The sequence below is a fragment of the Mycobacterium sp. Soil_C_30 genome (assembly GCF_057656995.1).
Map to the genome: position 1 here is coordinate 1 of NZ_JBDGJH010000020.1, position 110380 is coordinate 110380.

Consider the following 110380-nt stretch of genomic DNA (forward strand, 5'->3'; position numbering starts at 1 on the left):
GTAAGAGTCAGACACCAGGTGAAAAGACCCAACCACCGCAACAGCGGCACGTCCACTGTGACACTGAGTGTCTGTACAGCGGCACGCCGATATCCGCGTACAAAAGCGTGCGCTCGTCCGTCGCCTACTGCGCCGGTGCCCAACCCAGCGCGGGACCGAGCTTCTCGGCCAGGTCGCCGATGATCTGCTGATAGTCCTCCGGCTCGAAGGTGAACGGCAGCGCAAACGCCACTTCGCTCGCACGCTGGAAGCCGGCGTGGTCGAACAGTCGGTCGGCGAGTTCATCGGAGGTGCCCACGTAGTCGGGGGAGAACAGCATGCCGCGCGGGCCCTGTGGGGTCTTGGTCCGCTCGAACCGGCCGGCGGCATACTCGCGGTAGCGACGCACCTGGTCAGCGGTGGCCGAATCGGTGGGAATCACCACCAAACCCTGTGACACCCTTGCCTTCTCCGGGTTCGGGTGATGGGCGCGGAATGTCTCGATGTTCTGCGCCTGGATGGTGGCGAAGTCCCAGGGTGCCTCGCCCCCCGGCATGTCCTGCGTGCTGACCACCGAACTGGTCAGGTAGTTGATCCCTTGCTCGCCGGCCCACTTCGCCGAGGACATGCCGCCGCCGTACCAGACCCGGTCGGCCAGGCCGGGGGAGTGCGGCTGGATGTGATTGGTGAACTGTTCGATGCCGACGACGCCCTCGAAATCGCTGACGGGTTCACCGCGCAGATGCCGCAGCAGACGCAGCACCCGGTCTTTCGAGAAGTCCTCGGCGTCGAAGGTGTTGGGGTACAGCGCGGCTTTGTAGTCGTCGTAACGCATCGGAGTGCCCACGGAGACACCGGGATTGATGCGGCCGCCGGAGAGGATGTCGACGGTGGCGAGATCCTCGGCGAGCCGGAACGGGTTCTCCAGTCCCAGCGGAATCACCGCGGTGCCCAGTTCGATGCGGCGGGTGCGCTGGCTGGCCGCTGCCATGATCGCCACCGGCGAGGAGATGCCGGGCTGCAGGTGCCGGCAGCGCAGCCACACACTGTCGAAGCCCAGCGCTTCGGCCCGCTCGATCACCTGCAGCGTCTCCTCGTGGCCGGGTTTCGGATCGGCGGTGTCGAAACGGCCGATGGTCAGGAACCCGAGCTTGCGCAACGGTTCTCCGCGTCTGGGCATCTGGTGAGACTATCTCCACCGCGAGCGTCATGTTTTGTTGACGGCCGCGGGAGGGCAGTGGGTGTCTCTGGGGGTGTCCTGACAGATGCGGCTCTGCAGACGTCAGACAGCGCAAGCAGAAGCCCGGAGCCACCCCAGGGTGACTCCGGGCTCTGATCGGCCTCGATTTATGCCGCAGCCGTAGCGACCTCGTGGGCCGGTTCCAGCGCCTGCGCCACGATCTCGGCGACATCGGTCATCGGCAGCACCGTCAAGGCCGACAGCACCTCGGCCGGCACCTCGTCCAGGTCGGCCTCGTTGCGCTGCGGGATGAACACCGTCGACAGCCCGGCCCGTTGCGCGGCGAGCAGCTTCTGCTTGACCCCGCCGATCGGCAGCACCCGCCCGTTCAGCGTCACCTCACCGGTCATGCCGACATCGGAGCGGACGTTACGTCCGGTCGCCATCGACACCAACGCGGTGACCATCGTGACACCGGCCGACGGTCCGTCCTTGGGGACGGCGCCGGCGGGCACGTGCACGTGGATCTGGCGGTTCAGCGCCTTCGGGTCCACACCGAGCTCGGAGGCGTGGGCGCGCACGTAGGACAGCGCGATCTGCGCCGACTCCTTCATCACGTCACCCAGCTGGCCGGTCAGCTTGAGACCCGCTTCACCGTCGGTCGATCCGGCTTCGATGTAGAGCACATCGCCGCCCAGCCCCGTCACCGCCAGACCGGTGGCCACACCCGGCACCGCCGTGCGTTCCGCCGATTCCGGTGTGAACCGCGGACGGCCCAGGTACTCCACCAGATCCGGCTCGTCGACGACAATCGGCGCCGCAACGGAGTCCAGTTTGGTGGCCACCTTGCGCAGAGCCTTGGCCAGCAGCCGCTCGAACTGCCGCACCCCTGGTTCGCGGGTGTAGTCGGCGGCGATCTTGCGCAGCGCGGCGTCGGTCACCGTCACCTCGCTGTCGGACAGCGCAGCCCGCTCGGCTTGCCGCGGCAGCAGGTAATCGCGTGCGATGGCCACCTTGTCGTCCTCGGTGTAGCCGTCGATCTGGATCAGTTCCATCCGGTCCAGCAGTGCCGAGGGAATGTTCTCGATGACGTTGGCCGTCGCCAGGAACACCACATCGGACAGGTCCAGATCCAGCTCCAGGTAGTGGTCGCGGAACGTGTGGTTCTGCGCCGGGTCCAGCACCTCGAGCAGCGCCGCCGACGGGTCACCCCGGTAGTCGGAGCCCACCTTGTCGATCTCATCCAGCAGCACAACGGGATTCATCGATCCCGCCTCGCCGATGGCCCGCACGATCCGGCCCGGCAGGGCGCCGACGTAGGTGCGCCGGTGGCCGCGGATCTCGGCCTCGTCGCGCACACCACCGAGGGCGACGCGGACGAACTTGCGACCCAGCGCCCGGGCGACGGACTCACCCAGCGAGGTCTTGCCGACCCCGGGAGGTCCGGCCAGCACCATGACGGCACCGGAACCACGACCGCCGACGACGGCCATGCCGCGCTGGGCGCGACGTGCCCGCACCGCCAGGTACTCGACGATGCGATCCTTCACGTCGTCGAGACCGTGGTGATCGGCATCCAGGATCTCGCGCGCGCCCTTGAGGTCCGTCGAATCCTCGGTACGCACACTCCACGGCAGGTCCAGCACGGTGTCGAGCCAGGTGCGGATCCAGCCGCCCTCGGGGCTCTGCTCACTGGAGCGCTCGAGCTTGCCGACTTCACGCAGAGCGGCCTCGCGCACCTTCTCCGGCAGATCGGCCGCTTCGACGCGGGCCCGGTAGTCATCGGAGCCTTCCGGCTCACCCTCACCGAGTTCCTTGCGGATGGCGTTCAGCTGCTGGCGTAGCAGGAACTCCTTCTGCGTCTTCTCCATCCCGGAGCGGACGTCCTCGGCGATCTTGTCGTTGACCTCCACCTCGGCCAGGTGGTCGCTGGTCCAGTCGATCAGCAGCCGCAGACGCGCGGCGACATTCTCGGTCTCCAGCAGTTCACGCTTCTGCTCACTGGGCAGGTACGACGCGTACCCGGCGGTGTCGGCCAGCGCCGACGGATCGCTGATCCGGTTCACCACGTCGACGATCTGCCACGCCTCGCGGCGCTGCAGCATCGCCAGCAGCAGTTTCTTGTATTCGGCCGCCAGGGCCAAGGTGGCGGCGTCGGCCTCGGGGTCGGTGACCTCGGTGACCTCCACCCACAGCGCGGTACCCGGTCCGGTGGTCCCGGAGCCGATGTGGGCACGACGTTCGCCGCGGACGACGGCGGCTGCGCCACCGCTACCCGCCACGCGTCCCACCTGCACGATCGAGGCGATCACGCCGTAGGTCGGGTAGCGATCGTCCAGGCGCGGGGCGATGAGCAGCTTGCCGGACTCACTGGCCTGCGCGGCGTCGACCGCGGCACGGGCGGCGTCGTCGAGCTCGATGGGCACCACCATGGTCGGCAGCACCACCGGATCACTCAAGAACAAGACCGGTAAGGAGATGGGTTCAGGCATCAAACCTCCAAAGTTGATTCTGATGCGCTCAACCCTTGGGATGCGAAGTTTGTTCCCGGCCAGTCAGTCGTGCGCCAGGACCCGTCGCACCTCGTCGCGGCGTTCGTCGATCGCGCGGCCGATATCGTGCAGCAGCGCCGGCTTGGCCTCGACCAGTCGTTCCATGTGTACGCGGTCGATGGTGAGCACCGTCACCTCGTCGACGGCATGGGCGCCGGCCGACACGGGCTCGCGGGTCAAGGTCGTCTGCCCCAGGAAATCGCCTTCGGACAGCGTGCGCACCGGCAGCACCCGGCCGTCCTCGGTGGTGGCGGTCAACCGGACCCGCCCGTTGACCACGAACAGCATCCGCTTGGGGACCTGCCCGGGGAACTGGATCGTCTCGTCCGCGCCGTACCGCACGATGCGGATGTCGGGTAGCAACTGCTCCTGATCGGCCGGGGTCAGCCGCAAGGTGGGCGCAACGATGCGCAGAGACGTCGCGACCCGTTGCGGGGTACTGAAGTCGTCCCCGGCCTCATCGAGGTGCAGTCCGGCGCGGCGCGAGGCGTACCAGATCCAGCGCAGGAAGGTGGTTCTGGCTGCCCAGTCGTCGGCCGGGGAGCGCAGCGGAATCTCCGTGTTGTACTTCCCGCTACCGGTGGTCACCGTCGACGGCTGGGTGCCGGGCTTGAGCTGCGGCAGGGTGGCGGCTATCCGGGTCAGCATCGCGCACACGTCATCCGGTGGATCTTCGGCGGCGAACACCGTGTCGATCGAAATGGCGTGGGCGCCGGGTGGCCGGCTCAGATTGGTGAACGAGGCTTCGGCCAGCACCGAGTTGGGCATGATCTGCAGGCCGCTGCCGGTGTCGATATGGGTTGCGCGCCAGTTCACTTCGACCACGCGGCCGCGCGCCGACGGAGTGTCGATCCAGTCGCCGAGCTGAAACGGTTGCTCGAACAGCAGCAACAGACCCGAGATCACCTGGCCCACAGCGTTCTGCAGAGCCAGGCCCAGCACGATCGACGTGACACCCAGTGCGGTGAACAATCCGCCGACGTTGGCGCCCCAGACGTAGGACAAGATGATGGCCAGGCCTACGGCGATCAGCGCGAACCGCGCGACGTCGAGGAAGATCGACGGGATCCGCTTGCGCCAGCTGCCAACTGGCGCGCTGTGGAACAACGTGGCGTTGAGGCCGGACAACAGCAGCACCACCACGACGAACCCGAGCACGGTGGCCACGATCCGGACCGGGGTGGTTTCGGCCGACACCTCCGATCCTTTGACCAGCAGCAGGAGCAGCGCCCCCAGCGGCAGCAGGTAGTTGCGCACCAACGCCACCGGACGCACGAAGACGCTGCCGCGGCGGGCCAGCGCGTGTTGGACCTCGGTGAGAAGCACCAGCAGGACGGGCAGGCCGACCGCAACGACGACCGCCCACACGAACCACGAATCTGCGAACAGCTCGGCGATCATGATCGGTCCACGAGGCGCCAGACCGGCTCGTCACCGTCGTCGCCGCTGACCACACCGGCGGAGGTGAACTGGCGGCTGTCGCGCATCAAGTCGTACACCCGCGAGGTCACGTAGACACCAGGTTGTGGTGAGCCGCTCTGCACCCGGTAGGCCAGATCCACCGCAGCGCCCCACATGTCGTAAGCCAGGCTGGCTCGACCCACCAGACCGCTGGTGACGGTGCCGGTGTCGATACCGGCCCGCACACTGAGGTTGTGATCGGTTTCGCCGTTGAAGCGCTCGATGATGCGCAGCATCTCCGCCGCGAAGTCGACGGTGCGACGCACGTTGTCCAGCCTCGGCACGTTCAGGCCGCAGCTGGCCAGATAGCCGTTGTGCAGGGTCCGGACCTGCTCGACGCCCAGATCTTCTGCGGCGGCGTCGAATTCACGGAGCAGCCGGTTGACGATCGCGAGGCTTTCCTCCGAGCTCAGCTGCGCCGACAGCTCGTCGAGGCCGACGATGTCGGCGAAGATCACGGTGACGTCCTGGTGGTCCTGGGCGATGTTCTGCTCGCCTTCCCGGTACCGCTGTACGACGGTCTCGGGCATCAACGACAGCAGCAGGCGGTCGTTCTCGCGGCGCTGCTCGTTGAGCAGTTCGTCCTTGATCGCGAGATTGCGGCTCATGTCGTTGAAGGCATGGGTCAGATCACCGAACTCGTCGCGGCTCGTCACGGGCAGGTTGATGTCGTAGTCACCCGAACTGATCTGGTGAGCGCCCGCCTCCAACCGGCGGATCGGCCGGACGAACAGGCGTGAGAACAGCATCGCCGCCAGACAGACGGCGAAGATGATCGCCGCCGTGGACAGCACCAGGGTCCTGGTGAACACCGACACCGGGGCGAAGGCCTCCGAGGTGTCGATCTTGGCGATGACACTCCAGTGCAGTCCCTCGATGTCCACCGGGGCATAGGCCTGCAGCGTCTCGTGGCCCAGGTAGTCCTCGGAGATCAAAGTGCCGCGCTCGCCCCGCTGCGCCATCTGCGCGGCGTCGGTGCGGATGGGCTGAACCAGTGTGGTGCCGTGCTGCCGCAGCGCGGTGTCGGCGACGTCGGGCGGGGTGCCGGCCTCCACCACGTCGCGTTTGTACGCCTCGGGATCCTCGACGAAAAGTCGTGAGTCCGAGCGCATCAGGTCGTCGGTTCCGGCGATGAACGTCTCGCCGGTCCTGCCCATCCCGGCCTGTTCCCAGCCTTTGTCCATCGTCATCAGCCGGTTGATCTTCGAGATGGGGAACTGCAGTGCCAGTACACCTTCCAGCCGGCCCTGCGGTCCGACCGGGGAGACCATCCAGGCCGTGGGTTCGTCGGCGGGTGCGTAGTACCCGAAGTCCGTGATGCCCACATAGTCGACGGCGTTGCTGCGCATGGCGGCTTCGTACGCGTCGCCGAGCTCGCCGCCGCGGAACGGCCCGGTGAAGATGTTGGTGCCGAGGTCCACCCCCTTGTAGGCGGTGTAGACGACGTTGCCCCTGGTGTCCAGCAGCAGCGCGTCCTCGTACTCGAAACGGGTGACGATCTCGCGGAAGAAGTCGTTGAACTGCGCGTTGGCCGCCGACCACGCGCTGCCGTCGCGGGCGTCGTCGTTGCGCAGTGCGGCATCAGCTTCGGTGAACGGCGCGGTGTAATGCGCTTGCAGGTACAACTCGGCGTTGCCCTTCGGCAGCACTGCGGGGATGTCGACCTGTTGTCCGGTCTCCTCGGCCTCGGCCTTGGCGAACTGGCTGGTGTAGTAGTCGAGCACGGCCCGCTGCTGCTGTGGGCTGACGGTGGCGGTGCTCAGCTGGTCGAACCCGCCGGTGAAGGCTTCGATGGCCTGCGTGGCGGTCGAGCCGCGCGAGTACACCACCAGCGAGTTCTTCAGATCGGCGAACTGGGTCTGGAGTTGGCGGGTCTGCGATTCGCGGATCTCGGTGAGCCTGTCGAACACCGACGACCTCAGCGAATCCCGGCCGGAGGTGTAGCCGATGAAGCCGACCACCGCCGCGGACAGGATGCTGGTCAGCAGCAACATCACCAGGAGCTTCGATTGGATGCTGATCCGCGATATCAGAAGACGGCGCTCGAGTCTCCCGACTTTCGGCTCCGTGGCAGGTGTCGTCATCGGTTGAGAACACTAGCCTGAACGGTATGTCAGGGCCTTTTAATCTCGAGCGATTCGTCGCCGCTCAGGATCCGGTGTACGACACGGTGTTGGCCGAGTTGCGGTCCGGCCGCAAACGCAGCCACTGGATGTGGTTCGTGTTCCCGCAGCTCGCTGCGCTGGGCCGCAGCGCCACCGCTCGGCATTACGGCATCTCGGGTCTGGCGGAGGCGCGGGCCTACCTGGCTCATCCCGTCCTCGGACCCCGGTTGCGCCAGTGCAGCCGGTTGGCCGCGGCCATCGACGGTCGGTCCGCCGAGGAGGTGTTCGGCTTCCCCGACAACCTCAAGTTACGTAGCTCGATGACGCTGTTCGCGCACTGTGGCGAGGACCGGGCCGACTTCGATGCGGTGCTGCAGAAGTTCTACGACGGCGAGGAGGACCCTGCGACGGTCGATCAGCTCTGACCGGCCGTCAGGGCGCGACGATCAGCCAGCCGTGCGGGGGCACCTGGGGATTGCGCACCCGCTCTTCGGGTGGGGCACCCGAACCGGCGACCACCTGCCCGGTCAGTTCCAGCGACAACGGCGCATCGTCGATGTTGAGGGCCACCACCAAAGCGTGATCGCCGCTGCGGGTCTCGTAGACGTAGCCGCGGTTCTCCACGGTTAGCGGCGCCGTGCGTGCGGTGTGCAGCCAGGGGTGGCGGCGACGCAGCCCGATCAGGAACTGGTGCAGCGCGAACATCTCCTGCCCCCACGTGTCGGCCTGGAGGGGAGGCGTGCCGAACCGGGGCCGCACCGCGTCGTCGCCGCCGGCCCGTTCTTCCTTGACACCGCGGAAACCGAACTCGTCACCGGCGTAGATGGTCGGCACCCCGCCCAGGGTCATCAGCAACACCAGGGCGTGGGCGACGTGCCGTGATTCATCGAGCTTGCTCGCGATCCGCGTGACGTCGTGGTTGCCGATGAAGGTCTGCGGAACGAAGGCCTTCAGGAACTCGTTGTGCCGTCGCAGCGCCCAGTTCAGTTCGTGGAAGTTGCCGTCGTTGAGGCTGCTCCAGATGGCCTTCCACAGCTCGTACTGGGTGATCGCGTTGTAGCCGGCCTGTGCCACCATGCCGGCGTAGTCGCCGTGGATGACTTCGCCGACGAACCACGCGTCGGGATGCGCTTCGCGTACCCGCGGCAACACGTGCGACCAGAATCGTTGTGGCACAGCGTAGGCCGCATCCAACCGCCAGCCGTCGGCACCTCGGCTCAGCCAGTGTGACAAGACGTCGACGGTGTAGTCCACCACGACCGGATTGTTGTGGTTGAGCGTGATCAGCTCGCCGTGACCCTCGAATGTGTGGAATCGTCCCGGGCGTCCGCGGAACCACTGCGCGGCCTCGGCGTCCCCGTCGACGGCGGCGCGATACGCGGGGAAGTCGGTGCCGACGTGGTTGAACACGCCGTCGAGCAGGACTCTCAGCCCGCGGTCGTGCGCTTGCCCCACCAGCGTGTCGAAGTCACTGTCGTCACCGAGCCTGGGATCGATGCGCAGATGGTCGGTGGTGTCGTAACCGTGTGTGCGGGAAGCGAATATCGGCCCCAGCGCGATACCGGAGGCCCCGAGGGTGATCGCATGGTCGAGCCAGTCGCAGATCTGCAGCAGTCGGTGCTCGTCGGTACCCGGTGGTTGCTCGGCGGGAAACGCCCCGACAAAGCCCAGGGGATAGATCTGCCACCAGATCGCGTGCCGCACCCAGTCGGGTTCACTCATGGCCGGAACCGGGCTTCGTAGAGCGACTTCATCTCGTCCTCGAATTGTGGGGCCGGGCCGTCGGTGACCACCCGCGGCGCGACGGTGGTGATGGGCAGAGGCGCCACCGGTGACGGCGGGGCACCCCACTCCTCGAGCCACCGGGACAGCTGTTGCGACGAGGTGGCGTAGACGATTCGCCCCAGACCCACCCAGGCATGCGCCGCGGCGCACATCGGGCAGTGTTCACCGGAGGTGTAGACGGTGGCCCGGATGCGGCGCACCGGGGCGATGTTGTCGACGGCCCATCGGGCGATGGCGAACTCGGGGTGTTGGGTGGCGTCGCCGTTCTTGACCCGGTTCCGGTCCTCGAAGAGGACTTTTCCGTCGGCGTCGACCAGGATCGAACCGAATGGCTCGTCACCGTCGTCGAGCGCGACACGTGCCAACTCAACACATCGAGCCAGCCGTTCGACGTCCAGGTCGCTCAGGGCCACGAGTCCGAAGTCTACGCACCGGGCGATGACTTCTCGGGTCGCGGCGGGTCGGTACTGCCGAAAAGGAGGCTGATTGTGCCGGACCACAGAGCCACGATCGAGAAGCCGGCGGGCTGATCAGCCGCCTGGACACCTATCACGCCTGGCTGCGCAGGTGAACCACGAGCGGTTCTGCGCGCCGAACCCGACGCCGTCGGAGCTCTAACCCATCCGGCATGCGCATGAGGCGCCGATAGGTACATCGGCGCGGGCCTTCGCGAGGTCGAGCTGCCTGCCGATGATCGCGGCCTCCGCGGCGCGTCCCATTCTCTGCAGGCACTCGTGGTAGCCGTGCAGACTCCACAGATTGTTGGGGTGTTGGCACGGCCGGGCAAGCGTCGGGTCGAGCCCGAGATCAGCCTCGTAGACCTTGGCGGCGTCGGCGACGTGTCCCTGCTCCAGTAACAGAGCGCCGTAGGCGTGCCGGGTGGGTTGCATCCAGCCCCACGGCTCGTCGTAGGGCAGGTTGTCGTCCAATTCGATTGCCCGCCTGAGGTTCTGGAAAGCGGTATCGAAGTCTGCCTCACGGTACGCGATCTCACCGTCGAGCATGGCGCGTGCGACGTCGAGGATGTCGCGGCTGGTGTTGTTGAACAGGTACCGGGTTTCGGGGATCGTCGCGTACGCCGCTTCAAAGGCCTCCCGCTCGGCCTTGGCCAGGTCGATCTGTCCTTTCGCGGCGTGCGCCACGCCGCGCCCGTAGTGGATGGTGGCAGTGGTGGTGCAGTACAGTGCGGGATCCTCGGGCAGGGGTTCGGCGATCAGCTCGTCCCAGCGTCCGAACCGGATCAGCACGTGAATTCGCAACGGGACGAAGGCTTCCAGCCAGTCCGCCATGGGAGGCGAGGCGATGGACAGCAGTGTCGGGGTCAGCTGGCCGGCCAGTTCGTCGGCTGCGGCCAGCGCCACCTGCGACTGCCCGCTGAACATCGCCGAGTACACCACGAAGTGCAGATCGTGGGCCCGGTAGAGCGAGTAGAAATTGAGGGGCCCTTGATGTTCGACGAACTTGCGATCAGCCGCCACCGCCGTCTGGTTCGACACCACCGAGCTGCGGTAGTCGCCGCACAGCACGTCGATGTGGGTCGGCATGTGCTGCAGGTGGCCGGCGTCGGGTACCAGGTCTCGCAGCAGGTCCGCGGCCGGTAGCGCGTCTTCGGGGTGTGCCGACATCTCCATGGTGTGGATGTAGATGTGCAACAGGCCGGGGTGGGTCCTGCCCGCGTCGGTGGACAGGGCGGCGTCGAGGATTCGCTTGGCCTCCACCACCCGTGAGCCGGGGGCGGGCTCACCGGTGCGGGTATCCCACAGCGCCCACGCGGTGACGTTGACCAGCGCGTCGGCGGCCAGCGTCTGGACGTCGATGTCGTCGGGACAGGCGTTTGCGAGCTCGAGCATCGCGTCGGCGTACGCGGTGTGCCCGGACTCGAGCGCCGCCATGTCGTCGGCATCGTCGGTGGGGAAGCGGGCCGCCAACGCCTCGATCAGCGCACGTTCGGTCGGATCGGTCGCGCCCTGTGCGGCCAGCTGGAGTTCCATGCGCGCCCGCGCCAAGGACACCGCGATGTCCACCGGGTCGAACGCGTCCCAGGCCTTGTTGTAGTTCGGGCCGATCGCATACGCGATGCCCCACCGGGCCAGCCACAGGGTGGGGTCCAGGCTCAGGGCCTTCTCGAAGCACGCGATCGCTTCATCGTGGTTGAATGCATACGCCCAGACCAGTCCCCGGTCGAACCACAATTGTGCCTCCGCGGACAGGGTTTCGACCGGCCGGTGATATGTGCCGAGGTCGTAGTACGGCTCGGTGTCGACCGCTTCGGTAGTCATGATCAAAACCCTAGATCGTCGGATCCCGGCTCGTCACGGCTTGGCTGTCCGCATCGGCGTTCCTCTCCGGAGGGAGCCGCACCCGTAGCATCACCGTCATGATTCGCTGTGTTCGGCTGTGGACCGGGCAGGACGGTGGTTCGCACGTGCAGATCGGGCAGCTTGCCATCCGCCCGGGCCGCAACGACGACCTGGTGTCACCGTCGATGTCCGCCGCGCACGTCACGGTCGAGGAGACAGCCGGCGGGGGCTCGTTGGCGTGGCACACCGCCCCGGTGCGCCAGCTCGTCGTAACTCTCTCGGGCACACTGCGGTTCGTCACCCGTGACGGCGAGCAGTTCACTCTGCGCCCCGGCGACGTGCTACTCGCCGAGGACACCGCCGGCAGCGGGCACCAGTGGCAGCTACAGGACGACGATCCCTGGCGCCGCATGTACGTGGTGCTGGCGCCCGGGGCCGAGGTGCCGTTCGTTCCCGATTGATCGATTGACAATCGATAGATATCGAGCGATAGTCATGCAATGACCGGAGCCCGGTACGTGGTGACCGCGATCAAGGCGTTTCTGGGCGTCCTCTTCGCGATACTGGTGCTGCTGCAGACCTTTTCGCTGCCAGGGCAGTTCGCCCACCTGGCCGCGGAGTCACCCGGTCAGGCCCACCTGCGCTGGCCGCTCACCGCATTGGCCGTCTTCTGGGTGTGCTGCGCACAGGTGGTCATCGTGTGCACCTGGAAACTGCTCACCCTGGTGCGGGACGACCGCATCTTCGACACCCGCGCCCTGGTGTGGGTGGACGGCATCCTCTGGGCCGTCGGCGCCGGCTGGTCGGTGTTCCTGGCGGTGTTCCTGATCGTGGGTTTCCGGGCCGACGATCCCGGGCTGCCGCTGTTGTTGTTCCTCCTGCTGGTCGCGGGGGCGGTGTTCGGACTGGTGGTGGTGGTCATGCGCTCGCTGTTGCGGCAGGCCACCGCACTGCGCGCCGACATGGATGCCGTCATCTGATGGCGATCGTGGTGCGGATCGATGTCGAACTGGCCAAGCGGAAGATGAGTGTCGGCGACTTCGCCGAGCAGGTCGGTCTCACCCCGGCCAATGTGGCGGTGCTGAAGAACGGCCGCGCCAAGGCCGTGCGATTCAGCACGCTGGACGCCATGTGCCGGGTACTCGGCTGCCAACCCGGTGATCTCCTGGAATGGGTGGACGACGACTCCGATCAGTGACCCGCCACCACGTCGGACTCGTCGATCTCCACCGGATCCTTGGACCCCGGCAGCAGTGAATAGGCCAGGCAGACCACCGCGAAGAACAGATAACCCAGTGACACCGCCGGGTTGGCCGCCCACTCGACCTGTGGAGCGTGGATCAGGCCGATGAACGACAGCGCCGCGCCCACCCCCGCGGCGATCGCGGCGTAGCGGAATTTCTTCTCCAGGATGAAGCACACCATGCTGCCCAGGATCAGGCCCACCAGCACCGCGCCCTCGCCGAGCACCTTGAGGCCTTCGTACACCACACCGGCGCCATTGAGTGCTTCCATCCCGACCTCGGCGGCAGAGGTACCGGCAGCATTGAGCGCGTTGTCGATCAGGCCTCGGCCCCACTCCGCGAGATTCGGTAGCAGCGCGGCCACCACGGCCACCGCGTGCAACCGGGGCACCGCCTGGAACGCCTGCGCACCGATCAGCAGACCGATGTACAGCAGGATCGGCACGATCGCGGGTACCGGCAGTAGCGCGTCCAGCACGCCGAAAAGCCCGATGAAGCACAGGATTCCGATGGCGACGCCGCTGGCCAGTGAGTACGAAGCCCGGCCGCCGGCATCTTTCCAGCCCGGGTGGCCGATGTAGACCGCCGGCGGGAACGGCGAACCGAACGCCGATCCGATCACCGCGCCGGCACCGTCGGCCAGCAGCACGCTGCGCAGGTTGTAGTTGTCCCCGGCGGCCGCGGCGCTCTCGACATTGCTCATGGCCTCGGTGAAGTTGTACACACCCAGCGGAATGGCGGTACCGAGCAGCGGGGCAAGGTCGGACAGGCCGTTGAACAGCAGATCGATACGCAGATCAGGGATTCCGATCGCGATGTTGGTGACCGCAGCACCCACGTCGGGCGCTGACATGAAACCGCCGATCCAGCCGATTGCCGTGCCCACCAGCAGCGCGGCCAGACCCACCGGGATGTTGAACGGCAGCTTCATGTTGGTGAAGAACCCGATCAGGATGATCGCCAAGACCGGCAGACCGATCCAGGCGGCCTCCCACATCTGCGCCGCCGGTCGCATGGAGATGAAAGTGATGGAGATACCGGCCAGGGTGCCCAGCATGGCCGCCCGCGGGGTGAGCTTGCGGATGTAGGGGCCGACGAACGCGCCGATCATCACGATGACGCCGATCAGGAAGGCCCACGCCAGACCCGCCTCCCAGGCGCGCACGGGATCGTCGGTGTTCAGGTACACCGGCAGCATCACCACGAACACCACGATGAACATGTGCGGCACACTCGGCCCGTACGGCAAAGCCGTGACGTCCGAGCGGTTTTCCCGTTTGGCCAGCCGCCGGGCCAGGAACGTGTAGTACAAGTTGCCCAGGATCAGCGCCACCCCGAGGGCCGGGAGCACGGTCCCGAGCACGTCGCCGGCAGGCACGGCGATGACCCCGATCATCAGACCTGTCAAGGTCAAGACGTTGACCAGGATGTTGAACCCGAGACCGAAGAACGCGTTGAGGTCGCCTCGGGTCCACCAGGAGACGCCGGAGCCGGCCGACTTGTGAACCGGCGGGTCCGCGGGTGTGACGTCAGTGCTCATGTCGAGAGTCCTTTCAGGCGGCTGTCGGGGTCAGGGCGTTGAGTGCGGGAATGACGGCGCCGGTGTCGGCGACCCACCCGAAGATGCCGCCCTGGGCCGCGATCATCTTCAGGCCGACTTCCTGGAACTCCGGGAAATACGAACCGACACAATCGGATACGACCAGGCATTCATAACCCCGGTCGTTGGCCTCGCGGGTGGTGGTGTGCACACACACCTCGGTGGTGACGCCGGTGACCAGCAACTGGGTGATCCCCGCCGCGGTCAGCACGTCCTGTAGTTCGGTGGCGTAGAACGCGCCCTTTCCGGGTTTGTCGATCACGAGTTCACCCTCGATCGGTGCCAACTCGTCGACGATGTCGTGGCCGTACTCGCCGCGGATCAGAATCCGTCCGTACTTGCCGGGATCTCCGATGCGTTTCGACGGCGCACCGCGGTTCAGCTTGGCCGGCGGGCAGTCGGCCAGGTCGGGCCGGTGCCCCTCGCGGGTGTGGATCACCATGACGCCGGCCTCGCGGGCCGCGGCGATCAGCGCCGCCAGTGGCGGCACCACTTTCAGCAGCTGGTCGACGTCGTTGCCGAGACTTTCCCCGAAACCGCCGGGCAGCAGGAAATCCCGCTGCATGTCGATGACGATCAGGGCAGTCTTGCCTGCGACGAGGGAGAACGGGGACGGCGCTGCGGGAATGTCGACGGCGGTGTTCACACATGCTCCTCGGAGGTCAGATCAGCGGACTGGGAAAGGGCCGAACGCGGTTCGTCGAGCAGCTGAGCCGCCAGCTGCAGCGCCACATCGTCGGTCTGTGCGGCGCCGAGCAGGGTGGCGCTGTAGGGCCGCCCGTCGGAGAGGGTGCCGAGCGGCACCGCTACGCCCAGCAGGTCCAGCAGATTTCCGAAGTGGGTGTAGTGACCCAGCATCGTGTTGGTCTCGATGGGCCGGTCGAGCACCTGCTCGACGGTGAAGGTGGTCCCGATCGTCGGTACCACCAGAACATCCATGCCCTGCCACAGCCGCCCGACTTCCGCGCGCAGTTCCTGCAGGCGCTGCAGCGCGGCGAAGGCGTCGACGGCGGTGTATTTCTGCCCGCTGAGCAGGATGTCGCGCACCACCGGATGGATCGAATCAGGCTGGGCGGCAAGGAAGTCCCCGAACACCACCAGCCGCTCGGCAACCCACGGACCCTGGTAGAGCAGTTCGCCGGCGGCCAGGAACGGCGCCAGCGACACCTCCACGGTGTCGACCTGGCCGGCCAGTCGGTGCCGGAACGCCAGGTGGGCCTGTTTCATGGCCTCGTCGCCGAAGAACTCGAGTTCGTCGACGGCGGGCAGTCCGACGCGGATCGGCGCACCGTCGAATCGGGGGCCGCGGTCTCGGGACCACGCGTCGTCGTCATCGCGGCCCGCCATCACGTCGAAGGCGCGGTCCACGTCGTCGACGCATCCGGCCATCAGCGTGATGCAGTCCAGCGACTTGCAGGCCGGTACCAGTCCGACCGTACTGATCAGGCCCCGTGAGGGTTTGAACCCGATGACGCCGTTGAGCGCCGCGGGCACCCGGCCGGATCCGGCGGTGTCGGTGGCCACGGCGAAGGGCACCTGACCCAGGGCCACGGCCAAGGCCGAACCCGAGCTGGAGCCCCCGGAGATCATATTGCCGCCGTACACACTGCGCGGCATCGGGTACGGGGTGCGGGTGCCGTTCAGGCCGGTGGCGAATTGGTCGAGATTGGTCTTGCCGACGTAGAGGGCGCCGGCGTCGAGCAGGCGCTGTACGACGGGGGCGGTGCTGGTGGCCACGTAGGAGTAGTCCGGGCACGACAGGGTGGTCGGTACCCCCGCGACGTCGATACTGTCCTTGACGCCGAAAGGCACCCCATAGAGGGGCAGAGCCCTTGCGCCAGGGCGGTTTTCGATCTCCCTGGCCGCCGCCAACAGTTCCTCGCGGGGCACCGTGGACAGCCACGTCCCGTCCTCACCGCGGGCGGCGATGGCGTCGGCCACCCGGGCCGCGGTCTTGGTGGGCGAACCCGAACCGCCGGCGTGGGATTCGAGGATCTCCGCGACGGAGGGGCCCAGCGACGGCCCGGGGGAGTACGTAACCATAACTGTCGATTGTCGACAGAATGATGGCGCTGTGAGGTCGGCTGTGTGTCGATTGTGTTAGCAACGCCGGTGCAACGAGGGCGACTACAGCCGCAGGTAGCTCAGGTGACCGTGATCGTGCATGGCGGCCAGTACCACCGCGGCGTCGTTGGTCGACAGCGCCGCCACGATGGCCTCATGCCGCTCGATACCGTCGTCGGCGTGGTGGTGCCGCGCCTCTTCGCGCAGATTGACCGCCATGGGCAGCTGCAGCTTCAGCAGGATCGGTTCCAGGGCGATGTCGAGTTGGCGGTTGTCGGCCAGTGCGACGACAGCGGCGTGGAACTCGCGGTGGGCATCGTCGCGGTCGAGGTCGGTTGCGGCGGCCTTCATCTGGGCCAGCGCCTCGTGGACCGGACGCAGCGCCGAGGCCGGGTCGCCCAGGGGCAGTGCGCCTTCGATGGCGTGACGCTCGAGCACCCCGCGCAGTTCGAACAACTGCAGGATGTCCCGCGGCGACCAGGCCGTGACCCGCGATCCTCGCCGGGGCAGGTGCTCGACGAGGCCCTGTTGGGCCAATTGCCGTAACGCCTCGCGCAGCGGCGCCCGGCTGATGCCCAGGTCGGCGCACAACTGTTCCTCGATGATCTTCTCACCGGGCTGCAGTGCGCCGCTCATGATGGCGTCCCGTACGCGGCGGGCCGCGACCTCGTTCAGGGTCGCGGGCAGGGTGTGCTGTCTGGGTGCCGCCATGGCTGGAGTCCGGAGGTCCTCTCGAGGGTGGATCGCGTCGATTGTCGACAACAATAAGGGTGCTGCCGGAGGCTGGCTAAGCTGAAATGCGGAAGGACGATGCGGCATGACGCGAAATGACCACGCCACCAAGGCTTCACACGATCTACCTGAAATCGGAGCGCAGGCCCGGCGATTGGCCGATCTGGGGATCATCGGCGGTGTCAGCGGTTCGCTGCCGTCCGGGCGGGGCCTGCTGGTGCTGAACCCGCGGTGGGCGCCGGCGTCGGCGCTGGCCCCACAGATGACACGCGCAGGCAAAGCGGGGTTCGTGGTCACCGATATGACTGACGTCGACGAGTTCCGTCCGATCGAGTCGGTGACCGTGCCGACAACGGCGTTCTACCTCGTCGAGGATCCCCAGCGGGGAGACGAGATGGCGAACTGGAGCCCCGACGAGGCGCTACCGGCCATCGCCGGGGCCGGACGCACACCGCTCACTCTGGCCGAGGGAATCCAGTGGGTGATCCAGTGCCCCGCCGTCCTGGAGCGCAATCACTGCTTCATGACCATCGCCTCGCGGTTGCGCCGGCCGAACGGCGCTCTGGACAGCCGCACCCCCGCGCTGTGGATCAGCAACGGCACCGGCCGCGACGGTCGCGCCCGCCGCGACGCCCCGAAAGTCGGCTGGTGCTGGGCGGGCAATCGGCACACCTGGCTGGGTTTCGCGTCCGCCGCGGGCCGGAGCGAGGTTCAGCTCTCGGCGTCGGCGATCGACAGCAGGTGACGGGTGATCGTCTCGACCTCCACCGCCAGGACACGCTGGGCGATGTGCGATTTGTCCAGAAACGAGGTCGCGGATTCGCGGAGCTGCTGTTCGGCGGCCACCAAGTGCGTGGCGTCCAGGGTCCAGGCGCGTCCCGCGCGCGGCGTGTCCCCGCGCAGCGCATCGACGAAATCGTCCACCGCCACCACGAAGCGGCGGTCCAGGGTTTCCGGTCGCACCCCGGCAACGTGGCGTTCGAGCACGGCGCACGATGCGGTGATCGCGTTGAGTCCCGCCCGGTAGGTGGTGAGCCAGCGTCGGACCACCGAGGCGTCCGCGTGCACGCTGCCGCTGGCCGCGTCGAATGCTGATCGCGCCCGCATGGCACGCTCCCAGGCGGCGGCGATCACGGTCTCGGCATCGGAGAGTGGATGGACGAAGGCGCTGATCACCGTTGCGGCATAATCGATTTCGGCCTTCAGTAGTTCGCCCGCGCGCTGATACAGGCGCACCAGTGCGCCATCCGGGAGCAGCACGTGACTGCCGATGGCCAGGGCCGCCCCCAGGCCCGCCGCCAGCAACCGCTCACGCCAGGCCTCCCGGGGCACCGAACCCTCGATGTCGATCAGGAACACGATCGCCGCACTCAGCGCAACTATCGCCGGAACGTGGCCGAGGCCTTGCACGGCGTACGCGGCGCCGACGAACAGCACCGCAAAGACGGCCGACACCACCCCGGTGGGGTGCCAGAGGACAGTGGCCGAGGTGGCCAGGGTGATACCGCCGATGGTGGCGAGAACCCGGATGACGCAGAGGGTGTAGGTATGGGCGGTTTCGGGACGTAACACCAGAAAGACGGTCAGCGCGATCCAGTAGCCCCGGGGCATCCCGGTGACCGCCGCGACGGCGGTTCCGATCGCCGCGGCGCCCGCCAGTCGCATCGCATGCCGGAGAATCGGCGAGCTCCACCTGAGCTGGGCCCGCAGCGACGCGAGCACCGAACCGACGGCCCGCACCGGTACGCCGGACCCGGTGAACCGCAGCGCCGTCGCCTCGTGCAATTGCGCCTGGAGGCGGCGCGCCCGGGCCATCGCTGTCTTCGGTACCCGGTCGACCGCCCGGTCCAGGGCGGCCAGCGCCTCCTCGGCGTCGCTGCGACCACCACCGCCGAGGGCGTCGAGGGTGTCAGCGGCGGCCGACACCACGGTGTGGGTGGCCGGGTTCTGCGAATCAGACTGCAGTGCAGTCAGACTCATCGCTATGCGCTCGGGTAGGCCGTAGCGCGGACGGGTATAGGCCTCGCGCAGGGTCAGCAGTGGTGCCACGTCCAAAGTCGCGGCCGGATCGGCCACCAGTTCCCGGGCCCCGGTGGCCACCGAGCGATAGGCGGTGGTGAGCGCGGTCCGCTGGATGTGCCACTGACGTCGCGGCCATGCCGCGACCAGCAGCGCCTGGGTCAGGCCGCCGGCGAGGGCCAACAGTGCGGTGATCGACGCGGCACCCAAGGGGGCGGGCTGATGCCCGCATGTCACCAGCAGCGCACCCAGCGCTGTCGCCACCAGACCCGCGTCGGCGCTCACCGCCCATGCCAGTCCCGCGGCCACCGCGCACATCACGACCACAAGGAGGAACAGCACGTCGTGTGCTGCCGCCCAGGAGCCGGCCAGCGTGACGATCGCGGCGAGAGCCGACACCCCGAGCACCCTCGGCATGCGTCGTGGATTGTCTTGCAGGGCCACCGCCCCGGCGATGGCCGCGCTGCCACCTGCGGCCATCGCCGCGCCCGGCGACCCCCATTCGAGGGCGAGCACCACCGCCAGCAGGATTCCGAGCAGGCTGCGCGCCACCTCGCCGATGTACGGCCATGCCGGCCTCATCTCAGACATTATGCGCTGCTGCCCAGCAGGTAGATTCCATCCATGGAGAAGGTCATCTTCGTGCTCCGCGCCGAGCCCGGCGGGGGCGACGACGCCTGGTGCGACCAGTTGCGGGGGCCGGCGGCTGCCGAGCTACTGGATCTCGGTCTGCCCGGACTGACGGTCAATGTCAAGGATGCCGCGGTGCGAGACTCGCTGATGACGCTGTCCACACTCGATCCTCCGGTGAACGCGGTGGTGAGTGTGTGGACCCAGCAGTCCTACGGCCCGCAGCTGGACGCGGCCGCCGCCGTGCTCGAGGCCGTCGCCGCCGACGTTTTCGGCTACCTGGTCACCGAATCGATCCCGCTTGCGCCGCCGGAGACTGAATTCGGCAGCAGGACAAGCGGTTTGGCAAACATTGCGCTGTTGCGCAGGCCGGCCGGGCTCGATGAGGCCACCTGGCGGCACCGGTGGCAGATCGACCACACCCCGGTGGCCATCGAAACGCAGGACACCTTCGGCTACATCCAGAACGCCGTCGTGCGTGCGGTGACGCCCGGCGCGCCCGAACTGGCCGCCATTGTCGAGGAGCTGTTCCCCGATGCCGCCGTCACCGATCTCAAGGCGTTCTTCGGCGCCGACGACGATGATGAGCTCGGTCGTCGGATCACCCGGATGGTGGCCAGCACATCGGCCTTCGGCGCCAACGAGAACATCGACACGGTACCCACCAGCCGCTATGTGTGGCGTGACGCGTTCGCACGGTCATGACCAGCCTCCGCGAAGCTGTCGCGCTTGCCCGGGCCGAGAGCGGGCTGGCCGTGGTCTCGACCGTGCGTGCCGACGGCACGGTCCAGGCCTCTTTGGTCAACGCGGGCATCATCGACCACCCGTCCACCGGCACACCGGTGCTGGCCTTCGTCACCTACGGCAAGGTCAAACTGGCCAACCTCCGGCAGCGGCCTGCCCTGGCCGCCACCTTCCGCGCCGGCTGGCAGTGGGCCACTGTCGAGGGCCGGGCGGAACTGGCCGGACCCGATGACCCGGTGGACTGGCTGACCGACCTGCCCCAGCTGTTACGGCAGATCTTCACCGCCGCCGGCGGTACCCATGACGACTGGGATGCCTACGACCGAGAGATGGTGCGGCAGCGCCGCACCGCGGTGCTGATCACACCAACACGCATCTACTCGAACTAGAGCCTCTAGTCTCTACAGGCGTGACACTGCAGATCGCCGATGACAACCGGGTCCGCACGCTGACGCTCAGCCGTCCGGAGGCGCTCAACGCCTTCAACGAGGCGCTCTACGATGCCACCACGGTCGCCTTGCGGGAGGCCGCCGACGATCCCGAGGTCGCGGTCGTGCTGATCACCGGGCAGGGCCGCGCGTTCAGTGCGGGCACCGATCTCGCCGAGATGCAGGCCCGCATCACCGATCCGGACTTCACTCCCGGCGAATACGGTTTCCTGGGTCTCATCGACGCCCTCACCGCGTTTCCCAAGCCGCTGATCTGCGCTGTCAACGGCTTGGGGGTGGGCATCGGCACGACGATCCTGGGTTTCGCCGATATCGCGTTCATGGCCAGCACGGCGAAGCTGAAGTGCCCGTTCACCAGTCTCGGGGTGGCCCCGGAGGCGGCGTCGTCCTACCTATTGCCGCGGCTGATCGGTCACCAGAACGCCGCCTGGCTGCTGATGTCGTCGGAATGGGTGAGCGCAGCCGAGGCGCTGCGGATGGGTCTGGTGTGGAAGGTGTGCGAACCGGAGGAGTTGCTGACCGAGGCCCACACGCACGCCGCTGTGCTGGCATCGCGGCCGATCGCCAGCCTGCAGGCCGTCAAAGCGACGATGGTGGCCCCGATCCGGGCCGAGATCGAGGCGGCACGGGCGCGAGAGAACGCGTGTTTTGTCGAGTTGATGGGGGCGCAGGCGAACGCGGAGGCCTTGGCCGTGTTCAATGACAAGGCGGCCGACGAAAAGTCCTAGTTCAGGATGCCACCGCGGTGTCGGCGGCCAACGTTGCGGCAATGATCGCCCGCACGGTCACGCGGCACCGCCCACAGTCCGAACCTGCCCCGCACGCTGCGGCAACCTGCTTGGACGTGCAGGCGCCCTTGGCGATCGCGTCGGCGACACAATGGCTCGTCGCGCCGGTGCAGAGGCAGACGTACATTAGCGCAGTCTAACCTAAGTAGGCCCGAAGTGTTAGGGCATCCTCAGTTAGGTGTGCCTACGTTAAAACCGCAGGTAGAGATGGGTTTTTCCGGCGATTCATGCGTGCTTTGACCGCTGAACTGGGCTAGATTCGTGGGAGCAGCGGATCCGCGCACAGCCCAGCGCGCCCGCGAGCCACTGCAGTTTCCTCGTGTTGTCAGCCCATCTGTCATGCCGTTCGCGCCCTTCGAAGGAGCCCCCATGCAAGGCGATCCAGACGTCCTCAAGTTGCTCAACGAGCAGCTGACCAGCGAACTGACGGCGATCAATCAGTACTTCCTGCACTCCAAGATGCAGGACAGCTGGGGCTTCACCGAGGTGGCCGCGCACACCCGCAAGGAATCGTTCGAAGAGATGCAGCATGCGGAGGCGCTCACCGACCGCATCCTGTTGCTGGACGGGCTGCCCAACTATCAGCGGCTGTTCTCGCTGCGGGTCGGCCAGACCCTGCGTGAGCAGTTCGAGTCGGATCTGGCCATCGAACTCGAGGTGGCCGAACGGCTGCGCCCCGGCATCATCCTGTGCCGAGAGAAACAGGACAGCACCAGTGCCAACCTGCTCGAGAAGATCATGGCCGACGAGGAAGAACACATCGACTACCTCGAAACTCAGCTGCAGCTGATGGACCGCCTGGGTGAAGAGCTCTACCTCGCGCAGTGCGTCTCGCGGCCGCCCGGGTCGCAGCAGGAGTGATCTGTCGCGGCCTGCGCGTAATCTCGTCGGCGTGTCATTAGTCGCGGGTATCGATTCATCCACGCAGTCGTGCAAGGTCCTGGTTTGTGACGCCGAAACCGGCGCCATCGTCAGGTCGGCCTCGGCTCCGCATCCTGGCGGAACCGAAGTCGACCCGGCTGCCTGGTGGGACGCGTTGCAGACCGCGATCGCCGGTGTCGGCGGGCTCGACGATGTCGAGGCCGTCGCCGTCGGTGGCCAGCAGCACGGCATGGTCTGCCTGGATTCCTCCGGTGAGGTCGTCCGAAAAGCGTTGCTGTGGAACGACACCCGGTCCGCGGATGCCGCGGTTGACCTGACCGCCGAACTCGGCGGCGCCACCCGCTGGGCGCAGGAGACCGGCCTGGTTCCGGTGGCCTCCTTCACCGCGACGAAGCTTCGCTGGCTGGCCGACCATGAGCCCGAGAACGCCGATCGCACCGCCGCGGTGTGCCTTCCGCACGATTACCTGACGTGGCGGTTGGCGGGTTCCACCGATATCGCGGATCTGGTGACCGATCGAAGCGACGCCAGCGGTACCGGTTACTTCTCGGCCGCCGACAACAGCTACAAGGAGGATCTGCTGCTGTTGGCCACTCGCGGCCGCCTCCCGCGCCTGCCCCGGGTGCTCGGACCGCACGAGTCCGCGCTGCGCCTCGCCGGCGGCGGTGCCGCGCTGGGCCCCGGCGCCGGCGACAACGCCGCGGCCGCGCTCGGCTTGGGCGCCGCCTCGGGTGATTGCGTCATGTCCCTGGGTACCTCGGGGGTCATCAGTGCGGTCGGTGAGACGGCCTCGCATGACCCCGACGGCATTGTCGCCGGTTTCGCCGACGCCACCGGCAGGCAGTTGCCGCTGGTCTGCACCCTCAACGGCGCACCCGTGCTGGCGGCGGTGGCCAAGATGCTGGGCGTCGATCTCGGGCAGTTCGCCGAACTGGCGCTGTCGGCACCTGCCGGCAGCGAAGGCCTGGTGTGGATTCCGTATTTCGACGGCGAACGGTCACCGAACCTGCCCGACGCCCGCGGCGCATTGCAGGGTGTGAGCACCACCAACCTCTCGCCGGCCAACGTCGCCCGCGCCGCCGTCGAAGGGCTGTTGGCGTCGATGGCCTACTGCCTCGACAAGATCGCCGAGCAGGGGGTCGCGGTCGAGCGGGTCCTGTTGGTCGGCGGGGGCGCACATTCCGCGGCGGTGCGCCGGCTGGCACCGGCCGTGCTCGGACGTCCCGTCGAAGTGCCCACCCCGGGTGAGTACGTCGCGCTCGGCGCGGCCAAACAGGCCGCGTGGACGCTCGTCGGCGGCGAGGAACCACCGCAATGGCAACTGGAGGGTTCAGAAACGTACACCGGGGAACCCACGCCCCATGTCGTCGACCAGTATCACGCTGCACGAGGTCTCACACTGGGGCAACGCAAGATAATGCTCGTCTGACCGCCGTGTCGAACCCCGTGAGCAACGAGTCGGCCAGCTCGCTCGTCAGCCCTGCGCGCCGCAATCTCATCTTCGTGGCCGTGCTGTTGGGCATGTTGCTGGCCGCACTCGACCAAACCATCGTCGCCACCGCGCTGCCGACGGTCGTCGCCGACCTCGGCGGCGCCGGCCACCAGTCGTGGGTGGTCACCAGCTACCTGCTGGCGTCAACGATCGCCACCGCGATCGTCGGCAAGCTCGGCGACCTGTTCGGCCGCAAACAGGTGTTCCAGGTGTCGGTGCTGTTCTTCCTGGCCGGCTCCGTGCTGTGCGGGCTGGCCGGCTCCATGTCGATGCTCGTGGCCGCCCGCGCGCTGCAGGGCATCGGTGGTGGCGCCATCATGGTCACCGCCATGGCGGTGATCGGCGAGGTCATCCCACTGCGTGAACGAGGCCGCTACCAGGGCGCGCTCGGTGCGGTGTTCGGCGTCACCACGGTCATCGGACCGCTGCTCGGCGGTTTCTTCACCGACCATCTGAGCTGGCGGTGGGCGTTCTGGATCAACGTGCCCGTCGGCGTCGTCGTCCTGATCGTCGGCGCCGTCGCCATCCCGGCGCTGGCGCGGGCCACCAAACCCGTCATCGACTACGCCGGCATCCTGTTCGTCGGGCTCGGCGCCTCCGGACTGACCCTGGCGACCAGTTGGGGCGGCGGCGAATACGCCTGGACGTCACCGGTGATCATCGCGCTGTTCGTTGGATCCTTCGCCGCCCTGGGCGTGTTCATCTGGGTCGAACTTCGGGCCAGGGAGCCCATCCTGCCCATGCGGTTGTTCCGTAGCCCGGTGTTCTCGGTGTGCTGCATCCTCGGGTTCATCGTCGGCTTCGCCATGCTCGGCGCGCTGACATTCCTGCCGACGTTCATGCAGTTCGTCGACGGGGTCTCGGCCACCGAGTCCGGCCTTCGCACGTTGCCGATGGTGCTCGGGCTGTTGTCCACGTCGATCGCCAGCGGTCAGATCGTCGGCCGCACCGGGCGCTACAAGATCTTCCCGATCGCCGGCACCGCGATCATGACCGTCGGCTTCCTGCTGCTGTCACGGATGGACGCCACCACTTCGATCTGGTTGCAGTCGATGTATCTGTTCGTACTGGGCTGCGGTATCGGGCTGTGCATGCAGGTTCTGGTGCTCACCGTGCAGAACACCTCCCGGTTCGAAGACCTGGGGGTGGCGACCTCCGGTGTCACCTTCTTCCGCACCATCGGAAGTTCGTTCGGCGCGGCCATCTTCGGCTCGCTGTTCGCCAACTTCCTGGCCGGCCGCATCGCACCCGCGCTGGCCGCCGGTGGTGCGCCGCCGGTGGCCGCCGAGTCGCCCAAGGCGCTGCACGAACTGCCCGCCCAGATGGCGGCGCCCATTGTCGACGCCTACGCCGACTCGCTGGGACAGGTGTTCCTGTGTGCGGCGCCCGTGGCGCTGGTCGGGTTCGTGGTCTCGCTTTTCCTCAAAGAGGTGCCGCTGCGCGACATGGACGCCGTCTCGGCCTCCGACCTGGGCGAGGGCTTCGGCATGCCCAGCGGCGAGTCGCCGGAGAAGATCCTCGAGACGGCCGTCGGACGGATGTTCCGCGATTACCCGGAGATCCGCCTGCGCCACATCGCCGGCCGGTACGGCGTCGACATGGATGTTGCGGGGCTGTGGGCGCTGCTGCAGATATACCGGCAGAACCAGGTGTTCGGCAGTGCGCGGCTCTCCGAGATCGGCGACCGGCTCCGGATGCCGTGCGAGGTGCTCGAGCCCACCTTCGACAAACTGACCGCCGACGGGTACGCCCTGCGCACCGGTGACCAGATGTGGCTCACGCAGTCCGGGGTGCGCCAGGTGGACGCCGCCTCGGCCGCCATCGTCGGCCGCATCGTCGACAAGCTGGCCCAGTCGCCGACCTTCCAGGGGCGGCCGGACCGTGAAGAAGTCGAGGCTGCGCTGGAACGGATCGCGCACCGCATGTTGGTGCAAGGAGAGAGCGGCACCGAAAAGGACGCAGGAAAACTAGAACACGTTCCTGCGCCGGGTTCCTCCGCGTAGCATCGCGGCCATGAGCCGAATCGGAGAGTTCCCCGACGATGATGTGGCGGGCTGGATCCTGAAGTCGCCGGAGATCGGCGCCGCGATGGCGGGCTTCACGCACGCCGTCTACAACAACAACCGGTTGCCGCTGCGGGTGCGTGAACTCGCCCGCATCGTCATCGCCCACGACAACGAGTGCGCGGTCTGCATCAACACCCGCGACGCCGACGGCCCCGCCGCCGGAGTGGACGAGGAACTCTACGAACACGCCGAGCAGTGGCGTACCTGGCCCGGATACAGCGAGCAGGAACGTATCGCCGCGGAGTTCGCGCACCGCTTCGGCACCGAACACACGAAACTGCGTGACGACGAGGACTTCTGGGAGCGTGCGAAGCCGCACTTCTCCGACGAATTGATGGCCGACCTCGCGCTGTCGTGTGCGATGTGGGTGGGCATGGGGCGGATGCTGCGCACCCTCGACATCGGCCAGACCTGCAAGCTGACCATTCCCAGCCGCGCCTGACCGGGCATGATGGCTGCATGACAGCCACTCCAGCCCCCGCGGCATCGATAGCCCAGCTCGAGGCCAACGACGTGGTGACAGTGGTGGGCACCGTGGTCAATCCCGCGGGACTCACCCACGCCAAGACTGTCCCGATCATGCGTATCAACGCGTTCGCCGATCCCGGCCTGGGCGCCAGCCCGGTCTGGCACGGGTTTGCCATCGACCAGGCGGGCATCGCCTTCACCGACGACATCAGCGTGGTCGGTGACGAGCGCATCCGGATCGACCTCACGGCGCTGCGCATCATCGGTGACGGATTGGCCTGGGCGCCGGGAGAATTCTTCACCCAGGACGGGCAGCGGGTACCGGCCTGCAGTCGCGGTGTGCTGACCCGCGTCGAGGAACAACTGGCCGCGCACGGGCTGCGCGCCCAGGTCGGTCACGAGCTCGAGTTCGTCCTGGTGGGCCTCGACGGTGCGGCGCTGCCGACGAACGCGTGGGCGCAGTACGGCCTGGCGGGAGTGCTCGAATACGAAGGTTTTGTCCGCGACGTCACGGCCGCGGCGACGGCTGCGGGGGTCAGCATCGAGCAGTTTCACCCCGAATACGGCGGTAACCAGTTCGAGATCTCGCTGCGGCCGCGCACCCCGGTGGCCGCGGCCGACCATGTGGTGCTGGCGCGCATCATCGTGAGCCGGGTTGCCCGCCGCTACGGACTCCGGGTCAGCTTCTCCCCGGTGCCGTTCGCCGGCGCGGTGGGTTCCGGTGCGCACCAGCACTTTTCGCTCACCCGCGGGGATCAGCCACTGTTCTCCGGTGATGCCGGGCCCTACGGTATGACACCGGAAGGGCAGAGTGCCATCGCCGGGGTGCTCGCTGGTCTTCCGCAGGCCCAGGGTGTGCTGTCCGGCTCGATCCTCTCGGGGCTGCGGATGCAGCCCGGGCACTGGGCCGGTGCCCACGCCTGCTGGGGAGCCGAGAACCGGGAGGCCGCCGTGCGGTTCCTCGTGGGTGGCCCCGCCAACCCCTACGGGGCCAATGTCGAGGTGAAGATCGTCGACCCGTCGGCCAATCCGTACTTCGCGTCCGCGGCCATTCTCGGCCTGGCACTTGACGGTATCGAGCGGTCGGCCGCGCTGCCGCCCGAGACCGCCGTCGATCCGGCCACTCTGAGTGAGGACCAGCGGGCCGCGGCAGGCACCGTGCAGCTGCCGGACGCGCAGCCGCAGATCATCGCGGCGTTGGACGAGTCGGCGCTGCTGCGCGGGATCCTCGGTGACAAGGCGGTCGACGTTCTGGTGGCCGTCCGGCGGTACGAGATCGAGCAGTTCGGTGAACTGTCCGCCGAGGATCTGACGGCGAAGTTCCGGTTGGCCTGGAGCCTGTAGCGTGTCGCTGGCTGAGCACGTGGCCGGGGTGGCGCTGATCGACCATCATGTGCACGGTTGCTGGGTGAGTGAAGGAACCCGGCAGCGGTTCGAGAACGGACTCAACGAAGCCAACACCGAACCGGTGGCGGCGTTCGACTCGGCGTTCGACAGCCAGCTCGGATTCGCCGTGCGCAAGCACTGTGCGCCACTGCTGAGTCTGGCCGAACATGTTGAGCCACAACAGTACTGGGAACGCCGCAGCGAGTTCACCGAGCAGCAGCTCGCCAAGGTGTTCCTGCCCGCGGCCGGTGTCACCGACTGGGTGATCGACACCGGGTTCGCCGCCGGGGTCACCGGTGTGGCCGAGCACGCGAACCTGGCCGGCGGACACGCCCATGAGGTGGTACGGCTCGAACAGGTGGCCGAGGAGGCCGCAGCAGCCGAGGGCGATTACGCCACGGCGTTCACCGAGGCACTGCAGCGGCGTGCGGCCACGGCGGTGGGCACCAAATCGATTCTCGCGTACCGCGGTGGATTCGAGGGCGACCTGTCGGAACCGGCGCCCGCCGAGGTGGAGGACGCGGCTGCACGCTGGCGTGACACGGGCGGCACTCGGCTGACCGACCGGACCCTGCTGCGGTTCGGGCTGTATCAGGGTCTGCGTCTTGGTAAGCCGCTGCAACTGCACGTGGGCTTCGGTGATCGCGACTGCGATCTGCACCGCACCAATCCGCTGCACCTGTTGGAGTTCCTGCGGAACTCCGGCGACACCCCGGTGACACTGTTGCACTGTTATCCCTACGAGCGCGAGGCGGGATACCTGGCCCAGGCGTTCAACAACGTCTACCTCGACGGCGGGCTGAGCATCAATTTCCTGGGGGCCCGGTCGGCGGCCTTCATCGCCCGGTTGATCGAGATGGCGCCGTTCCGCAAGATCCTGTACTCATCGGACGCTTTCGGCCCAGCCGAGTTGCACTATCTGGGCGCGCGTCTATGGCGCAATGGAATCGCGCAGGTACTGAGCGGTTTCGTCGAGACGGGGGAATGGAGGGAGCCGGACGCGATCCGCGTCGTCGATCTCATCGCCTCGGGCAATGCGCGTCGGATCTACGGACTCGAGGCGCCCTGAACTGATTCACAACCGCGCCACAGTACATCTACAGCGGGCGGGAGTTGCATGGCGGTCATGGCACACGACAACGAGTCCGACGTGGTTCTGCTCGTCAACGCGGATACCGATATCGCCCGCGAGGCGGCCCAAGACATTCTCGACAGCGGTGCGCGGGTGGTGGTGACCGCCCGCACGGCCGCCTCGCTGACCCGGATCCTGCTCCGTCGCAGCCGGGATCGCATGTTCGCGATTGCCGCCGACCTCGATGATCCACGTCAGCGGAGCCGGTTCTGCGAACGGGTGCTGACCGAGTACGGTCCACCCACCTGGGTGGTCGACGGCCGCACCGGTGAGGCGGTGGCGTTGGCCCGGCGTGGCTTGCTGAGGCCGGCCGCCTAGGTCAACCGTCCGCCCGCGGCGCGCCACTGGATCAGGCCGCCGCTCATGTTGACGGCCTCGAACCCGTTGTGCACCAACAGGTTTGCCGCGCCGGCAGAGCGGATGCCGCCTGTGCAGAAGGCGATGAGCAGCCGGTCGTCGGGAAGCTCGAGGCAGCGTTCGGGCAGGACCTCCAATGGCATGTGCACGGCGTCGGGAATGTGGACGCGGTTCCATTCGAACTCGCGACGTACATCCACCACCAGGGCGCCCTCGGCGACGAGGCCGAGGGCTTCGTCGGCGCTGACGGCCGGTGGCCGCCGCAGATAGTGCCGGAACCTCACAGCCTTCAGTTTAGCTGAAGGATGACGTACTACCGGCCACCCATCGTGTGACGTCTTCGTGCAGCGCCTGCGCCAGCGCCGGGTGTTGCGTCGTGAACGCTGAATCGAGGCGGGCGAGCTCGGTGGCGGCGCGAGCCAACAGTGACTCGCCTTCGGTGGTGACCCGCAGCCGCGACGCGGCCCCGGCATGCGCGGTGCCGTCGTCGACCAGTCCGGCCTCGACCAATGAGCTCACCGCGGCGTGCGCGCTCTGCACGGTGATCCGTGAGCGCCGGGCCAACTCGCTGAACGAGATGTCCGGTGTCCGACGGATGTGTCCCAGCAGCCCGTACTTGCGGGTGGTCACACCGAGCGGTTTCAACGCCTCGGCCAACGCGGCCTCCCAGGCCCGGCTCATCGCCAGCAGCGCGATGGTGGGGCTGAACGGCGCCTCGGACATGGAGGCAGGTTACTGCCTCAGACCTCGCCGCTGGCGTCGTAGACCCACGACATATCCGCGGTGGCGAAGTCCTCCAGCCACGTCGGCGGCGCGTGATCGGCCAGCGCCCCCATGTCCCAGTAGTCCTTCCACAGGGTGATCCGGCCGTCCACCACGCGGTGCACCGTGACGAAGCGCAGCAGTGCGGATTCGCCGGTGGCCCAGTTCCACTGCTCGGAGTGCTCGTACATCACGTTCTCACCCTCGGCCACCAGCACACCGTCGAAATTCTGGTAGCCGGCCAGGGATTCCAATCCGATCTTGAGCCGTTTCACGATGTCATCGGGTCCCTTGGCCGCCGCGGCGGCCCCGACCGGCATGTCGAGATAGATGCAGTCCTCGGACAGGAACGTCTTCACGGCCTCCCAGTCGCGGGCCGAGAGCGCACTCCACATCCCCAGCACCACGTCAGTGCACGTCACCACCTGCTCAACGGACATCGGCGAGCTCCTGGTCCCGGTGCAGCGCCGGTACAGGTTGGCCCGCGCGCAGGAAGCTTCCGGTGCGGGTGACACCCACCAGCTCGGTCGGCACCCCGTTGCGGAAAACCGTTCGCCCACCGACCATGACTGCGGTGACGGTGGCGTCGTTGCGGTTCACCATCCGCGACAGGCCACCGTACTGGGCAACGGGCTCCTCGGCGTAGGCGTCCAGGGACTCATCGAGTTTCTCGGGGTCGATCACCACCACGTCGGCGCGGTCGCCGAGACGCAGATGTCCGGCGTCGAGGCGGTACCAGTCGGCCAGCTCGCCGGTGAGCCGGTGTACGGCCGCCTCGATCGTCATGAACGGGGTGCCCGCGCGCTCGGCATTGCGGACATGGCGCAGCAGCCGCAACCCCATGTTGTAGAACGCCATGTTGCGAAGATGCGCCCCGGCATCCGAGAAACCCATCTGCACACCGGGTTCGGCGGCCAGTTTCTTGAGCACCTCGGGTCGGTGGTTCGAGATCGTCGTGCGCCAGCGCAGTGCCCGGCCGTGTTCGAGCACCAGGTCCAGGAACGCGTCCACCGGGTGCAGACCGCCGCGGTCGGCGCCGACCTGGCCGAACGATTTCCCGATCACCGAAGCATCGGGACAGTCGACGATCTCGGCGTCGAAGAAGTCGCGGTGCCACACCCGGATGCCGAGCTTGCTCTCGTACTCCTTGCGGAACTGCCTGCGGTAGGCCTCGTCGCGCATCAGCTCGTTGCGCTCCACCTCGTCGCGCAGGTGCAACGCGGCCGCGCCCGCGCCGAACTCCTCGAAGATCACCAGGTCGATACCGTCGGCGTACACCTCGAACGGCACGGGCAGGTGCTGCCAGCGGAAGTCGCCACCGAACCGGTTCACCACTGCCGCCAGCGGTCCCATGATCTTCACGGCGTACGGGTTGGCTTTGACGTCGGCCGCCGACAGCAGGCTGGTCTTGAGTTTCTTGCGGAACAGTCCGAGCGACTGGAACACCTGCGAACCGACGTTGAACGGGTTCTCGATATCGGGGCCCGACTGCAGGATCCGGCCGTTGCGCCGCAACAGCGACTTGAGCCGGCGCAGTTCGGTTGGCCTGGCGTAGGTGGACGGCAGCGTGCGCGACCGGCAGGTCTCACCGTCGAGCTTGTCGAAAAGCAGCTGCTGCGAGGACATCCCGACCATGCCGGCATCGATCGCCTCGGCGAGCATCCGCTCCATCTCCGCCTGTTCGGCCCGGGTGGGCCGCTGGTCGCCGCGGGTGGCCCGGTCCAGGCCCATGGTGGCGGTCCGCATGTCGGAGTGGCCGATGAAGGCGGCCACGTTCGGCCCCAGCGGCCGGGACTCCAGGGCGGCGATGTACTGCGCGCACGAGCTCCAATTCTTGTGGTCGTCCACCGCTGCGATCACGTGTTCGCGGGGAATGGCCTCGACGCGGCCGAACAGGTCACCGGCCTCGGTGCCGTCGACGTAGACCGTCGACAGCGAGCACGAGCCCAGCATGACGGTGGTGACACCGTGGCGAAGCGATTCCGGCAGAGCCGGCCCGCCGAGCACCTCGACGTCGTAGTGGGTGTGGATGTCGATGAGCCCGGGCAGCACCCACTGTCCGGAGGCGTCGATCACCTGGGGGCAGCCGGCCTCGTCGAGCGGCTCGGGGCTGATGGCGGCGATATGGCCGTCGCGGATGCCGATGGTGCGCACCACCGAAGCGGCACCCGAACCGTCGAACCACCGGCCGTCACGGATGATCGTGTCGTACGTCACAGCGTCAATAGAACCTGTTGCAGAAACCGGTGTCAACGATTCAGTGAACAGATTCTGGAGTCTGTTCACCGCCAGGAGTCGGGCTGGGTGCCGTCGAGGTCGGTGACGCCGTAGGCGCGGGCCAGATCCGCCGACGTGACCGACGCCTGGTTCCACCTGGCCCGGTGGGCGTCGGCGGCCAGTGCGGCCACCCCGCGGCCCAGATAGCGTGGACTCTCGGACTGGGCGAAGCCGGGCGGGGCCGTCGGTAGACCGCCTGGACGCTCCGGCGACAACGCTTCGCGCCACGAGTCTTCGGTGACCGACCAGTTGTCCAGCATCATCTCCGACCGCAACCAGCCGGGGGTGACGGCGACTGCGGTGGCGCCGTGCTGGGCCAACTCGTGTCCCTGGGAGAACGCCAACCGGTTCACCGCCGTCTTCGCCAGGTCGTAGAACACCGAGATCCGGTACTTGTTCGCGTTGTATTCCGTTGTACCGTCGGTGATCTCGACCAGGAGGCCACCGGGTTTGGTGAGCAGCGGCAGGAGGTGATGCGAGGTCACCAGATGGGTCTCGACGCCGAGGCGTAGGATCCGCAGGCCGGCTTCGAGGTCGTGTTCCCAGATCGGGGTGTTCCATTGTGCCGGTGGGCCTTTCAAGATCTCGGCACCCCAGATGTCGTTGACCAGGATGTCGATTCGGCCATAATCGTGGCCCAGCCGTTGCGCCAGATTCCCGACGGCATCCCGATCCAGATGGTCCACGGCTACCGCGACGCCGACCCCGCCCGCTTGATCCACCAGTGCGGCGGTCTGCTCGATGGTCTCGGGCCGGTCGTAATCCGAATGTAGTGGGGTGACCGAACTACTGCGGCCGGTGCAGATGACCGTGGCGCCCGCTTCGCCGAGCCCGATCGCGATGCCGCGGCCGGCGCCGCGGGTCGCGCCGGCCACCACCGCAACCTTGCCCCGCAGCGCGTGTGTTGCCCGCATACTCAAAGAATGACACCGCTGCAGCGTTACATCGCCGAGGAGATCGCGACTGACCACGTTGACGGGCTGCTGACCCGACGAGAGGCCATGCGCCGGCTGGGGCTGCTGGGGGTGTCCGCGGCCGCGGCGTCGGCGCTGATCGCGGCCTGCAGTGACGAGAAGGCGTATCAGGCAGGTACCTCCAGTGAGAGTCAGGCGCCGGCGCCGTCGACTCCGGACATGCCCGCCGAACCGCCGCCGGGCATGGATCAGGCGCTGCAGACCAGTGCGATCACGTGGGCCGGGCCGGCGGGGGAGCTGCAGGGCGCCTGGGCGCAGGCCGACCAGCCGCGCGGCGGCGTCCTGGTGATCCACGAAAACAAGGGTCTCAACGACTGGACCCGCTCGGTCGCCGGCCGGCTGGCCGGCGCGGGATATTCGGCGCTGGCCATCGACCTGCTGTCGGCTCAGGGGGGCACCGCCACCTTCGCCGATCCCGCCGAAGCCACCGCGGCCCTGGGCAACATCGCGCCGGAGGCGCTGATCGCCGACATCAAGTCCGGGATCGCTGAACTGCAGCAGCGGGTGCCCGGCCAGAAGGTCGCGGCCGTCGGGTTCTGCATGGGCGGGGGCCTGGTCTGGCGGCTGCTGGCTGCCGGTGCCCCGGAACTGGCTGCGGCAGTACCGTTCTACGGTCCGACGCCGGACAACCCGGACTTCGCCGGCTCGGCTCAGGTGGCCGTACTGGCGTTCTACGGAGAACTCGATGCCCGCGTCAACGCCACCGAGCCCGCGGCCAGCGCCGCCCTGGACGCCGCCGGGATGCCCCACGATGTCGTCATCGAACCCGGCGCCGACCACGCCTTCTTCAACGACACCGGCCAGCGCTACAACGCCGTCGCCGCGCAGGACGCGTGGACCCGTATGCAGGACTGGTTCGGCCAGTATCTGGCCCCGAGCTAATCCAGTGTGGCCGTCACGGTCACCCGGCCCTGGGGATCGCGCACGGCCACCGCCTGTCCGGACCGGTCACCGTCGGGCAGATGCACCGTCAACGGAGCCCCCGTTCCGAGGAAGTTGCGCCACCACGTCTTCTGGTCCGGCATCCCGACCCAGATGGTCACGGTGTCGCCGCGGCGCCGGTAGTTGACGGGCAGGGTGAATCGCTTGCCCGATTTGCGTCCGGTGTAGCTGATCTCGGTGAAGTACTTCCGCATTACCGGGCCCACCACCGGGACGTGGGTGAGTGTGGTGACCGCGGTGTTGACCGCGGTGACAAGAAAACGGACCGGTCCGCCGAATGCCATGGAGCCTCCTGTTGCGAAGATGGCCGGTGATGACTTCCACTTTGCCCGAGGTGCTCGCGACCCTCGAACTCGACCGAGTCAACCAGAGTTTCTTCGTGGGCACGCAGCTCGACGGCCCGGCCCACCACATCCTCGGCGGCCATATCGCCGCCCAGGCCCTGACGGCCGCCGCGCACACCGTCGCCGGGGATCGGCCCGCCCGCGGCATGCAGGCGCATTTCCTGCGCAGCGGTGACGCCCGCCGACCCGTCGACTTCGAGGTGGTGGCGCTGCACGACGGTGGCACGTTCTCGACGCGTCGCGCCACCGCCCGTCAGTCCGGTGCCATCCTGGCCGAAGCCACCGTCTCGTTCGGCAAGACCGCCGACGACGATCCCACCTATCAGCCGGCCATGCCCGTCGTGCCCGAACCGGAAACGGTGGATTCGGTACCGCGCCACGGCGTCTGGTCCAGTCTCGAATGGTTCGAACGGCGCAACGTCGACGACGGCGCCCGGCTCTGGTGGCGTCCCGACGGCACGGTTCCCGACGACCCCATCCTCGCCACCGCGCTGGTGGCCTATCTGTCGGCGGTCACGCTGGTGGAGGCGGCCCTGGCGGCACGCCGTGGCGCGACGGCCCACACGTTGTCGCCGATGCTCGATCATTCGGTGTGGTTCCACGGCATCCCGGATCTGTCGGATTGGCTGCTCTACGAACAGGTTTCCGGAAGCGGCGCGCACCGCCGGGCACTGACCTGCGGGCAGATGTTCGACCGGCGCGGCACCCTGGTGTGCACCGCCACCCAGCAGCTCTACTTCCCACCGGCGCGCTGAGTTCACCGAGGATTCACCCATCCGCTGAGGCCCCGTTGTTGACCGCACACGCCTGACCGTTGGAATGCACTCATGCGGGTCGTCCAGGTGGCCAACTTCTACGGTCCCCGATCTGGCGGGCTGCGCACGGCGGTCGACCGGTTGGGCGCCGAATACTGCGCCGCCGGGCACGAGGTGTTCCTCATCGTTCCCGGGCCACTGGCCCAGCACACCGTGATGCCCTCCGGGGTGGTGCGGGTGGCGGTGCCCGCCCGCAAGATTCCCTTCACCGGCGGTTACCGGGCTGTCATGCCCAAACCGGTGACCGACGTCCTGGAAAACCTGGAACCCGACGCGATCGAGGTGTCCGACCGCTTCACCTTGCGCGGCCTGGGCAGATGGGGGAGTCAGCGCGGGGTCACCACGGTCATGATCTCCCACGAGCGCCTGGACCGCCTCACGGGACAGATCCTGCCGAGGCGCATCGCCCGCAGCGTCGCCGACTTCGCCAACAGGCGCACCGCTGCCGACTACGACACCGTGCTCTGTACCACGGCGTTCGCCCGCGAGGAGTTCGACAGGATCGGCGCGACGAACGTGGCGACGGTGCCGCTGGGGGTGGATCTCGACCTGTTCCATCCGCGCCGTTACTGCGCACGGGTCCGGCGACTCCTGGCAGCCCCCGAACAATTGCTGCTGGTGCACTGCGGCCGGCTCTCGATCGAGAAGCGCGTGGATCGCAGCATCGATACCGTTGCGGCCCTGCAGGATTCGGGTGTGGACGCCCGCCTGCTGATCGTCGGCGACGGCCCGCTGCGGCCGCGGCTCGAACGCCAGGCCGCCCGGCTGCCCGTCGACTTCACCGGATTCATCGACGACCGCGAACAAGTGGCGGCGTTCTTGGCCACGGCCGATGTGGCGCTGGCGCCCGGGCCGCACGAGACCTTCGGACTGGCGGCGCTGGAAGCCCTGGCCTGCGGCACCCCCGCGGTGGTGTCCCGCACATCCGCGCTCACCGAGGTCCTCACCTCCGACAGCGGCGCGTGTGCGGACAACGACCCGCAGTCCATCGCCGCGGCCGTGGGGGAAGTCCTCGGCCGGCCGGAGCGGCAACGCCGCCACGACGCCCGCCGGCAGGCGGAACGGTTCACCTGGCCCAGGTCGGCGCAGGGGATGCTGCTCGCGTTGGGCGGCAAAGAAGTGTGACGGCGGTTTGATGTTCGGCGATCAGGGGCAACCAGGGCTTATTGACGGGGCCGTCTGTCGGCCCACCGATCGAAGGAACCGACATGGATACCACTGTTTGGATCATCGTCGCGGTCGTCGTGGTACTGCTGGTTCTCGCAGTGCTCGCGGTCGTCGGCCGAAACCGTCGCAACAAGCAACTGCAAGGCAAGGCGGAGCGCATCCGTGAGGAAGTCGAACACGACAGCATCCAGGTGAGACGGCGTGAGGCCCTGGCTGACGAGACCGCCGCGAAAGCGCGCGCGGCGCAGGCGGAAGCCGAGGCCAAAGCGGCAGAGGCCAGGCGTCTTGCCGACCGTGCCAATCTGCATCGGGATGCGGTTTCCACGTCGCAGGAGGAGCTCGACGAGCGGCGTGCACATGCCGACTCCATCGATCCCCGGGTCAAGGCGAACGAGCAGCCGGTGACCGAGGACCCCCAGGCCGTCCCGCAGCACCAGCCCGGGCGGCACGAGCAGCCGGTGCAGCACCAGCAGCAGCCCCCGGCTTCCCGCGCCCGCTAGGGATTCACGGCACCGCGGGGGTGCGGGCGGGGCCCAGTCGGACCGGTAGCTTCGACCAGCCCCGCAGCACCCTGGTGTCGCGCCGGGTTCCCCCGGCAGCCGTCGACACCTCGGGAAAGCGGTCGAAGAACGCGGCCAGGCCCACCTCGCCTTCGGCCCTGGCCAGCGCCGCGCCCAGGCAGAAGTGCCTGCCGCCGGAGAAGGACAGATGCCGTCCGGCATTGTCCCGGGTGACATCGAATCGATGCGGGTCTGCGAACACCGCGGGGTCCCGATTGGCCGCGGCGAGATAGATGACCACCATCTCGCCGCGGCGCACCGGTGTTCCGGCCACCTCGGTGTCACTGCGGGCTATCCGGGCGCCGAGCTGAACGGGGGAGTCGAGCCGCAGAACCTCTTCGACCGCCCCCGGCCAGTGCTCGGGATGCTCGCGCAGCAGCGCCAATTGGTCGGGGTGGTCGATCAGCATGCGAATCCCGTTGCCCAACAGATTCACTGTGGTCTCGAATCCGGCGGCCAGGACCAGACCGGCGACGGCGCGCAATTCGGGGTCGGTCAACTGGCCCTCGGCGTCGGAGGCACGGATCAGTTCACTCATCAGATTGTCGCCGGGTTGCGCACGGAGCCGGTTGAGGTGGTCGTCGAGCCAGGTGTTGAAACCGATCAGCCCACGTTCGACGCGCTGATACTGCGCCCAGCTCAGACCGATGTCGAGGCTCGGTGCGGCGAGTTCGCCGAACTGCAGCACTTTCGGGCGGTCGTGCTCGGGGACACCCAAGATGTCGCTGATCACCGCGACCGGCAGTTGGGCGCAATACCGTTCGACGATGTCGACGGTCTGGTTGTCGCCGGCGTCGCGGGCCAGCTCGTCGAGCAGCGAATCGGCGGTCTGTTGCACGCGTTCGCGAAGGGTGCCCACGGCACGGGTGGTGAGCACCGAGGACACCGTCTTGCGGTAGCGGGTGTGCTCGGGTGGTTCGACGGCCAGCAGCGACGGCGGCCGCAACGGATGCAGCGCCCGGGTGCGGGTGAGTTGTTCGAGCCGGCGCAGCGGTGCCGGGAGATTGGCGCCCAGCTGGATCACCCGGAAATCCTCGGACCGCAACAGCTGGTGGGCGACGGCGTGATCAACGGTGAGAAAGCTTACGCGGCAACGGATCAGCGGTCCGTGGGGTCGGAGTTCGTCGTAGAACGGGATCGGGTCGGCCCGTACTACGGGGTCCGCGATCAGCCGGCCTTGCGGGTCGCCGCGCCGGGCGGCCAGGCGCGCAATCGTGCGCACCACGCCGTGCATGGCCAACCAGTGGACACGTTCTCTCACGCCTGCCTCCGTGGTGTCTTCGGTGGCACCCACGCTACGAGGACGTCGCCGAACTCGCCAGCAGCTATCCGGGATGGCGGTAGGCTCCGACCATGATTCGGCGACTCGCGGGGCTGACCGGTGTCCTTGCGGCGTGCCTGGGGAGCACGGTCCCCGCGGCCGCCACCCCGGGGACGATCGAATGCGACTACATCCTCAGCGCGCCCTACGTCGTGGATGTGGCGGGGACGGCGATGGTGACCGCCACCGTGGTGCCCGCCGCCTGTCCGGACGCCGTCACCACCGTGCTGCAGGCCTGCCTGTCCACCCCCGGCAAGGTGGGCCGTTGCGACAACACCAACGGCAACACCATGTCACAGGTGTATCTGTCGCCGTACGTTCCCGGGCTCAACTACACCGCGCGAGGACGCGGCTGCGCCGCGGTCACCACACCGCCCACGTCGCTGTGCTCGTCGCTGGGGCCCACGTCTGCTGTGCTCTGACCGCTAACGCGGCGTCCAGCTGATCGGCAGCCGTTTGATGCCGTGGATGAACGCCGAGAGCAACCGTGCCGGTTCTTCGGTGGCGGTGAGGTCGGGCACCTGCCGGTGCAATTCCTCGAACACCACCCGGATCTCGCGGCGAGCGAGGTTGGCGCCCAGGCAGAAGTGTGCGCCGCCGCCGCCGAATCCCAGGTGCGGGTTGGGATCGCGGCGCACATCGAAGCGCCACGGGTCGTCGAATTTCGTCTCGTCGCGGTTGGCCGAGCCGTACCACAACGTCACCTTGTCGCCTTGGGCCAGTTGCACACCGCTGAGCTCACAGTCGCGCGTGAGGGTGCGTCGCATGTACGACACCGGTGAGGCCCAGCGCACGATCTCCTCGACCGCGGTGGGCGCGATGCCCTCGAAGTCCTGCCACCAGAGGTCGCGTTGGTCGGGGTAGCGCGACAGTGCCAGCACGCCATGGCTGATCGCGTTGCGGGTGGTCTCGTTGCCGGCAACGGCGAGCAGGATGAAAAACGACGCCACCTCGGCCGACGTCAGCCGTTCACCGTCGACCTCGGCCTGCACCAGGCTGGTGGTCAGGTCGTGGCCCGCGGTGGTGCGCCGGTCTTCGGCCAGTGCGTGCGCGTAGGCGCCGATACTCATGGCCACTTGAACGAACTCGTCGAAATCGGTTGTCAGATCAGGATCTCCGAAGCCCAGGATGATGTTGGTCCACGCGAAGATCTGGTCGTGGTCGGATTCCGGGATGCCCATCATGTCGCAGATGATCTGCAGGGGGAGCGGGCCGGCCAATTCGGTGACCAGCTCGGCGTTGCCGTCGGGGTGTCGTTCGAGCATGTCGCTGACCAGACGACGCGCACGGTCGCGCACCGATTCCTCGATGCGGGCCACCACTTTCGGGGTGAACGCCCGGCTCACGATGGACCGCAGTCGCTGGTGTCGCGGGTCGTCGAGCGCGATCATCGACCCGAAATACTCGGCCAGCTCCGGGGTTTGGTCACCGATGGTGATACCGGAGGCCGAGCTGAAGATCTCCGGGTTCCGGCTCGCGAAATGCACGTCGTCGTAGCGGGTGAGAGCCCAATGCCCGGGCCCGGGCTGGAATCCCTCGAACTGCTGGCCGGTGTCCTCACCCTCGCTACCCAGAACAGCCTCGGGGAAGAACGCGATCGGTGACTCGCGGCGCAGGGTGGCGAAGGCGCCGTCACGCAGGTCGTCGTCTTGCTCCCAGAACTCCCACGTGCCCAGGTTGATCGCCTCGCGCGGCACATCGGGCGGCGGCTGGCCGTTGGTGCGGGTGGTGATTCCCATCTTCGCTCCTGTGCGTCGAGGACGGATCAGCCCCGAGCCTAACCGCCGGCCTCGGCGCCGGGGGTCAACTGTGCACGCAAGGTCGAAGCCAACCACCGTTCGAAGCGAGCAGGTGACCATCCTCGTCGCTGCACCAGTCGGCTGTAGAGGGCGGGGTCGGCGAGCAGCCAGGCGATATCGGCGGCGTGCGCGGGCGTGAGGTCCGGCGCCAGAGCATCGATCACACGCAACCGGGCGATCACTTCCCGCGCACCGGCCAGGCGTTCACGGTCGGACTGCTCTCGCACCTCGCGGGCGCCGGCGTCGTGGTCGGCCGCGGTGTTGAGGGCTTCGTGCAGTGCCGCCACCCGCCGGTCGATGCCCACCAGCAGCCTGGCCCAGCCGTCGAGGAGCGCACCCGGGTCATCGCCGGTCAGCAGTGCACTCACGTCAGGGCGTTCGGCCAGGGCCACCGGCTCGTCATCGCCGGCGATCGCCCAGTCCAACGCGAGCTTGAGGACGTCGGCTTTCCCGCCGACGGCGGTGAAGACCGTCTTGCGGCTGACGCCGGCCGATATCGCGATGGCATCGACAGTGGTGGCGCCGTATCCCTGGGTGACGAACAGCTCCGCGGCGGCGGCCACGATGGTGCGGCGGGTCTCGCGGGCCTGCGCCGCCCGTAGGTCCGAGCGGTAGTCGCGCTTGACAACACCGCTCATTCTAGGTAACTCTCGGAGTATTCATTGCACCACAAGTTACCTCAATTGGAGCTCTCATGCGAACAGTGGTGGTGGGCGGAGGTCCCACGGGTCTGTTCACCGCGATCGCGCTGGCCCGGCGCGGCCGCGAAGTCGTGGTCGTCGATCGCGACCCGGGTCCACCACCGCACGGGCCCTGGAAACGCCGCGGGGTGATGCAGTTCCACCAGGCACACACCTTCCGGGGCCAGGTGGTCGACGCACTGCGAGCCGAAATGCCGGACGTGTTACAGACATTGGTGGGGTCCGGAGCGGAGATCGCCACCGCCCCGGACGGGTCTGCGGTGGCGGCGCTGTGCCGGCGGGAGATCTTCGAACGGGTGTTGCGTGCCCACGCCCACCGCCAGCCGGGGCTCACCGTGGTCACCGGCCACGTCGACGCGGTGGTGCGTGAACGCGGCCGGGTGGTGGGTGCCGTCGTCGATCGCAAGAGGTTGTCCGCGGAGTTGGTGATCGATGCCGCCGGGCGCTCCAGCCGGGTGATGCGGGCGCTTCGCGAGCCCGCCGACGGCGGGTCCTGCGCGGCCGTCTACGTCACCAGGCAGTACCGGCTGAATGACCCCGGTGTGCGCGGCCCGGTGAATTCTCCGATCGGACTGTCGCTCGGGATGGCCGGCTATTTCGTCGTGGTCTTCCGACACGACAACGGCATGTTCTCGGTGACCCTGACCCACGGCGGCACCGACGACCGGCTGCGCGAGCTGCGCCGGGCCGATGTGTTCGACGCGGTACTGCGCGCCATTCCCGGGGTAGCCGACTGGGTTCATCCGCAGGTGTCGACGCCGGTCACCGACGTGTTGCCGGGCGGGCAGCTGTACAACTCCTACCGCGGACAGTGCGGCGTCGACGGCCGGGTGGTTCCGGGTCTCGTGGCAGTCGGTGACGCGGTATGCACCACGACGCCGCTGGCGGGTCGTGGGGTTGCCCTGGCGTTCCGGCAAGCCCGCCACCTGGTTGCGGCTCTGACGGACCACCCGGCGGATCCCGCCGCTGCAGCCGCCGCCTTCGACAGCTGGTGCCGGACGCACATCAGGCCGTGGTTCGTCGACCACATGCGCTGCGACGCGGATCGGATGCGGCGATGGGCCGGGGGCGACGTCGATCTCACCACGAGCCTGCCGTCGGACCTCATTGTGGCTGCAGCGCAGGCGGATTCGAGCCTGCGCCCGATGGTCGAGCCCTACGAGCGGATGCTGGCGCTGCCGCAGAGCCTGGATGAGCTGCAGGGTGCTGCTCTGCAGGTGTATCGCAGTGGCTGGCGACCCGTGCTACCGCCGGGGCCCACCTCGGCCGACCTCACGGCGATGTGTGAGCAATTCACGGTGACCGAACCAGCCGTGGCCTGAAGCTCGATGAAGCGAATGGCAAAGACGCATTCCGGCGTTAATCAGAATCGAATTCCAGAATTCGCCGACAGCAAACTCAAGACGCCGAGTTTGTCCGACCGTGATCACCGCGTCTGCAACGGAATGAGCGCCATGATTTCGTTGATGGTGGCGCGGATATAGGAACCCGGCTGACGTTGTGTCGGCGCGGGCGCCAGCGGCGCGCGGACGGCGGTGAACGGTGTGCCCGCCTTGGTACCGCACTTCGGCCAGGCCTTGAGCCCCTGAGATGCGAGAACGTTCTCTGCCACCCTGATCTGCTCGGAGCGGGGGGCTTGCGCGGGGTTGCCGACGCCTCCGTTGGCCTGCCAGGTGGCGGGCTTGAACTGCAGCCCGCCGTAATGGCCGTTGCCCGTGTTGATCGCCCAGTTGCCGCCGGATTCGCACTGCGCTATGGCGTCCCAATTGACGCTGTCCGCGTTCGCCGTGCCGGTGGTCAGTGCCAGCATCCCGTACAGAATTGCGCCCGTGAATGCGACCAGTGCGAAGAGTTTCCCGACGATCTTCATGTGGGGTGTTTCGCATCACATGACGCACCCGTTACTGGCGTCGCACAAGTTTATTCAAATCACAGAAGCTTATTTCTGTCACATAACTTTAAGCCGATCTCAGGAATATCACGAGTCACATTAGCGTAATTCTCCACGACAAAGTCGAATGAATGGAGCTGCCCGTGAAGATCCGCTTCGGTGTCGGCCTGGGACCCGAAACCCCGGCTCACCGCCTTCCCGCCGTGGTCGACGCCCTGGAAGAGGCGGGAGTCGATTCCGTGTGGTTCTCCGAACTGGTGTACTCCGACGCCGTCGACCCGTTCATCGGCATGGCCGCAGCTCTGGCGCGCACCACCCGGCTCAAGGTCGGCACGTCGGTGGCCGTCCTGCCCGGCGGCCGCCATCCCGTGCTGGTCGCCAAACAGCTGGCCTCACTGGCTGCCATCGGCCCCAAACGGGTGCTGCCCGCCTTCGGGCTGCGCTCGGCCACCCCGGCCGAACGAGACATCTTCACCGTGCCGGACGGAAAGCGTGCTGCGGTGTTCGACGAATCGCTGCGGCTGCTGCGTGCCGCGCTGACCGAGAAGCCGCTGAGCTTCACCGGGGAGTTCTTCACCGTCACCGACGCCGGCATCGGAGCACTGCCGGCACCGCCGCTGGACCTCTGGCTCGGCGGTTCCGCCCCGGCAGCGTTCCGCCGAATCGGCCGGCTCGCCGACGGCTGGCTGGGCAGCTTCCTCACCCCGGCGGAGGCCGGGCACGCCCGCGAGGCGATCCAGCGCGAGGCGGCCGCGGCGGGCCGCGAGATCGAGGACGACCATTTCGGCATCAGTCTGGCGGTGGCCGAGGCAGGGTTACCTGAGCAGCTCGCGACCGCGATCCGGGCCCGCCGCCCCGACGTCGATCCGGCTGAACTGGTTGCCGGCGACTGGGATCAACTCCACGCCCAGCTCGACGGTTACATCGCCGCGGGACTGAGCAAATTCGTCATCCGGCCCGCCGGCCAGATGGACACCGAACAGTTCAGTACCCGTCTTGCCGAGGAGCTGCTGCCCCGGCAGAACTAGACGGCTACCATCCGGGGCGTGAATCGCACGGCGCAGGTGGCAGCCGCAACAGGTCTACTGATGCTGGCGGTGCTGCCCGCCGGCCCGGGTGCGTCGGCCGAGCCACCGGCGACCGCCTACCAGTTCGCCGCGTGCTACGACCCGACGCAGCCGGTGCTCGAGAAACCGCCGACCGTGGTGTACGGCTGCGACCACACCAGCGTCATGGAGAACATGACCTGGACCGAGTGGGGCGCTGCCGGCGCCACCGGCACCGGCGTCGACAACGCCGTCGAATGCAAACCCAACTGCGCTCAAGGCCGGCGGCTGGTCAACCCGATCATCGTGTACGCGTGGAATCCGGCTCCCGCCGACAAGCCGGGGTGCCCGGCAGGCGTCGAGTTCTTCCGCGACTTCACCGTCGCCTACCCCGAATCCGTGCCGCCGTGGGTCCAGCCGGGAACCTCGTGGACCGAGGACGTCAGCTACCTCTACATCGACGGGATGCCGGCGGTGCACTTCACCGGTCAGACGCCCTACAGCTGCACACCGCCGTCGTATTGACTCGAGGACTTTCGGTCCTGAAGAAAAGGACTTTCGCCGGGTCCGGAGCTCCGCGAACTTTCCTACCGTCACAACCATGACGTATGTGATCGGTTCCGGATGTGTCGACGTGATGGACAAATCGTGTGTGCAGGAGTGCCCGGCGGACTGCATCTACGAAGGACTGCGGTCGCTCTACATCAACCCCGTCGAGTGTGTCGACTGCGGAGCGTGCCGGATCGCCTGCCGGGTCGATGCCATCTACTACGAAACCGACCTGCCTGACGACGAACTCGCTCACCTCGAGGACAACGCAGCGTTCTTCGCCGGTGTGCTGCCCGGGCGTTCCGAGCCGCTGGGGGAGCCGGGCGGGGCCGCTGGGCTGGGCCCCACCGGAGTGGACACCCCGTTGGTGGCCGCGATGCCCGTTCGCGAGGTGCCCGCACACTGATCTCCGGTTCGCATTCATCTCGCCGATGAGGTAGAGAAACGGGGTGGGTCTGTCTGTAGGCTCACGCGAGGCGCGTCGACGATGACGTCGCGATCCCGGATCCGTTCCAGCTCCTTGACTCGACGTTCGTAGCGGCGGAAACGCGGTCCGGGCACGAAGGGAGTGCAAGTGATGGCCACGGTGCTCGGTGTGTCGGTGACGCCGACGACTGTCCGGTCCGTGTTGGTGGAAGGACGTGGCGCGGACGGGGCCACGCTCGGCCACGACGAGTACGACGTTCTCGAAGAAGTCGGTGCAGCGCTGCGGCGCGCCCGCGATGAGGCTGAAGCCGATGACCAGGCGGTGTCCTCCATCGGCGTCACCTGGAGCGACGACGCCGAGCTGGAAGCGTCGACGGTGCTCGACGGGATGGCGCGGGCGGGACTGACCGGCGTCAGCGCCGTACCGCTGTCCGAAGCCGTCGAAGCCCTGGCCAGCAGCATCGGCCGGGTCATCGGGTACCAGCGCACCGCCTTGTGCGTCGTCGAGCCGGAGACCGCGGCCATCGCGGTGGTGGACACCGCCGATGATTCGGTGGATGTGCTGATCAGTCACGCGATCGACAGCGAAGGTGCGCTGATCGACTGGGTCGGTGCCGCCCTGGCCGACGAGATGCGTCCTGACGGACTGTTCATGGTGGGCTCGGTGCCCGGCCTCGACGACACCGCCACCACGCTCCAGGACGAACTCGAGCTGCCGGTGTTCAATCCGCCGGAAGCCGAGCTGGCCCTGGCGCACGGCGCCGCGCTGGCCTCGGCGGAGAACACCACCTTGCGACCCTTCGATTTCACGGTTCCCGTGGCGCCCAAGCCACGCCGCAATCCCGTCGCCGCGCCCATGACGATGCTGGTCGCCGGCGCTGTCACGTTCGTGGTGTCGTTGTCGGTTGCCGTCGGCGATCAGTTGGTGCCCACCAGGGACGCGGTGCCGACCTCGACCCAGGAGGTGCAGAAGACCGCGGGCACACCACCGTTGGCGCGGCCCACCCCGCCGGCTCCGGTGGCCCCGCCCCCGCCGCCGGTGGCACCGCCGCCTCCCGTGGTCGCACCCGTGGCCGCACAGGAGGTGCTGCCCCCGGCCGAGGCGCTTCCCCCGGCTCCCGAGTACGTTGCCCCAGCCCCCGAGTACGTTCCCGAGGAGGTGCCGGCCGCGCCGCCGGTCGTGGTCCCACCCCCGGCGGCCGTTCCACCACCGCCGCCGGTGTACCAGGCGCCCGTCCAGATCCCGGAACGCAGGACTCTGTGGGAGCGGTTCAAGGACAAGCTGAAACCGGGTCCCGACGAACCCGAGTGGCAGCTGGCCCCCGGCGCGGTGCCGCCGCCCGGAGTGCCGATCCCGCCGGGCTGATCAGACCAGCTGGGCGGCCCGCTGCTTGCCGGTGTAGTCCACCTGCCAGTGTTTGATGCCGTTGAGCCAGCCCGAGCGCAGACGCTCCGGCGTACCGACCGGCGTGAGGTCCGGCATCTGATCGGCGATGGCGCCGAAGATCAGGTCGATGGTCATCTTGGCCAGGTTGGCGCCGACGCAGTAGTGCGCACCCGTGCCGCCGAAGCCGACGTGCGGGTTCGGGTTGCGGGTGATGTCGAACCGGAACGGATCCTCGAACACGTCCTCGTCGAAGTTGGCGGACCGGTACGACATCACCACCCGCTGGCCCTTCCTGATCAGCACCCCGGACAGCTCGGTGTCCTCCAGCGCGGTGCGCTGGAACGAGGTGACCGGCGTGGCCCACCGCACGATCTCGTCCGCCGCCGTCGCGGGACGCTCCCGCTTGTAGAGCTCCCACTGATCGGGATGGTCGGTGAACGCGATCATGCCGTGGGTGATCGAGTTGCGGGTGGTCTCGTTGCCCGCCACGGCGAGTAGCACCATGAAGAATCCGAACTCGTCATCCGAGAGTTTGTGGCCGTCGACGTCGGCCTCGATCAGCTTGGTCACGATGTCCTCGCCGGGTTCCTCGGCACGGAGCGCGGCCAGCTGCATGGCGTACATGATGAGCTCCATCGCCGAACTGCGACCGTCGTGATGGGCGAATTCCGGATCATCGTCGGCCACCATCTGATTGGACCAGTCGAAGATCTTCTTGCGGTCTTCGAGCGGGATCCCGATCAGACCGGCGATCGCCTGCAGTGGCAGTTCGCAGGCGACCTGTTCCACGAAATCCCCGCAGCCCTCGGCGGCGGCCTTGCGGACGATGTCCTGGGCGCGGGTGTGCAGGTCATCGCGCAGCCGTTCCACCGCCCGCGGAGTGAAGCCCCGCGAGATGATCTTGCGCAGGTGTGTGTGATGCGGCGCGTCCATGTTCAGCAACACCAACCTGCCGGTCTCGATCTGCTCACCTGACGAGCCCTTGGGGTAGCGGGGCAGCGCCGTCTTGGCCAGGCTGGAGAAGACGTCGCTGCGCCGCGAGATCTCCTTGACGTCCTTGTGCTTGGTCACCACCCAGTAGCCGCCGTCATCGAAACCGCCCTGGCCCTTCGCCTGTTCGTTCCACCAGATCGGTGCGGTGCGGCGAAGTTCAGCGAGTTCGTCGATGGGTAGCCGCTCCCGGTTGAGGTCGGGATCGGTGAAGTCAAAGCCGGGGGGCAGGCTCGGATTCGGCATGGTCGACGGGCTCCTCGCTGAATAGTTGTGCACCTGTAAGGCATTGGTACACCGCAGATCAGCGAGTTGTGGCAGGTTGAGGAAATATCGAACTGAAACATGTTCTCGCAGCAGGCCGGGAACCGTTCGGCGGTGATGGGAGTTTGTCCTGACGTGACCGAGATCGACCAGTTCAGGGAGCACAGGGCAGCACGGATGATGCTGCGGGTCGCGATCATCGTCGCCGTTCTGGCCGCCATGGTGTTCGTGGAAACCCAATCGCGGTCCGGTGTGCTGTGGCGATTCGTGACGTTCACCTACCAGGCCAACCTGCTGGCCGCGGCCTACTACGCGTGGACCCTGGTCGATCGACGCGCCGACCACCGCGCGGGCCTGCGTGGCGCGGTGGTCCTCTACGTCGTCGTCGCCGGCGTGATCTGGAACCTCTACCTGGTGGACATGAGCGCCGGGTACACACCGGCCAATTTCCTGTTGCACGTGGTGGTTCCGGTGCTGGCCTTCCTCGACTGGGTGGTGGTGGGACACAGCCAGAGCCAGGTGACCTGGTGGCAGCCGCTGGCTTGGCTGGCCTATCCCGCCGCGTATCTCGGGTTGGCGGTGGTGGTCTTGAACAACCTGGGCCGCCGCGCGCCGTATTACTTCCTGGACCACGGCAGCATCGGGGCGGCCGGCGTCGCGGTCAACGTGGCGATCCTCGCCGCCGGCTTCGTCGGCCTCGGCTACCTGCTGTCCCTGATCGGCCGCGCGGCGGTGCGTATCCGCGTCTAGTGCCCGGGCACGCCGGTGTATTCCGGGTTCGGCGGTACGGCAAGCGCGATCCCGATCCGGTTGGTGGCGCCGATGAACGCGGCGATCGAGATGGCTTCCAGGATCAGCTGATCGCTGAGGCCGAGTTCACGCAAGGCGGTGTAGTCGGCGTCGCGGATGGACTGCGGATCGTTGTTGACCGCGATCGCCAGATCGGCCAGCGCCCGCTCCCGGTCGGTGAGCTCTTCGACCTGATGATGATCGATGGCGACCCGCTGCCCGAACGACCAGTCGCCGGCCACCTTGCCCAGTTTGTTGGCGTGGTTGGTGTGGCAGTAGGCGCACCGGTTCTCGCCGGAAACGACGGTGGCGATCACCTCACGTTCGCGGGCCGACAGGCCGGATCGACCATCGGTGCCCAGAAGCGGCAGCAGGTAACCGTTGAGCCGCTCGAGGTCGCCTTCGTTGAGGGACAGCGCACGAAACCAGTTCGACGTCAGACCTTCTTCGCGCAACTGGTGCGAGAAGAACCCCTTCACACTGGGATTGGTCAGTTCGTCGAGTTCGGGCACCTCGAGCCGGGAAATCCGGGTGGGTCGAAGTGCGCCGTTGGTGGTGGGGCGATCGGTGGTTGCGGTCATGGTGGTGACACTGCCCGCGACCTTGTGATCAGCCAAGATTTGGGGCCCATGAGAATTCAACTCTTGCGGGTGTAACAAAATCGTGGCGGGAGCAGAATCACTGTTCATGGTGCGGATCCACACTCGCAAGGCAGCATGGTCGGCGGCTCTCGGCGCATTCGGCGCCGCGGCGTTCTTCATCGCAGCTCCTTCGGCCTCGGCCGAGCCCGCTGCGCCGCCGCCTCCTCCGGCACCCGTGGTTCCGGTCCCGGCTCCCGCGCCGCTGCCGCCGGTCGCTCCCGCTCCGCTGGCCGCGCCAATCCCTTCCGCCCCGTTGGCTGCGGCGGTCGCTCCCGCGCCGTTGGCTGCGCCCGCGCCCGTCGCACTGGACCAGCCGCTCCCGCCGGCGGCGATCCCGCATCTGTCGAGTCCCGAGAATCTGCCCCCGGGCGCCAGCCTGACCCCGACCGGCCCGACCCAGGGCCGCGGCATGTCGTACCTGCGTGAGTTGTGGCATGCAGTGCAGACCCAGGAGGTCAGCAAGGCCGACGCGGTGCTGCTGCTGACGCAGCGTCCGTTGGATGCCACCGCTCCGGCCGGTGTGCCGGCCGGCCCGCAGGCCCCGCTGCCGCCCGCGCCGCTACCGGCGGAACCGTTGCCGGTCCCGGCTCCCGCGCCGCTGCCGCCGGTTCAGTAACTAGCCCGTCGGTTCGGCGGTCACCGTCACGGTGACCGTGGCCGTGGGAATCGATGACGTGGCCGAGGTCGGCGACTGCGTCGAGGGGGTGCTGCTGGTGGTCGTCGTCGGACTGCTGGTGGTGCCTTCGGCGGTGAACCGCGGCTGCTCGTATTCGATCCAGGTGTCGCGGTAGACCACCTTGTCGTCGGCGGTGACGAGCAGCTGCTGCGGTGTGACCGTGTAGGTGGCGCCTTCGTTCTCGATGATGAAGCCACCGTCGGCGGCGGTGGCGGCGGCTTTGAGTCCGGCTTCGTCGCTGAGCCGGACGCCGCGGTATTCGTATCCACCCTCCGGCCGGGTGCAAATCGCCACCAGCGAGCGTGCCGTTCGTCCGTACGCGACCGCCAATTGTGTGCTGTCGCAATGCGCTTCGGTACCGACGTAACCCTGCTCGTCGCTGGTGATGGTGGGTTCGGCAGTGGCGACCGCTGGGAGCAACGCGGCCGCGGCCAGAAGGGCTCCGGCCCCGGTCGATGCCAGCAGATGACGGCCAGTGGGCATAACGATCGCTTCCTCCTCGTGGACGTGTCACCCAAGCAAACCACTGTGAGCAGCGAATTCAGCGTTCATCGGACCGCGTTTCGCGTGTGAGATAACCGAATCGCCGGGCAACACAGCCACGCCCCATTAGGCTCACGCAATGCGTGGACTGAGCATCGCTGCCGCTGTGGTCGCATCCGCCGGGTTGGCCTTGGCGCCCACCGCCGGGGCCATCCCCAACGACCCCGCGATCCAGATGGCCGACGTACCGAACATGGTCTTCGGCCCGGGCGTGCAGTTCAGCTACGCCTGCCATAGCTGGGAGCGCAACATATTCGGCCGCAGCGACAACGGCCAGACCTATGCCTGCCACTACATCCCGAACCAGTGGCCCCCGGTGTACACCGGGTTCTGGGTGCACTCGCCGCCGCTGTACGGCGTGCAGGAAATCGGTGCGCCGTGCCCCAACTACCGCAGCTCGGCGGCGCAGACCCCTGACGGTCTGGCCTTGGAGTGCACCGAATCCCGAGGCTGGCAGCAGGACTTCTACGCCTGATGCTTCGTGTGTTGACTCCGGGCAGCCGCGGAGACGACTCAACCTGCGCCGACCACGAAGTCGGCGCAAGAACTCGCTAGAGCGGCGGTTCCCCGTCGGTCTCGGCGGGCGGGCGTTGTCCGCTCTTGCGAGGCGGCAGTGGGGAATCCGTCGTTGGTTCCGGTGGGGTGGGGCGGGGTTTCTGGCGTAGGCGTTCCGGATGATGAAAGTCATTGACGCGGGGTTGGCCGACGTCGAGGTGCGCCGGGGGGATCCATTCGGTTTCGCCGAAGGGGTTCTTGCGGGTGGTCCACCCGCCCTCGGTGACCAGTTTGTTGTCTGTGGGGCAGGCGAACGCTAGGTCGTCGATGTTCGTGAGCCCGCCGGCGGCCCAGTCCAGGACGGCGTGGTGGGCTTCGGCGCCGTAGCCGGGCACGGTGCAGCCGGGTCGGGTGCAGCCCCGATCCCGGTCGAACAGCACTATCTGCTGCGACGGGCTGGCGGTGCGGCGGGTACGCCCGAGGTGCAGCACCTCACCGTGGTCGCCGTAGATCACCAGATAGTGATGGGCATGCCGCGCCAGGCGCAGCACATCCCGGACGGGCAGCCGGGTGCCGCCGGCGGTCACGCCGAGGCCCGCGAAGTGTTCGAGTTCGGCCAAGGTGGTGGAGACGATGATAGTGGCCGGCAAGCCGTGATGCTTGCCCAACTGTCCGGAGGCCAGCATGGCGCGGCCGACCGCGGCCAGGGCATCGTGGTTGCGTTGCGCTTGGCTGCGCCCGTCGCGACGGGCGGCGTCGTCGCTGACCTCATCGATGCACGGTGATTCGTCGTGGGGGTTGCAGGCGCCCGGCTTGGCCCATTTCGCGTGCACCGCTTCCCAGGTGGCCCCACTTTCAGCGGTGAAGTAACCCCAGAATTTGCGGCGGCCATCGCGTTGCTGCCGTCCGATGTGCATTTCCCCCTGCGGGGCCCGTGGTGTGGGTTCGGTGGGCGGGCGGCCATCTTGGTCCAACTGCCGGAACAGGTCATCGGCGTCTTTGCGGACCTCGTCCGGGCGCTTGCGGCGCGCCAACTCCACCAGTTTTGCTTCGGTGTCCTCACGCTGGGTCTGGTTGACATGCCCGGGCAGTTGCTTGAAGAACTCCCGGATCACCGCCACGTGCCCGGTGTTGATCGCGCCGTCGGCGTGCGCTGCGGCGGTGGCAGCCAGCCAGGGTGGCATCGGTTCACCCGAGAGCGCGGTGCGCGGGCCCAGCCGTTCGGCGTCGTCGACCAACTTCTTGGCCTCCGGGCGTGAGATCCGCAAGATCTCGGCCAGCGCTCGCGGCAACGTATCGCCCAACTCCGCCGGGCTGGCGTGCTGGCGCAGGGCGGCGATCTCCCGGTGCTGCAGGGCGGGCAGGCGGTTGAGGATCTGTTGGGTGTGGGCCAGGAAGTCTTTGTGCTCCAGCACCGAGCGCCGGGTGGGATCGGACGCCAGCAACGTCGTCACCGCAGCATCAATGGCAGCAAAGGCCCCCAACACGGGGTCTTCCTGCGTGGCTGTCGGCGGCGAACTCATACCCCCGATGCTGCCCACCAGCCCCGACAGATCAGCTTCGGCAAGCCCGGGTCAACCTGAGACCAGCCCAGTTATCCACAGTTGCGGATCCATCCACAGCTCAGAGGCTCAATCTGCAGCCTTCCTCGCCCCGCTCCGCAGGCTCCGCGGCGCTCGTCGGACTCCCGGTTGTGTGGGTCGTCGTTCCTCGCCCCGCTTCGCAGGCTCAGCGGCGCTCGTCAGACTCCCGGTTGTGTGGGTCGTCGTTCCTCGCCCCGCTCCGCAGGCTCCGCGGCGCTCGTCAGACTCCCGCGGCCTCGTTCAGCTCGTTGAGCCGGCCCGTCGCCTCCAGATACTCCTGCACCCAACGCTCGATCACCGTCGAGGTCTTCTCCACCTTGGTGAACTGACCGACCACCTGACCCACGGGGTTGAACGCGACGTCGACCGATTCGTTGGGGTACTTGTGGGTGGCGGCGACCGCCATACCGGACACCATGTACTGCAACGGCATTCCCAGCGGTGACGGGTTCTCCGGGTTCTCCCACGCTTCGGTCCAGTCGTTCTTGAGCATCCTGGCCGGCTTGCCGGTGAACGAGCGACTGCGCACGGTGTCGCGGCTGGTGGCCTTGGCGTAGGCGGCGTGCTGCACCGGAGTGTGCTCGGACTCCTCGACCATCACCCACTGCGAACCGGTCCAGGCGCCCTGCGCGCCCAGTGCCAATGCGGCGGCGATCTGCTGACCGCTGCCGATACCGCCGGCGGCCAGCACCGGCACCGGCGCCACCTCTTTGACCACCTGCGGCCACAACACGATGGAGCCGACGTCGCCGCAGTGCCCACCGGCCTCACCGCCCTGGGCGATGATGATGTCGACACCCGCGTCGGCGTGCTTGCGCGCCTGATACGGCGAACCGCACAGCGCGGCGACCACTCGACCGGATTCGTGGATGTGCTTGATCATGTCGGCGGGCGGGGTGCCCAGCGCGTTGGCGATCATCGTGACCTTGGGGTGCTGCAGCGCGACCTCGACCTGGGGCGTGGCCGTGGCCTCCGTCCAGCCCAGCAATTGCAGCGCATCATCGTCGCTGTGCTCGACCGGGACCCCGTGGTCGGCCAGGATCTTCTTGGCGAACTCGATGTGCTCGTCCGGAACCAGCTCGTTGAGCGTTTTCTTGAGGACTTCCGGATCCATATCGGTGGCGTCCATGCCCTCGTACTTGTTGGGGATCACGATGTCCACGCCGTACGGGTGATCGCCGATGTTCTCGTCGATCCACTTCAGTTCGATCTCCAGTTGTTCGGGGCTGAAGCCGACAGCGCCCAGGACTCCGAAGCCGCCGGCCTTGCTCACTGCCACCACCACGTCGCGGCAGTGGGTGAAGGCGAAGATCGGGAACTCGATACCCAACTGATCGCAGAGGGGAGTGTGCATACCGGAATCCTTGCTCGGGTGGACAGAAAACTGGAACGTGTTCTAGTTTAGCGTCAGGGCGGGTACCGGGGGTCGGCCGGGGTGGTTGTCCCTCGGAAAGCGCCCGCCGGCAATGTTTTTCAGCGTGTGCCTTCTTCGGCGCGCTCGGCCACCGCATCGACATTGGATTCATCGACGAACGAGGGTCCGGTCAATGTGGGGAATCCGCCGCCGATGATGTTCCCGTTGCTCACGTACAACCACAGCGCGCTGATCGCCAGATAACCCTGCAGAAAAGGCTGTTGATCGACCGCCCAGCCGATGGTTCCGCGCTCCACAGCCTCGATCACTGCGGTGTTGGTGTCGAATGTGACCACCTTGGCGTAGCTGTTTGCCTCACCCACCGCTTGCAGGGCAGTGGTGGCCACCGGGGCTGCCAAGGTCAGCACGCGATCGATCGAGCGGTCCTGTTGCAGGCGCGCGATCAGGTCGGCCCGGACTGCCTGAGGCCGGGTTCCGTCGACGTAAATCCGCTGCAGCACACCGGGAAAAGCCTCATCGGCGCCGTTGCAGCGCGACTCGAGCCCGACATGGCCGCGTTCCTGGATCACGCACAGCACATTGACCGCGCTCTCGTGCTCGAGGCGCCGGCCCACTTCTTGACCGGCCACCAGATCGTCCTGACCGAAGTAGGCGATCGCGCCCATCTCGCGCCACGCGTCGATACCGGTGTTGACCGCCACGACAGGGACACCGCCGGCCACTGCCGAGCGCACCGAGGCCGCCATGGCCGGCGGATCGGCCAGTGTCACCGCGATCCCGGCCACCTGCTCACCCACCGCCTCGGATACCTGGCCGGCCTGAATGGCGCCCTCGGGGTCGTGGAAGTAACGCAGCTCGATGCCGTCTTTGTCGGCGGCCGCCTGGGCACCGCGACGCACCAGGTCCCAGAAGGTGTCACCCGGCGGCTGGTGGGTCACCAGCGCGACCGCCACTCGGGGTGGCGGCGGTGCCGGCTGTGGCGCCTCCGTGTCACCGCCCGGCGAGCATCCGGCCTGGGACGCGACGAGCACGATCGCAGTCGCCAGTGCGGCGCATCGTCGGGCGGTGCTCGGTCGCATGTCTCCAGTGTCGACCTCGGTGTGCCGTCGGTGCGGCAAATTGCGAACCCCGGTCCGCCGATCGCTGATCTAGTCTTGCGGGATGACCGACCAAGACATCGCCACCGCCCGCCGTGAGATCTCGAAGGCTCTGTTGACGGCGCTCGATCGACGCCACGAGGTGCTCGATGTCATCGTCGACGCCGAGGACCAGCCTGCGGCGGTCGCGAAGATCGCCGAACTGCTCGGGATCTCCACACGCGGCGCTGAAGCGGTGGTCGGCCTGTCGTTCAACCGCCTGACGCGGCAGTCGCGCCGCAAGATCGCCAAAGAGCTCGACGACGACAACAGCCAGCTGAGCTTCCTCCCGGGCGAGCGTCCCGCCAGCCTGGACGAGAGCCTGACTCTGCGGCCCTTCGACGGTGCCGCCGATCGCGACATCTTCGCGGCCAGGACGCAGGAAATCGGTTCGGCCGGTGACGGTTCCGGTGCTCCGGCCGGCGGTCTCGACGACGAGATCAACGCCGCGTTGGCTCGGGTACGCGCCGAGGAAGCGGCTTGGTTCGTCGCACTCGAAGGCGATCAGAAGGTCGGGATGGCATTCGGCGAACTGGTCGACGGCGAGGTCAACGTCCGGATCTGGATTCACCCCGATCACCGCAAGAAGGGCTACGGCACGGCCGCGCTCCGCCGCTCACGCAGCGAGATGGCCGCGTACTTCCCGGCGGTGCCGATGGTGGTCCGCGCGCCGGGTGCCACGCCGCGGTAGACCCCGGCGCATGCCTGCGTAACCTCGTCGGAGTGACTGTGCGCGCGGGCATCGTGGTGACCGGAACCGAAGTACTGACCGGACGGGTTCAAGATCGCAACGGCCCCTGGCTGGCTGATCGGCTACTCGAACTCGGCGTCGAACTGGCCCACATCACGCTGTGCGGGGACCGCCCCGAGGACATCGAGGCGCAACTGCGCTTTCTGGCCGCCGAAGGTGTGGACCTGATCATCACCAGCGGGGGACTGGGACCCACCGCCGACGACATGACCGTCGCGGTGGTGGCTCGCTTCTGCGGGCGCGAGCTCGAACTCGATGTCGAACTCGAGGAGCGGATCGCCGACATCCTGCGTCGGCTCAATGCGGCCAGGGGCCGGACCGTCGACTTCGAGGCCGTGCGCGCCGCCAACCGGAAGCAGGCGCTGGTGCCGGTGGGAGCCGCCGTGCTCGAGCCGGTGGGAACCGCGCCCGGAGTGGTGGTGGCGGGCAGCCCGACGGTGGTCGTGCTGCCCGGTCCGCCGCGGGAACTGCAGCCGATGTGGCGCACCGCGGTGCAGACCCCGGAGGTGCAGCAGGCGATCGCCGGTCGCACCCACTACGAGCAGTCGACGATCCGGATGTTCGGCCTGCCCGAGTCCGCGTTGGCCGAGACACTGCGTACGGCCGAGACCACCGTGGAGGATTTCGACCGGCTGGAGATCACGACGTGCCTGCGCCGCGGTGAGCTCGAGATCGTCACCCGCTACGAACCCAATGCCGCGCCGGTCTACGCGGCGCTGCAAACAGTGCTGCGCGACAAGCACGCCGACGCGGTGTTCTCCACCGACGGTTCCCTGGTCGACGACCAGGTGGCCGCCCTGCTGGCCGGTCGCACCATCGCCACCGCCGAATCCTGCACCGCGGGCCTGGTGGCGGCGCGGCTGGCGGACCGGTCCGGCTCGTCGGCGTACCTGCTGGGCTCGGTGGTGGCATACGCGAACTCGGCGAAAACCGAACTGCTGCAAGTGGATCCAGCGCTCATCGCCGAACACGGGGCGGTATCCGAACCCGTCGCCGAGGCGATGGCCGCGGGCGCGCTGGCCCGATTCGGCGCCGATACCGCGATCGCGGTCACCGGTATCGCGGGACCCGGTGGCGGCACTGCGGACAAGCCCGTCGGCACGGTGTGCTTCTCCGTGCGAACTTCCGACGGGCGAGTGCTCACCAAGACGCGGCAGCTGCCCGGCGAGCGGGCCGATGTGCGGGAGCGCTCGACCACCGTGGCCTTCCACCTGCTCCGGCAGTTGTTGAGCTAACGCTGCTCGTCCCACAGCATGAGCATGCTGCGCAGGATCTCCTCGGCCCGGCCGAGGCCGGCCAGATGGCTCTCACCGGCCAGTGGATACAGCTCGGCGTCGGGCAGCCGGGACACCACGTGCTCGCCGTGGGCGAACGGCACGATGTGGTCCTTGTCGCCGTGCCACCAGCGCACCGGCACCTTCACCTCGTCTAGCCGAAAACCCCAGTCGCGGGCGAACACCACCACATCGGCGAACGGCGCGGCCAGCTGTTTGCGGCTGCCGTTGAGCAGATCGTCGAGAAACATGGCCCGGAATTCGGGACGCACGAGCAGCCGGCGGTCGGCCTCCGGGGAGATCCGGGCGTAGGCGTACAGCGCAGGCGTGGCCACCGGACGGATGAGCTGGATCAGCGCCGTGGCCGCCATCCGCAACGGGAACCCGGCCACCTCGATGAGCGGAGCCACCGTGCTGCCGAAGCCCATCACACCGCCGCCGATCGCGTCGGGGCCGACGGTCGGGGCCACGCCGCCGAGGACACCGACGGCCAGTACCCGTTCCGGCAGGGCGGCCGCGCAGCCCAGTGTGTACGGACCACCACCGGACAGGCCGATGACGATGAACTTGTCGATGCCGAGGGTGTCGGCGATGGTCCTCAGGTCATGGGCGAATTCGCCGACATTGGCGTATTGGAACGGGGTGGACGAGCCGATCCCGGGCCGGTCGATGCCGATCAACCGGATGCCCTGTTCTTCGGCGAACACCCGGGCCTCGGTGGGAATCTGCCTGCGCGCGCCCGGCGTGCCGTGCAACCAGAAGAACGCTTTGCCTTGCGGATCGCCGAATTCAGCGAAGCCGATCTGCCGCTGAGCGTCCACGGCGATGTTGCCCTCCAGCTTGGGGCGTTCGATCGGGGGAACCATCCGCAAAGTGTCGCATGCGCCACAGCCGCACCGGCGCGGGTTCTAGCTCACCCAGCCGGCGGGTCGTCGATCCGTCCAGGGCGCGGCTTCCTCCAACTGGGCGGCCAGTTGCAGCAACACCGTCTCGTCAGGCGCCATCAGCTGCACGCCGATGGGCAGCCCGTCGTCGCTGACACCGAGCGGCAGTGAGATCGCCGCCCAGCCGGTCACATTGGCCAGCGACGTCCATCCTGTCGTGGCGAACTCGACGTCGAAGAAGGCCCTGGTGCTGCCGCGGGGCTGATCCAGCAACCCGTACCCCGGCGGCGGGGTGAGCAGGGTCGGCACCAGCAGTACGTCGTGGCCGCGCATGCCGTCGGCGAAGCGACGCGTCTGTGCGTGGACGGCGCTGATGGCTCCGGCATAGGCCACGCCCGTGGTGGTGAACCCCTCACGCACCATTTCCCATGTGCTGGGCTCGAATTCGTCCTCACGGGGTTCACGGCCGAGAACCTCGGTGGCCAGCGCGTGCAATCCCGCGTTGCTGACGGTGTGCAGGACGGCGATGGCGTCGGCCACCGCGTCGGCGTCGATACCGGGGGCACCCGAGTCGACGTGATGGCCGAGGTCACCGAGAAGCCGCGCAGTGGCTTCGACCGCCGCGACCACCTGCGCGTCGGTGGCTGGACCGGGGAACGGGGACTCGGTGGTCATCAACACCCGTACGCCGGGCAGCGGCCGGCTCAGGGCGTCGAGGAAGCTGGTCACGGGGAGTGCAGCGGTGTACGGGTCGCCCGGCGCGGAACCGGTCGCGATGTCCAGCAACGCGGCGCTGTCACGGACGGTCCTGGTCAGCGCGTGCGCGTTGACCAGACCCTCGAGGCTGTGCCCGGCGTCCGGTGCGAACGACGACCGCCCGCGCCGCGGTTTGAGCCCCACCAGGCCGCAACACGAGGCCGGTACCCGGATCGAGCCGGTGCCGTCACCTCCGGACGCGGCGGGAACCACCCCGGCGGCGACGGCGGCTGCCGAGCCGCCGCTGGAACCACCCGGGGTGACGGCCTTCGACCACGGGTTGATGGTGGGACCGAACAGTGACGGTTCGGTGGTGCAGTGATTGCCCCACTCGGGGGTGTTGGTCTTCCCGAAGATCACCAGCCCGGCGTCCAGATACCGTTGCACGATCCAGGACGTGTCGGTGGCGATGTGGGTCCGCAACGCCCGTGAGCCCATCGCTTCCGGCGTGCCGGCGAGCGCGGCCCCAAGGTCCTTGAGCAGGAATGGAACTCCGGCCACGGGCGCCGCACCGCCGGAACGCAGTGTTCCGGCGGTGTCAAGGGCGGAAGCCTGGTTGCGGGCCCGGTCGAACAGATCGGTGATCACCGCATTGAGCCCCCTGGCGGCTTCGAGGCGGATCAGCGCCGCCTCGAGCAGTTCGACCGCTGACAGTTCACCCGCCGCGGCCAGCGCTGCCTGCCCGAGCGCGTCCACTGAGGCCAATTCGAAGGCCGCGGATGTATCCATCGACATCAGGCAGATGCACCTACTGCCATCTTGATCTGAGTCGAGTTCTCACCCTGCTGTCCCATCAGCGTGGTGTAAGCCTCCATGACCACCTCCCCGGCGTCGTTGGTACACACGTTGCGGGTCACCACTATGTCGGCGCCGAAACGTTCGTCCACCGAATCGATCTCCAGCCGTGCGTGCAGCTTGTCGCCGGCCAGCACCGGCTTGTGGAAGACGAACCGCTGGTCCACCTGCACGATCCGCATCGTCTCCATACCGACGTCGACGTGCTTGAAGAAGTTTTGTTGGACCAGCAGCGCAAAGATCGCCGTGAAGGTCAGAGGCGCCACCAGGTCGGGGTGTCCCAGCTCGCGTGCGGCGGCTTCGTCGTAGCTGGCCGGGTCTTCGACCTTGACCGCCTTCGCATACTCCCGCACCTTTTCCCGACCGACCAGGTAGTGGTCTGGGTAGGTGTGGACCATGTTTCGGATATCGGTCTTGAGCGCCACGGCGGGGTCCTCCGTCCTGGGAAGGAATAGCAGACGATGAATCCAAAACCACGATAATCAAGATCGGGATTTCGGCAATTTCTCAGACCTCGGACTCGCTGCCGGTCACCCGCCGCCGATACGTCGACGGGGTTTCCCCGGCGAAGTGGGAGAAGGCCCGGGTGAACGAACTGACGCTGTCGAATCCGACAGCGGTGGCGGTTTCGCGCACCGTCTGATCCGGAGCCGCCAGCAGGGCCATGGCGCGCAACATCCTGGCATGCAAAAGGTATGTGCGCCAGGACAATCCGAGGGTGTCCTGGAACAACCTGCGCAGAGTGCGTTCTGACACCGCCACCGCACGGCTCACATCGTCGATGGATACCGAGTCCAGGTGCTGTTTGGTGTAGGTGGTCGCGGCCTCGACGAGGGGATGGTCGCAGGTCGGCAGGCTCAGCGGCGCTTCGTGATCCAGGGCCTCGGTGACCAGATTCGCCAGCGTCCGGAAGAAGCCGTCCGACACCGGACAGCCCTGCTCACGGTCGATGGGCCAGCGCAGTGCGTAGATCATCATTTCCCGGATCAGGGGAGACACCGCCAGGATGCGGGCCCGGTCGACGCCGGTGTCGATCAGCGCCGGATCGAACATCACCGCGACCGTACGCACCTCGGGATTCATGATGGCCTGGTGTTCCAGCCCGGCCGGGATCCACGCGGCCTGCTGCGGGGGCAGCAGGTAATGCGCGGCCGCCGTCTCGACCTCGACCACGCCGGCGATGGCGTATTCGATCTGGTGTACCTCGTGCGAATGCCAGCCCGTGATCAGCCCGTCACCTTCGTAGAGGTAGCTGCCGGCCAGGGCTTTGCCGCCCCGGCGCAGCTCGATGACGGGCAAGGTGGCCGATTCGGATAAAACTCTGTCCGATGGCGCAGAGACGGTCATGAGAACACAGGGTAGTTGTTGAATCATGAATCTCAACGACATGATTCTGGTGAGTATCGACGACCACGTCGTGGAGCCCCCCGACATGTTCCTGAATCACGTCCCCGAGAAGTACAAGAAGGACGCCCCGATCGTCGTCACCGATGACAAGGGTGTCGACCAATGGATGTATCAGGGCCGGCCGCAAGGGGTCAGCGGCCTCAACGCCGTGGTGTCCTGGCCCGCCGAGGAGTGGGGACGTGACCCGGCGGGGTTCGCCGAGATGCGTCCCGGCGTGTACGACGTGCACGAGCGGGTTCGCGACATGAGCCGCAACGGCATCCTGGCCTCGATGTGCTTCCCGACGTTCACCGGGTTCTCCGCGCGGCACCTGAACATGCACCGTGAAGAGACCACCCTGGTGATGGTGTCGGCCTACAACGACTGGCACATCGACGAATGGGCCGGCACCTACCCTGACCGCTTCATCCCCATCGCGGTATTGCCGACCTGGAATCCGGACGCCATGTGCAAGGAGATCCGCCGGGTGGCCGCCAAGGGCTGCCGTGCGGTGACCATGCCGGAACTGCCGCACCTGGAAGGCATTCCGAGCTACCACGACGAGGACTACTGGGGCCCGGTGTTCCGGACCTTGTCCGAGGAGAACGTGGTGATGTGCCTGCACATCGGCACGGGCTTCGGAGCCATCAGCATGGCGCCCAACGCCCCGATCGACAACCTGATCATCCTGGCCACCCAGGTCTCGGCGATGTGCGCGCAGGATCTGTTGTGGGGTCCGGCGATGCGCAACTACCCCGACCTGAAGTTCGCCTTCTCCGAGGGCGGAATCGGCTGGATTCCCTTCTATCTCGACCGCAGCGACCGGCACTACACCAATCAGAAGTGGTTGCGGCGCGACTTCGGCGACAAACTCCCCAGCGACGTCTTCCGGGAGCATTCGCTGGCCTGCTATGTCACCGACAAGACGTCGCTGAAACTGCGTCACGAGATCGGCATCGACAACATCGCCTGGGAATGCGACTACCCGCATTCCGATTGCTTCTGGCCCGACGCTCCCGAGCAGGTGCTGGCCGAGTTGACCGCCGCCGGCGCCGACGATTCCGACATCAACAAGATCACCTGGGAGAACTCCTGCCGCTTCTTCGGCTGGGATCCGTTCGCGCACACCAAACGTGAGGACGCCACCGTCGGCGCCCTGCGCGCCACCGCCACCGACGTGGACACCTCGATCCGGCCGCGCAAGGAGTGGGCACAGCTCTACGACGAGAAGCGCTTCGCCAGAGCGTGATCGCGTGACTCGACGGCTTTCCCGGTGAGCCCCAGGGCAATCAACACATCGGCCGCGGTGATGACCAAACCGGCGTAGTACATCCACTTGAGGCCCGGTTCGGGCTGCGCGGTGAAGAACACCAGCAGGAAAATGGGGCCGACGATGCCACACAGGAGTACGAAAAGCTGCACGCGTACGTAGAGCCACAGGATCTGTAGCCGGGTCACGGCCAGAGCATAACGGGGGCCGGTGCCTATCCTTGGGCGAGGACGGTGTCCAGCACCAGATCCGGGCGCGCCCACAGCAAGGCGCCGCCGGCGCCGGCCACCACTTCACGGCGGGCGCCGCGGATCCGGTTTGTCAGGTGCTCTCCGAGGTCGGGGGAATGTACGGCGTCCTCCGCGCCGAAGAGGATGTGCACGTCCACGGCGGGGCAGAACAGCTCCGCGGGCCAGGACGTCATCGCCAGCACGGTGTCGCGCGCATAACCCGCCGCACCGCCGGTGAAGGCGTCCTGCAGAGCCGCCCGGAACAGCGCCTGGAAGTCCGGACGCCGGTACACCGCGGCGTCGCACTCCGGGTAGTCGGACATCACCATGGTGTACAGCGCGTCGGGGGTGTAGTGAGCGAGGTCCGCCGCCAGTGCCTCCGGGTCGGCAGCGACGGCCGCGACCATCTCGCGATAGGCGGCGGGCAACAGCGCGGTGATCGGTGGGTATGCCACGTCGTCGATGGGGGACACCAGGACCAGCCCGCGTGCCCACGACGTGGCGGCCAGCGCCAACGCGAACGGGGCGCCCTGCGAGTTGGCGATCACCGACACCGGTTGGCCCACCACGTCCCGCACCAGCTCGCCGAGATCGTCGGCCACAGAGCTGAGGGTCTTGGCCGGATCGGCGGTCGACCCGCCGAGCCCCGGCCGGTCCACCGACAGCAGTCGGACATGGCGTCGATCCAGCAGCGCGTCGTCGCCGAACCTCATCAGGCGGCCGGATCCGGCGCCCGGGATGAACAGCACCGGTGTGCCGCCGGCAGGTCCATACGCGCGGTACGCCAGGTGGCGGCCGTCGCGCAGCTCGATCGTGGTCACAGCCGCCGCGCCCGGGCCAGCCAGGCGGGTTCGGCCACCCGGGTGCCCGGCGGCAACCCGACCGTCTCCGCCTGCGCCTGCTGCACCACCCCGGAGTAGGTGGTCTCGGTCAGACTCTCGAGCAGCCAGCCGGCGCCGAACGCATCGCGCACGGCGGACTCGCTGACCTGTGGCCCGAAACCGCGCCCGCGGTCGGACAGGGCGAGCACATGCACCACGCCCCCGGTGCGGCAGGTGCGCGCCAGACTCGCGACGTAGCGGGCGCGGTCGGCGGCATCGAAGATGTGGAACAACGCGCTGTCGAGCACCGTGTCGAACGGGGGTTGTCCCGACAGGTTCATCGCGTCCGCCACCTCGAAACGTGCCTGCACGCCGTGGGCGGCGGCATTCTCCCGTGCCCGAGCCACCGCATGAGGCGCGAAATCGACGCCGAGAACGTCGTAGCCCAACGACGCCAGCAGGATGGTGTGTTCACCTGTGCCGCAACCGATGTCCAGCACCCGCCCGCGGATCAGGCCGGCGCGTTCCAGCTGCACGACAGCCGGTTGCGGCGCGCCGGTCACCCACGGTGGTGTGCCGGTGCGGTAGGCGTCGTCGAAGCGGTCCCGGTTCGGCGTCTCCCAGTTCGTGGTCATGACGGTAAGTGTTCAACATCAACACCGGTTGAGGTCAAGCACCCTCCGGCCGGCTCGGTGGCACCGTCGCGGTGTCAGCCCGGCAGGATCGATTCACCCTCCACCACAATAGGTTTGGCTTCCAGTGGCTGTGCCGCCGGGCCTTGGGCGACGCTGCCGTCGAGGTTGAACTTGCTCCCGTGACACGGGCAGTTGATGGTGCCGTCGGCCACCGCGTTGAGACGACACCCGGTGTGGGTGCAGACATTCGAGAACCCCTTGAACTCGCCCGCTGCGGGCTGTGTGAGTACCACGTCGTCGACGATGATGCCGGAGCCGACGGGTACCTCGCTGGTGCTGGCCAGCGCCGCGGGCGCGGCAGCAGATCCGCCGGTGTCGGGTGCTTGCCCGGAGGTGGGCGGTTCGGCCGTCGACTGTTCGGAGTAGGTACTGCACGCGGCGAGTACGGCGGCGGCACCGCCGACGCCGAGCCCGGCCAGGAACCGAGGGCGGGAGAGCTGGGGCTGTGGAATGTCCATTGTGGGATCTTCGTCCTCGGGCATCAGAACGTCAGGCCATTGCGCTGGAAAAACCACAGTGCCGAGGTCAGCCAGGTGTAGACCAGCACGAAGAACAACACCCCACCGGCGATCGGAAGCACCCACGCACGCAGGCCGGAGCGCGTGAGCAGCAGCATCTTGGTGACGAAGGCGCCGTAGAACAAGCAGCCGAACAGCGAATGGAACAGCACGCGGGTGTCGGTGGATCCGAAGCCCAACGCGTAGAGGCAGTGCACGGCCACCGGCAAGCTGGCCAGCACCGCGACCCGGCCCGACCAGACGTGTGCGTGCCGCAACCACGCCGGTGTGCGGGAGCGCGGCAGCAGCCGGTACATCGCCAGCGCGGACACCATCTGGAACACCGCCAGGCTCACCGCCACCGTGGCCAGCCACGACTTCACCGCCGCCGGGCTGGAGAAGCCGGCGATGTTGACCGCGAAGAAGCGCGGGTCGTGCACCCTGGCGAAGGCGCCGAGGCCCACGGCAACCAACGCCCCGATCAGCACCGCGCCCAGTACACCCGCGGTCGCCGGCGCGGGCGGGACCACCGCCGGGCGGATCTCGGTGTCGGTCTCGGAGTAGGCGTCAGCGGCCATCGGTCACCTCCGGCGCCCGCAGCTGCCAGCTGCGTTCACCGAGCGTCAGCGTTCCGGTGACGGTGCGGCCCTGCAGTCGTGCATCGAGTCCGCCGGCGCGATCGGTGCTCATCAGGTGCACCGCATCGCCGCGGACCGTGCCGGTCATCCAGGTCTCGATGGCAGCCCCATCGCAGACATACGCTTCCGCGGAGCCACCCGTCACCGTCATGTCGACGACGATCGGTGCGCCCGCGGTCGTGACCTGACCGGAATAGGTTGCGACCGAAGGGAATCCGGCCGGGGGAACGGTCGTCAGGCTGGCGGCCGCCGGGGCGGGTGCCGACACCACAACGGGTCCGGAATCTGGTTCGGCTGTGGTGTTGGCCAGCCACAAGCCGGCCGCCGTGACGGCTACCGCGGCGATCGACAGCAGTGGTGTGTGTGTTTGCATGACCACGATCTTCGGCGCCCCGGCGACGGCGAGCTTGGAGCCAGTGTGGAGATCGTGTGGAGATTGTCGGGAGCCCGACGCTCAGGCGGGGATCACCACAACCAGCTCGTTGCCGTCACGTTCGACGCGCATCCCGGCGCGGCGAGCCACCGTGGCCACCGCGGCGGCGTCGGTGGGTTCTGCCCGCGAGGACGCCAGCACCCGCGCCAACCGGCCCTTGTGCGCCTTGTTGAAGTGGCTCACCACGGTGCGGCGTCCGTCGGAATGCTCGGCCAGCACGTCGACCCGCACCGCGCCGGGGAGCCGGCCGAGGCCCGCATAGGAGCCGGAGCGCAGGTCCACCACCAGCTCCTGGGCGGCGACAGCGGCGAGCACCGGTTCCAGCGCCGGTCGCCACCGCGCCGACAATGTGGGCCGGCCCGGCAGTTTCGAGCCCGCGGAGAGCCGGTAAGCGGGCACCAGGTCGTGGGCGCGTACCACCCCGAACAACGCGGATCCGACCGCCAACCGGGCCGCGGCGCGGGCGGCGGTGGCACCGCGCAGGGATTCGATGTCCAGCGCGTCGTAGAGCACCCCGGTGTAGCGCCGGATCGCCGGCAGGGTCGGTGCGGTGCGCAGGGCGGCGTTGCGGTCGATCTCGGCGTCCTGGGCCGCCGAGATGCCCAGCGCGGCCCGGCTCGCGGGCCGGTCGGCGGACAGCGCGACGAGGTCGTCGACCAATTCCGCGCGCAGCAAGGTCAGCTCGGGGTGGGTCAGAGTGTCCAGGTTCAGCGGGGGCCCGTCGCCGCCGGTTTGTTTGGTCTCCGAGGGCGGCAGCAGCACGATCACGGCTGGGACCTTAACCGAGCGTCCGGCGCAGACGCCGACGGGTTACATTTCAGGCAAGAAGTGTCACAGGAGGGGTGGAGTTCGATGACAGCAGCCAGCGCCGACATCTGGGACGTGATGTCGACAGCGCGGACCATCCGCCGCTTCACCGACGAACCGGTTGACGACGCGACGTTGGCGCGCTGCCTGCAAGCGGCCACCTGGGCGCCGTCGGGAGCCAATGCCCAGGAATGGCGTTTTGTCGTGTTGCGCTCGGCGCAGCAGCGCGCGGTGGTGGCCAAGGCCGCCGCACACGCACTCGAGGTCATCGAACCCGTCTACGGGATGAGCAGGCCCGCCGACGACGATCACAGCCAGCGGGCCCGGACCTACCGCGCCACCTACGAATTGCACGACAGGGCCGAGGAATTCACCTCGGTGCTGTTCACCCAGCGGCGGTTCCCGACGGCCTCGGAGCTGCTCTTGGGAGGTTCGATCTTTCCGGCGATGCAGAACTTCCTGCTCGCGGCGCGCGCGCAGGGGCTCGGGGCGTGCCTGACCAGCTGGGGTTCCTACGGGGGTGAGCGGCTGCTCCGCGATGCGGTGGGCGTGCCACCGGAGTGGTTGATCGCCGGCCACGTGGTGGTCGGGTGGCCGCGCGGCCAGCACGGGCCGTTGCGCCGGCGGCCGCTGTCGGCCAGCGTGCACCTGGATCACTGGGGGCAGCCCGCTCCCGAACTCACCTCAGCCGCGGGCGAGCAGTAGCGGTACCCGCTGTTCGGCGGTCGTCAGCGAGCCGTGCTGGCCCACCAGCGCCGACTCCAGTGGCTCGACGGTCCGTCGTACCAGGACGGCCGATTCCCGCGCGGCGGCCACGACATCGCCGATCCGGTGCCGCACCCGGTCGCTGACCTCCGCGCCGAACCACCCGGCGGCGATCGCTTCGTCCCGGCCGGCCACCCAGGCGCGGTCACCCAGAGTCGCCCGCCAGGTGTCCAGGACCGCCGCGCCGGCACCGTCGGCCACGTAGACGTGCCGGGCTCGCGGTTCACCGCCAATGCTGTGCACGCCGTCCATCAGGTCCGGCGAGGCGTCGAGGTCCACCGTCTGATCGGCGTCGGCGGTGACCATGCCGTGGTCGGCGACGACGGCGAGCAGGCCACCGGGCGGCAGCGCTTCGACCACGGACTCGACCAGGCGGTCGACCTGACGCAGCTGCATCCGCCAGGCTGGCGACCCGGGGCCGTGCAGATGCCCGATCATGTCGAGATCGGCGTGGTAGCCGTAGCAGAAACCGCGCTCGTCGAGGACGCTTCGCACCGCGTGCGCCAGATCGCCGAGCGCATGCACGCCGACGTAATTGCCGCCCCGAAGCGCGGCGCGGGTCAGTCCGGAGCCGTCGAACTGCGCACCGGACACCACACTGACCGCGACACCGGACCTCGCCGCGCGCTCGAATGTGGTCGGAAGTGGTTGTACCTCTTCGGGTATCAGCTCCTCACGCAGATCCGGACCCCATGGATGTGGGCGCCAGCGCAGTGCGTTGATCACGCCGGAGTCAGGTACCCGGAACGAGTAGCCCACCATGCCGTGCAACCCGGAGCGGTGGCCGGTGCCCACCGCGGCCAGCCCGGCGGCAGTGGTGGCCGGGAAGCCGACCTGCAGGGTCCGGCCACGCAGCCCGGCCAGTACCGGGGCGTCGTCGGCGTGGGTGTCCAGCAGTTCGGCGCCGAGACCGTCGACCAGAAGCAGACATGCCCCCGATACCTCACCCAGATCGATTTTCGCCTCGAACCCAGCAGCCCCCATCGCGGCCAATATCGCAGGCGCCACGTCGGCGAGGTGGAGTTCGGTGGGATCCGGCTGGGGGAGTGCGGTGGTCATTTCTGGTGCACCGACACCGCGTAGTCACCGCCGCTGAACGGCGTCCGGTCCCACGTCGCCCAGCGCTGCCGCAGCCGAAGGCCGGCGGCCTGCGCGTGCCGGTCATAGTCGTCGAGTTGCAGTCGGTCGGGCCGCAGGCTGAAGCCCGCGACCACCAGCCCGCCGTGCCGGACGGACCGGGCGACCTCAGCCAGCGCCCGGGCTTCGCTGCCCGGTGCCAGGAAGATCATCACATTGCCGGCCAGTACGGCGAGATCGAACGCACCGGTCACCGAATCGGTGAGGCAACACAGGTCGGCGTGTGCCCAACTGAGTTCGGGGGCCTTGTCACGTGCGGTCGCCACCATCGCCCCGTCGGAGTCCACGCCGACGGTGTCGAAGCCGCGGGCCGCCAATTCGATTGCCACCCGGCCGGTTCCGCACCCCGCGTCGAGCACCCGGTGCCCGCCGAAATCGCGGAGCAACACCTCGACGAGGTCGGCTTCGCCGTGGACATTGCCGCCGCGCGCGGCCAAGCGCTGCCAGCGCCGGTCGTAATCATGGCCTCGAGGGACGTGGGCGTCCCTCCAGCGCGTGCTCATGCTTCCGATTCAACACCACCCTTGACATGCAGCCTGAAGGCTGCCTATGGTACCGAAATGCAGCCGAATGGCTGCATATGGAAGGCGAGATGGACGAAGTGTTCAAGGCGCTGTCCGACCCGAGCCGGCGGCTGCTGCTGGACAGTCTCAACGCCCGAGCCGGGCAGACGCTGACCGAACTGTGCGGTGACCTGTCCATGGCCCGGCAGTCGGTCAGTAAGCATCTGGCCGTGCTCGAGGGTGCCAATCTGATCACCACGCGCAGGCGGGGCAGGGAGAAGCTGCACTACGTCAACGCCGAGCCCATCAACGCGATCGCCGACCGTTGGATCCGTCAGTACGACCGCGCGAGGGTGCAGGCCCTCGCTGATCTGAAAACCGCTTTGGAAGGTGAATCAATGACCGAGACAACAGAGTTCGTCTATACCACCTACATCAAGACCACGCCGGAACGGCTCTGGCAGGCGCTCACCGATCCGGCCTTCTCGCAGCAGTACCTGGGTCATGCGATAGTGACGGACTGGGCGGTGGGTTCCACCTACGCCTGGCGCGACGACGTGCTCGACATCCAACATCCCGAGCAGGTGGTGCTCGAGTACCAGCCGTACTCCCGGCTGGCCTTCACCTTCCACACTTTCGTCCCGGAGATCGGCACCGTCAAGGGCATCAGCTCCGAGGTCATCGACAAGGCGGCTGCCGAACCGCGCTCCAAGGTCACCTTCGAGATCGAACCGGCCGAGGATCAGGTGAAACTCACCGTCGTGCACGACGGATTCCCGGCCGGCAGCGTGGTCCGTGGTCTCATCTCGGGTGGGTGGCCCTGGAAGTTGTCGAATCTCAAGAGCGGTCTGGAAGCCGCGGGGGCACTGGTATGACCTCCAGACCCGTGGTGGCACGGGCGGAATGGGATGCGCAGTGGCAACAACTGGTGGCCGAGGAGAAGGAGCTGACGCGAGCCCGTGATGCGTTGGCGGCCAAACGGCGACGCATGCCCTGGCTGTCGGTCGACAAGGCCTACCGCTTCGTCGGTCCGGCCGGTGAGGCGACGTTGGCCGATCTGTTCGACGGGCGCCGGCAACTCGTGGTGTACCGCGCCTTTTTCGATCCCGGTGTGCACGGTTGGCCCGAGCACGCGTGTGTCGGCTGCTCCATGGTCGCCGATCACGTAGGCAATCTGGCACATCTGAATGCCCGTGACACCACACTGGTTTTCGTCTCGCGCGCGCCACAGGACGACATCCGGCGGGTCAAGGCGCGGATGGGGTGGGAAATGCCGTGGTACACACTGACCGACGATTTTGATGCCGACTTCGGTGTGGATCAATGGCACGGCACCAACGCCTTCATCCGGGACGACGGCCACGTCTTCCGGACCTATTTCATCAACAACCGCGGTGATGAGTCGCTCGGTTCCACCTGGAGCTACCTGGACATGACGGCATTGGGCCGTCAAGAGGACTGGGAGGACTCCCCGGCGGGGTACCCGCAGTCCAAGCCGTACCAGTGGTGGAACTGGCACGATGAATACGGTGACGTGGCGGATTCGAGGCATTGACCGGCAGCTCGCGGTGATCGCCTGCGCGGCTGCGCTGTTGGCCGGCTGTGCCAATCCGCAGGCGGCTACCCAACCCACCGGTCAAAGCAGTACAGGAACCACCACACGGAGCCCTGCAGCACCGGCCACAGAGAGCACCCCGAGACCAACCACCACCACCGTCGCCCAGCCCCGGCCCCCGATCGTCGAGCCCGTGACGCGGGAACAGCTGGGCGCCACGTGGCGGCCGGGCTGTCCCGTCGGGCCCGAGCAGCTGCGTCTGGTCGAACTGGACCATCGTGGGCTGGACACCCTCACGCACCGCGGCCGAATCGTGGTCCACCAGGACCTGGTCGACGAGGTCATCGCGGTGTTCGACCGGCTGTACCGGCTCGGGTTTCCCATCGAGCGGATGCAGACCGTCGAGCGTTATCCGAACGCCGACGACGAGCTGTCGATGCGCGACAACAACACCTCGGCGTTCAACTGCCGGGACATCCCCGGCAGCGGAAGCTGGTCATACCACGCCTACGGACGAGCCATCGACGTGAACCCGCGCTTCAACCCGTACATCGACCGCACCGGAGCCTTTCAACCCGCCAACGCCGAGGTCTACCTGGACCGCAATCGCATCGATCCCGGTCTGTTGAAAGACGGCGACGCCGCGGTGCGCGCCTTCACCGACCACGGGTGGCAGTGGGGTGGCCACTGGCGCACGCCGAAGGACTACCAACATTTCGAATGGCAGTGACGCTCAAGCCCTTTTGCGGGCCTGCCGTTTGATCTTCTCCGGCAGCGCCTCCGCGGCCAGCAGGTGAGGCAGGAGCTCCGGCTCACCCATGATCGCGCGGAACACCATGCTCACCGTGATCTCGTGATCCGGGCGGCTGGCCACCACCACCTGGTCACCGGCGCGCACCGTGCCCGGTTCGATCACCCGCAGATACGCCCCCGGGGTCGCGGCCTGGGTGAAGGTCTTCATCCAGCCGCGGAGGTCCAGGAACTTGGCGAAGGTCCGGCACGGTGTCCGCGGTGAGGACACCTCGAGCACCAGGCCGTCGGAGCCGACCTGCCACCGTTCACCGATCCGTGCGCCGGTGACGTCGATGCCCTGGGTGGTGAAGTTCTCGCCGAAGATCCCATTGGGCAAGTCGCGGCCCAGCTCGGTCTCCCACGCATCGAGATCCTCGCGCGCGTACGCGTAGACCGCCTGGTCGTCACCGCCGTGGAATTTCGGGTTGCCGATCAGATCGCCGACAAGACCGCTTCCGAGGCCGCCCTGGCGCGGGCCGGGTCCGCGGACCTCGATGGCGTCGGTGGTCGGCCGCTTGTCGATACCCGTGGACAATTCGGGCTTGTCCGGGCTGACCCGCGGGTGAGCGAGGTTGACCGTCAGGATGCGAGACATCGTTGCACGCTCAATACTTGGGCAGCCGCACGACCTGGACGAAGAACTCGTCGATCTGACGGACGGCGTTCATGAACTGGTCGAGGTCCACCGGCTTGGTGACATAAGCGTTGGCGTGCAGTTTGTAGCTGCGCAGGATGTCCTCCTCCGCCGAGGAGGTGGTGAGCACGACCACCGGGATCAGTGACAGATCGGCGTCGGACTTGATCTTCTCCAGCAGCTGCCTGCCGTCGTACTTCGGCAGGTTGAGATCCAGCAGGATCAGATCCGGGCGCGGGGCATTCTCGTACGGCGCGCGACGGTAGAGAAAGTCCAAACCCTCCTGACCGTCGTGTGCGACGTGCAGCGTGTTCTTGATCTTGTTGTGCTCGAACGCCTCACGGGTGATCAGCTCGTCGCCCGGATCGTCCTCGATGAGCAGGACATCGATGGCGCGGCCTGCGTCGCTCATGTGTTGCTTCCTTCCAGTGCCGCAGGAGTTCTGTCGGCGCGGGGTTCCGTCGTTTCGGATGATTTTGTCGGGTCGGTGGGCAGGGTGAAGAAGAACCGGGTGCCCCCGGTGTAGGAGGTGTCGATCCAGATGCTGCCACCGTGGTGTTCGACGATCTTGCGGCACACCGCCAGCCCGATACCCGTCCCGGTGTAGCTATCGCGGCCATGCAGGCGCTGGAAGATCACGAAGACCTTGTCGGCGAACTCTTCCTCGATACCGATGCCGTTGTCGGACACCGACAGCACCCAGCTTCCGGTGCGCTCACCCGTGCCCTTCTCACAGTCGATGACGATCCGCGGCGTCGTATCGGGTTTCCGGAACTTCATCGCGTTGCCGATCAGGTTCTGCCACAACAGTGCCAGAAGTGTCGGATCGCCGACGAGGCGGGGAAGCGGTGTGTCGGGCCGGACGATCTCTGCCTCGGTGTCCTCGATCGCGGCCTGCAGATTGGCCAGCCCGGAATCGAGGGTGGCGCCGAGGTCGACCTCGGTGTGTGCCGCGTTGAGCCTGCCCACTCGTGAGAACGCCAGCAGGTCGTTGATCAACTGCTGCATTCGTTTGGCACCGTCTACCGCGAACCGGATGTACTCGGTGCCGCGTTCGTCGAGCTTGTCGCCGTAGCGCTTCTCCAGCAGCTGGCAGAACGACGCCACCTTCCGCAACGGCTCCTGCAGGTCATGTGAGGCCACGTAGGCGAACTGTTCCAGTTCCGCATTGGAGCGCCGCAGTTCGACCGCCTGCTCATCGAGTACCTCGGCCTGCTGCGCGAGCTGGATCCGGGCGGCGGTGGAGGCTTCGAGATCGTCGACCACCCGCTGCCGCATGTCTTCGACATCGCTGGCGATCGCCCGGATGTCCTTGGGTCCCTGCTGCGGGATGCGCTCGCTGAAGTATCCGTCGGTGATACGCCGGCACGCTGCGGCCAGTGCGTCCAGCGGTTTGGTCACCGCGGTGCGCACCAGGATCGCCAACAGTCCGGCGGTGATCAAGAACGCGACCACGACGCCCTCGAGCACGATGTTGCGCCAGGTGTTGACCCGGTCCAGATCGCCCCCGGCAACATCACGGGCTTCCGCGAGGTGCTCGTTCTGGACGGAGAACAGCTGCCGAAGACGGTCGAAGTTCTGTTTGCCGCGCTCGGCGGTGGCCGGGTCCACCAGCGTCGGGGTGCCGGGCTCGACGCTGTCGATGACGGGCTCGGCGTAATCGGTGCGCCAGGTGGCCGCGGCTTCCTCGATCGCGTCGAGATCGGCGATCAGCTCCGGGCGTCCGGTGAGTCGCTGCCGCATGACATCCGCGGCCTCTCGTTCCAGGCGCTGGCCGTCGTAGTACGGCGCCAGGAACTGGCGGTCGGCCGAGATCAGGTAACCGCGCAGTGCGGTCTCCTGATCCCGCAGGGCGGCCTGGAGCTGATAGGCCGAGATCCGGGACGGTCCGATCTCCTCGGTCAACTCGTCGACCACCCCGTCGGACCGGCCGAGCAACAACACCGCGGCTATGCCGCCGGCCAGCACCACCACGCCCATGATGGACAGCACCAGGTTGAGCCAGCCCTGCACCGTCAGCCCGCGGGTGGGCCGGCGACGGGGCCGGATCGTGGGTTGGCTCACCGGGCGGTCCGTTCCACCCGGACCACCGCGATGTCATCGGTCAACCCGCCGTGGTCGCGGGCCCGTTCCTCAGCGCCGTCGATCAAGGCGTCGACGAACTCGGGGCCGGGAAGGTCGGCCAGAGAACGCGCCAGCTCCAGCAACCCGTCTTCGCCCAGGCGCTCGTTGCCGTGGCCGGAGTGTCCTTCGAACAATCCATCAGTGAGCAGCACCAGGCCGTAGCCGGGCGGCAGCTCCACCTGTTGAGCAGCCCAGTCGCCCGAGCGCAGCCCCAGGGCCGGGCCGCCCGGCGGCTCCACCCATTCGACCGTGCCGCCGCCGTGCAGCAGCATGCCGGGATGGCCGGCCCGCACCGCGGTGATGGTGGGACTGTCGGGAGGGATCGCCAGGCTGAGCACCGTGGCGAAGATCTTGTTGCTGGCGCGTTCGGCGTGCAAGATGCGGCCGAGCTGACGCATGCGGTCCGAACCCCGCAGCCCGGCGAAGGTGAGCGCACGCCAGGCGATGCGCAAGGCGACACCCAGCGCCGCTTCGTCGGGACCGTGGCCGGCAACGTCGCCGATCATGACGTGCACCGTTCGGTCCGGCGTCTGGACGAAGTCGTAGAAGTCGCCGCCCAGCAGGGCGTTCTCCCGGCTGGGCCGGTACTTGGCCACGATGTCGACGCCGGGATCCTCGAACAGCAGCGGTGACGGCAGCAGACCACGTTCCAGGCGTGCGTTCTCCCGCGCCCGGAGCTGGCTGGCGTGCAACTCCACGGCGGTGAGTTCGGCGCGCTTGCGTTCGATGGCGTACAGCACGGCCCGGCGCAGCATCTCCGGCTCGACCCGGCCCTTGACCAGATAGTCCTGTGCGCCGGAGGCCACCGCGGACACGCCGAACGGCTCGTCGTTGAGTCCGGTCAGGACGATCACCGGCACGGTGGCATCAAAGGCGGCGATACGGTCCAGGGCCGCGATGCCATCAGCATCGGGGAGGTTGAGATCGAGTAGTACACAGTCCGGCCGGGAGGCGGCGAGCTCGCGTTCGGCGTCGGCCATCGACGGCGCCCACACCAGCCCGATTTCGGCCGCGGTGTCGGCGATGAGTTCTTCGACCAGCACGGCGTCGGCGCGGTCGTCTTCGACGAGGAGAAGCGACAACCGCTGGCCGTACGGATGAAACTGCAAGACCGGCGCCGGTTCCGGGATATGCGGCGCAGTCATCGACAAATCATGATCCTTTTGGTCACAGCCATTCAGCAGCGCAACCCGTGCTGGAGTGCGACGTGTCGACTTTACCGCTTGCGGGTGTGACGCGTCCCGCCGCCTGGCAATTCGCGTGTGGTGCTCGTGACGGCGAAGGCCGAATCGACATTAAGCAGAACGCTGCAGCAACGGCAACAGCAGGCTGCGCTGCGTCGTCCGCGCGTCGGCGAAGTCGTGCAACGCGTCCGCGACCGACTCGACCACCGGTAGCAGCCTGTCGCGGATGTCCTCGTCGAACAGCACGGCGGCGGCGCTGCCGACGACGAGTGCCCAGTCCACATCCGCCAGGGCACAGAGATCGTCGACGGTGCGCAGCAGTTCGCCGCCCTCGGCGGTGACGATCCGGACCTCGCCGAGATCGAGAACGAAGGACGTGTCGGGAAGGACGAACCGCGTCACTTGCGTGGTCACAGCCTCGATGTTGTCCGCTGTCACCTCCCCGCGGACCGACACCACAGTCGCCAGATGCCGCGAGCAGGCGCGGACGTCGGCGTTGCCCAACCGGATACCGGGAGCGATCATCGCGGCCTCGTTTCCCCAAAGTGACCGAACTGTGATCAAAGTAACCGGGAAATCTAAGCCCGTCGGGCGATTCAGCTAATGCTTTGGTAAGAAACAGCTGTCACCTCACCCTCACGCGGCTTCCGACGTCAAAAAGCTTGCGGGAGAAAACAATCGGCAGCCGCCCAGCAAAGATCAGCGCGGGTGCGGCGCGCGACGTCGGCAGGGCCGCTGTCGGCAAACCCTTGCGCTCATGGGTCCACGACGTGGAGTAGGTGGACCAGTTCCGCCTGCCGATGGGTGTCGGTCTTGTCGAAGATGTGCTGCAGATGAGTTCGGACGGTGGTCAGCGATACTCCGAGTATCGCCGAGATCTGCCGGAGGTCGGCCCCGCGCATGATGTGCAGCGCCACATCGGCTTCTGCGTGGGTCAGGTGGTAGAGCCGCCGTAGCACCACCGCGGTGGGGTCGGGTTCGTCCTCGGGGTCGATGACGAGCATCAGCGCCGCCCCCCGCGCGCAAGCCTCGGTCGAATTCGCGGGTATCACGTGCAACACGTACGGGCGCCTGCCCGACGGCCGGGTGCATGTGAACGACTGTCCGACACGGACACCGGCGTCGTCGCCGATGGCCGCGGCAGCCAGCGCGGCGTGGAGTTCGGCCGCGCTGCGGGTGTGGCACGTCGTCACGCGACCGCTGCGCACCGTCAGGCCGTCGCCTTCGGCCAGGATTTTCTCGGCTGCCGAATTAGCCTGCAGCACAACGCGATCGGCGCTCACCGTCATGATGCCGTGCCGAATGATCTCCAAAGCGCCCACCAATCCGGCCAATTCGCCGGTCAGGACGGCGATCTTGTCCTTGATGCGCATGGCCTGCTGCAGGTGCGGGACCAGTTCACCGAGCACCTTGACCCGTTCCGCCGTGCCGAACGACCTGGGGGAGGCGACGACGAGGCACGTCGGTTGGGTGCCGGGCGTGAGCCGGACGAACAGCCCGTCTTCCAACCGATTCGGCTTCATCCATCCGGTGTAGAACTCGGTGTTGTGCACGGGGGCGATGAGTTCGCGTCCCGTCCTGACCTCGCCCACCGGCCCGGCCTGCACCGCGTCGAGCACGATGTCGAGGCGGTTGTAGTACTCGGCATAACTGCGCGCGGCGTCCTCGGGCAGATTGGAGTTCTCGATCGACCACACGGGTCCGGTCGGGATGCACAGCGCGGCAGATATTCCGCCGAGGGTCCGGTGTAATTCGCGGAGGGCCTGTTCCCAGTACTGGGGAGCCACCGCCGCCGTGTAGATGCCTGAAACTAGGCGCGAGTATTCCTCGATCGAGACCATGGCATGTGAACCGTCCTCCGTGACCCGGTCGCAGCCTAGTCCGATCTCATCCATCTTGATGAGGTTTTCCGGCGGCCGTAATGGTTCTGTGGAAGTGGTCGAAACACCGACTTTGAATCGATGTCTGCGGTTCAAAGTCGGTGTGTCGCAGCGAGATCGAGAGGAAGTCATCATGTCGCTCTTGCCCTGGGGACGTAGCGTGGCAGCCGGTCTTCAACCCACGCCGGCACCGGTACCGGACGCCGAACAACAGGCGATGAGCCACTCGTCGCCCACCCACCCGCACCATCTGCGGTTGTCCATCTCGTCGGCGCTGGCACACATTCCGCATTCCCTGCCGGAGCCGCATGTGCACTACCCGCCGCTGCATCCCAGCTACCTCGAGTCCTCCCGGTTGATGCGGGAGATGACACACCTATGAATGAGCGGCGCCCCGCGAGCGAAAAGCCCGCGGGGCGCCGCCTCCAGACGAGGTAGGACTACTTCTTGAGGTCGAACCGATCGTTCTCGGCGACCTTGACCCACGCCTTGACGAAATCGTTGACGAACTTCTCTTTGTTGTCGTCCTGGGCGTACACCTCAGCCAGTGCCCGCAGCACCGAATTGGAGCCGAACACCAGGTCGTTGGCGGTGGCCGTCCACTTCGGCTGACCCGTCGCACGGTCCACACCCTCGTAGACGTTCTCGCCGGTCTCCGCCGACTTCCACTTCGTCCCCATGTCCAGCAGGTTGACGAAGAAATCGTTGGACAGCACACCGGGATTGTCGGTGAACACGCCGTGCTTGCTGCCGCCGTGGTTGGCGCCGATGGCGCGCAGGCCACCGATCAGCACGGTCAGCTCCGGAGCGGTCAGGTCCAGGAAGTACGCCTTGTCGATCAGCAGCTGCTCCAGTGGGGCCTTCTCGCCCGCCTTCGCGAAGCTACGGAAGCCGTCGGCCTGCGGTTCCAGCACCGCAAACGACTCCACGTCGGTTTCTTCCTGGGTGGCATCGGTGCGACCCGGGTTGAACGGCACGGTGATGTCGAACCCGCCGTCCTTGGCGGCCTTCTCGACAGCGGCGTTGCCCGCGATGACGATCAGGTCGGCCAGGGAGACAGTCGTGCCGGACTCCTGCTGGATCTTCTCCAGCACCGGCAGCACCTTGGCCAGCTCGGAGGGCTCGTTGACCTCCCAGTTCTTCTGCGGCTCCAACCGCAGCCGGGCACCGTTGGCGCCACCGCGCTTGTCGGTGCCGCGGAAGCTCGAAGCCGAGGCCCACGCGGTCTTGACCAGCTGCTGTACTGACAGACCAGACTCGAGGACCTTGGCCTTGAGCGTTGCCACGTCGGCGTCCGAGATCAGCTCGCCTTCGACCGCCGGTACCGGGTCCTGCCACAGCTGCGGCTCGGCCACCCAGGGGCCGAGGTAGCGGCTGATCGGACCCAGATCGCGGTGCAGCAGCTTGTACCAGGCCTTGGCGAAGGCCTCGTCCATCTCCTCGGGATGGTCGAGCCAGCGCCGGGTGATCTCGCCGTAGATGGGATCGACACGCATCGAGACATCCGTGACGAGCATGGTGGGCTTACGCGGCGGGCCGCCGAACGGATCGGGAATGGTGGCCTCGGCGTCCTTGGCCTCGAACTGCCAGGCGCCCGCGGGGCTCTTGGTCAGTTCCCACTCGTTGCCGTAGAGGATCTCCAGGTAACGGTTGCTCCATTCGCTGTTGGTGCCGGTCCAGATCACCTCGAGGCCGCTGGTCACGGTGTCGTTGGCGTTGCCGGAACCGAACGGGCACTTCCAGCCCAGGCCCTGCTGCTCGATCGGTGCGCCCTCGGGCTCCGGGCCGACGTTGACGTCGGCGGCACCGTGCGTCTTGCCGAGGGTGTGGCCACCGACGATCAGTGCCGCGGTCTCCTCGTCGTTCATCGCCATCCGGCCGAACGTCTCGCGGATGTCGTGCGCGGCGGCCAGCGGATCCGGCTTACCCTCCGGGCCTTCGGGATTGACGTAGATCAGGCCCATCGTGGTGGCGCCGAACGGCTCGGCAAGGGTGCGATCGGAGTCGTTGGTGCCGCCGTAGCGCTTGTCGGTGCCCAACCAGGTGTCTTCCTGGCCGAACAAGATCTCTTCGGGCTCGTAGATGTCCTCGCGACCGAATGCGAAGCCGGCGGTCTTGAACCCGGACTGCTCGAGCGCGGCGTTGCCGGCGTAGGCGATGAGGTCGGCCCAGGAGATCTTGTTGCCGTACTTCCGCTTGATCGGCCACAGCAGCCGGCGCGCCTTGTCGAGGTTGGCGTTGTCCGGCCAGCTGTTCAACGGCGCGAAGCGCTGTGCGCCCTGACCGGCACCGCCGCGGCCGTCGAAGATGCGGTAGGTGCCGGCAGCGTGCCAGCTCATCCGGATGAACAGGCCGGCGTAGTTGCCGTAGTCAGCGGGCCACCAGTCCTGCGAGGTCTGGATGACGTTGATGACGTCGGCCTTGAACGCCTCGACGTCCAGCTTGGCGAATTCCGCGGCGTAGTCGAAGGCCTCACCGAACGGGTTGCCCTTCGATGACTGCTTGTGCAGCACCGAGACGTCGACCTGCTCGGGCCACCAGTCCTTGTTGGTCAGCGGGGCGTGCGCCTTGGGTGTGGGCGAGTCGATGATCGGGTTCTCGGACTCGCTGTGGCTGCTGGTCTCGGCATCCGAGTGCGGAGGGCGCGCATCGGAGGTATCAGAGGACACGAGATTCCTTTCAGGGCTGCGATCACGTGGATGTGATCAGGAACTTCGAACTGGTGAAACAGGTGCTGCACAGTCGGGGCACAAGCCCCAGTAGATGACTTCGGCTTCGTCGATGGCGAAGCCCTCCAGAAGACCTTGGTCATCTGAGGCGGTAAGGCACGGCGCATCCCCGACGGCGCAGTCGACGTCGGCGATGACCCCGCACGAGCGGCACACCACGTGATGGTGGTTGTCATTGACCCGGGACTCGTAGCGGGCCACGGAACCGGAGGGCTGGATCCTGCGTACCAGTCCCGCTGCGGTCAGGGCGTTGAGTACGTCGTACACGGCCTGCCTGGACACCTCGGGAAGTGATGCGCGTACGGAGCCGAAGATCGACTCGGTATCAGCATGCGGGTGCGCATTCACCGCCTCGAGCACCGCGACCCGGGGCCGGGTCACCCGGAGGTCAGCTGTCCTCAGCTGCTCCGCGTAATCCGTCTTCGGGCTCACATCCGCCACTATGCCCCCCTTTTCTGGAATGAGTCAAGACTTGTCGCGGACAAAATCGGGAATGCCTGTGGTAGCCACTCCTGGTCACGGCTGTAACCAGTACGATCCGGCAATGGCGAAACTCGAGTTGTCGCGTGAGCTGACGTTGAGCCCGGATGAAGCATGGGAGCACGCCTCAGATCTGCGTTCACTGGGCGACTGGCTGGTGATGCACGAGGGGTGGCGCAGCGAGATCCCTGACGAAATCGGGGTCGGCACAACGATAGTCGGGGTCGCCGGCGCCAAGGGCATGCGAAACAGGGTCACCTGGACGGTGAAGAAGTTCGAACCTCCGCAGTTGCTGGAGGTCGAAGGCAAAGGCGTCGGTGGCACCAAGTACGGTCTGACGATGAAGGTGTCGCCCACCACATCGGGGTGCGCCTTCGCGGTCACCATCAATCTCGGCGGCCCACCGCTGTTCGGTCCCATCGGCTCCGTGGCAGCGCGCGCCGTCAAAGGCGATATCGACCGGTCGATCCAGGAATTCGAGAAGCGCTACGCCTGAGCAGAAGGCGCGCTGTGCCGCGTGATGGCGGCGCAATGATTCGCCAGCACGCGAGCGTAGGGCGCCACCGCCGCCAGCGGTTCGTGACCGACATCGGAGTAGATCTCCAGCAGGTACCTGCGGTGCTCTCCGGCAGCCACTCCCAGTACGCCGCGATAGCCCATCTCGGCGAGCAAGGCCAACTCGGTGGGATCGCCACCGTCACCGTCCGCGGCGGCCAGATACGGCTCACCGGTGGCGATGGCCCGCGCCGTCGACGGGAAATCGGACAGCGGGTACACCGTTCCGCGCGCCGGGGTCAGCACCCGTAAGCCGGACGCGCCGTCCCGGGAGCTGCGCACACCCCGCAGCGACCACACCCCCGTGCCGTCTTCGGTGGTCAGCGAGATCGACCAGGCCGCAGCGTCAATGGCGTTGCAGATCTGCACCGCGGCCACCTCCAAGGCGTCCGCGATGTCGGTGGGCCGACGCTGGTCGAGCGCCCGGACAGCATGGGGGAGAAGATGTGCCAAACGATGCGACACCGGTGTATCGCCCGCTCTTCGGCCAACGTCGTTGTGCGCCTCGACCGGTTCCGCCGAACCGTTTCGGAGCCGGCCGGGGCCCAGCCTCTTGGCGTCGAGCAACGCCGCATCAGCGAGGTTGACCAGCGCCGGTCCGGTGCTGGTATGCGGCTCGAACACCGCCACGCCCCAACTCAGCGAGACCTGGCCTGCGGTCCGCTCGCCGATCAACCGGCTGGCCGCGCGGGCGAAGCGTTCTGCGTCGGGCCCCGTGGCGCTCGGCAACACGGTGCAGAACTCGTCACCGCCGAGTCGTGCCACCAGCGAACCTGTTGTCGTAGCGGCGATTTCGCTCAGCGCATCGGCGACCTGGCGAAGCAGGAGGTCACCGGCGGGATGTCCTCGCCGATCGTTGATCTCCTTGAAAGAATCGAGATCGCACAGCAGGACCGCCGGCTGTGCGGCGTCGATGTCGAGATTCCCGAAATAGTCGTCGAGCCCGCGGCGGTTGGCCAAACCGGTCAGCGGATCCTCGAAGGCCTGGCGCCACACGGCGCTGAACAGCTGCGAGCGCCCGACCGCAACCGCCATGTGGGCGGCGATCGCCTGGAGGACCTGTATGTCATCGGGCCCGAAACGCCTGCCGTCGGTGCCGGTGACCCACAGCTCACCCCACATGATGTCGTTGTACATCACCGGTACGGCGAGTTCACTCTCCTTCTCGACCCGAGGCAGCAGTGACGATGGATCGGGCGGCAGGTCGTCGATCGAATTGACGTAGGGGTGGCCCTGCCGCAGCAGCCGCATGACTCGACGGTCGTCGTCGACCGGATAGGTCTCATCCTCCGGCCATCGTTCTTCCCCGGGGCCCAGATCGCCGGCGTTGATCAATGTGCGCAGGACATCCTCCGCGCGTTCCCACCGACTGATCGACACCGATGCGGCGTCCAGGGCGGTCAAGGTGTGAAAGGCGATGGCCTCCAGAACCTCATCGAAATACCGAGCGCACAACACCGCCTGGGACATGTGCAGGAGCGCCCGGAGCACATGAACCTGGTCGGTGTCTGCCGCGTCCAGCAGATCGGCCAACGTCGGTGTCACAGTGGGATCGAGGGCGCCGGGGAAGGCGGCGGTGTCGGTGAGGTCCCGACGGCGCAACCGCGACATCTCCGTCATCTCCACCCCGCGTACCCGGCCTGCACTTTCTTTGCTCGACTGTACGGACTGTTGCCGGGAGCGTGTCGTGCACTTCGTGATGATTCTGGGTTCTCGGCGGGGTCGGTATGAGTATGGACCGGACACCGAAGACCCTGACCGAGGCGCTGAAGCCCCTTCTCGGGCAGTGGCGCCAGACCGCGCGGATCGGCGACCGAACGATGCTCGTCGCGCTCACGTCGTTCCAGCCGCTGGGACAGGGCGGCCTCGTCATGCAGCGGACCGATCCGCCGACGCACCTGGCCCCGGAATGGTCCGGTGCCGCACCACGCTGGGTGGAGGCGGTACTTGGTCGAGACGACCACTCCGGCGAATTCACCATGCTCTACACCGACTCCCGCGGCGTCGGCCGCCGGTATTCGATGGACTTCGACGGCCGGCGCTGGACTTTGGCTGCCCGGGCGGGAGCCGACTTTCATCAACGGTTCGAGGCCACGTTCGGCGGTGACGGGGACACCATCGTCGGACGCTGGGACGCCTCGCCGGACGGCCGCAGCTGGTCGACGGATTTCGACATCGTCTACCGGCGGACCCCGTTGACGGGTGCGGCACCTTAACCTTGCGGAGTGAATCACGCAGAGAGGGTCGGCACTCTCGACGCACGGTTGCGGCGACGCATGCTGACCGGATATCTGGCGCTGCTGTGCTTCATGTACACGCTCGGAATCGTCCAGTCCTACCTGATCGACACACCCCGCACCGATGCTCGCGGCGAAGTCCTGGCCGTCGGACTGTGCGTGCTGGGGTTGTTGTGCTGCATTCCCGCCGATACCCGCCCGTGGCAGTACGTCGCCGCGCTGACCTGTGGATGCACGGCTCCGTCGGTGGCGCTGTTGTTCCACCAACAGCTGACCGCCCAGACCTGGGCGGTGGTGCCACTGGTTTGCGCCGCCGTCTTCGTGCGCACCTGGCACCGCCCAGCGGTGGCACGCACCGGGGCGGTGGTCATCTGGCTGGGTGCGATGGTGGGGCTGCTGGCCGCGCCGGCACCCGTACCGCCACTGTGGTTGATCCTGTTCGGGGCTTCCATCCTGGGTGGGGCCGAGGTGTTCGGCATGGCGAATTCGGCGCTTCTGAATGCGGCGCTGCGCGATCCGCTGACCTCGGTGTGGAACCGCGCCGGCGTCGACGGGCAGGCCAAACGCGTGCTGGCACAAGCCAGGCGGCGCGCAGAATCGGTGGCCGTGGTCGTCTTGGATTTCGACGACTTCAAACGGGTCAACGACCGCGACGGACACGCTGCCGGCGACGCCGCGCTGGGCGATTTCTCCCACCTCGTGCTGAGCCGGCTGCCGAAGTCCGCGGTGTTCGGCAGGCTCGGCGGTGACGAATTCGTGGTCATCCTCCCCGGCTGCGAGGAACCGGCGGCCCGGGAGTTGGCGGCGCGGCTCGTCGACGGGCATCTGGTGGACGTGTCCTACGGGGTGGCGGCCGGCCATCCCGACGCCGAGTCACTGGCCGGGCTCTTCGACGCCGCCGACGCAGACCTGTATCAGCGCAAGCGGAGCCGCAAGGATCAGACCGGCCAGACCTCCCGCCGGTAGGACGCGTCGAAGAACATCCACTCGTAGCGTGCGGTGGTCGTGAAGTGCATCCGGGCCCGGGTTTCCACCCCGGGATCGAGGTCGGCCCCCACCCTGTCGACGAGTTCGAGGACTTCGTTGACGCTGGCGGCAAATTCCTCACCGGCGTAGGTGTCGATCCAGCGCTGGAACCGCGGATCCGGGGACCCCTGCTGCACCAGGTGCTTGCCGACCTCGGCGTAGATCCAGTAGCAGGGCACGATCGCGGCCAGCCCCTCGGCGAACGTCCCCGAATAGGTGGTCGCCAGCAGATAACTCGTGTAGGCGACGGTGGTGGGGGTCACCGGCGTTGCGGCGATGGTGGCCGGATCCAGCCCCAGTTCCGGCAGCAGGCTGGCGTGTAGCGCCAGTTCGTCCTCCACCACACCGGCGGCGTGTTTGGCGAACATCGCGGTATCGGCCAGTGTCGGGCAGGTGGCACCCAGCAGCGCCAACGTGCGGGCGTAGTCGCGCAGGTAGTGCACATCCTGTGCGACGTAGTGGGCGAAGACATCTTCTTCCAGCGTGCCGTCGGTGAGACCGGTGATGAACGGATGGCGGATGATGGCGTCGAAGATCGATGTGGTTTCCCGCCACAGTTGCGCTGACCAGTTGTCCCCGCTCGGTACTGTCACCGAAGACACTGTACTGCACCGCGATCCGACGCCCCGTGCTGATGTGAAAGCCCCACGCTGGCAAGCATTTCCGTTACAGTGCCAGTGTGAGGCCCGAACCGCCGACGGCGCGATCGCATCCGGTGCGTTGGCCGTCACTGCAGAGCAGGCTTGCGCTCTCCGGTGAATGGTTCGGCGACAACGATTTTCGTCGGGTGGCGCAGTGGTTGTCGGCGGAGTTCGATCGCGTGGACGACGCCGAGTTCGCGCGTAGGTTCAGCGCTGAAGTTTCGCTGCCCGGCGGCATCCGATTCTACGGCCGCGATATCACCCGGCCGTTCGTCGAGATCGTCTGCCACAGCTTCACCGATCTGGACGCGCAGTTCGGCCCGAGCTGGACCCGGCTCGACCACACGGTGCGGCGGTTACGGATATGCCGCCTCGGCGCGGGCGCACCGGGCGCAGCACCGGGCCGGCGATCGGCAAGCATTGCTGGTGGGAACCATCGACCGGCTCGACGCCGCCTCGCGGGCAACGGCCCGGCACGTAGGTCGTGCCGTGGTTCTGGAAGCGGTGTTCCTCCGGTTGCGCCACACGGTGTCGGCAGAATGAAGGCATGGTGACCGCGACCTCATCGCATGCGCTGCTGGGGGCGGCGCTCTCCCCGGAGAACCGGACCGATCCGTATCCGCACTATCGCGCGCTGCGTGAGTGCGGGCCGATTCGGCTGCCCGAGGTGAATCTCTCGGTCTTCTCGTCGTTCGCGGACTGTGATGCCGCCCTTCGTCATCCGGCTTCGGCCAGCGACCGGCTCAAGTCGACGCTGGCGCAACGGCAGATCGCCGCCGGCGAGTCGCCCCGGCCGTTCGGGTTGGCCGGTCTGGTGGATCGGCGGCGGGCGCCGGCGTTCCTGTTCCTCGATCCACCGGACCACACGCGGCTGCGCACGCTGGTCAGCAAGGCGTTCGTGCCCAAGGTGATCAATGAACTGGCCCCCGACATCACGGCACTCGTCGGGCGCCTGCTCGACGCCGCCGAAGAACGCGGCCACTTCGACGCCATCGCCGATCTGGCGTATCCGCTGGCCGTGGGGGTGATCTGCAAGCTGCTGGGGGTCCCCGTGGAAGACGAGCCGCAGTTCGGCCGGGCCTCTACGTTGTTGGGGCAGACGGTGGATCCGTTCCTGGCCGCCACCGGTGCCGTACCAGAGGGATTCGACGAACGCATCGAGGCGGGGAAGTGGTTGCGTCGTTACTTCCGGGACCTCATCGCCGCCAGGCGGGGCGATCCGGGTGACGACCTGATCTCGGCGCTCATCGCCGTGGAACAAACCGGTGACCAGCTCACCGAGGACGAGATCATCTCGACCTGCAACCTACTGTTGATCGCCGGGCACGAATCCACGGTCAGTCTGATCGCCCACGCGGTCCTGGCGATGCTGCAGCATCCGCAGCAGTGGGCGGCACTGGGCGCCGATGCTCGCCGGGCGCCCAGGGTGATCGAAGAGACGCTGCGATACGAGGCGCCGGCACAGCTGTTGGGCCGTATTGCCGCTGAGGACATCGTGATCGGGAAGACGCAGGTGCCCCAGGGCGACACCATGATCCTGCTGCTGGCGGCGGCGCATCGTGATCCGGCCGCCAACGACGACCCGGAACGGTTCGACCCCGACCGAAATACCCCCCGCCACCTGGCATTCGGGCGGGGCACACATTTCTGTCTGGGTGCGCCGCTGGTGCGGCTGGAAGCATCGGCGGCGTTGACGGCGGTGACGGCGCGGTTCCCGAACGCGCGGCTCGGGGGCGATCCGCGTTACAAACCCAACGTGACTCTGCGCGGTCTGGCCGAGTTGCCGGTGCTCATCTAGAGCGACTCGATCAGCACCGCGTCGCCGACCCGGATGGTCCCGGACGTCATGAGACGGCACACGGAGCCACCCCGGCGTCGCAAAGCCGCCGCGGCGCCGGGACCGATTCCGTCGTCGAGGAGGCGGCAGGGCGCCGACAGCCGGACCACCTCCAGCTCCACGCCGCCGATTCGCAGTCGGGTTCCCGGCTTGGTGGGGATCTCACCGGCATCGACGGTGATGTTGCGGCGCGTCGCGCCCGCATCGAACGGATGCCCCAGGTCCTGCGCGGCGGCGTCGAGCAGCTCCTGCGACTGGATGGTGACATGACGATGCCGGGTTCCGTGGTATCGATCGCCGACCAGGCCTTTGCCCGCCTCGGCGGCGACGGCCTCGACTGAGCGGGTGGGCAGCTGCCTGCCCTTGGCGATGTGTATCGAGAGCACCTGCACGATCCCAGGGTAGGGGGACGGCTTGCCGTCGGTCCTACAGTAACGCCGTTGGAAACCCCCTACACTGACCCTCGTGGCCATCGTGTTCGGTTTCGCCCCCTGGATCGTCTACTGGGTTCTCGTCGGCAACGTCCCGCCTGTCGTCGCCGCCCTCATCGCCCTGGTGGCGGCCGTGGCCGCCACCGCTGTCGGCCGGTACCAGAACGCGCCCGGGCGTTCACTCGAAATCGGTGCTGTCGCAACATTCTTGGTGGTGACCATCCTGGCGGTGGCGCTCAGCGAGCCCGTGTGGCAGCAGTGGTCGCTGGCTGTCAGCTTCGTCGGGATCCTGGCGACCACCCTGGCGGGCGTCGCGTTGGGAGAGCCGTTCGTCCGGGAGTTCGCGGCGGCGGGCCAGCCGGCGCACGTCGTGGAGGCGGCGTCCTTCCTGCGCACCACTGCGACGCTGACCTGGATCTGGGTGGGTGCCTTCGCGGTCATGACAGTGTCGGCGGCCATCCCGCCGATCAGCGGTGCCGAAGGTGCACTGGCCTACACCTGTTACTGGGTGATCCCGATGGTGGTGCTGGTGGCGGCGGTCTTCGCGACCCGCATCCAGCCGGAACGCCTGGCCGAAGCGGCCAGTGACGTGCGGCGCAAGACCACGTTCGTGGCCTACAGCGAAGCCGCCATCGACGAGCTGTACTACCTGGCCGGCGAACACGTGAACAAAGAGGTGGGCGCGGGGGAGGAGGCCTACGACGTCAAGGTGGGCGGGTCGGGGCTGCCGCTGGTGGGCGACGACTCACGCCAGTCCTGGCCGGCAACCTACAAAGTGCGGCAGCGACGCAGGTAGCGCCACCTGCCTGAGACACTGCACCGTCGCCTTGGCAGACTAGGCGCATGGCACAGATAACTCTGCGAGGAAACCCCATCAACACGGTCGGTGAACTGCCCGCGGTCGGCGCGGCGGCACCTTCCTTCAGCCTGACCGGAACCGATCTCGGAGCGGTCTCCAGTGACCAGTTCCAGGGCAAGCCCGTGCTGCTGAACATCTTTCCCTCGGTGGACACCCCCGTGTGCGCGGCCAGTGTGCGGACGTTCAACGAGCGTGCCGCCGCCAGTGGCGTGTCTGTGCTCTGCGTGTCGAAGGATCTGCCGTTCGCGCAGAAGCGATTCTGCGGCGCAGAGGACATCGAGAACGTCACCACCGCCTCGGCGTTCCGCGACAGCTTCGGCGAGGACTACGGCATCACCATCACCGACGGTCCCATGGCGGGGCTGTTGGGTCGCGCCGTCGTGGTGATCGGCGCGGACGGCACGGTGGCATACACCGAACTGGTGCCCGAGATCGGTCAGGAACCCGATTACGAGGCCGCGCTGGCCGCTCTCTCCTGATCCCCGGTCCCTTTCGAAACCCGTCTCCGGCAGTAACCGTTCGGTCACGGTACGGCATCTCATTGATGTTGTGCCATGCGCGAATTGGAGCTGGAGGCGGGTTTCGCTGTACAAGTAGTGGCAGGGTAGTGCGCCACCAGCATGGGGCGGACTCGGGTCAGGAAGAAAAGGGTGAAATGGGCAGGCGGGTCTTCGCTGTCGTGTGCAGCCTGGCGGTGTTGGTGACGTCGGTTGGTCTCGGGTTCGGTCTGGGGGCGGGCATCGCCGCGGCCGATCCGTTCGGACGGACCGACGCGCAGCTGCAGGCCATCAACGTGGTGATCTCGCGTGCGCTGTCAGCGCGTGGTGTTCCCTTCACCTACGGCGGCGGTAACGCCGACGGACCCACCCGCGGCGAACCGCGCCCGGCTGCCGTCGTCACCGACGCCGCGGCGCCCGTGGTGTCAGTGCCTCCCGCCCTCGGCGGCCTGACCCTCGCCCCGGTCGCCACACCGGCGCCGGCGGTGCTGCCTGACCCCGCCGCAAACGTCGTGGGCTTCGACGCCTCGGGCCTGATCGTCTACGCATTCGGCGGTGTCGGAGTCAAGATGCCGCGGTCCTCCGGCGAGCAGTACCAGGCCGTGCGCAAGGTTGCTCCGGCCCAGGCGTTGCCGGGCGACCTGTTGTTCTACGGGCCCGACGGCACCCAGAGCGTGGCCTTGTTCATCGGCAACGGTCAGATGGTCGAGGTCGGCGACAAGGGCGTGGCGGTGTCACCGGTCCGCACCACGGACATGACGCCGTACCTGGGTCGCGTCATCGGGTGAGCTGAATCGGGTTCTGGGCCCGGAGCCGCTATGCTCTGGCTCGCGAAAGGGCCTGCGACACGGTGCAGGATTCACACGTTTGCAGCCACTGACCCAGAACCCAGCAGCGCCGGCCGACACCCGGCGGATCCGCCATGATCTCGACGGTCTGCGCGGTGTCGCGATCGCCTTGGTGGTGGTCTTCCACGTCTGGTTCGGCCGCGTGTCCGGCGGGGTCGACGTCTTCCTCGTACTGTCGGGCTTCTTCTTCGGCGGACGGTTGTTGCGGCTCGCCGGCGAAGGTGGGCGACTGTCGCTGCCGAAGGAGATCCGCCGGCTGGCGCGACGCCTGCTGCCCGCGCTCGCTGTCGTGCTGGCCGGGTGCGCCGCGCTCACGGTGCTGATCCAGCCGCAAACCCGCTGGGAGACATTCGCCGAACAGACGCTGGCCAGCCTCGGGTACTTCCAGAACTGGCAGCTCGCCGACACGGCCAGCGACTATCTGAGGGCCGGGGAGTCGGTCAGTCCGCTGCAGCATCTGTGGTCGATGTCGGTGCAGGGGCAGTTCTTCCTGGCGATGCTGCTGTTCGTGGCTGTGGTGCCGTGGCGGCGCCTCGTCATCACCGTCGTGGGCCTCGCTGCACTGGCCTCGTTCGTTTACGCCAACCTCGCCCATGTCGCCGATCAGGCCAGCGCGTACTACGACACGTTCGCGCGGGCGTGGGAGCCGCTGGCCGGGGTGCTGGCCGCCGCGGTGGTCAGCGGTATCCGCTGGCCCTCCTGGCTGCGGGTCAGTGCCGCGGCCGTGGGTGTGCTCGCCATCCTGTCCTGCGGGGTGCTGATCGACGGGGTGCGTGAATACCCCGCACGCTGGGCCCTGGTGCCGGTGGGCGCGACGCTGCTGATCATCTTCGCCGGCGGCGGCGTGGCCGGGGACACCCGGCAGCCCTGGCCGATGCGATGGCTGAGCCTTCCGGCGGTGGTCACCCTCGGTTCGCTGGCCTATGCGCTGTATCTGTGGCACTGGCCTCTGTTGATCTTCTGGCTGGCCCACACCGACCGGGAGTCCGCGGGACTGCTGGACGGGGCAGCGGTCATAGCGGTGTCGCTGGCCGCGGCCTGGCTGACGTTGCGGGCCGTCGAGCAACCGCTGCGCGAGACCAGCTCGCGGCCGGCACCGGTGTACGCGCAGCCGACGGCGAGCCGGAATCGATGGACGGTCCTGGTGGCCTCGGTGGTGGCCGTGGCCACCGTGGCGCTGGTTGCCACCTCGATGGGCTGGCGCCACCACGTCGAGGTGGTGCGAGCCGGCGGCAGCGAGCTGACCACTCTGCCGATCCGTGACTATCCCGGCGCGCGGGCCCTGGTCGATGCCGCCCGCGTCGCGAAGCTGCCGATGCGTCCGTCGGTACTGGAAGCCCGCGAGGACCAGCCGGTCACCAGCACCGACGGGTGTATCGCTGATTTCCTCAGCACCGAACTGGTGACCTGTGATTACGGTGATCGCACCGCCCGCCGGACCATCGCGCTGGCCGGCGGATCACATTCGGAGCACTGGATCACCGCGCTCGACGAGCTGGGCCTCCGGCATTCCTTCCGGGTGAAGACGTATCTGAAGATGGGTTGTCCGCTGACCACTGCCGAGGTGCCGATCATCGCCGGGTCACTGGAGCCCTACCCGGAGTGCCGCACGTGGATCGACGAGGCGATGGACAGCATGATCGCCGACCGCCCCGATTTTGTCTTCACCACGACCACACGGCCGTACACCGATGCCCCGGGGGACTTCGTTCCCGACAATTACCTGGGTATCTGGGATCGGTTCGCCGAACACCAGATCGCGATCCTCGGTCTGCGGGACACGCCCTGGATGTTCCGCGACGGTGCGCTGTTCTCGCCGCCGGACTGCCTGGCCAGCGGCGGCGATCCCGACAGTTGCGGTCTGCCTCGCAGCGAGGCACTCAACGACCGCAACCCCGCCCTGGATTACGACGACCGCTATCCGCTGCTGACGCTGTTGGATCTCAGCGACGCGGTGTGCAGTGCCGAGGTGTGCCGGGCCGTGGAGGGCAACGTGCTGGTCTACCACGACGAGCATCACCTCTCGGCGACCTATGTCCGATCGATGACCGACGAGCTGGCCCGGCAGCTCTCGGCGGCGACGGGCTGGTGGTGAGCAGACGTGAAACACCCCCGCCACCAGAGGGGGCGGGGGTGTCACCTGAGGCGGTGGATCAGCGGATGCCGACCACTTCCTGAGCGATCGCGGCGATACGCGTCTGCGCGGCCGAGACCACACGAGAGCGTTCCTTGTGCGACTCCTCGTAGGCGACGATCACGCGGATATCGGACGGATCGGTGAGTTCCTTGACCGCCGCGATGGCGTCGGTCTGATTGAGCTCGTCGTAATCGGCGATCGGCAGCTCGCTCGGGTCGACCACACCGGCGTTGGCACGCACCCGGTGCAGGGCGTCGGCGGCGTCGCCTGCGCCTTCACCGCGGGTGGTCTTCTCGGCGCTGAGCAGAGCGGCGTCACGGGCGGCGACGGCGGCCTTGCCGGCGACCTCACCGGCGTGGGCGCCACGGCTGAGCAGGTTCTCGATGGCCGGGCGGGTGGAGCGCAGCGCTTCCAGCGCACGGTCGACACCGCGGTAGGACCAGGTGACCGGCAGATTCGCCAGCTTGACCGCGACACCGGCGGCTGCCTGGACGGGGGTGCGCCGCAGGGCGGCCGGACCGCCGAGAGCGTCCTCGACGAGCACGGTCGTCAACCACTCGACGGTGGCGGTGTGGGCGGTGATGAGACGGTCGGCCAGTGCTGCGACCTCAGGCTCCTTCGCGGCCACCGCGAGTGCCTTGATGTAGCGCGAGCGGTCCAGCAGCTGATCCTCGAGAGCGAGATCGCCGAGCAGCGCCTCGTCGAACGGCTCGGCCTGCTCGGTCAGCGCCTTGACGGCTGCGGCCGCGCGGCCCAGGAAGGGCCCGACGACGTCAGGGAAGCCGCCCAGGTCCCGGATGGCCTTCTCGATGGCCTCGGCCCGGATCCGGCCGTTCTCGGCGTTCTGTTGCAGCTCCGTCCGCACGGCATCGGTGCGGGCCTGCGCGACGCGGGTCTCGGCGACCTGGATCTCGGTGTGGGTCAGATCCAGCACGGTGCGGAGCTGAGCGAGCAGTGTGGTCTTGTCTGTGGTGGTCATCTCTGGGAATACACCCCTTCAACATTGATTGTTCATGGGTTTCTTGGGAAAGCACCACGGTGATATCGGTGAGTGTCACCAGGGCGTGTTGTGTGGCTACCCGGGTCGGGCCAAGCGATAACACGTTTCAAGAGACTGTGAGTCTTGTCCGACTGACGCATATCCGGGCCCATAGCGGGTACGGGACATTTCCTGCCTGGTCAGGATCGTGCTGAGTTTTTGTCTCGCCGGTTCGAAGTCGCGTTTGTACCGTCGCCAAACGTGACATCTCCCGTTTCTTCACGCCATCCCCTCTCCCGGCGGCGTGCCCTGCAGTTGTTCGGCCTCGCCGGCGGCGCTGCACTGATAGCACCCTCTCTGGTGGCGTGCGGATCCTCCGGCGAAGGCGGCGCGCTGGCCGGAAATGCCCCGCTGTCAGGCAAATTCGACGGTGTGACGCTCAAGCTGCTGGTCAACCAGCCGCACGTCACCTCGTTCCGGGACGTGCTGGCACCGGCGTGGAACAAGGAGACCGGCGGCACTCTCGAGGTCACTGCCGCCCCCTACGATCAGCTGACCAGCAAACAGATTCTCGACGTGCAAAGCGGCACAGGCGAATTCGATGTATTCGACTATTTCTACTTCGGTCTGGGTGACCTGGTGGACGCCGGCGCCCTGGTGGATCTGACCGAGTGGATCGACAGCAACAAAGACGGCATCGGAGTCGACGGTTACCTGCCGTCGATCTACGACCCGTACACACTGCTGGACGACAAGCGTTACGGACTGCCCTACGACGGGGACGTCCACATCCTGTTCTACAACGCCGAACTGTTCGACCGGTACAAAGTCGAACCGCCGACCACCTGGGATGAATACGACGAGGTGGCAGCCAAGATCACCACCGACGCCCGCGGCGCCGCCTATGGGGCCATCGTGTCGGGACAACAGGTTCCGATGATCCTGGGCTGCTCCTACATCAACCGGCTGACCGGCTACGGAGGCAATCTGCTCGACGCCGACGGGAAGCCGCAGCTGACCTCGGATGCCTCCATCGCCGCGCTGCAACACCTGGTCGACGTGGCCCCGGTCGCCTTGCCCACACCGTTGCAGGTGGGCTTCGACCAGGCGAACCAGGCGTTCCTCTCCGGCCAGGGGGCGTTGCTGGACACCTGGACCGATATGGCATTGCGGGCCGAGGATCCCACCGCCTCGAAGATCGCCGGCCGCTGGGGCGCGGTGTCCTTGCCGGTCGGCGGCAGCAACACCACGCCGCGTACCGCCTTGGACGCCGGGTTCGGGCTCGGCATCTCCACGTCGTCGAAGAACCAGGACGCCGCCGCGGCCTTCCTCAACTGGGCCACCGCCACCCCGCAGAACCTGGCGGTGTCGTCGACGGCCGGGGCGGGCATCGACCCGGTGCGCGGTGAGGTGCTGAACTCCGAGGGTTACGCCAAGGTGGTGACCGCGGCCGTGGAGCCGATCCGCGAAGGGCTGAACGGTGATCCGCTGGTGTGGCCCAAGCAGGCCGGGGCGCCGAAACTGTTGCAGGACCTGGTGGATCAGCTGGCGCTGGCCATCGCCGGGACCCAGACCGTGGACCAGTCGCTGGAGAACGCGCAGAAGAGCTGGGAGAGCGCCGCGACATGACGCGACGTGTCCCGCTCTGGCTGGCACTGCCCGCCATCGCAGGACTGGTGTTGTTCCTGGTGTACCCGACGGGTTACCTGATTGCGCTGGCACTGACCGATTCTTCGCTGGCGCATCCGCTGCGGGCGTTCAGCGGCCCCGACAACTTCCAGACCGCTTTCGCCGCACCGGCTTTCACCCCGTCGCTGTGGAAATCGACCGTGTTCGCCGTCGTGGCGACCGTGGCCACCACCGGGTTGGGTCTGATTGTGGCGCTGCTGCTGCGGGCCCGCGGCACCCGGTTCGGGATCGTCGGCGCACTGCTGTTGCTGCCGTTGGTGACGGCGCCGGTCCTCATCGGTGTCGCGTGGAAGTTGTTGTTGGCACCGGTGGGCGGTGGCCTGGCCGACGTGTTCTCCGCAGTGGGGCTCGGTGGCTTCAACCCCCTGGGATCCGGTGCGGGCGCGTTCGTCGTGCTCCTCGCCATCCACATCTGGCAGTGGGTCCCGTTCGCGGTGCTGATCCTGTTCGCCGCGCTCGGAGTGGTGCAACCCGAGCTGCTGGAGTCGGCCCGCATCGACGGCGCCGGGTGGTGGCGCACGTTCACCACGGTGACCTGGCCGGCGATCGCGCCGACCGCCTGGGCGGTGGCGGTGCTGGAGCTGGTCATCGGCTACAAGGTGTTCGACCTGATCGTCGTGATCACCGCCGGCGGGCCGGGTTTCGCGACCACCTTGACTCCTTTCATGATCTACCAGACCGGGCTGCGCGGAAGTTTCGACATGGGCGCCGCCGCGGCTCAGACCCTGGTGTTTGCGGTGGTGGTCGGTGCGGTGGCCACCGCGTTGACCGCGGCACGGGCACGTGTGGTGCAAGGAGAGCATCGGTGAACCGGCGAGTGCTGGTGTGGGCGGCGCTGGTGGCCGTCACCGTGGTGGCGTTGATACCGATCGGCTATCTGGTGTCGCTGGCGGTGCGGCCGCCGTCGGACGTGCTGAACTCCAGCCTGTTCCCGACGTCGTGGACATTCGCGAACTTCGGTTCGGTGTTCGACACCATCGAGTTGGGCACGATGCTGCAGAACTCCTGGATCGCGGCCGTCGGCGCGGCACTGCTGGCCGTCGTGATCGCCGCGCCGGCAGCGTATTTCACCGCACGCCGGTTCCGGGGTGAGCGGTTGCTGACCGCGCTGCTGGCCAGCTACTGCGCGCCCCCCATCGTGGCGATCATTCCGCTGTTCTTCCTGCTGCGTGATGTCGGGCTGACCAACAACGTCGGCGGGCTGATCATCGTGAACGGCATCGCCAATGTGCCGGTGGCGGCCTGGTTGCTCGACGGGTTCGTGCGTCGGATACCCATCGAGATCGATGAGGCGGCTGTGATCGACGGTCTGTCGGTGGCCGGCGCGTTCCGCAAAGCCATTCTGCCGCTGCTGTGGCCCGGCATCGTGGCGGCGCTGCTGGTGGTGTTCTTCCTGAGCTACAACGATTTCCTGTTCGCGGTGTATCTGGCGGTGACGAAGGAGAGTCAGACGTTGACGGTCGGTCTGTCGCTGTTCCAAGGCGATCGCAATGTGCAATTCGGCCAGCAGGCCGCCGCCGGACTGCTCGGGATCATCCCGGTCTACGTCCTGGCGTTGACGGCGCAGCGGTACCTGGTCGGCGGGCTGTCGGTGGGAGCGACGAAATGACCACCGTCGAACTGGAGGGCATCAGCAAGGCATTCGGCGGGAACACCGTTGTCGATGACCTCAACCTGCATCTGACCGACGGGTCGCTGACCGTCCTGGTGGGCCCATCCGGGTGCGGGAAGTCGACCACGTTGCGGATCGCCGCCGGCCTGGAGTCGGCCGATCAGGGCGCGGTGCGTATCGACGGCCGCGATGTCACCTCGGCAGCCCCGCGGGACCGTGACGTGGCGATGGTGTTCCAGAACTACGCGCTCTATCCGCAGTTGACCGTGGCGGGCAACATCGCGTTTCCGCTGCGCAACGCGGGAGTCGCCAAGGATGAGACAGCGCAACGGGTTCGGCAGGCCGCCGAGCGGGTGGGCATCGCGGCCCTGCTGGACCGCAAACCGCGTCAGCTCTCCGGCGGTCAGCAACAGCGTGTCGCGATCGCCCGGGCCCTGGTGCGCACGCCGTCGCTGTTCCTGTTCGACGAGCCGCTGAGCAACCTCGATGCCAAGCTGCGGGTGGAACTGCGCTCCGAGATCCGCAGGCTGCAACAGGAACTGGGCATCACCGCGCTTTACGTCACCCACGATCAGGAGGAGGCGATGACCATCGCCGATCAACTGGTGGTGCTGGACTCCGGTCGCATCGCGCAGCGCGGTACGCCGGAGGAGTTGTACAGCCGGCCCGCGAACACCTTTGTCGCCGGCTTCATCGGCTCGCCGAGCGCCAATCTGCTCGCCGGCAGCGCCCAGGACGGGGTCTTCACCTCCGAGGGTGTGGTGTGGCCGACCACCGCCTCCGGTGATGTCACCATCGGTGTGCGACCCGAGGATCTGCTGGTCGAACCGGCCGGCGTCGACAATGCCGACGGCACAGTCGAACTCGTCGAGCTCCTCGGCCCGCGTTACGTCGTGATCGTGAAGGTGGGCGCCCGTCGTCTCACCGCCGTCATCGAAGCCGCGACGATCGCCTCATGGCCCACTGCGTTGACACCAGGCACGGCCGTAGACGTGCGGGTGCGGCCAGGCCGCGCGCACGTGTTCACCACAGCCTCGGGAGACCGGGTGGCCTGAACCTCAGAAGGGTGGTTCGTCGTCGTTGGGTTTTTGCGTCGGTGGGGGTGGGCGCCAGTCGGCGCTGATGTGTTCGTCTTCGTCAGGATCGTTGACCCAGGTGCACCAGGGACTGGTCGACGGTGCGCCTTTGAACCAGAAGAGTTTGAACCGCATCTCGTTGCGCCACTGACGGTCAGCGATCTCTTTGGCACGGGCCTGATTGACCCGCCGGGTCTCGGCATTCGCCGCGCGTTTGGCCGCCGCCCCGGCCCGCGCCGCCGCCGTACGTCTGGCTTTGTCCCGGCGGGGATCCCGCGGCCGGGGCCACGGCTTCGGCGCACCCGCCGCAGCGATGTCCTCGAACAACTCCGCCCCATCCGGAGTCGACCGATAACTGCGCCCCGTCGGCGACGTCCACTCAATCGTCCCGTCCGCCAATTGCGTGGTGGTCCAACCACAGTCACCGGTCAGGAACGTCTTCATGCGATGATGCAGCCGGCATTTCGGATCGAGGTTCGCGCTCATCGTCCACCCACCCCGCAACGGATGATCATGGTCAAAGGCGATGCTGTGATCCAGATCCGCGGTCCAGGCGGGCCGATTGCAGAACGGAAAGGAACACGTCAAGGACCGGCAGCGTACCCACCGATTCGTGGCGGCCGAGGGGCGGTGCCGCAGCAGCACCGAGGTGCCGTCGCCGGTCACAGTCGGGGTGTCGGGGTCGGCGACCTCGCGCAGCACCGTGGCGGGCTGGGCGGCCAGCTCACGGACCTGGTCGGCGTCGACAATGCCGTAACCCTGCAGGAAGCCGGGCTCGTCACCGTCGCCGGTCACGGTGGCCGCCGGGGCGATCACATTGATCACAAACCGCGCCCCCGCCCCCGCAGCAGCGGCAGCGTCGGGTTTCGGGGCCGCGCAGTCGTCGCGCCCACACGCACACGCCAGCACGAAGCTGCCCGCACCGATCGCGTCGAGGGCATCAACACGACGCTGCGCCGGAGTGCGCGGGTCCGCCGCGCACACCAGGGCGGCCATCTGATCGAGGCGGGCCTCGACGCGGGCCACCACCGGCGCCGACGCATAGACCCGGACTTCGCCCATCCCGTTGGGCAGCGATTTCACGCTGACCCGGCGGTCGGTGTCGGCGCTCACCCGGCGTTCCTTGGCGCCGTCGGGGTCGACGTGCAGGATGGCGCGGTCGACCGCCCCCAGCAGCCGGGTGCGTGACCAGCACTGCCAGGTGGCGATCTTCGCGGCGAGGTTGCGATCCAGATCCTTGATCGCCGCAGCGGTGACGTTGGCGGTGCGATTCAAGATAACTGTCGTCGATTCCCAGTCCAGCCGCCCCGAGGCCAGCAGGCCATAGGTCTGCGGCATCCGTTCATCGAGGGCTTCGGCGTACCCGACGAGCCGGGTGGCCACCGCCGGCGGGACTCCCAACACCGGACCCACCTCAGCGGCGGTGCGCACGCAGCCGGTGACCAATGCATACCCCGGGTCGCCGTCGGGCTCCGCCAGGGCCTGATCAAGGGCTTCGGCGGTGCGCTGCGCCAACAACGGGGCGATCGCGGCCATCCGATGCGCCCACACCGCCGACTCATCGAGGCGGGAGCACTCCACCTCATTGAGTAACGCAGACGCATCGAATGTCTCGAACATGTGTTCGATTATGTCACAGTCGACTGACAACTCGGTGGGTGCCGAACGCATGCCGCAGTCAGGCTGTCGTCGTGCCGATCGACCAGGCGTACGGCGGCGGTGTGCCATTGACGTCGTAGGCGCCCAGCACGCGGGCCTTGAACAGCCGCGGGTTGTGCGAGGCGACCGTGCGGGCGTTGCGCCAGTGCCGGTCCAGGGCGCGCGCCGTCGAGGTCGCTGACGCGCCCAGGGCGTCGAACAGATCCGAGGCCGAGTCCAGCACCAGCTTGGACACCGCGATCTGTGCGGCGGTGGCCTCCAGCTCAGCGCGCTCGGTGGCGTCCTGCAGTTCGGCCTCGGTGGCGTCGGCCGCCGCGTCGAGCGCCTTGGCCGCGCTCACCGCCAGGCTCTCGGCCGCGTAGGCGGCCGCCGAGAGCTGCCCGACCAGACCGAGAACCTGCGGGTCATCGCGAACCCGGGAGGCGTTGGCGTGGGAGTAGTTCCGGGTGCGCGCCTGCACCTCGGCCACCACGTCACGATGGACAGCGCGGGCGATTCCGGCGAGGGTGGCAATCAGATTCACCTGGTAGAGCGCCGTCTGGTACGGGTGCCGGTCGGCGAACGGCAGCACGTCGTCGGATTCGACGCGCGCATCGTGGAACTCGGTGGTGCCACTGCCGGTGCCGCGCTGGCCGAAGCCGTCCCAGTCATCGTGCACGGTCACGCCCGGCTGGCGGGTGTCCACCAGCGCCACCACGTGGGTGGTGTCCACGCGTGCGTACACATCGGCCCATTCAGCGAAAATCGTTCCGGTGGTGTAGAACTTGCGCCCGTTGAGCAGGTAGTGATCTCCGGCCGGCTGCAGCGTCGTCTCCACGTCACCGATCGCCGTCGACCCCGTTTCCGTCCACGCGTTTCCCGCGACCTCACCCGCGACGAAGCGTTCGAACCACCGGCGCTGATCATGTCCGCGCCGGTGCCGGAACAGCGTGTCCTCGACAAAGGTGAAGTGCCCGCGCAGCGCCTGGGTGAGGTTGGCGTCCGCGGCGGCGAGGTCGATCCAGATCGGGATGATCTCGGCCCATGCGAGCCCCCGGCCGCCGAACTCGACCGGCACCCGCAACGCACCCACACCCGCCCGCTTCAGCGTGGCCAGCACATCGGCCGGCAACTCGCGGGTGAGTTCGCGGTGCACCACATCGCCGACCGTCTCCGAGATGATCACGGCCCATTCCGCACGCACATTGTCGGTCACGGCCGTCATTCAATCAGCGCGTGCACCACCGGCCCCGGTTAAGTTCGCGCAGAGTACAACTCGCCGGAATCCGGGCCGTCACCCTTAGGCTCTCCGCTCATGTCGCGTACACCCTGGACTGCACCGTTGGATGAGGCCGAAACCGCCCACTGGGACGCGGTGGCCGCCGAGGTGGGGCGCACCCTCGGGCAGGACGCCGTGGCCAGGGACCGCGCCAACCAAGAGCCCACCGCAGAACTGAAACTGCTCAAGGAATCCGGGCTGGCCAACTTGCTGATCCCGGCGCAGTACGGCGGCGGGGGAGGGCACTGGTCCAGCGCGTTGCGCGCCGTTCGCATCCTGGCCCGCACCGACGCGTCCATCGCCCAGATCCTGAGTTACCACTACTGCAACCACGCCAGCATCGTCTTTTTCGGTGAGCCGTCCCGCTGGGAGCACTGGTTCACCGCCTCGGCCGACGGCAACTGGCTGTGGGGTGACTCGGTGAATCCCGTCGACCCCGATCTGACACTCACCGCCGTCGACGGCGGCTACCGCCTCAACGGAACCAAACGTTTCTCCACGGGCGCCTCGACCGGTGACGTGACGTTGGTGATGGCGCTCGAGACCGACAGGGTGCTCGCCTCCGTCCTCGAGCACGACCGCACCGGCGTCGACTACCTAGGCGACTGGGATGCGCTGGGGCAGCGGCTGTCCGCGAGCGGCAGCGTGCGCTTCACCGATGTCCTCGTCACCGCCGAGGACATCCTCGGCGAGGTCGCCGACGAGCCGTACTCCACTCTGGTGACTCCCGGCGTGCAGCTCGGTTTCGCGAACCTCTACCTCGGGATCGCCGAGGGCGCGCTGCAACGGGCGCGGGAGCTGACCCTGACCCGCCGCGGTGCCTGGCTGCTCAGCGATGTCGAGCATTACTCCCGAGATCCGTTCGTGCAGCGGGTTTTCGGTGAACTCCTGGCCAAGACCGCCGCCGCCGAAGCGCTGACCGACCGCTGGAATCATCGGTTCGACCAGGTGATCGCTCGCGGGGAGCAGGTCACTGCCGCCGACCGCGCCGAGGTCGAGATCGGGATCGCCCACGCGAAAGTGGTGACCACCGAGACCGCTTTGGAGGTGGCGCACCGGGTGTTCGAGGTCACCGGCTCCAGCTCAGCGAAGTCCGAGGTGGGCCTGGACCTGTTCTGGCGCAACATCCGGACGCATTCGTTGCACGATCCGGTCGACTACAAGAAGCTCGAAATCGGTGCGCACTACCTGACCGGCGACGTCCAGCCGATCACGCTCTACACCTGACTCCCGGAGTCAGAGCTGCCCGTGGCGCGGCGGCCTGGTCCCTGACAGCGTGTAGCGGCCGATGTGTTGCAGCTTCCAGCGGCTCGGGTCGTGCAGCGTGTGGGTGCGGGCATCACGCCAGTAGCGGGACAGGTTCGCGCTGCCCGAGGCGCTGCGGGTGCCACCGAGGTCGAACAGCACCGACGTCGCCTCCAGAGATGCCCGCACCGCGGCCACTTTGGCCACCGCCACGGCGATCGACGCAGCGGCACTGGTGTCCTCGTCGAGATCGGCGCGGGCGGCATCCACCTGGCGCGCGGCCTCGGCAAGCAAGGCCTGCGCACCGCGGACCGTGACGGTCAGCTCGCCGGCGATGTTGACCACGGTGGGATCCTCGGCCGAGGAGGGCACCTTGGCCTCGAAGTGCGGCCGGGCCTTGGCGGCCTGCCGGACACCCTCCTCCAGGGCGCCGGTGGCGATGCCGATATCCATTGCGGCATGCAGTAATTGGGCGTGGGCCCCGTACACCGTGGGCTGCGAGAAGATGGGGGAGAACGGGACCACGTGTGCTGCGGGAACCCGGACCTCGTCCAGGGTCACCGTGCCGGAAGCGGTGGTCCGCTGCCCCATGCCGTCCCAGTCGTCCACGATCTCCAGACCGTCGACGTCGCGGGGTACGAACGCGATCGCTTTCGGCGTCGACGACGTGGGCACCTCACCGCTTCCATCAGACAGTGACGCCCGGACGATCACCCAGTCGGCGAAAAGTGCTCCGGTGGAATAGAACTTGCGGCCGCTGAGCACATAGTCGCCACCGGGCTGCTGCACCAGGGTGGTGGTGTCGACATCGATGGGATGCGGGCCACGCTCGGACTGCGCATTGGCAAACAGCGCACCCTCGCGCACCAGGCCGTAGAAGAACGCTTTCTGCTCGTCGGTGCCTTGTGAGCGCAGCGCTTCCAGGAACGTGTAGTGCGAGTGCGGAATCTGGGCCAGCGACCCGTCGGCGTGCCCGATCAGCCGGAACACCTCGGCCACCACCGCGGCCGGTGCGTCGAGCCCGCCGTACTCGGCGGGCACCGACAACGCCAGCAATCCGGAGTCTTTGAGGGCCTTGACCTGGTCATGCGGCAGCAGCCGGTCGGCATCGCGCGCCGCAGCCTCGGCGGCGAAGGACTCTGACAGCTCCGCCGCGACGCGCAGCGCGTCGGTGGCCGATGCGATGGTCACCGCGACCCGACGAACGGTATGGAGGCCGGGGCGGCGCCGCCACCCTCGCCCTCGAAGAGGCCACGCTCACGCAGGATCGGCACCACGCCTTCGCCGAACCAGTACAGCTCCTCCAGGTGCGGATAGCCGGAGAAGATGAACTCGTCGATCCCGATCTCGGCGTACTCGGCAATCCGGTCGGCCACGTCGGTGTGACTGCCCACCAGCGCGGTGCCCGCACCGCCACGGACCAGGCCCACCCCGGCCCACAGGTTCGGAGCGATCTCCAGGCTGCGGGCGTCGTTCCAGGTGCCGTTGGCGCGGTTGGCTTCGTGCAGCGCCAGCATCCGCTTCTGGCCTTCGGACTGGCTGCGCGCCAAGCCTTCCTGGGTCTTGCGGACCGTTTCCTCGTCCAGGGCGTCCAGCAGCCGGCCCGCCTGTGTCCATGCCTCGTCGGCATGATCGCGCGAGATGGTGTGCAAACGGATGCCGAAACGCACGGTGCGACCCTCGTCGGCGGCCAGCTTGCGGATCCACTCGATCTTCTGCTGCACGGCTTCCGGCGGCTCACCCCAGGTCAGGTACACGTCGGAGTGTTTGGCCGCCACCGGGCCCGCAGCGGCCGAGCTGCCGCCGAAGTACAGCGGCGGCACCGGATTCGGCGGCAAGGCCAGCGCGGCTTCGTCGACGCTGATGTACTTGCCGTCCTTGGTGACGGTCTCGCCGGCCCAGAGCCGCCGCACGACGTCGAGGAATTCGTCGCAGCGCTCGTAGCGGGCGTCCTTGTCCAGGTAGTCACCGAAGGACCGCTGCTCGTGGGCTTCGCCGCCGACGACGACGTTGAGCAGGATGCGGCCGGGGGCGTGGCGGGCGAAGGTGGCGGCCATCTGCGCCGACAGGGTGGGGCTCACCAGGCCGGGGCGGAAGGCCACCAGGAAGGCCAGCGACGTCGTCTCCCGCGCCAGCAGGGCCGCCGTCACGAAGGCGTCCTCACACCAGGCGCCGGTGGGGATCAACGCCCCGGTGAAGCCGAACGACTCCGCACTGCGCACGATGTTGGCCAGGTAGTCGATCGACGCGTCGCGGTCGCTGTGCGCGGTACCCGCGGGCAGACCGTGGCCGCCGCCGACGATGAGCCGGCTGTCGCCGTAGGTGGGCAGGAACCAGTGCAGTTTCACAGACATGGTCGTCTTTCTCTCAGCGTGCGGCGTTCGGTTGCGAGGCTACCGATGCCGAGGACGACGGGACCGTCGACGGCCGCTCGATGATGGTCGAGTTGGGTCCGCCGACGCGGTAACTCGCCCCCCGGTGTTCCTCGGGCAGCCGGTCGCCACGGCCGAACAGCTTGTTGCGCAACGACCCGGGCGCGTACTCCGTCTGATAGGCGCCGCGCTCGGTGAGCACCGGCACCACGTGGTCGATGAAATCGGCGAACGAACCGGGCGAGATTGCATAAGCCAGGTTGAAGCCGTCGACGTCGGTCTCGTCCACCCATTCCTGCAGCAGATCGGCGATCCGCTCGCCGGAGCCGACGAACCGCGGGCCGATGCCGCCGATCTTGCCCCAGTTGGCGATGTCGTTGACGGCCCATTCGCCGCCGTCGGGATCGGCGGACTGGAACGCCTTGACGGCCGACAGGATGGCGTTGGAGTCGACGTTGCCGATCGGTTCATCGAGGCCGTACCGCGACAGGTCGACACCCATCCAGCCGGACATGAAGGTCAACGCGCCTTCGGGGTCGCCGTAGGACAGGTATTCGGCGTGCTTGGCGTGCGCTGCTTCGTCGTTCTCGGCGGTGATCACGGTCGAGAGGTTGAAGATCTTCGCCGCGTACGGGTCGCGGCCGGCCAGTTCGAGCTCGCGGCGGATGGTGCTGACGTTCTCGCGCAGAATCGCCTTGGTGGGCGCGGCGGTGAAGATCGCCTCGGCGTTCTCGGCGGCGAACCGGACCCCGCGCGGCGAGGCCCCGGCCTGGAAGATCACCGGCGTGCGCTGCGGCGACGGCTCCGACAGGTGGATGCCCGGCACGCTGAAATGCCGGCCCTCGTGGCCGATGTGGTGCACCTTGTCCGGGTCGGTGAAGACACCACGTTCGCGGTCTCGGATCACCGCGTCGTCCTCCCACGACCCTTCCCACAGCTTGTAGAGCACCTCGAGGTACTCGTCGGCGTGGTCGTAGCGGGCATCGTGGGCCGGCTGGTCGGTCTGCCCCATGTTGCGGGCCGCAGCAGGGAGGTAGCCGGTGACGACGTTCCAGCCGACGCGGCCCTTGGTCAGGTGATCCAGCGTCGACACCCGTCGCGCAAACGGATAGGGGTGCTCGAAGCCGGTCCCGGTGGTGATGCCGAAACCGAGGTGTTCGGTGACATAGGCCATGGCCGAGACCAGCATCAGGGGGTCGTTGACCGGCACCTGGGCGGCCTGCCGGATCGCGGCCTCGTCGCTGGCCCCGTAGATGTCGTAGGTGCCCAGCACATCGGCGATGAACAGGCCGTCGAAGCGGCCCCGCTCCAAGAGCTTCGCCAACTCGGTCCAGTACGTCAGGTCTTTGTAACTCGCGGAGCGGTCATCGGGGTGCCGCCAGAGGCCGGGGGACTGGTGGGCCACGCAGTTCATGTCGAACGCGTTGAAGCGAATAGTGCGGGTCACTGGCAGCATCTTCGACGGCCTGCACCCGTTGGGCACGCCTTTGCTTCACCACGATTCGAAATGTCGGTGCGGTACGTCACACTGCTCTCATGGACTCAGTAGAACAGGCTGTCGCAGGTACGGGCCTGCTCGTCGCTGCCATCCGCGCACGCGAAAGCCTGCGTGCCGATCCGCTGTTCAGCGATCCGCATGCCGAACGTCTCGCCGGTCCGGCGGGCCGGCAGATGCTCGAGGCGGCGCTGGCGCAGTCCGGTGAGCAGTCCACCCTGCAGATCGTGGTGCGCACCCGGTTCTGGGACGAGGCGCTGCTGCGTGCGGTGCCCACCGCGCCTCAGGTGGTGCTGTGCGCGGCCGGAATGGATGCCAGAGCTTACCGGCTGGACTGGCCCGACGGCACATGCGTGTACGAACTCGACCAGCCCGCCGTCATCGCGGCCAAAGCCGGCGCACTCGCCGGTGCGACACCGCGCGCCCGGCGGGTGACCCTCGAGGCGGACCTCACCGACGACGCCTGGACAACCGCGCTGCCCGGCACCGGTTTTGATCCGCAGACACCGAGTGTGTGGCTGATCGAAGGGCTGCTGCAGTATCTCGCCGAGCCGGCGGTGCAGACGCTGTTCGACCGTATCGACGCCTTGACCGCGCCGGGTTCCACGCTGCTGTACGACGTCGTCGGCCAGACGCTGCTGGAGGCGCCGGTCATGGCGCCGTTGTTGAAAACGATGGCGGCACAAGGCTCGCCGTGGCTGTTCGGTTCCGACACACCTGGTGCGCTCGCCGAGCGGCGAGGGTGGCGAGCACAGGTGTTCGACATCGCGGAGGTGGGCAACCGCTGGAACCGGTGGTTCGCGTCGGTGGTGCCGATGGACGTACCAGGTGTGCCCCGCGGCTACTTCGTGGAGGCCCACAAGTGACGCGCGCATTCCGTGACCGGTTTCATGAGCTCGACGCAGACGTGTGGACCACGGCGTACCTGCCGGCCTGGAGTTCACGGGCAGAGGCTGCGGCTGCCTACACCACCGGGCCGGAAGGGCTCGACTTGTACATACCGGAAGATCATCCGTTGTGGTGTGCCGATCTGCACCCAACCCCGTTGCGGGTCTCCGGCTTTCAGAGCGTCAACCGGTCGGGACCCGTCGGGTCCACCGATGCGCCGCAGCCGTTCCGGGACGGGCAGGTGGTGCAGGAGGCGCAGCCCACTGTGCTGGGTTTCGCACCCCACTATGGCCGGGTCGCGGTGACGTGTTCGGCCACGCTGACACCCACCTCGATGTTCTCGGCGTGGATGGTGGGCCTGGAGGACACACCGGAACGCTGCGGCGAGATCTGCCTCATGGAGGTGTTCGGCAACACGGTCGTCGACGGCCGCGCCGCGGTCGGGCAGGGGATTCACCGGTTCCGTGACCCTGCGCTGCGTGAGGACTTCTCCGCCCCGACCCGTGATCTCGATATCGCCGACGAGCACACCTACGCCGTCGACTGGAGCCCAGGCCAGGTGCAGTTCAGCATCGACGGCACCGTCACCAGAACGGCTGACCAGGCGCCGGACTACCCGATGTTGTTGTTCCTGGCGGTCTTCGACTTCCCTGACGGGTCTGGTGACACGGCGGTGCCGCACCTGAGGGTGTCGGAGGTCAGCGGATCGGGCCTCGGGCCCGGCACCGTGGTGCGAGGCTGAGTCAGGCGCGCGCCAGCATCCAGGCGGTGCCGTCGCTGACACCGGTGGCGAGTACGTTCAGCTCGGCGAAGGCCTGTTCCAATTCGCCGGCGCGCACCCGGAACGGCGTGGTCTCGGTGCCCGCCGCGCTGAGCGCGCTGATCGCCAGCAGACCGCCGGGCGCCAGTCGCGCTACGATCGCACCGTCCAACCGGGAGTCGCGGAACTTGTGGCAGACAACCACATTCGCTCGAGGACCCGCGGGCAGCCCGCCGTCGAGGTCGGCTTCGGTGAAGGTGCAGCGTTCGCCGACTCCGCACTCGGCGGCCAGGTCACGGGCCTGTGCGAGGGCCACCGCGGAGACGTCGACGCCGGTGACCGTCATGCCGCGCACCGCCAGCCAGACTGAGCTCAGGCCACGCCCACAGGCCAGTTCGAGCGCATGACCGTGCGACGGAAACTCGGCGGCATACGGGGCGAACACCGCAGGCAGGCTCACCTCGGCCGGTGTCGGGCGCGACAGTTGCGCGTACCGCTGATCCCAGCGTCGGCCGTCCGCGGCGGACATCAGCTGATGCTGAGGAAGGGGCTCATCACATCGCGGGCGAACTGGACGGCATTGACCGAGGGGTCGCCGTCGGGATAGCTCACCGTCGCCAGCACATTGCCGCCGGCATCGGCGAAGTTGCCGTCGGCGCGGTCCTGGTGGGTGGACGAGGTCACCAGGATGATGCCCGATGTACCTGCCTGCTTGGCCAGCGGCACCGAGAACTGGGCGTTCTGCACGGTGCTGTTGGCCCGGTCCTCGACGATGATCCGGTTGGCGGGAAAGCCCAACAGCGTCAGCATGTTTCGCATCTGGCCGGCTTCGGTGCGGCCGTTCTTCGGGTTCCCGCCGGTCACGATGATCGGGGATTGCGGAAAGAACTGTGCCACCGTCAGGCCGGTGAGCACGCGGGTGCGCAGGATGGGGCGCATCCTGCCGTCCGGTTCGAGGCCGTAACCGAGGATGACGATCGCCGGTCTGGTGAAATCCTTTCCTGCCGGCGCCAGAGCGGGGGGATCGGCCTGCGCCGGTGCCGCGGTGTGCCCGCCGAGTGCGACGGCCAGGGCCAGGGTGACGGCGCCGAGCAGGGTCCTGCAACGCCTGAGCCGTGTTGTGCGCACGTCATCCTCCGTAACTGTCGTCTTCGTAAACTGTCGTGACGGCAGGGGCGGATGTTACGGACGGGTCACGAGCGGGGTAGCAGCGAGATCTTCTGCCAGATCTTGTTCGACAGTTCCGTGGTCAGCGTCTCGATGGTGGAGACCGTCTCCAGGACCACGCTGTCGGTGCTGTGCTCAGCGCACAGGGCAGCGGTCTTGGCGGTGAGACTCAGCATCTCCGAGCAGTAGTTCAGGTAATGGTGAAGCTGGTCGGCGTCGAGACCGTGGCGCACACTCTGCGCGGTGGGTGTGTACGTGGGGCTGGCCTGCTCGGGGTCCTTGGAGAGCTGGTGCATGTCGATCACGTGGGCCAGTGAGCGCAGCCGGTGCAGCACCCGCAACAGCGAGCGGCGCTCCAGACGCTCGGGGAACGCCCACAGGAACACCACCGCGATCGCGGCGAACACCAGGTCGTTGATCACGCTTTCCACCAGCGGCACCCAGTCGGAGGTGTGCGCCAGGCCGTCGAGCACGGCGGTACGCAAGCCGAAGACCATGGCGATCACGGTGGCGGCGACGATGACGATGCTGGCGAACCGGGCGGTGACCGTCATCCGGTGAAGTCGCTGGCGCGACTGGCCGGCCTCGTTGCGCACCAGTTCCACCAAGTTGCCCAGGTCGCGCGCCGCTTTGGTCAGCCCCCGCTCCCCGAAACGGGCGTGGATCCGCCGCTCGAGTTGATCGACCGTCGACCTCACGTGATCAGCCGCCAGTTGGATCTGGTCGCCTTCCGGGCTGGTGCGTGTCACGTTCAGGCGCCGACGTAGGCGGCCAGGTGCTCGCCGGTCACGGTGGAACGGTCGGTGACGAGATCGGCGGGAGTGCCCTCGAACACCACCCGGCCACCGTCGTGCCCGGCGCCCGGGCCCAGATCGATGATCCAGTCGGCGTGTGCCATCACGGCCTGGTGGTGCTCGATCACGATGACGGATTTGCCGGCGTCGACCAGGCGGTCCAACAGGCCCAGCAGTTCGTCGACGTCGGCCAGGTGCAGGCCTGAGGTCGGCTCGTCCAGGAGGTAGATCGCGCTCGTGTCGGCGCCCTTGTCGCTGAGCCGGGTGGCCAGTTTGAGCCGCTGTCGCTCGCCGCCGGACAACGTGGTCAGGGGCTGGCCCAAACTCAGGTAACCCAGACCGACGTCGGCGAGGTTGGCCAGGATCTTGTGTGCCGCGGGAGTCCGAGAGTCACCCTCGGCGAAGAATCCGCCCGCATCGACCACCGACATCGCGAGGACCTCGCTGATGTCGCGCCCGGCCAACCGGTACTCCAACACCGACGCGTCGAAGCGACGGCCTTCGCACACCTCGCAGGTGCTGGCGACCCCGGCCAGGATCCCCAGATCGGTGTAGGTGACCCCGGCGCCGTTGCAATTCGGGCATGCGCCTTCGGAATTGGAGCTGAACAGCGCGGGTTTGACGCCGTTGGCCTTGGCGAACGCCTTGCGGATCGGGTCGAGCAGCCCGGTGTAGGTGGCCGGGTTGCTCCGCCGGGAACCACGGATCGGGGTCTGGTCGACGGTCACCACACCGTCGCGTCCGGCGACCGACCCACCGATCAGCGAGCTCTTGCCCGAACCGGCCACCCCGGTGACCACCACCAGCACGCCGAGTGGGATGTCCACGTCGACATCGCGCAGGTTGTGGGTCTCGGCGCCGCGTATCTGGAATGCTCCGGACGAGGCGCGGACCTGTTCCTTGAGCGCGGCGCGGTCGTCGAGATGCCGACCGGTCAGCGTCCCACTGCTGCGAAGCTCCTCGATGGTGCCCTCGAACACCACCTGGCCGCCTTCGGTACCTGCGCCGGGGCCCAGGTCCACGATGTGGTCGGCGATCATGATCGCTTCCGGTTTGTGTTCGACGACCAGCACAGTGTTGCCTTTGTCGCGTAACTGCAGCAGCAGATCGTTCATCCGGGCGATGTCATGGGGGTGCAGCCCGATGGTCGGTTCGTCGAAGACGTAGGTGACATCGGTGAGCGCGGAACCGAGATGACGAATCATCTTGACGCGCTGAGCTTCTCCGCCCGACAACGTGCCCGACGGCCGCTCCAGGGCCAGGTAGCCGAGCCCGATCTCGACGAACGAGTCCAACGTGTGCTGCAGCGAGCCCAACAGCGGTGCCACCGAGGACACCCCTTCACCCGAGGCCAGATCGGTGACCCAGTTCGCCAGGTCGCTGATCTGCATGGCACACAATTCGGCGATGTTCCTGCCGTTGACGGTCGAGGACCGGGCTTCCTCGGTCAGGCGGGTGCCGTCGCAGTCGGGGCAGGTGGTGAAGGTGACCGCCCGTTCGACGAACGCCCGGACATGAGGCTGCATGGCCTCGACGTCCTTGCTCAGGTAGGACTTTCTGATCTGCGGGATCAGCCCCAGGTAGGTGAGGTTGACGCCGTCGATCTTGAGCTTGGTCGCCTCTTTGTGCAGCAGGGCGTCCAGTTCCTTCGCGGTGAAGGTGTTGATCGGCTTGTCGCAGTCGAAGAAGCCGCAGCCATTGAAGATCCGGCCATACCAGCCTTCCATGCTGAAACCGGGGATGGTCAGTGCGCCCTCGTTCAACGACTTCGTGTCGTCGTACAGGGCCGCCAGGTTGATGTCCGAGACCGAACCGCGACCTTCGCAGCGCGGGCACATACCACCGGTGATGGCGAAATCGCGCCGTTCCCTGACCGTCCTGCCGCCCCGTTCGAACGTCACCGCACCGGCACCGCTGACAGAGGCCACGTTGAACGAGAACGCCTGTGGGGAACCGATATGCGGCGTGCCCAACCGGCTGAACAGGATCCTGAGCATGGCCCCGACGTCGGTGGCGGTGCCCACGGTGGAGCGCGGATCGGCACCCATCCGCTGCTGATCGACGATGATGGCCGTCGTCAACCCCTCGAGGACGTCGACGTCCGGGCGTGCCAACGTCGGCATGAATCCCTGCACGAATGCGCTGTAGGTCTCGTTGATCAGCCGCTGCGATTCGGCGGCGATGGTGCTGAACACCAACGAGCTCTTCCCGGAACCGGACACTCCGGTGAAGACCGTGAGCCGGCGTTTCGGTAATTCGATGCTGACGTCTTTGAGATTGTTCTCGCGGGCGCCGGTGACCCTGATCAGGTCATGGCTGTCGGCGGGTGTTCCCATGGTCAGGGTCGCTCCTGGACGTTCTCGGCGGAATCGGCCTGCAGCGGCTCGAAGGCGCTGTCGAGGTCCTCGGTCGCGAGCACGATCGTGTCAC

General features: G+C 67.5%; 115 protein-coding genes. 51 read left to right on the plus strand and 64 right to left on the minus strand.

The genetic code is table 11. The features are described from left to right. Window positions 1-124: 124 nt before the first annotated feature. The 4 genes from AC3A6P_RS27695 to AC3A6P_RS27710 all read right to left on the minus strand — a co-directional run bounded on the left by AC3A6P_RS27695 (window position 125) and on the right by AC3A6P_RS27710 (window position 7256). Window positions 125-1159 carry an LLM class flavin-dependent oxidoreductase gene (locus tag AC3A6P_RS27695; protein ID WP_487695393.1) on the minus strand — a complete coding sequence of 345 codons (1035 nt, stop codon included), beginning with the start codon at window positions 1157-1159 and terminating at the stop codon, window positions 125-127. Between the two features lie 167 nt (window positions 1160-1326). Beyond that, window positions 1327-3651 carry an endopeptidase La gene (gene lon / locus AC3A6P_RS27700; protein ID WP_487695395.1) on the minus strand — a complete coding sequence of 775 codons (2325 nt, stop codon included), beginning with the start codon at window positions 3649-3651 and terminating at the stop codon, window positions 1327-1329. 63 nt (window positions 3652-3714) lie between these two features. After that, window positions 3715-5109, minus strand: a complete 1395-nt coding sequence (locus AC3A6P_RS27705; protein ID WP_487695599.1) for a mechanosensitive ion channel family protein — start codon at window positions 5107-5109, stop codon at window positions 3715-3717. Then, on the minus strand, window positions 5109-7256 hold the full coding sequence (locus tag AC3A6P_RS27710) for an adenylate/guanylate cyclase domain-containing protein (protein WP_487695396.1): 2148 nt from the start codon (window positions 7254-7256) through the stop codon (window positions 5109-5111). Before AC3A6P_RS27710 ends, AC3A6P_RS27705 begins: the two co-directional genes overlap by 1 nt. 26 nt (window positions 7257-7282) lie before the next feature. On the opposite strand from AC3A6P_RS27710, the gene AC3A6P_RS27715 reads away from it, so the two are divergent. Continuing rightward, the gene (locus AC3A6P_RS27715) at window positions 7283-7702 is read left to right on the plus strand and encodes a DUF1810 domain-containing protein (RefSeq protein WP_487695397.1); all 420 of its coding nucleotides are present in this window, start codon (window positions 7283-7285) and stop codon (window positions 7700-7702) included. Window positions 7703-7709: 7 nt separating this feature from the next. Here AC3A6P_RS27715 and AC3A6P_RS27720 read toward each other — a convergent pair whose 3' ends face one another. The 3 genes from AC3A6P_RS27720 to AC3A6P_RS27730 form a co-directional block, all read right to left on the minus strand. Next, window positions 7710-8999 carry an alpha-amylase family protein gene (locus tag AC3A6P_RS27720; RefSeq protein WP_487695399.1) on the minus strand — a complete coding sequence of 430 codons (1290 nt, stop codon included), beginning with the start codon at window positions 8997-8999 and terminating at the stop codon, window positions 7710-7712. Then, a complete protein-coding gene (locus tag AC3A6P_RS27725) occupies window positions 8996-9475 on the minus strand; it encodes a nucleoside deaminase (RefSeq protein ID WP_487695401.1) in 480 nt (159 codons plus the stop codon). The genes AC3A6P_RS27720 and AC3A6P_RS27725 overlap by 4 nt, the downstream gene beginning before the upstream one ends. Before the next feature lie 201 nt (window positions 9476-9676). Then, a complete protein-coding gene (locus AC3A6P_RS27730; RefSeq protein ID WP_487695402.1) occupies window positions 9677-11341 on the minus strand; it encodes a tetratricopeptide repeat protein in 1665 nt (554 codons plus the stop codon). A 98-nt stretch (window positions 11342-11439) separates the two neighbouring features. Here AC3A6P_RS27730 and AC3A6P_RS27735 point away from each other — a divergent pair, with 98 nt between their 5' ends. Genes AC3A6P_RS27735 through AC3A6P_RS27745 form a run of 3 tightly spaced genes read left to right on the plus strand, consistent with a single transcriptional unit; the run spans window position 11440 to window position 12560 of the window. Further along, window positions 11440-11823: a cupin domain-containing protein gene (locus AC3A6P_RS27735; protein WP_487695404.1), complete on the plus strand. Its 384-nt coding sequence runs from the start codon at window positions 11440-11442 to the stop codon at window positions 11821-11823. A 39-nt stretch (window positions 11824-11862) separates the two neighbouring features. Then, window positions 11863-12342, plus strand: coding sequence for a DUF2975 domain-containing protein (locus AC3A6P_RS27740; protein ID WP_487695405.1), 480 nt, complete (start codon window positions 11863-11865; stop codon window positions 12340-12342). After that, window positions 12342-12560: a helix-turn-helix domain-containing protein gene (locus AC3A6P_RS27745; RefSeq protein WP_487695407.1), complete on the plus strand. Its 219-nt coding sequence runs from the start codon at window positions 12342-12344 to the stop codon at window positions 12558-12560. The genes AC3A6P_RS27740 and AC3A6P_RS27745 overlap by 1 nt, the downstream gene beginning before the upstream one ends. Here AC3A6P_RS27745 and AC3A6P_RS27750 read toward each other — a convergent pair. The 4 genes from AC3A6P_RS27750 to AC3A6P_RS27765 all read right to left on the minus strand — a co-directional run bounded on the left by AC3A6P_RS27750 (window position 12554) and on the right by AC3A6P_RS27765 (window position 16981). Next, entirely contained in the window at window positions 12554-14146 is a 1593-nt protein-coding gene (locus tag AC3A6P_RS27750; RefSeq protein ID WP_487695408.1) for a SulP family inorganic anion transporter, read from the minus strand. The two genes, AC3A6P_RS27745 and AC3A6P_RS27750, sit on opposite strands and share 7 nt — an antisense overlap. A gap of 13 nt (window positions 14147-14159) precedes the next feature. Further along, window positions 14160-14852, minus strand: coding sequence for a cysteine hydrolase family protein (locus tag AC3A6P_RS27755; protein WP_487695410.1), 693 nt, complete (start codon window positions 14850-14852; stop codon window positions 14160-14162). Then, window positions 14849-16249, minus strand: a complete 1401-nt coding sequence (locus tag AC3A6P_RS27760) for an allophanate hydrolase (protein WP_487695412.1) — start codon at window positions 16247-16249, stop codon at window positions 14849-14851. The genes AC3A6P_RS27755 and AC3A6P_RS27760 overlap by 4 nt, the downstream gene beginning before the upstream one ends. An 84-nt stretch (window positions 16250-16333) precedes the next feature. Continuing rightward, a complete protein-coding gene (locus AC3A6P_RS27765; protein WP_487695413.1) occupies window positions 16334-16981 on the minus strand; it encodes a GntR family transcriptional regulator in 648 nt (215 codons plus the stop codon). 106 nt (window positions 16982-17087) lie between these two features. Here AC3A6P_RS27765 and AC3A6P_RS27770 point away from each other — a divergent pair, with 106 nt between their 5' ends. Beyond that, a complete protein-coding gene (locus tag AC3A6P_RS27770) occupies window positions 17088-17747 on the plus strand; it encodes a DUF5701 family protein (RefSeq protein WP_487695415.1) in 660 nt (219 codons plus the stop codon). On the opposite strand, the gene AC3A6P_RS27775 is transcribed toward AC3A6P_RS27770, so the two are convergent. Beyond that, complete coding sequence (locus AC3A6P_RS27775) at window positions 17714-19612, minus strand: FUSC family protein (protein WP_487695417.1); 1899 nt, start codon at window positions 19610-19612, stop codon at window positions 17714-17716. The genes AC3A6P_RS27770 and AC3A6P_RS27775 overlap by 34 nt on opposite strands. A 33-nt stretch (window positions 19613-19645) precedes the next feature. On the opposite strand from AC3A6P_RS27775, the gene AC3A6P_RS27780 reads away from it, so the two are divergent. The 3 genes from AC3A6P_RS27780 to AC3A6P_RS27790 are packed head-to-tail and all read left to right on the plus strand — an operon-like array spanning window position 19646 to window position 21572. Continuing rightward, on the plus strand, window positions 19646-20356 hold the full coding sequence (locus AC3A6P_RS27780) for an EthD domain-containing protein (RefSeq protein WP_487695418.1): 711 nt from the start codon (window positions 19646-19648) through the stop codon (window positions 20354-20356). Next, a complete protein-coding gene (locus AC3A6P_RS27785; RefSeq protein WP_487695420.1) occupies window positions 20353-20784 on the plus strand; it encodes a TIGR03618 family F420-dependent PPOX class oxidoreductase in 432 nt (143 codons plus the stop codon). The genes AC3A6P_RS27780 and AC3A6P_RS27785 overlap by 4 nt, the downstream gene beginning before the upstream one ends. Window positions 20785-20804: 20 nt before the next feature. Then, window positions 20805-21572: an enoyl-CoA hydratase/isomerase family protein gene (locus AC3A6P_RS27790; RefSeq protein WP_487695421.1), complete on the plus strand. Its 768-nt coding sequence runs from the start codon at window positions 20805-20807 to the stop codon at window positions 21570-21572. 1 nt (window position 21573) lies between these two features. Here AC3A6P_RS27790 and AC3A6P_RS27795 read toward each other — a convergent pair whose 3' ends face one another. Continuing rightward, window positions 21574-21759 carry a (2Fe-2S)-binding protein gene (locus AC3A6P_RS27795; protein WP_487695422.1) on the minus strand — a complete coding sequence of 62 codons (186 nt, stop codon included), beginning with the start codon at window positions 21757-21759 and terminating at the stop codon, window positions 21574-21576. Between the two features lie 242 nt (window positions 21760-22001). Here AC3A6P_RS27795 and bfr point away from each other — a divergent pair, with 242 nt between their 5' ends. The 7 genes from bfr to AC3A6P_RS27830 are packed head-to-tail and all read left to right on the plus strand — an operon-like array spanning window position 22002 to window position 29376. Beyond that, window positions 22002-22493, plus strand: coding sequence for a bacterioferritin (bfr, locus tag AC3A6P_RS27800; protein WP_487695424.1), 492 nt, complete (start codon window positions 22002-22004; stop codon window positions 22491-22493). A 31-nt stretch (window positions 22494-22524) separates the two neighbouring features. Next, window positions 22525-23943, plus strand: coding sequence for a xylulokinase (gene xylB, locus AC3A6P_RS27805; RefSeq protein ID WP_487695425.1), 1419 nt, complete (start codon window positions 22525-22527; stop codon window positions 23941-23943). Between the two features lie 5 nt (window positions 23944-23948). Continuing rightward, a complete protein-coding gene (locus AC3A6P_RS27810) occupies window positions 23949-26009 on the plus strand; it encodes an MDR family MFS transporter (RefSeq protein WP_487695427.1) in 2061 nt (686 codons plus the stop codon). A gap of 10 nt (window positions 26010-26019) precedes the next feature. After that, window positions 26020-26514 (plus strand): carboxymuconolactone decarboxylase family protein, encoded by a 495-nt coding sequence (locus tag AC3A6P_RS27815; protein ID WP_487695428.1) that lies wholly within the window; start codon window positions 26020-26022, stop codon window positions 26512-26514. Window positions 26515-26531: 17 nt separating this feature from the next. Continuing rightward, window positions 26532-27884, plus strand: a complete 1353-nt coding sequence (locus AC3A6P_RS27820; RefSeq protein ID WP_487695430.1) for a type I glutamate--ammonia ligase — start codon at window positions 26532-26534, stop codon at window positions 27882-27884. A gap of 1 nt (window position 27885) precedes the next feature. Next, window positions 27886-28995, plus strand: a complete 1110-nt coding sequence (locus AC3A6P_RS27825; RefSeq protein ID WP_487695432.1) for an amidohydrolase family protein — start codon at window positions 27886-27888, stop codon at window positions 28993-28995. Between the two features lie 57 nt (window positions 28996-29052). Then, window positions 29053-29376: an SDR family NAD(P)-dependent oxidoreductase gene (locus AC3A6P_RS27830; RefSeq protein WP_487695433.1), complete on the plus strand. Its 324-nt coding sequence runs from the start codon at window positions 29053-29055 to the stop codon at window positions 29374-29376. On the opposite strand, the gene AC3A6P_RS27835 is transcribed toward AC3A6P_RS27830, so the two are convergent. The 5 genes from AC3A6P_RS27835 to AC3A6P_RS27855 all read right to left on the minus strand — a co-directional run bounded on the left by AC3A6P_RS27835 (window position 29373) and on the right by AC3A6P_RS27855 (window position 33368). Continuing rightward, a complete protein-coding gene (locus AC3A6P_RS27835) occupies window positions 29373-29699 on the minus strand; it encodes a rhodanese-like domain-containing protein (RefSeq protein WP_487695435.1) in 327 nt (108 codons plus the stop codon). The genes AC3A6P_RS27830 and AC3A6P_RS27835 overlap by 4 nt on opposite strands. A gap of 10 nt (window positions 29700-29709) precedes the next feature. Beyond that, a complete protein-coding gene (locus AC3A6P_RS27840) occupies window positions 29710-30138 on the minus strand; it encodes a MarR family winged helix-turn-helix transcriptional regulator (RefSeq protein WP_487695437.1) in 429 nt (142 codons plus the stop codon). Window positions 30139-30155: 17 nt separating this feature from the next. Continuing rightward, on the minus strand, window positions 30156-30617 hold the full coding sequence (locus tag AC3A6P_RS27845; protein ID WP_487695439.1) for a nuclear transport factor 2 family protein: 462 nt from the start codon (window positions 30615-30617) through the stop codon (window positions 30156-30158). Then, window positions 30607-32394 carry an N-acyl-D-amino-acid deacylase family protein gene (locus AC3A6P_RS27850; RefSeq protein WP_487695440.1) on the minus strand — a complete coding sequence of 596 codons (1788 nt, stop codon included), beginning with the start codon at window positions 32392-32394 and terminating at the stop codon, window positions 30607-30609. Before AC3A6P_RS27850 ends, AC3A6P_RS27845 begins: the two co-directional genes overlap by 11 nt. Before the next feature lie 65 nt (window positions 32395-32459). Further along, window positions 32460-33368 carry an SDR family oxidoreductase gene (locus AC3A6P_RS27855; RefSeq protein ID WP_487695442.1) on the minus strand — a complete coding sequence of 303 codons (909 nt, stop codon included), beginning with the start codon at window positions 33366-33368 and terminating at the stop codon, window positions 32460-32462. A gap of 9 nt (window positions 33369-33377) precedes the next feature. On the opposite strand from AC3A6P_RS27855, the gene AC3A6P_RS27860 reads away from it, so the two are divergent. Next, complete coding sequence (locus tag AC3A6P_RS27860) at window positions 33378-34310, plus strand: dienelactone hydrolase family protein (RefSeq protein ID WP_487695443.1); 933 nt, start codon at window positions 33378-33380, stop codon at window positions 34308-34310. On the opposite strand, the gene AC3A6P_RS27865 is transcribed toward AC3A6P_RS27860, so the two are convergent. Beyond that, window positions 34307-34654: a hypothetical protein gene (locus AC3A6P_RS27865; RefSeq protein WP_487695444.1), complete on the minus strand. Its 348-nt coding sequence runs from the start codon at window positions 34652-34654 to the stop codon at window positions 34307-34309. The genes AC3A6P_RS27860 and AC3A6P_RS27865 overlap by 4 nt on opposite strands. Window positions 34655-34683: 29 nt before the next feature. Between AC3A6P_RS27865 and AC3A6P_RS27870 the strand changes: the two genes are divergently transcribed. From AC3A6P_RS27870 to AC3A6P_RS27880, 3 genes are all read left to right on the plus strand, one after another. Beyond that, the gene (locus tag AC3A6P_RS27870) at window positions 34684-35469 is read left to right on the plus strand and encodes an acyl-CoA thioesterase (RefSeq protein ID WP_487695445.1); all 786 of its coding nucleotides are present in this window, start codon (window positions 34684-34686) and stop codon (window positions 35467-35469) included. A 72-nt stretch (window positions 35470-35541) separates the two neighbouring features. After that, entirely contained in the window at window positions 35542-36654 is a 1113-nt protein-coding gene (locus AC3A6P_RS27875) for a glycosyltransferase (protein WP_487695446.1), read from the plus strand. Window positions 36655-36737: 83 nt separating this feature from the next. After that, a complete protein-coding gene (locus AC3A6P_RS27880; protein ID WP_487695447.1) occupies window positions 36738-37196 on the plus strand; it encodes a hypothetical protein in 459 nt (152 codons plus the stop codon). Between the two features lie 4 nt (window positions 37197-37200). Here the strand turns inward: AC3A6P_RS27880 and AC3A6P_RS27885 are convergent, their stop codons facing one another. Beyond that, window positions 37201-38517, minus strand: coding sequence for a cytochrome P450 (locus AC3A6P_RS27885; protein WP_487695448.1), 1317 nt, complete (start codon window positions 38515-38517; stop codon window positions 37201-37203). Between the two features lie 92 nt (window positions 38518-38609). On the opposite strand from AC3A6P_RS27885, the gene AC3A6P_RS27890 reads away from it, so the two are divergent. Then, window positions 38610-38999 carry a hypothetical protein gene (locus AC3A6P_RS27890; protein WP_487695449.1) on the plus strand — a complete coding sequence of 130 codons (390 nt, stop codon included), beginning with the start codon at window positions 38610-38612 and terminating at the stop codon, window positions 38997-38999. Between the two features lie 3 nt (window positions 39000-39002). On the opposite strand, the gene AC3A6P_RS27895 is transcribed toward AC3A6P_RS27890, so the two are convergent. Beyond that, on the minus strand, window positions 39003-40316 hold the full coding sequence (locus tag AC3A6P_RS27895; protein ID WP_487695450.1) for a cytochrome P450: 1314 nt from the start codon (window positions 40314-40316) through the stop codon (window positions 39003-39005). Between the two features lie 38 nt (window positions 40317-40354). After that, window positions 40355-41014 carry a TetR/AcrR family transcriptional regulator gene (locus AC3A6P_RS27900; protein ID WP_487695451.1) on the minus strand — a complete coding sequence of 220 codons (660 nt, stop codon included), beginning with the start codon at window positions 41012-41014 and terminating at the stop codon, window positions 40355-40357. 56 nt (window positions 41015-41070) lie between these two features. Here AC3A6P_RS27900 and AC3A6P_RS27905 point away from each other — a divergent pair, with 56 nt between their 5' ends. Next, window positions 41071-42399: an NAD(P)/FAD-dependent oxidoreductase gene (locus tag AC3A6P_RS27905; protein ID WP_487695453.1), complete on the plus strand. Its 1329-nt coding sequence runs from the start codon at window positions 41071-41073 to the stop codon at window positions 42397-42399. A 104-nt stretch (window positions 42400-42503) separates the two neighbouring features. Here the strand turns inward: AC3A6P_RS27905 and AC3A6P_RS27910 are convergent, their stop codons facing one another. Then, on the minus strand, window positions 42504-42947 hold the full coding sequence (locus AC3A6P_RS27910) for a transglycosylase family protein (RefSeq protein WP_487695454.1): 444 nt from the start codon (window positions 42945-42947) through the stop codon (window positions 42504-42506). Between the two features lie 164 nt (window positions 42948-43111). Here AC3A6P_RS27910 and AC3A6P_RS27915 point away from each other — a divergent pair, with 164 nt between their 5' ends. The 4 genes from AC3A6P_RS27915 (at window position 43112) to AC3A6P_RS27930 (ending at window position 46355) form a co-directional block, all read left to right on the plus strand. Next, the gene (locus AC3A6P_RS27915) at window positions 43112-43996 is read left to right on the plus strand and encodes a TIGR03854 family LLM class F420-dependent oxidoreductase (RefSeq protein ID WP_487695600.1); all 885 of its coding nucleotides are present in this window, start codon (window positions 43112-43114) and stop codon (window positions 43994-43996) included. 18 nt (window positions 43997-44014) lie between these two features. Next, window positions 44015-44539 carry a hypothetical protein gene (locus AC3A6P_RS27920; RefSeq protein WP_487695455.1) on the plus strand — a complete coding sequence of 175 codons (525 nt, stop codon included), beginning with the start codon at window positions 44015-44017 and terminating at the stop codon, window positions 44537-44539. 76 nt (window positions 44540-44615) lie between these two features. Further along, a complete protein-coding gene (fdxA, locus tag AC3A6P_RS27925; protein ID WP_487695456.1) occupies window positions 44616-44969 on the plus strand; it encodes a ferredoxin in 354 nt (117 codons plus the stop codon). Between the two features lie 171 nt (window positions 44970-45140). After that, window positions 45141-46355 (plus strand): DUF7159 family protein, encoded by a 1215-nt coding sequence (locus tag AC3A6P_RS27930; protein ID WP_487695458.1) that lies wholly within the window; start codon window positions 45141-45143, stop codon window positions 46353-46355. On the opposite strand, the gene AC3A6P_RS27935 is transcribed toward AC3A6P_RS27930, so the two are convergent. After that, on the minus strand, window positions 46356-47612 hold the full coding sequence (locus tag AC3A6P_RS27935; RefSeq protein ID WP_487695460.1) for a cytochrome P450: 1257 nt from the start codon (window positions 47610-47612) through the stop codon (window positions 46356-46358). Between the two features lie 135 nt (window positions 47613-47747). Here AC3A6P_RS27935 and AC3A6P_RS27940 point away from each other — a divergent pair, with 135 nt between their 5' ends. After that, on the plus strand, window positions 47748-48380 hold the full coding sequence (locus AC3A6P_RS27940) for a Pr6Pr family membrane protein (RefSeq protein ID WP_487695601.1): 633 nt from the start codon (window positions 47748-47750) through the stop codon (window positions 48378-48380). On the opposite strand, the gene AC3A6P_RS27945 is transcribed toward AC3A6P_RS27940, so the two are convergent. Continuing rightward, window positions 48377-49000 carry a peroxidase-related enzyme gene (locus tag AC3A6P_RS27945; protein WP_487695461.1) on the minus strand — a complete coding sequence of 208 codons (624 nt, stop codon included), beginning with the start codon at window positions 48998-49000 and terminating at the stop codon, window positions 48377-48379. The genes AC3A6P_RS27940 and AC3A6P_RS27945 overlap by 4 nt on opposite strands. Window positions 49001-49082: 82 nt before the next feature. Between AC3A6P_RS27945 and AC3A6P_RS27950 the strand changes: the two genes are divergently transcribed. Then, window positions 49083-49676, plus strand: a complete 594-nt coding sequence (locus AC3A6P_RS27950) for a hypothetical protein (protein ID WP_487695463.1) — start codon at window positions 49083-49085, stop codon at window positions 49674-49676. Here the strand turns inward: AC3A6P_RS27950 and AC3A6P_RS27955 are convergent, their stop codons facing one another. Next, entirely contained in the window at window positions 49677-50219 is a 543-nt protein-coding gene (locus tag AC3A6P_RS27955) for a hypothetical protein (protein WP_487695464.1), read from the minus strand. It lies immediately after the preceding gene. A gap of 139 nt (window positions 50220-50358) precedes the next feature. On the opposite strand from AC3A6P_RS27955, the gene AC3A6P_RS27960 reads away from it, so the two are divergent. Then, entirely contained in the window at window positions 50359-50754 is a 396-nt protein-coding gene (locus AC3A6P_RS27960; protein WP_487695465.1) for a hypothetical protein, read from the plus strand. A 76-nt stretch (window positions 50755-50830) separates the two neighbouring features. Here the strand turns inward: AC3A6P_RS27960 and AC3A6P_RS27965 are convergent, their stop codons facing one another. From AC3A6P_RS27965 to AC3A6P_RS27975, 3 genes are all read right to left on the minus strand, one after another. After that, window positions 50831-52297 (minus strand): HNH endonuclease signature motif containing protein, encoded by a 1467-nt coding sequence (locus AC3A6P_RS27965; RefSeq protein WP_487695467.1) that lies wholly within the window; start codon window positions 52295-52297, stop codon window positions 50831-50833. 280 nt (window positions 52298-52577) lie between these two features. Further along, complete coding sequence (locus tag AC3A6P_RS27970; protein ID WP_487695469.1) at window positions 52578-53711, minus strand: nitronate monooxygenase; 1134 nt, start codon at window positions 53709-53711, stop codon at window positions 52578-52580. Window positions 53712-53830: 119 nt separating this feature from the next. Further along, window positions 53831-54811 (minus strand): substrate-binding domain-containing protein, encoded by a 981-nt coding sequence (locus AC3A6P_RS27975; RefSeq protein WP_487695471.1) that lies wholly within the window; start codon window positions 54809-54811, stop codon window positions 53831-53833. An 82-nt stretch (window positions 54812-54893) separates the two neighbouring features. Here AC3A6P_RS27975 and AC3A6P_RS27980 point away from each other — a divergent pair, with 82 nt between their 5' ends. Both AC3A6P_RS27980 and AC3A6P_RS27985 read left to right on the plus strand, forming a co-directional pair. Further along, a complete protein-coding gene (locus AC3A6P_RS27980; protein ID WP_487695472.1) occupies window positions 54894-55559 on the plus strand; it encodes a GNAT family N-acetyltransferase in 666 nt (221 codons plus the stop codon). Window positions 55560-55591: 32 nt separating this feature from the next. After that, the gene (locus tag AC3A6P_RS27985) at window positions 55592-56854 is read left to right on the plus strand and encodes a competence/damage-inducible protein A (RefSeq protein ID WP_487695474.1); all 1263 of its coding nucleotides are present in this window, start codon (window positions 55592-55594) and stop codon (window positions 56852-56854) included. Here AC3A6P_RS27985 and AC3A6P_RS27990 read toward each other — a convergent pair. The 4 genes from AC3A6P_RS27990 to AC3A6P_RS28005 all read right to left on the minus strand — a co-directional run bounded on the left by AC3A6P_RS27990 (window position 56851) and on the right by AC3A6P_RS28005 (window position 60675). Next, on the minus strand, window positions 56851-57759 hold the full coding sequence (locus AC3A6P_RS27990; RefSeq protein ID WP_487695475.1) for an alpha/beta fold hydrolase: 909 nt from the start codon (window positions 57757-57759) through the stop codon (window positions 56851-56853). The two genes, AC3A6P_RS27985 and AC3A6P_RS27990, sit on opposite strands and share 4 nt — an antisense overlap. A gap of 42 nt (window positions 57760-57801) precedes the next feature. After that, window positions 57802-59262, minus strand: coding sequence for an amidase (locus AC3A6P_RS27995; protein ID WP_487695602.1), 1461 nt, complete (start codon window positions 59260-59262; stop codon window positions 57802-57804). Window positions 59263-59267: 5 nt separating this feature from the next. Then, a complete protein-coding gene (gene hadC, locus AC3A6P_RS28000) occupies window positions 59268-59753 on the minus strand; it encodes a (3R)-hydroxyacyl-ACP dehydratase subunit HadC (protein WP_487695476.1) in 486 nt (161 codons plus the stop codon). An 82-nt stretch (window positions 59754-59835) separates the two neighbouring features. After that, on the minus strand, window positions 59836-60675 hold the full coding sequence (locus AC3A6P_RS28005) for an AraC family transcriptional regulator (RefSeq protein WP_487695477.1): 840 nt from the start codon (window positions 60673-60675) through the stop codon (window positions 59836-59838). A 25-nt stretch (window positions 60676-60700) separates the two neighbouring features. Here AC3A6P_RS28005 and AC3A6P_RS28010 point away from each other — a divergent pair, with 25 nt between their 5' ends. Then, entirely contained in the window at window positions 60701-61963 is a 1263-nt protein-coding gene (locus AC3A6P_RS28010; protein ID WP_487695479.1) for an amidohydrolase family protein, read from the plus strand. Here AC3A6P_RS28010 and AC3A6P_RS28015 read toward each other — a convergent pair. From AC3A6P_RS28015 to yaaA, 7 genes are all read right to left on the minus strand, one after another. Then, a complete protein-coding gene (locus tag AC3A6P_RS28015) occupies window positions 61933-62172 on the minus strand; it encodes a hypothetical protein (protein WP_487695480.1) in 240 nt (79 codons plus the stop codon). The two genes, AC3A6P_RS28010 and AC3A6P_RS28015, sit on opposite strands and share 31 nt — an antisense overlap. Window positions 62173-62198: 26 nt before the next feature. Continuing rightward, on the minus strand, window positions 62199-63035 hold the full coding sequence (locus tag AC3A6P_RS28020; protein WP_487695481.1) for an alpha/beta fold hydrolase: 837 nt from the start codon (window positions 63033-63035) through the stop codon (window positions 62199-62201). Continuing rightward, entirely contained in the window at window positions 63032-63670 is a 639-nt protein-coding gene (locus tag AC3A6P_RS28025; protein ID WP_487695482.1) for a class I SAM-dependent methyltransferase, read from the minus strand. Before AC3A6P_RS28025 ends, AC3A6P_RS28020 begins: the two co-directional genes overlap by 4 nt. Before the next feature lie 74 nt (window positions 63671-63744). Next, window positions 63745-64188, minus strand: coding sequence for a Rieske (2Fe-2S) protein (locus tag AC3A6P_RS28030; RefSeq protein ID WP_487695483.1), 444 nt, complete (start codon window positions 64186-64188; stop codon window positions 63745-63747). A gap of 23 nt (window positions 64189-64211) precedes the next feature. Further along, the gene (locus tag AC3A6P_RS28035; protein WP_487695485.1) at window positions 64212-64805 is read right to left on the minus strand and encodes a DUF6529 family protein; all 594 of its coding nucleotides are present in this window, start codon (window positions 64803-64805) and stop codon (window positions 64212-64214) included. Continuing rightward, on the minus strand, window positions 64795-65238 hold the full coding sequence (locus AC3A6P_RS28040; protein ID WP_487695486.1) for a hypothetical protein: 444 nt from the start codon (window positions 65236-65238) through the stop codon (window positions 64795-64797). Before AC3A6P_RS28040 ends, AC3A6P_RS28035 begins: the two co-directional genes overlap by 11 nt. A gap of 81 nt (window positions 65239-65319) precedes the next feature. After that, window positions 65320-66066 (minus strand): peroxide stress protein YaaA, encoded by a 747-nt coding sequence (gene yaaA / locus AC3A6P_RS28045; protein ID WP_487695487.1) that lies wholly within the window; start codon window positions 66064-66066, stop codon window positions 65320-65322. An 84-nt stretch (window positions 66067-66150) separates the two neighbouring features. On the opposite strand from yaaA, the gene AC3A6P_RS28050 reads away from it, so the two are divergent. Further along, complete coding sequence (locus AC3A6P_RS28050; RefSeq protein WP_487695489.1) at window positions 66151-66810, plus strand: nitroreductase family protein; 660 nt, start codon at window positions 66151-66153, stop codon at window positions 66808-66810. On the opposite strand, the gene AC3A6P_RS28055 is transcribed toward AC3A6P_RS28050, so the two are convergent. Next, window positions 66790-67929 carry an alkaline phosphatase family protein gene (locus AC3A6P_RS28055; RefSeq protein ID WP_487695490.1) on the minus strand — a complete coding sequence of 380 codons (1140 nt, stop codon included), beginning with the start codon at window positions 67927-67929 and terminating at the stop codon, window positions 66790-66792. The genes AC3A6P_RS28050 and AC3A6P_RS28055 overlap by 21 nt on opposite strands. After that, window positions 67926-68510 carry a class I SAM-dependent DNA methyltransferase gene (locus AC3A6P_RS28060; RefSeq protein WP_487695492.1) on the minus strand — a complete coding sequence of 195 codons (585 nt, stop codon included), beginning with the start codon at window positions 68508-68510 and terminating at the stop codon, window positions 67926-67928. The genes AC3A6P_RS28055 and AC3A6P_RS28060 overlap by 4 nt, the downstream gene beginning before the upstream one ends. Before the next feature lie 89 nt (window positions 68511-68599). Between AC3A6P_RS28060 and AC3A6P_RS28065 the strand changes: the two genes are divergently transcribed. Genes AC3A6P_RS28065 through AC3A6P_RS28075 form a run of 3 tightly spaced genes read left to right on the plus strand, consistent with a single transcriptional unit; the run spans window position 68600 to window position 70795 of the window. After that, complete coding sequence (locus AC3A6P_RS28065) at window positions 68600-69385, plus strand: ArsR/SmtB family transcription factor (protein WP_487695494.1); 786 nt, start codon at window positions 68600-68602, stop codon at window positions 69383-69385. After that, window positions 69382-70065, plus strand: coding sequence for a DUF899 domain-containing protein (locus tag AC3A6P_RS28070; RefSeq protein WP_487695496.1), 684 nt, complete (start codon window positions 69382-69384; stop codon window positions 70063-70065). Before AC3A6P_RS28065 ends, AC3A6P_RS28070 begins: the two co-directional genes overlap by 4 nt. Then, window positions 70031-70795: a M15 family metallopeptidase gene (locus AC3A6P_RS28075; protein ID WP_487695497.1), complete on the plus strand. Its 765-nt coding sequence runs from the start codon at window positions 70031-70033 to the stop codon at window positions 70793-70795. The genes AC3A6P_RS28070 and AC3A6P_RS28075 overlap by 35 nt, the downstream gene beginning before the upstream one ends. A gap of 3 nt (window positions 70796-70798) precedes the next feature. Here the strand turns inward: AC3A6P_RS28075 and AC3A6P_RS28080 are convergent, their stop codons facing one another. From AC3A6P_RS28080 to AC3A6P_RS28105, 6 genes are all read right to left on the minus strand, one after another. After that, complete coding sequence (locus tag AC3A6P_RS28080) at window positions 70799-71452, minus strand: MOSC domain-containing protein (protein ID WP_487695498.1); 654 nt, start codon at window positions 71450-71452, stop codon at window positions 70799-70801. 10 nt (window positions 71453-71462) lie between these two features. Next, a complete protein-coding gene (locus AC3A6P_RS28085; RefSeq protein ID WP_487695500.1) occupies window positions 71463-71903 on the minus strand; it encodes a response regulator in 441 nt (146 codons plus the stop codon). Continuing rightward, window positions 71900-73471 (minus strand): sensor histidine kinase, encoded by a 1572-nt coding sequence (locus AC3A6P_RS28090; protein ID WP_487695604.1) that lies wholly within the window; start codon window positions 73469-73471, stop codon window positions 71900-71902. Before AC3A6P_RS28090 ends, AC3A6P_RS28085 begins: the two co-directional genes overlap by 4 nt. Before the next feature lie 80 nt (window positions 73472-73551). Then, on the minus strand, window positions 73552-74760 hold the full coding sequence (locus AC3A6P_RS28095; protein WP_487695501.1) for a PP2C family protein-serine/threonine phosphatase: 1209 nt from the start codon (window positions 74758-74760) through the stop codon (window positions 73552-73554). Window positions 74761-74910: 150 nt separating this feature from the next. Continuing rightward, on the minus strand, window positions 74911-75324 hold the full coding sequence (locus tag AC3A6P_RS28100) for an STAS domain-containing protein (protein WP_487695503.1): 414 nt from the start codon (window positions 75322-75324) through the stop codon (window positions 74911-74913). A 230-nt stretch (window positions 75325-75554) separates the two neighbouring features. After that, complete coding sequence (locus AC3A6P_RS28105) at window positions 75555-76694, minus strand: helix-turn-helix transcriptional regulator (protein WP_487695505.1); 1140 nt, start codon at window positions 76692-76694, stop codon at window positions 75555-75557. 118 nt (window positions 76695-76812) lie between these two features. Here AC3A6P_RS28105 and AC3A6P_RS28110 point away from each other — a divergent pair, with 118 nt between their 5' ends. Continuing rightward, window positions 76813-77061, plus strand: a complete 249-nt coding sequence (locus AC3A6P_RS28110) for a hypothetical protein (protein WP_487695506.1) — start codon at window positions 76813-76815, stop codon at window positions 77059-77061. Window positions 77062-77119: 58 nt separating this feature from the next. Here AC3A6P_RS28110 and katG read toward each other — a convergent pair whose 3' ends face one another. Continuing rightward, window positions 77120-79348, minus strand: a complete 2229-nt coding sequence (gene katG / locus AC3A6P_RS28115) for a catalase/peroxidase HPI (protein ID WP_487695507.1) — start codon at window positions 79346-79348, stop codon at window positions 77120-77122. 36 nt (window positions 79349-79384) lie between these two features. Continuing rightward, on the minus strand, window positions 79385-79840 hold the full coding sequence (locus tag AC3A6P_RS28120; RefSeq protein ID WP_487695509.1) for a Fur family transcriptional regulator: 456 nt from the start codon (window positions 79838-79840) through the stop codon (window positions 79385-79387). 112 nt (window positions 79841-79952) lie between these two features. On the opposite strand from AC3A6P_RS28120, the gene AC3A6P_RS28125 reads away from it, so the two are divergent. Next, on the plus strand, window positions 79953-80384 hold the full coding sequence (locus AC3A6P_RS28125) for a type II toxin-antitoxin system Rv0910 family toxin (protein WP_487695511.1): 432 nt from the start codon (window positions 79953-79955) through the stop codon (window positions 80382-80384). Here AC3A6P_RS28125 and AC3A6P_RS28130 read toward each other — a convergent pair. Then, window positions 80375-82063, minus strand: coding sequence for a GGDEF domain-containing protein (locus AC3A6P_RS28130; RefSeq protein ID WP_487695513.1), 1689 nt, complete (start codon window positions 82061-82063; stop codon window positions 80375-80377). The genes AC3A6P_RS28125 and AC3A6P_RS28130 overlap by 10 nt on opposite strands. A gap of 113 nt (window positions 82064-82176) precedes the next feature. Here AC3A6P_RS28130 and AC3A6P_RS28135 point away from each other — a divergent pair, with 113 nt between their 5' ends. Then, entirely contained in the window at window positions 82177-82659 is a 483-nt protein-coding gene (locus AC3A6P_RS28135) for a hypothetical protein (protein ID WP_487695515.1), read from the plus strand. A gap of 9 nt (window positions 82660-82668) precedes the next feature. Continuing rightward, on the plus strand, window positions 82669-83646 hold the full coding sequence (locus AC3A6P_RS28140; protein ID WP_487695516.1) for a GGDEF domain-containing protein: 978 nt from the start codon (window positions 82669-82671) through the stop codon (window positions 83644-83646). On the opposite strand, the gene tenA is transcribed toward AC3A6P_RS28140, so the two are convergent. Continuing rightward, window positions 83619-84299, minus strand: coding sequence for a thiaminase II (gene tenA, locus AC3A6P_RS28145; protein WP_487695518.1), 681 nt, complete (start codon window positions 84297-84299; stop codon window positions 83619-83621). The genes AC3A6P_RS28140 and tenA overlap by 28 nt on opposite strands. A 134-nt stretch (window positions 84300-84433) precedes the next feature. Continuing rightward, a complete protein-coding gene (locus AC3A6P_RS28150) occupies window positions 84434-84637 on the minus strand; it encodes a hypothetical protein (RefSeq protein ID WP_487695520.1) in 204 nt (67 codons plus the stop codon). 257 nt (window positions 84638-84894) lie between these two features. Between AC3A6P_RS28150 and AC3A6P_RS28155 the strand changes: the two genes are divergently transcribed. After that, window positions 84895-86145, plus strand: coding sequence for a cytochrome P450 (locus tag AC3A6P_RS28155; protein WP_487695521.1), 1251 nt, complete (start codon window positions 84895-84897; stop codon window positions 86143-86145). Here AC3A6P_RS28155 and AC3A6P_RS28160 read toward each other — a convergent pair. After that, window positions 86142-86576, minus strand: a complete 435-nt coding sequence (locus AC3A6P_RS28160; RefSeq protein WP_487695523.1) for an MOSC domain-containing protein — start codon at window positions 86574-86576, stop codon at window positions 86142-86144. The two genes, AC3A6P_RS28155 and AC3A6P_RS28160, sit on opposite strands and share 4 nt — an antisense overlap. A 73-nt stretch (window positions 86577-86649) precedes the next feature. Here AC3A6P_RS28160 and AC3A6P_RS28165 point away from each other — a divergent pair, with 73 nt between their 5' ends. The 4 genes from AC3A6P_RS28165 to AC3A6P_RS28180 all read left to right on the plus strand — a co-directional run bounded on the left by AC3A6P_RS28165 (window position 86650) and on the right by AC3A6P_RS28180 (window position 90914). Then, complete coding sequence (locus tag AC3A6P_RS28165; RefSeq protein ID WP_487695524.1) at window positions 86650-87411, plus strand: hypothetical protein; 762 nt, start codon at window positions 86650-86652, stop codon at window positions 87409-87411. 47 nt (window positions 87412-87458) lie between these two features. Then, the gene (tpx, locus tag AC3A6P_RS28170; RefSeq protein ID WP_487695525.1) at window positions 87459-87953 is read left to right on the plus strand and encodes a thiol peroxidase; all 495 of its coding nucleotides are present in this window, start codon (window positions 87459-87461) and stop codon (window positions 87951-87953) included. Between the two features lie 176 nt (window positions 87954-88129). Next, window positions 88130-88759: an NlpC/P60 family peptidoglycan-binding protein RipD gene (gene ripD, locus AC3A6P_RS28175; protein ID WP_487695527.1), complete on the plus strand. Its 630-nt coding sequence runs from the start codon at window positions 88130-88132 to the stop codon at window positions 88757-88759. A gap of 79 nt (window positions 88760-88838) precedes the next feature. Beyond that, the gene (locus AC3A6P_RS28180; protein WP_487695529.1) at window positions 88839-90914 is read left to right on the plus strand and encodes an acyltransferase family protein; all 2076 of its coding nucleotides are present in this window, start codon (window positions 88839-88841) and stop codon (window positions 90912-90914) included. 58 nt (window positions 90915-90972) lie between these two features. On the opposite strand, the gene AC3A6P_RS28185 is transcribed toward AC3A6P_RS28180, so the two are convergent. Next, window positions 90973-91935 (minus strand): ferritin-like domain-containing protein, encoded by a 963-nt coding sequence (locus AC3A6P_RS28185; RefSeq protein WP_487695530.1) that lies wholly within the window; start codon window positions 91933-91935, stop codon window positions 90973-90975. Window positions 91936-92196: 261 nt separating this feature from the next. Between AC3A6P_RS28185 and AC3A6P_RS28190 the strand changes: the two genes are divergently transcribed. From AC3A6P_RS28190 to AC3A6P_RS28205, 4 genes are read left to right on the plus strand one after another with little or no spacing between them, the layout of a single operon-like run. Beyond that, a complete protein-coding gene (locus tag AC3A6P_RS28190) occupies window positions 92197-93564 on the plus strand; it encodes an ABC transporter substrate-binding protein (RefSeq protein ID WP_487695532.1) in 1368 nt (455 codons plus the stop codon). Beyond that, entirely contained in the window at window positions 93561-94433 is an 873-nt protein-coding gene (locus tag AC3A6P_RS28195) for a carbohydrate ABC transporter permease (protein WP_487695533.1), read from the plus strand. Before AC3A6P_RS28190 ends, AC3A6P_RS28195 begins: the two co-directional genes overlap by 4 nt. Next, window positions 94430-95233: a carbohydrate ABC transporter permease gene (locus tag AC3A6P_RS28200; protein WP_487695535.1), complete on the plus strand. Its 804-nt coding sequence runs from the start codon at window positions 94430-94432 to the stop codon at window positions 95231-95233. Before AC3A6P_RS28195 ends, AC3A6P_RS28200 begins: the two co-directional genes overlap by 4 nt. Further along, complete coding sequence (locus tag AC3A6P_RS28205) at window positions 95230-96291, plus strand: ABC transporter ATP-binding protein (protein WP_487695537.1); 1062 nt, start codon at window positions 95230-95232, stop codon at window positions 96289-96291. The genes AC3A6P_RS28200 and AC3A6P_RS28205 overlap by 4 nt, the downstream gene beginning before the upstream one ends. A gap of 3 nt (window positions 96292-96294) precedes the next feature. Here the strand turns inward: AC3A6P_RS28205 and AC3A6P_RS28210 are convergent, their stop codons facing one another. Both AC3A6P_RS28210 and AC3A6P_RS28215 read right to left on the minus strand, forming a co-directional pair. After that, a complete protein-coding gene (locus tag AC3A6P_RS28210) occupies window positions 96295-97932 on the minus strand; it encodes a DUF222 domain-containing protein (protein ID WP_487695538.1) in 1638 nt (545 codons plus the stop codon). Window positions 97933-97990: 58 nt separating this feature from the next. After that, entirely contained in the window at window positions 97991-99166 is a 1176-nt protein-coding gene (locus tag AC3A6P_RS28215; RefSeq protein WP_487695540.1) for an acyl-CoA dehydrogenase family protein, read from the minus strand. Window positions 99167-99265: 99 nt separating this feature from the next. Here AC3A6P_RS28215 and AC3A6P_RS28220 point away from each other — a divergent pair, with 99 nt between their 5' ends. Then, on the plus strand, window positions 99266-100456 hold the full coding sequence (locus tag AC3A6P_RS28220; protein WP_487695542.1) for an acyl-CoA dehydrogenase family protein: 1191 nt from the start codon (window positions 99266-99268) through the stop codon (window positions 100454-100456). 9 nt (window positions 100457-100465) lie between these two features. On the opposite strand, the gene AC3A6P_RS28225 is transcribed toward AC3A6P_RS28220, so the two are convergent. From AC3A6P_RS28225 to AC3A6P_RS28235, 3 genes are read right to left on the minus strand one after another with little or no spacing between them, the layout of a single operon-like run. Further along, a complete protein-coding gene (locus tag AC3A6P_RS28225) occupies window positions 100466-101665 on the minus strand; it encodes an SfnB family sulfur acquisition oxidoreductase (protein ID WP_487695544.1) in 1200 nt (399 codons plus the stop codon). Further along, window positions 101662-102828 (minus strand): LLM class flavin-dependent oxidoreductase, encoded by a 1167-nt coding sequence (locus AC3A6P_RS28230; RefSeq protein ID WP_487695545.1) that lies wholly within the window; start codon window positions 102826-102828, stop codon window positions 101662-101664. The genes AC3A6P_RS28225 and AC3A6P_RS28230 overlap by 4 nt, the downstream gene beginning before the upstream one ends. A 13-nt stretch (window positions 102829-102841) precedes the next feature. Then, entirely contained in the window at window positions 102842-104293 is a 1452-nt protein-coding gene (locus AC3A6P_RS28235) for an LLM class flavin-dependent oxidoreductase (protein ID WP_487695547.1), read from the minus strand. Window positions 104294-104382: 89 nt separating this feature from the next. Here AC3A6P_RS28235 and AC3A6P_RS28240 point away from each other — a divergent pair, with 89 nt between their 5' ends. Then, window positions 104383-105207 carry an SAM-dependent methyltransferase gene (locus tag AC3A6P_RS28240; protein WP_487695548.1) on the plus strand — a complete coding sequence of 275 codons (825 nt, stop codon included), beginning with the start codon at window positions 104383-104385 and terminating at the stop codon, window positions 105205-105207. Beyond that, complete coding sequence (locus AC3A6P_RS28245; protein ID WP_487695549.1) at window positions 105204-105971, plus strand: glycoside hydrolase family 16 protein; 768 nt, start codon at window positions 105204-105206, stop codon at window positions 105969-105971. The genes AC3A6P_RS28240 and AC3A6P_RS28245 overlap by 4 nt, the downstream gene beginning before the upstream one ends. 1 nt (window position 105972) lies before the next feature. Here AC3A6P_RS28245 and AC3A6P_RS28250 read toward each other — a convergent pair whose 3' ends face one another. The 4 genes from AC3A6P_RS28250 to AC3A6P_RS28265 form a co-directional block, all read right to left on the minus strand. Then, window positions 105973-106518, minus strand: a complete 546-nt coding sequence (locus AC3A6P_RS28250; protein WP_487695551.1) for a class I SAM-dependent methyltransferase — start codon at window positions 106516-106518, stop codon at window positions 105973-105975. Then, on the minus strand, window positions 106518-107117 hold the full coding sequence (locus AC3A6P_RS28255; protein ID WP_487695553.1) for a YdcF family protein: 600 nt from the start codon (window positions 107115-107117) through the stop codon (window positions 106518-106520). Before AC3A6P_RS28255 ends, AC3A6P_RS28250 begins: the two co-directional genes overlap by 1 nt. Before the next feature lie 65 nt (window positions 107118-107182). Continuing rightward, window positions 107183-107905, minus strand: a complete 723-nt coding sequence (locus AC3A6P_RS28260; protein ID WP_487695555.1) for a hypothetical protein — start codon at window positions 107903-107905, stop codon at window positions 107183-107185. Window positions 107906-107907: 2 nt separating this feature from the next. After that, window positions 107908-110286: an ATP-binding cassette domain-containing protein gene (locus AC3A6P_RS28265; RefSeq protein WP_487695557.1), complete on the minus strand. Its 2379-nt coding sequence runs from the start codon at window positions 110284-110286 to the stop codon at window positions 107908-107910. Window positions 110287-110380 lie beyond the last annotated feature (94 nt).

Excerpts from the sequence above, each read along its gene's own strand:
- tpx (WP_487695525.1), top strand. The coding sequence starts at position 87,459 with ATGGCACAGATAACTCTGCGAGGAAACCCCATCAACACGGTCGGTGAA.
- AC3A6P_RS28050 (WP_487695489.1), top strand. The coding sequence starts at position 66,151 with ATGACAGCAGCCAGCGCCGACATCTGGGACGTGATGTCGACAGCGCGG.
- AC3A6P_RS27960 (WP_487695465.1), top strand. The coding sequence starts at position 50,359 with ATGCGTGGACTGAGCATCGCTGCCGCTGTGGTCGCATCCGCCGGGTTG.
- AC3A6P_RS28205 (WP_487695537.1), top strand. The coding sequence starts at position 95,230 with ATGACCACCGTCGAACTGGAGGGCATCAGCAAGGCATTCGGCGGGAAC.
- AC3A6P_RS27780 (WP_487695418.1), top strand. The coding sequence starts at position 19,646 with ATGGAGAAGGTCATCTTCGTGCTCCGCGCCGAGCCCGGCGGGGGCGAC.
- AC3A6P_RS27855 (WP_487695442.1), bottom strand. The coding sequence starts at position 33,368 with ATGCGGGCAACACACGCGCTGCGGGGCAAGGTTGCGGTGGTGGCCGGC.
- AC3A6P_RS28210 (WP_487695538.1), bottom strand. The coding sequence starts at position 97,932 with ATGTTCGAGACATTCGATGCGTCTGCGTTACTCAATGAGGTGGAGTGC.
- AC3A6P_RS27770 (WP_487695415.1), top strand. The coding sequence starts at position 17,088 with ATGACGCGAAATGACCACGCCACCAAGGCTTCACACGATCTACCTGAA.
- AC3A6P_RS27895 (WP_487695450.1), bottom strand. The coding sequence starts at position 40,316 with ATGGGAATCACCACCCGCACCAACGGCCAGCCGCCGCCCGATGTGCCG.
- AC3A6P_RS28240 (WP_487695548.1), top strand. The coding sequence starts at position 104,383 with ATGGACTCAGTAGAACAGGCTGTCGCAGGTACGGGCCTGCTCGTCGCT.
- AC3A6P_RS27995 (WP_487695602.1), bottom strand. The coding sequence starts at position 59,262 with ATGGATACATCCGCGGCCTTCGAATTGGCCTCAGTGGACGCGCTCGGG.
- AC3A6P_RS27720 (WP_487695399.1), bottom strand. The coding sequence starts at position 8,999 with ATGAGTGAACCCGACTGGGTGCGGCACGCGATCTGGTGGCAGATCTAT.
- bfr (WP_487695424.1), top strand. The coding sequence starts at position 22,002 with ATGCAAGGCGATCCAGACGTCCTCAAGTTGCTCAACGAGCAGCTGACC.
- AC3A6P_RS27710 (WP_487695396.1), bottom strand. The coding sequence starts at position 7,256 with ATGACGACACCTGCCACGGAGCCGAAAGTCGGGAGACTCGAGCGCCGT.
- AC3A6P_RS28030 (WP_487695483.1), bottom strand. The coding sequence starts at position 64,188 with ATGGACATTCCACAGCCCCAGCTCTCCCGCCCTCGGTTCCTGGCCGGG.
- AC3A6P_RS28035 (WP_487695485.1), bottom strand. The coding sequence starts at position 64,805 with ATGGCCGCTGACGCCTACTCCGAGACCGACACCGAGATCCGCCCGGCG.
- AC3A6P_RS27880 (WP_487695447.1), top strand. The coding sequence starts at position 36,738 with ATGGATACCACTGTTTGGATCATCGTCGCGGTCGTCGTGGTACTGCTG.
- AC3A6P_RS28065 (WP_487695494.1), top strand. The coding sequence starts at position 68,600 with ATGGACGAAGTGTTCAAGGCGCTGTCCGACCCGAGCCGGCGGCTGCTG.
- AC3A6P_RS27965 (WP_487695467.1), bottom strand. The coding sequence starts at position 52,297 with ATGAGTTCGCCGCCGACAGCCACGCAGGAAGACCCCGTGTTGGGGGCC.
- AC3A6P_RS28095 (WP_487695501.1), bottom strand. The coding sequence starts at position 74,760 with ATGACTGCGCCGCATATCCCGGAACCGGCGCCGGTCTTGCAGTTTCAT.
- AC3A6P_RS27750 (WP_487695408.1), bottom strand. The coding sequence starts at position 14,146 with ATGAGCACTGACGTCACACCCGCGGACCCGCCGGTTCACAAGTCGGCC.
- AC3A6P_RS28105 (WP_487695505.1), bottom strand. The coding sequence starts at position 76,694 with ATGGATGAGATCGGACTAGGCTGCGACCGGGTCACGGAGGACGGTTCA.
- AC3A6P_RS27860 (WP_487695443.1), top strand. The coding sequence starts at position 33,378 with ATGACACCGCTGCAGCGTTACATCGCCGAGGAGATCGCGACTGACCAC.
- AC3A6P_RS28100 (WP_487695503.1), bottom strand. The coding sequence starts at position 75,324 with ATGATCGCTCCCGGTATCCGGTTGGGCAACGCCGACGTCCGCGCCTGC.
- AC3A6P_RS28125 (WP_487695511.1), top strand. The coding sequence starts at position 79,953 with ATGGCGAAACTCGAGTTGTCGCGTGAGCTGACGTTGAGCCCGGATGAA.
- AC3A6P_RS27775 (WP_487695417.1), bottom strand. The coding sequence starts at position 19,612 with ATGTCTGAGATGAGGCCGGCATGGCCGTACATCGGCGAGGTGGCGCGC.
- AC3A6P_RS27975 (WP_487695471.1), bottom strand. The coding sequence starts at position 54,811 with ATGCGACCGAGCACCGCCCGACGATGCGCCGCACTGGCGACTGCGATC.
- AC3A6P_RS28025 (WP_487695482.1), bottom strand. The coding sequence starts at position 63,670 with ATGACCACGAACTGGGAGACGCCGAACCGGGACCGCTTCGACGACGCC.
- AC3A6P_RS28110 (WP_487695506.1), top strand. The coding sequence starts at position 76,813 with ATGTCGCTCTTGCCCTGGGGACGTAGCGTGGCAGCCGGTCTTCAACCC.
- AC3A6P_RS27795 (WP_487695422.1), bottom strand. The coding sequence starts at position 21,759 with ATGTACGTCTGCCTCTGCACCGGCGCGACGAGCCATTGTGTCGCCGAC.
- AC3A6P_RS27845 (WP_487695439.1), bottom strand. The coding sequence starts at position 30,617 with ATGTCCGTTGAGCAGGTGGTGACGTGCACTGACGTGGTGCTGGGGATG.
- AC3A6P_RS27875 (WP_487695446.1), top strand. The coding sequence starts at position 35,542 with ATGCGGGTCGTCCAGGTGGCCAACTTCTACGGTCCCCGATCTGGCGGG.
- AC3A6P_RS28195 (WP_487695533.1), top strand. The coding sequence starts at position 93,561 with ATGACGCGACGTGTCCCGCTCTGGCTGGCACTGCCCGCCATCGCAGGA.
- AC3A6P_RS27715 (WP_487695397.1), top strand. The coding sequence starts at position 7,283 with ATGTCAGGGCCTTTTAATCTCGAGCGATTCGTCGCCGCTCAGGATCCG.
- AC3A6P_RS28155 (WP_487695521.1), top strand. The coding sequence starts at position 84,895 with ATGGTGACCGCGACCTCATCGCATGCGCTGCTGGGGGCGGCGCTCTCC.
- AC3A6P_RS27870 (WP_487695445.1), top strand. The coding sequence starts at position 34,684 with ATGACTTCCACTTTGCCCGAGGTGCTCGCGACCCTCGAACTCGACCGA.
- AC3A6P_RS27820 (WP_487695430.1), top strand. The coding sequence starts at position 26,532 with ATGACAGCCACTCCAGCCCCCGCGGCATCGATAGCCCAGCTCGAGGCC.
- AC3A6P_RS28250 (WP_487695551.1), bottom strand. The coding sequence starts at position 106,518 with ATGTCCGCCGCGGACGGCCGACGCTGGGATCAGCGGTACGCGCAACTG.
- AC3A6P_RS27840 (WP_487695437.1), bottom strand. The coding sequence starts at position 30,138 with ATGTCCGAGGCGCCGTTCAGCCCCACCATCGCGCTGCTGGCGATGAGC.
- AC3A6P_RS27990 (WP_487695475.1), bottom strand. The coding sequence starts at position 57,759 with ATGGTTCCCCCGATCGAACGCCCCAAGCTGGAGGGCAACATCGCCGTG.
- AC3A6P_RS27735 (WP_487695404.1), top strand. The coding sequence starts at position 11,440 with ATGATTCGCTGTGTTCGGCTGTGGACCGGGCAGGACGGTGGTTCGCAC.
- AC3A6P_RS28220 (WP_487695542.1), top strand. The coding sequence starts at position 99,266 with ATGTCGCGTACACCCTGGACTGCACCGTTGGATGAGGCCGAAACCGCC.
- AC3A6P_RS27910 (WP_487695454.1), bottom strand. The coding sequence starts at position 42,947 with ATGAAGATCGTCGGGAAACTCTTCGCACTGGTCGCATTCACGGGCGCA.
- AC3A6P_RS27905 (WP_487695453.1), top strand. The coding sequence starts at position 41,071 with ATGCGAACAGTGGTGGTGGGCGGAGGTCCCACGGGTCTGTTCACCGCG.
- AC3A6P_RS28005 (WP_487695477.1), bottom strand. The coding sequence starts at position 60,675 with ATGACCGTCTCTGCGCCATCGGACAGAGTTTTATCCGAATCGGCCACC.
- AC3A6P_RS27785 (WP_487695420.1), top strand. The coding sequence starts at position 20,353 with ATGACCAGCCTCCGCGAAGCTGTCGCGCTTGCCCGGGCCGAGAGCGGG.
- ripD (WP_487695527.1), top strand. The coding sequence starts at position 88,130 with ATGGGCAGGCGGGTCTTCGCTGTCGTGTGCAGCCTGGCGGTGTTGGTG.
- AC3A6P_RS27815 (WP_487695428.1), top strand. The coding sequence starts at position 26,020 with ATGAGCCGAATCGGAGAGTTCCCCGACGATGATGTGGCGGGCTGGATC.
- AC3A6P_RS27970 (WP_487695469.1), bottom strand. The coding sequence starts at position 53,711 with ATGCACACTCCCCTCTGCGATCAGTTGGGTATCGAGTTCCCGATCTTC.
- AC3A6P_RS27930 (WP_487695458.1), top strand. The coding sequence starts at position 45,141 with ATGGCCACGGTGCTCGGTGTGTCGGTGACGCCGACGACTGTCCGGTCC.
- AC3A6P_RS27940 (WP_487695601.1), top strand. The coding sequence starts at position 47,748 with ATGGGAGTTTGTCCTGACGTGACCGAGATCGACCAGTTCAGGGAGCAC.
- AC3A6P_RS27740 (WP_487695405.1), top strand. The coding sequence starts at position 11,863 with ATGACCGGAGCCCGGTACGTGGTGACCGCGATCAAGGCGTTTCTGGGC.
- AC3A6P_RS28080 (WP_487695498.1), bottom strand. The coding sequence starts at position 71,452 with ATGTCTCGCATCCTGACGGTCAACCTCGCTCACCCGCGGGTCAGCCCG.
- AC3A6P_RS28265 (WP_487695557.1), bottom strand. The coding sequence starts at position 110,286 with ATGGGAACACCCGCCGACAGCCATGACCTGATCAGGGTCACCGGCGCC.
- AC3A6P_RS28130 (WP_487695513.1), bottom strand. The coding sequence starts at position 82,063 with ATGACGGAGATGTCGCGGTTGCGCCGTCGGGACCTCACCGACACCGCC.
- AC3A6P_RS28090 (WP_487695604.1), bottom strand. The coding sequence starts at position 73,471 with ATGGGCGTGGTGGTGCTGGCCGGCGGCATAGCCGCGGTGTTGTTGCTC.
- AC3A6P_RS28055 (WP_487695490.1), bottom strand. The coding sequence starts at position 67,929 with ATGACCACCGCACTCCCCCAGCCGGATCCCACCGAACTCCACCTCGCC.
- AC3A6P_RS28135 (WP_487695515.1), top strand. The coding sequence starts at position 82,177 with ATGGACCGGACACCGAAGACCCTGACCGAGGCGCTGAAGCCCCTTCTC.
- AC3A6P_RS28010 (WP_487695479.1), top strand. The coding sequence starts at position 60,701 with ATGAATCTCAACGACATGATTCTGGTGAGTATCGACGACCACGTCGTG.
- AC3A6P_RS27900 (WP_487695451.1), bottom strand. The coding sequence starts at position 41,014 with ATGAGCGGTGTTGTCAAGCGCGACTACCGCTCGGACCTACGGGCGGCG.
- AC3A6P_RS27760 (WP_487695412.1), bottom strand. The coding sequence starts at position 16,249 with ATGGTTACGTACTCCCCCGGGCCGTCGCTGGGCCCCTCCGTCGCGGAG.
- AC3A6P_RS27730 (WP_487695402.1), bottom strand. The coding sequence starts at position 11,341 with ATGACTACCGAAGCGGTCGACACCGAGCCGTACTACGACCTCGGCACA.
- AC3A6P_RS27745 (WP_487695407.1), top strand. The coding sequence starts at position 12,342 with ATGGCGATCGTGGTGCGGATCGATGTCGAACTGGCCAAGCGGAAGATG.
- AC3A6P_RS28085 (WP_487695500.1), bottom strand. The coding sequence starts at position 71,903 with ATGAGCGACGCAGGCCGCGCCATCGATGTCCTGCTCATCGAGGACGAT.
- AC3A6P_RS27830 (WP_487695433.1), top strand. The coding sequence starts at position 29,053 with ATGGCACACGACAACGAGTCCGACGTGGTTCTGCTCGTCAACGCGGAT.
- AC3A6P_RS27890 (WP_487695449.1), top strand. The coding sequence starts at position 38,610 with ATGATTCGGCGACTCGCGGGGCTGACCGGTGTCCTTGCGGCGTGCCTG.
- AC3A6P_RS28060 (WP_487695492.1), bottom strand. The coding sequence starts at position 68,510 with ATGAGCACGCGCTGGAGGGACGCCCACGTCCCTCGAGGCCATGATTAC.
- AC3A6P_RS28070 (WP_487695496.1), top strand. The coding sequence starts at position 69,382 with ATGACCTCCAGACCCGTGGTGGCACGGGCGGAATGGGATGCGCAGTGG.
- AC3A6P_RS27980 (WP_487695472.1), top strand. The coding sequence starts at position 54,894 with ATGACCGACCAAGACATCGCCACCGCCCGCCGTGAGATCTCGAAGGCT.
- AC3A6P_RS27935 (WP_487695460.1), bottom strand. The coding sequence starts at position 47,612 with ATGCCGAATCCGAGCCTGCCCCCCGGCTTTGACTTCACCGATCCCGAC.
- AC3A6P_RS28230 (WP_487695545.1), bottom strand. The coding sequence starts at position 102,828 with ATGTCTGTGAAACTGCACTGGTTCCTGCCCACCTACGGCGACAGCCGG.
- AC3A6P_RS28040 (WP_487695486.1), bottom strand. The coding sequence starts at position 65,238 with ATGCAAACACACACACCACTGCTGTCGATCGCCGCGGTAGCCGTCACG.
- fdxA (WP_487695456.1), top strand. The coding sequence starts at position 44,616 with ATGACGTATGTGATCGGTTCCGGATGTGTCGACGTGATGGACAAATCG.
- AC3A6P_RS27865 (WP_487695444.1), bottom strand. The coding sequence starts at position 34,654 with ATGGCATTCGGCGGACCGGTCCGTTTTCTTGTCACCGCGGTCAACACC.
- AC3A6P_RS28185 (WP_487695530.1), bottom strand. The coding sequence starts at position 91,935 with ATGACCACCACAGACAAGACCACACTGCTCGCTCAGCTCCGCACCGTG.
- AC3A6P_RS28075 (WP_487695497.1), top strand. The coding sequence starts at position 70,031 with ATGAATACGGTGACGTGGCGGATTCGAGGCATTGACCGGCAGCTCGCG.
- AC3A6P_RS27955 (WP_487695464.1), bottom strand. The coding sequence starts at position 50,219 with ATGCCCACTGGCCGTCATCTGCTGGCATCGACCGGGGCCGGAGCCCTT.
- AC3A6P_RS27945 (WP_487695461.1), bottom strand. The coding sequence starts at position 49,000 with ATGACCGCAACCACCGATCGCCCCACCACCAACGGCGCACTTCGACCC.
- AC3A6P_RS27765 (WP_487695413.1), bottom strand. The coding sequence starts at position 16,981 with ATGGCGGCACCCAGACAGCACACCCTGCCCGCGACCCTGAACGAGGTC.
- AC3A6P_RS27695 (WP_487695393.1), bottom strand. The coding sequence starts at position 1,159 with ATGCCCAGACGCGGAGAACCGTTGCGCAAGCTCGGGTTCCTGACCATC.
- lon (WP_487695395.1), bottom strand. The coding sequence starts at position 3,651 with ATGCCTGAACCCATCTCCTTACCGGTCTTGTTCTTGAGTGATCCGGTG.